Annotated in this window: 100 protein-coding genes and 4 pseudogenes (1 of these 104 running past the window's edge); 55 read left to right on the top strand and 49 right to left on the bottom strand. The window is 64.0% G+C overall.

Going from position 1 to position 115,343, the window contains the following annotated elements; translation table 11 throughout:
* Window positions 1-309: 309 nt before the first annotated feature.
* The 3 genes from G6N07_RS09815 to G6N07_RS09805 all read left to right on the top strand — a co-directional run bounded on the left by G6N07_RS09815 (window position 310) and on the right by G6N07_RS09805 (window position 3,269).
* Entirely contained in the window at window positions 310-1,077 is a 768-nt protein-coding gene (locus tag G6N07_RS09815) for a M15 family metallopeptidase (protein ID WP_085187257.1), read from the top strand.
* Window positions 1,078-1,234: 157 nt separating this feature from the next.
* Window positions 1,235-2,458 (top strand): acyltransferase family protein, encoded by a 1,224-nt coding sequence (locus G6N07_RS09810; RefSeq protein WP_085187260.1) that lies wholly within the window; start codon window positions 1,235-1,237, stop codon window positions 2,456-2,458.
* A 118-nt stretch (window positions 2,459-2,576) separates the two neighbouring features.
* The gene (locus G6N07_RS09805) at window positions 2,577-3,269 is read left to right on the top strand and encodes an Rv0518 family GDSL lipase (RefSeq protein ID WP_085187263.1); all 693 of its coding nucleotides are present in this window, start codon (window positions 2,577-2,579) and stop codon (window positions 3,267-3,269) included.
* Window positions 3,270-3,278: 9 nt separating this feature from the next.
* On the opposite strand, the gene G6N07_RS09800 is transcribed toward G6N07_RS09805, so the two are convergent.
* The 3 genes from G6N07_RS09800 to G6N07_RS09790 all read right to left on the bottom strand — a co-directional run bounded on the left by G6N07_RS09800 (window position 3,279) and on the right by G6N07_RS09790 (window position 7,014).
* Window positions 3,279-4,172 (bottom strand): aminoglycoside phosphotransferase family protein, encoded by an 894-nt coding sequence (locus G6N07_RS09800; protein ID WP_085187266.1) that lies wholly within the window; start codon window positions 4,170-4,172, stop codon window positions 3,279-3,281.
* Between the two features lie 83 nt (window positions 4,173-4,255).
* Window positions 4,256-6,505 (bottom strand): catalase/peroxidase HPI, encoded by a 2,250-nt coding sequence (gene katG, locus G6N07_RS09795; RefSeq protein WP_085187313.1) that lies wholly within the window; start codon window positions 6,503-6,505, stop codon window positions 4,256-4,258.
* A 59-nt stretch (window positions 6,506-6,564) separates the two neighbouring features.
* Window positions 6,565-7,014 (bottom strand): Fur family transcriptional regulator, encoded by a 450-nt coding sequence (locus G6N07_RS09790; RefSeq protein WP_085187269.1) that lies wholly within the window; start codon window positions 7,012-7,014, stop codon window positions 6,565-6,567.
* Between the two features lie 196 nt (window positions 7,015-7,210).
* Here G6N07_RS09790 and G6N07_RS09785 point away from each other — a divergent pair, with 196 nt between their 5' ends.
* Entirely contained in the window at window positions 7,211-7,642 is a 432-nt protein-coding gene (locus G6N07_RS09785) for a type II toxin-antitoxin system Rv0910 family toxin (RefSeq protein ID WP_165756734.1), read from the top strand.
* 224 nt (window positions 7,643-7,866) lie between these two features.
* Complete coding sequence (locus G6N07_RS09780) at window positions 7,867-9,255, top strand: aldehyde dehydrogenase family protein (RefSeq protein WP_235849495.1); 1,389 nt, start codon at window positions 7,867-7,869, stop codon at window positions 9,253-9,255.
* Between the two features lie 38 nt (window positions 9,256-9,293).
* Here G6N07_RS09780 and G6N07_RS09775 read toward each other — a convergent pair whose 3' ends face one another.
* Window positions 9,294-9,515 carry a hypothetical protein gene (locus G6N07_RS09775; RefSeq protein WP_085187319.1) on the bottom strand — a complete coding sequence of 74 codons (222 nt, stop codon included), beginning with the start codon at window positions 9,513-9,515 and terminating at the stop codon, window positions 9,294-9,296.
* A gap of 140 nt (window positions 9,516-9,655) precedes the next feature.
* Window positions 9,656-9,904: a DUF6480 family protein gene (locus G6N07_RS09770; protein ID WP_099050105.1), complete on the bottom strand. Its 249-nt coding sequence runs from the start codon at window positions 9,902-9,904 to the stop codon at window positions 9,656-9,658.
* Between the two features lie 237 nt (window positions 9,905-10,141).
* Here G6N07_RS09770 and ripD point away from each other — a divergent pair, with 237 nt between their 5' ends.
* Window positions 10,142-10,756, top strand: coding sequence for an NlpC/P60 family peptidoglycan-binding protein RipD (ripD, locus tag G6N07_RS09765; protein WP_085187276.1), 615 nt, complete (start codon window positions 10,142-10,144; stop codon window positions 10,754-10,756).
* Between the two features lie 146 nt (window positions 10,757-10,902).
* A complete protein-coding gene (locus G6N07_RS09760) occupies window positions 10,903-11,898 on the top strand; it encodes a DUF808 domain-containing protein (RefSeq protein ID WP_085187279.1) in 996 nt (331 codons plus the stop codon).
* Window positions 11,899-11,984: 86 nt separating this feature from the next.
* On the opposite strand, the gene G6N07_RS09755 is transcribed toward G6N07_RS09760, so the two are convergent.
* The 5 genes from G6N07_RS09755 to G6N07_RS20310 all read right to left on the bottom strand — a co-directional run bounded on the left by G6N07_RS09755 (window position 11,985) and on the right by G6N07_RS20310 (window position 16,684).
* Window positions 11,985-12,347, bottom strand: a complete 363-nt coding sequence (locus G6N07_RS09755) for an Hsp15 family ribosome-associated heat shock protein (protein ID WP_085187282.1) — start codon at window positions 12,345-12,347, stop codon at window positions 11,985-11,987.
* Between the two features lie 45 nt (window positions 12,348-12,392).
* Window positions 12,393-13,043, bottom strand: coding sequence for an FKBP-type peptidyl-prolyl cis-trans isomerase (locus tag G6N07_RS09750; RefSeq protein WP_372507562.1), 651 nt, complete (start codon window positions 13,041-13,043; stop codon window positions 12,393-12,395).
* Window positions 13,044-13,117: 74 nt separating this feature from the next.
* A complete protein-coding gene (locus tag G6N07_RS09745; protein WP_085187287.1) occupies window positions 13,118-14,722 on the bottom strand; it encodes an alkaline phosphatase D family protein in 1,605 nt (534 codons plus the stop codon).
* Between the two features lie 133 nt (window positions 14,723-14,855).
* The gene (locus G6N07_RS09740; protein ID WP_165756736.1) at window positions 14,856-16,199 is read right to left on the bottom strand and encodes a DUF2254 domain-containing protein; all 1,344 of its coding nucleotides are present in this window, start codon (window positions 16,197-16,199) and stop codon (window positions 14,856-14,858) included.
* Between the two features lie 251 nt (window positions 16,200-16,450).
* Window positions 16,451-16,684, bottom strand: a complete 234-nt coding sequence (locus tag G6N07_RS20310) for a hypothetical protein (RefSeq protein ID WP_235849500.1) — start codon at window positions 16,682-16,684, stop codon at window positions 16,451-16,453.
* Between G6N07_RS20310 and G6N07_RS09735 the strand changes: the two genes are divergently transcribed.
* A complete protein-coding gene (locus tag G6N07_RS09735) occupies window positions 16,613-16,933 on the top strand; it encodes a lipoprotein LpqH (RefSeq protein ID WP_235849496.1) in 321 nt (106 codons plus the stop codon). The genes G6N07_RS20310 and G6N07_RS09735 overlap by 72 nt on opposite strands.
* A 77-nt stretch (window positions 16,934-17,010) precedes the next feature.
* On the opposite strand, the gene G6N07_RS09730 is transcribed toward G6N07_RS09735, so the two are convergent.
* A complete protein-coding gene (locus tag G6N07_RS09730) occupies window positions 17,011-17,532 on the bottom strand; it encodes a hypothetical protein (protein WP_085187325.1) in 522 nt (173 codons plus the stop codon).
* 97 nt (window positions 17,533-17,629) lie between these two features.
* Here G6N07_RS09730 and G6N07_RS09725 point away from each other — a divergent pair, with 97 nt between their 5' ends.
* From G6N07_RS09725 to G6N07_RS09700, 6 genes are all read left to right on the top strand, one after another.
* Window positions 17,630-18,139, top strand: a complete 510-nt coding sequence (locus tag G6N07_RS09725) for a MarR family winged helix-turn-helix transcriptional regulator (protein WP_085187292.1) — start codon at window positions 17,630-17,632, stop codon at window positions 18,137-18,139.
* Between the two features lie 248 nt (window positions 18,140-18,387).
* On the top strand, window positions 18,388-19,215 hold the full coding sequence (locus G6N07_RS09720; protein WP_235849497.1) for a SigB/SigF/SigG family RNA polymerase sigma factor: 828 nt from the start codon (window positions 18,388-18,390) through the stop codon (window positions 19,213-19,215).
* A 57-nt stretch (window positions 19,216-19,272) separates the two neighbouring features.
* Complete coding sequence (locus G6N07_RS09715) at window positions 19,273-19,797, top strand: DUF421 domain-containing protein (protein WP_085187295.1); 525 nt, start codon at window positions 19,273-19,275, stop codon at window positions 19,795-19,797.
* 354 nt (window positions 19,798-20,151) lie between these two features.
* Window positions 20,152-20,937, top strand: coding sequence for an FkbM family methyltransferase (locus tag G6N07_RS09710; RefSeq protein ID WP_163784166.1), 786 nt, complete (start codon window positions 20,152-20,154; stop codon window positions 20,935-20,937).
* Window positions 20,938-20,978: 41 nt separating this feature from the next.
* Window positions 20,979-21,839, top strand: a complete 861-nt coding sequence (locus G6N07_RS09705; RefSeq protein ID WP_085187300.1) for a polysaccharide pyruvyl transferase family protein — start codon at window positions 20,979-20,981, stop codon at window positions 21,837-21,839.
* Between the two features lie 14 nt (window positions 21,840-21,853).
* Window positions 21,854-22,753 carry a glycosyltransferase family 2 protein gene (locus tag G6N07_RS09700; RefSeq protein WP_235849498.1) on the top strand — a complete coding sequence of 300 codons (900 nt, stop codon included), beginning with the start codon at window positions 21,854-21,856 and terminating at the stop codon, window positions 22,751-22,753.
* A gap of 44 nt (window positions 22,754-22,797) precedes the next feature.
* Here the strand turns inward: G6N07_RS09700 and G6N07_RS19895 are convergent, their stop codons facing one another.
* Window positions 22,798-23,160: a hypothetical protein gene (locus G6N07_RS19895; protein ID WP_197913024.1), complete on the bottom strand. Its 363-nt coding sequence runs from the start codon at window positions 23,158-23,160 to the stop codon at window positions 22,798-22,800.
* A gap of 40 nt (window positions 23,161-23,200) precedes the next feature.
* Window positions 23,201-23,464 carry a DUF2254 family protein gene (locus G6N07_RS20975; RefSeq protein ID WP_372507560.1) on the bottom strand — a complete coding sequence of 88 codons (264 nt, stop codon included), beginning with the start codon at window positions 23,462-23,464 and terminating at the stop codon, window positions 23,201-23,203.
* Window positions 23,465-23,906: 442 nt separating this feature from the next.
* On the opposite strand from G6N07_RS20975, the pseudogene G6N07_RS20305 reads away from it, so the two are divergent.
* From G6N07_RS20305 to G6N07_RS09660, 8 genes and pseudogenes are all read left to right on the top strand, one after another.
* Window positions 23,907-24,461: pseudogene (locus G6N07_RS20305) on the top strand (transposase); the annotation flags it as partial.
* Between the two features lie 551 nt (window positions 24,462-25,012).
* Window positions 25,013-25,306, top strand: coding sequence for a transposase (locus G6N07_RS20300; protein WP_318652448.1), 294 nt, complete (start codon window positions 25,013-25,015; stop codon window positions 25,304-25,306).
* A 480-nt stretch (window positions 25,307-25,786) separates the two neighbouring features.
* Complete coding sequence (locus G6N07_RS09685; protein WP_085192645.1) at window positions 25,787-26,020, top strand: hypothetical protein; 234 nt, start codon at window positions 25,787-25,789, stop codon at window positions 26,018-26,020.
* Window positions 26,010-26,321 (top strand): type II toxin-antitoxin system PemK/MazF family toxin, encoded by a 312-nt coding sequence (locus tag G6N07_RS09680; protein ID WP_085192646.1) that lies wholly within the window; start codon window positions 26,010-26,012, stop codon window positions 26,319-26,321. The genes G6N07_RS09685 and G6N07_RS09680 overlap by 11 nt, the downstream gene beginning before the upstream one ends.
* A gap of 176 nt (window positions 26,322-26,497) precedes the next feature.
* A complete protein-coding gene (locus G6N07_RS09675) occupies window positions 26,498-26,704 on the top strand; it encodes an antitoxin MazE family protein (protein ID WP_085192647.1) in 207 nt (68 codons plus the stop codon).
* Complete coding sequence (locus G6N07_RS09670; protein WP_085192648.1) at window positions 26,701-27,033, top strand: type II toxin-antitoxin system PemK/MazF family toxin; 333 nt, start codon at window positions 26,701-26,703, stop codon at window positions 27,031-27,033. The genes G6N07_RS09675 and G6N07_RS09670 overlap by 4 nt, the downstream gene beginning before the upstream one ends.
* A gap of 136 nt (window positions 27,034-27,169) precedes the next feature.
* Entirely contained in the window at window positions 27,170-27,406 is a 237-nt protein-coding gene (locus G6N07_RS09665; protein WP_085192649.1) for a type II toxin-antitoxin system Phd/YefM family antitoxin, read from the top strand.
* A gap of 20 nt (window positions 27,407-27,426) precedes the next feature.
* The gene (locus G6N07_RS09660) at window positions 27,427-27,825 is read left to right on the top strand and encodes a type II toxin-antitoxin system VapC family toxin (protein WP_085192650.1); all 399 of its coding nucleotides are present in this window, start codon (window positions 27,427-27,429) and stop codon (window positions 27,823-27,825) included.
* Window positions 27,826-27,989: 164 nt separating this feature from the next.
* Here the strand turns inward: G6N07_RS09660 and G6N07_RS09655 are convergent, their stop codons facing one another.
* The 11 genes from G6N07_RS09655 to G6N07_RS09605 form a co-directional block, all read right to left on the bottom strand.
* The gene (locus G6N07_RS09655; RefSeq protein WP_163784164.1) at window positions 27,990-30,830 is read right to left on the bottom strand and encodes a TrlF family AAA-like ATPase; all 2,841 of its coding nucleotides are present in this window, start codon (window positions 30,828-30,830) and stop codon (window positions 27,990-27,992) included.
* 100 nt (window positions 30,831-30,930) lie between these two features.
* The gene (locus tag G6N07_RS09650) at window positions 30,931-33,918 is read right to left on the bottom strand and encodes a restriction endonuclease (protein ID WP_085192652.1); all 2,988 of its coding nucleotides are present in this window, start codon (window positions 33,916-33,918) and stop codon (window positions 30,931-30,933) included.
* Window positions 33,918-35,954, bottom strand: coding sequence for a site-specific DNA-methyltransferase (locus G6N07_RS09645; protein WP_085192653.1), 2,037 nt, complete (start codon window positions 35,952-35,954; stop codon window positions 33,918-33,920). The genes G6N07_RS09650 and G6N07_RS09645 overlap by 1 nt, the downstream gene beginning before the upstream one ends.
* Window positions 35,955-36,015: 61 nt before the next feature.
* The gene (locus G6N07_RS09640; protein ID WP_085192654.1) at window positions 36,016-38,916 is read right to left on the bottom strand and encodes an SNF2-related protein; all 2,901 of its coding nucleotides are present in this window, start codon (window positions 38,914-38,916) and stop codon (window positions 36,016-36,018) included.
* Window positions 38,917-39,034: 118 nt separating this feature from the next.
* A complete protein-coding gene (locus G6N07_RS19830) occupies window positions 39,035-39,880 on the bottom strand; it encodes a hypothetical protein (protein WP_179959973.1) in 846 nt (281 codons plus the stop codon).
* Entirely contained in the window at window positions 39,877-40,914 is a 1,038-nt protein-coding gene (locus tag G6N07_RS09630) for an ATP-binding protein (RefSeq protein WP_085192656.1), read from the bottom strand. The genes G6N07_RS19830 and G6N07_RS09630 overlap by 4 nt, the downstream gene beginning before the upstream one ends.
* Window positions 40,915-40,916: 2 nt before the next feature.
* Window positions 40,917-42,968, bottom strand: coding sequence for a TnsB C-terminal domain-containing protein (locus tag G6N07_RS09625; RefSeq protein ID WP_085192661.1), 2,052 nt, complete (start codon window positions 42,966-42,968; stop codon window positions 40,917-40,919).
* Window positions 42,965-43,675 carry a TnsA-like heteromeric transposase endonuclease subunit gene (locus tag G6N07_RS09620; RefSeq protein WP_235849935.1) on the bottom strand — a complete coding sequence of 237 codons (711 nt, stop codon included), beginning with the start codon at window positions 43,673-43,675 and terminating at the stop codon, window positions 42,965-42,967. The genes G6N07_RS09625 and G6N07_RS09620 overlap by 4 nt, the downstream gene beginning before the upstream one ends.
* Window positions 43,676-44,597: 922 nt before the next feature.
* Window positions 44,598-47,147: a S8 family peptidase gene (locus G6N07_RS09615; RefSeq protein ID WP_064874032.1), complete on the bottom strand. Its 2,550-nt coding sequence runs from the start codon at window positions 47,145-47,147 to the stop codon at window positions 44,598-44,600.
* Window positions 47,140-48,108 (bottom strand): AAA family ATPase, encoded by a 969-nt coding sequence (locus G6N07_RS09610; RefSeq protein ID WP_064874034.1) that lies wholly within the window; start codon window positions 48,106-48,108, stop codon window positions 47,140-47,142. The genes G6N07_RS09615 and G6N07_RS09610 overlap by 8 nt, the downstream gene beginning before the upstream one ends.
* Before the next feature lie 161 nt (window positions 48,109-48,269).
* Window positions 48,270-48,914, bottom strand: a complete 645-nt coding sequence (locus G6N07_RS09605) for a hypothetical protein (RefSeq protein ID WP_064874036.1) — start codon at window positions 48,912-48,914, stop codon at window positions 48,270-48,272.
* Between the two features lie 201 nt (window positions 48,915-49,115).
* Here G6N07_RS09605 and G6N07_RS09600 point away from each other — a divergent pair, with 201 nt between their 5' ends.
* From G6N07_RS09600 to G6N07_RS09580, 5 genes are all read left to right on the top strand, one after another.
* Window positions 49,116-50,030, top strand: a complete 915-nt coding sequence (locus tag G6N07_RS09600; RefSeq protein ID WP_082947930.1) for a TnsA-like heteromeric transposase endonuclease subunit — start codon at window positions 49,116-49,118, stop codon at window positions 50,028-50,030.
* Window positions 50,027-52,090, top strand: coding sequence for a Mu transposase C-terminal domain-containing protein (locus tag G6N07_RS09595; RefSeq protein WP_225892162.1), 2,064 nt, complete (start codon window positions 50,027-50,029; stop codon window positions 52,088-52,090). Before G6N07_RS09600 ends, G6N07_RS09595 begins: the two co-directional genes overlap by 4 nt.
* 7 nt (window positions 52,091-52,097) lie before the next feature.
* Entirely contained in the window at window positions 52,098-53,129 is a 1,032-nt protein-coding gene (locus tag G6N07_RS09590; protein ID WP_064874038.1) for a TniB family NTP-binding protein, read from the top strand.
* A 422-nt stretch (window positions 53,130-53,551) separates the two neighbouring features.
* Window positions 53,552-54,049 (top strand): hypothetical protein, encoded by a 498-nt coding sequence (locus tag G6N07_RS09585; protein ID WP_131810932.1) that lies wholly within the window; start codon window positions 53,552-53,554, stop codon window positions 54,047-54,049.
* Window positions 54,046-54,360 carry a hypothetical protein gene (locus G6N07_RS09580; protein ID WP_064874043.1) on the top strand — a complete coding sequence of 105 codons (315 nt, stop codon included), beginning with the start codon at window positions 54,046-54,048 and terminating at the stop codon, window positions 54,358-54,360. Before G6N07_RS09585 ends, G6N07_RS09580 begins: the two co-directional genes overlap by 4 nt.
* A 10-nt stretch (window positions 54,361-54,370) precedes the next feature.
* Here the strand turns inward: G6N07_RS09580 and G6N07_RS09575 are convergent, their stop codons facing one another.
* The gene (locus G6N07_RS09575; RefSeq protein WP_082947931.1) at window positions 54,371-57,925 is read right to left on the bottom strand and encodes a DEAD/DEAH box helicase; all 3,555 of its coding nucleotides are present in this window, start codon (window positions 57,923-57,925) and stop codon (window positions 54,371-54,373) included.
* Between the two features lie 126 nt (window positions 57,926-58,051).
* On the opposite strand from G6N07_RS09575, the gene G6N07_RS09570 reads away from it, so the two are divergent.
* The 8 genes and pseudogenes from G6N07_RS09570 to G6N07_RS09540 all read left to right on the top strand — a co-directional run bounded on the left by G6N07_RS09570 (window position 58,052) and on the right by G6N07_RS09540 (window position 71,536).
* Complete coding sequence (locus tag G6N07_RS09570) at window positions 58,052-61,462, top strand: helicase-related protein (RefSeq protein ID WP_064874045.1); 3,411 nt, start codon at window positions 58,052-58,054, stop codon at window positions 61,460-61,462.
* A pseudogene (locus G6N07_RS09565) lies at window positions 61,462-64,288 on the top strand (DUF1156 domain-containing protein). The gene G6N07_RS09570 and the pseudogene G6N07_RS09565 overlap by 1 nt, the downstream one beginning before the upstream one ends.
* Before the next feature lies 1 nt (window position 64,289).
* Window positions 64,290-66,131: a DUF262 domain-containing protein gene (locus G6N07_RS09560; protein ID WP_085192659.1), complete on the top strand. Its 1,842-nt coding sequence runs from the start codon at window positions 64,290-64,292 to the stop codon at window positions 66,129-66,131.
* Window positions 66,131-69,499 (top strand): Swt1 family HEPN domain-containing protein, encoded by a 3,369-nt coding sequence (locus tag G6N07_RS09555; RefSeq protein ID WP_179959972.1) that lies wholly within the window; start codon window positions 66,131-66,133, stop codon window positions 69,497-69,499. The genes G6N07_RS09560 and G6N07_RS09555 overlap by 1 nt, the downstream gene beginning before the upstream one ends.
* Window positions 69,500-69,532: 33 nt before the next feature.
* Complete coding sequence (locus G6N07_RS09550) at window positions 69,533-70,048, top strand: T3SS (YopN, CesT) and YbjN peptide-binding chaperone 1 (protein ID WP_064874676.1); 516 nt, start codon at window positions 69,533-69,535, stop codon at window positions 70,046-70,048.
* Window positions 69,948-70,763 carry a S1C family serine protease gene (locus G6N07_RS09545; protein ID WP_244949059.1) on the top strand — a complete coding sequence of 272 codons (816 nt, stop codon included), beginning with the start codon at window positions 69,948-69,950 and terminating at the stop codon, window positions 70,761-70,763. The genes G6N07_RS09550 and G6N07_RS09545 overlap by 101 nt, the downstream gene beginning before the upstream one ends.
* The gene (locus G6N07_RS20295; RefSeq protein ID WP_244949058.1) at window positions 70,735-70,953 is read left to right on the top strand and encodes a PDZ domain-containing protein; all 219 of its coding nucleotides are present in this window, start codon (window positions 70,735-70,737) and stop codon (window positions 70,951-70,953) included. The genes G6N07_RS09545 and G6N07_RS20295 overlap by 29 nt, the downstream gene beginning before the upstream one ends.
* Before the next feature lie 112 nt (window positions 70,954-71,065).
* The gene (locus tag G6N07_RS09540) at window positions 71,066-71,536 is read left to right on the top strand and encodes a hypothetical protein (protein ID WP_085192470.1); all 471 of its coding nucleotides are present in this window, start codon (window positions 71,066-71,068) and stop codon (window positions 71,534-71,536) included.
* Window positions 71,537-72,343: 807 nt separating this feature from the next.
* On the opposite strand, the gene G6N07_RS09535 is transcribed toward G6N07_RS09540, so the two are convergent.
* Entirely contained in the window at window positions 72,344-73,129 is a 786-nt protein-coding gene (locus G6N07_RS09535) for a hypothetical protein (protein ID WP_244949057.1), read from the bottom strand.
* A 263-nt stretch (window positions 73,130-73,392) separates the two neighbouring features.
* Window positions 73,393-75,120 (bottom strand): O-acetyl-ADP-ribose deacetylase, encoded by a 1,728-nt coding sequence (locus G6N07_RS20780; RefSeq protein ID WP_082947967.1) that lies wholly within the window; start codon window positions 75,118-75,120, stop codon window positions 73,393-73,395.
* Window positions 75,121-75,753: 633 nt separating this feature from the next.
* Between G6N07_RS20780 and vapB the strand changes: the two genes are divergently transcribed.
* Window positions 75,754-75,981, top strand: coding sequence for a type II toxin-antitoxin system VapB family antitoxin (gene vapB, locus G6N07_RS09525; protein WP_064876252.1), 228 nt, complete (start codon window positions 75,754-75,756; stop codon window positions 75,979-75,981).
* Window positions 75,972-76,382 carry a PIN domain nuclease gene (locus G6N07_RS09520; protein ID WP_085192573.1) on the top strand — a complete coding sequence of 137 codons (411 nt, stop codon included), beginning with the start codon at window positions 75,972-75,974 and terminating at the stop codon, window positions 76,380-76,382. Before vapB ends, G6N07_RS09520 begins: the two co-directional genes overlap by 10 nt.
* Before the next feature lie 169 nt (window positions 76,383-76,551).
* On the opposite strand, the gene G6N07_RS20970 is transcribed toward G6N07_RS09520, so the two are convergent.
* The 4 genes and pseudogenes from G6N07_RS20970 to G6N07_RS09500 all read right to left on the bottom strand — a co-directional run bounded on the left by G6N07_RS20970 (window position 76,552) and on the right by G6N07_RS09500 (window position 78,216).
* A complete protein-coding gene (locus tag G6N07_RS20970) occupies window positions 76,552-76,752 on the bottom strand; it encodes a hypothetical protein (RefSeq protein ID WP_372507508.1) in 201 nt (66 codons plus the stop codon).
* Window positions 76,753-76,819: 67 nt separating this feature from the next.
* Window positions 76,820-77,422, bottom strand: coding sequence for a cadmium resistance transporter (locus G6N07_RS09510; protein ID WP_064875957.1), 603 nt, complete (start codon window positions 77,420-77,422; stop codon window positions 76,820-76,822).
* A pseudogene (locus G6N07_RS20965) lies at window positions 77,419-77,821 on the bottom strand (signal peptidase II). Before G6N07_RS20965 ends, G6N07_RS09510 begins: the two are co-directional and overlap by 4 nt.
* On the bottom strand, window positions 77,818-78,216 hold the full coding sequence (locus tag G6N07_RS09500) for an ArsR/SmtB family transcription factor (protein ID WP_179959971.1): 399 nt from the start codon (window positions 78,214-78,216) through the stop codon (window positions 77,818-77,820). Before G6N07_RS09500 ends, G6N07_RS20965 begins: the two are co-directional and overlap by 4 nt.
* Window positions 78,217-78,603: 387 nt before the next feature.
* Between G6N07_RS09500 and G6N07_RS09495 the strand changes: the two genes are divergently transcribed.
* The 5 genes from G6N07_RS09495 to G6N07_RS09475 all read left to right on the top strand — a co-directional run bounded on the left by G6N07_RS09495 (window position 78,604) and on the right by G6N07_RS09475 (window position 82,609).
* A complete protein-coding gene (locus G6N07_RS09495; RefSeq protein WP_085188858.1) occupies window positions 78,604-79,245 on the top strand; it encodes a TlpA family protein disulfide reductase in 642 nt (213 codons plus the stop codon).
* Window positions 79,246-79,310: 65 nt separating this feature from the next.
* Window positions 79,311-81,035: an apolipoprotein N-acyltransferase gene (gene lnt, locus G6N07_RS09490; RefSeq protein WP_064872278.1), complete on the top strand. Its 1,725-nt coding sequence runs from the start codon at window positions 79,311-79,313 to the stop codon at window positions 81,033-81,035.
* A gap of 290 nt (window positions 81,036-81,325) precedes the next feature.
* A complete protein-coding gene (locus tag G6N07_RS09485; RefSeq protein ID WP_064872266.1) occupies window positions 81,326-81,949 on the top strand; it encodes a class I SAM-dependent methyltransferase in 624 nt (207 codons plus the stop codon).
* A gap of 141 nt (window positions 81,950-82,090) precedes the next feature.
* The gene (locus tag G6N07_RS09480; protein WP_179959970.1) at window positions 82,091-82,255 is read left to right on the top strand and encodes a hypothetical protein; all 165 of its coding nucleotides are present in this window, start codon (window positions 82,091-82,093) and stop codon (window positions 82,253-82,255) included.
* A gap of 12 nt (window positions 82,256-82,267) precedes the next feature.
* On the top strand, window positions 82,268-82,609 hold the full coding sequence (locus tag G6N07_RS09475; protein ID WP_064872268.1) for a DUF3703 domain-containing protein: 342 nt from the start codon (window positions 82,268-82,270) through the stop codon (window positions 82,607-82,609).
* Window positions 82,610-83,386: 777 nt separating this feature from the next.
* Here G6N07_RS09475 and G6N07_RS09470 read toward each other — a convergent pair.
* Both G6N07_RS09470 and G6N07_RS09465 read right to left on the bottom strand, forming a co-directional pair.
* A complete protein-coding gene (locus tag G6N07_RS09470) occupies window positions 83,387-83,965 on the bottom strand; it encodes a hypothetical protein (RefSeq protein WP_244949056.1) in 579 nt (192 codons plus the stop codon).
* 184 nt (window positions 83,966-84,149) lie between these two features.
* Entirely contained in the window at window positions 84,150-85,106 is a 957-nt protein-coding gene (locus G6N07_RS09465; protein ID WP_082947858.1) for a HipA domain-containing protein, read from the bottom strand.
* 144 nt (window positions 85,107-85,250) lie between these two features.
* On the opposite strand from G6N07_RS09465, the gene G6N07_RS09460 reads away from it, so the two are divergent.
* From G6N07_RS09460 to G6N07_RS09445, 4 genes are read left to right on the top strand one after another with little or no spacing between them, the layout of a single operon-like run.
* Window positions 85,251-86,273: an iron ABC transporter substrate-binding protein gene (locus G6N07_RS09460; RefSeq protein ID WP_064872272.1), complete on the top strand. Its 1,023-nt coding sequence runs from the start codon at window positions 85,251-85,253 to the stop codon at window positions 86,271-86,273.
* Between the two features lie 49 nt (window positions 86,274-86,322).
* Window positions 86,323-87,888, top strand: a complete 1,566-nt coding sequence (locus tag G6N07_RS09455) for an ABC transporter permease (protein ID WP_064872280.1) — start codon at window positions 86,323-86,325, stop codon at window positions 87,886-87,888.
* Window positions 87,885-88,964, top strand: a complete 1,080-nt coding sequence (locus G6N07_RS09450; protein ID WP_064872274.1) for an ABC transporter ATP-binding protein — start codon at window positions 87,885-87,887, stop codon at window positions 88,962-88,964. The genes G6N07_RS09455 and G6N07_RS09450 overlap by 4 nt, the downstream gene beginning before the upstream one ends.
* Window positions 88,939-91,464: an AMP-binding protein gene (locus tag G6N07_RS09445; RefSeq protein WP_225892149.1), complete on the top strand. Its 2,526-nt coding sequence runs from the start codon at window positions 88,939-88,941 to the stop codon at window positions 91,462-91,464. Before G6N07_RS09450 ends, G6N07_RS09445 begins: the two co-directional genes overlap by 26 nt.
* 118 nt (window positions 91,465-91,582) lie before the next feature.
* Here the strand turns inward: G6N07_RS09445 and G6N07_RS20285 are convergent.
* The 3 genes and pseudogenes from G6N07_RS20285 to G6N07_RS09435 form a co-directional block, all read right to left on the bottom strand.
* Window positions 91,583-91,726, bottom strand: a pseudogene (locus tag G6N07_RS20285) (TlpA family protein disulfide reductase); the annotation flags it as partial.
* Between the two features lie 82 nt (window positions 91,727-91,808).
* Entirely contained in the window at window positions 91,809-92,369 is a 561-nt protein-coding gene (locus G6N07_RS09440; RefSeq protein ID WP_064872665.1) for a DUF1942 domain-containing protein, read from the bottom strand.
* A gap of 161 nt (window positions 92,370-92,530) precedes the next feature.
* Window positions 92,531-93,690, bottom strand: a protein-coding gene (locus G6N07_RS09435; protein ID WP_099050155.1) for an IS3 family transposase whose coding sequence is annotated in 2 segments (ribosomal slippage) — window positions 92,531-93,399 and window positions 93,399-93,690 — 1,161 coding nt in all. Because the reading frame shifts where the segments join, the coding sequence is not laid out codon by codon here.
* A 276-nt stretch (window positions 93,691-93,966) separates the two neighbouring features.
* Between G6N07_RS09435 and G6N07_RS09430 the strand changes: the two genes are divergently transcribed.
* Window positions 93,967-94,767 carry a hypothetical protein gene (locus G6N07_RS09430; RefSeq protein ID WP_234786801.1) on the top strand — a complete coding sequence of 267 codons (801 nt, stop codon included), beginning with the start codon at window positions 93,967-93,969 and terminating at the stop codon, window positions 94,765-94,767.
* 213 nt (window positions 94,768-94,980) lie between these two features.
* Here G6N07_RS09430 and G6N07_RS09425 read toward each other — a convergent pair whose 3' ends face one another.
* From G6N07_RS09425 to G6N07_RS09400, 6 genes are all read right to left on the bottom strand, one after another.
* Window positions 94,981-97,104, bottom strand: coding sequence for a heavy metal translocating P-type ATPase (locus G6N07_RS09425; RefSeq protein WP_064872661.1), 2,124 nt, complete (start codon window positions 97,102-97,104; stop codon window positions 94,981-94,983).
* Window positions 97,105-97,187: 83 nt separating this feature from the next.
* Window positions 97,188-97,517, bottom strand: coding sequence for a metal-sensitive transcriptional regulator (locus tag G6N07_RS09420; protein WP_064872658.1), 330 nt, complete (start codon window positions 97,515-97,517; stop codon window positions 97,188-97,190).
* 49 nt (window positions 97,518-97,566) lie between these two features.
* The gene (locus G6N07_RS09415; RefSeq protein ID WP_082947876.1) at window positions 97,567-97,842 is read right to left on the bottom strand and encodes a hypothetical protein; all 276 of its coding nucleotides are present in this window, start codon (window positions 97,840-97,842) and stop codon (window positions 97,567-97,569) included.
* A gap of 9 nt (window positions 97,843-97,851) precedes the next feature.
* Window positions 97,852-100,158, bottom strand: coding sequence for a heavy metal translocating P-type ATPase (locus G6N07_RS09410; protein ID WP_064872685.1), 2,307 nt, complete (start codon window positions 100,156-100,158; stop codon window positions 97,852-97,854).
* Between the two features lie 40 nt (window positions 100,159-100,198).
* A complete protein-coding gene (locus G6N07_RS09405) occupies window positions 100,199-101,158 on the bottom strand; it encodes a DUF8832 domain-containing protein (RefSeq protein WP_064872656.1) in 960 nt (319 codons plus the stop codon).
* Window positions 101,155-101,367, bottom strand: coding sequence for a heavy-metal-associated domain-containing protein (locus tag G6N07_RS09400; protein WP_064872654.1), 213 nt, complete (start codon window positions 101,365-101,367; stop codon window positions 101,155-101,157). The genes G6N07_RS09405 and G6N07_RS09400 overlap by 4 nt, the downstream gene beginning before the upstream one ends.
* A 201-nt stretch (window positions 101,368-101,568) precedes the next feature.
* Here G6N07_RS09400 and G6N07_RS09395 point away from each other — a divergent pair, with 201 nt between their 5' ends.
* The 3 genes from G6N07_RS09395 to ripB all read left to right on the top strand — a co-directional run bounded on the left by G6N07_RS09395 (window position 101,569) and on the right by ripB (window position 105,326).
* Window positions 101,569-102,429, top strand: a complete 861-nt coding sequence (locus tag G6N07_RS09395; RefSeq protein WP_235849606.1) for an alpha/beta fold hydrolase — start codon at window positions 101,569-101,571, stop codon at window positions 102,427-102,429.
* A gap of 382 nt (window positions 102,430-102,811) precedes the next feature.
* On the top strand, window positions 102,812-104,035 hold the full coding sequence (locus G6N07_RS09390; protein WP_064872649.1) for a L,D-transpeptidase: 1,224 nt from the start codon (window positions 102,812-102,814) through the stop codon (window positions 104,033-104,035).
* Between the two features lie 520 nt (window positions 104,036-104,555).
* A complete protein-coding gene (gene ripB / locus G6N07_RS09385; protein WP_064872646.1) occupies window positions 104,556-105,326 on the top strand; it encodes an NlpC/P60 family peptidoglycan endopeptidase RipB in 771 nt (256 codons plus the stop codon).
* Window positions 105,327-105,381: 55 nt separating this feature from the next.
* Here ripB and G6N07_RS09380 read toward each other — a convergent pair whose 3' ends face one another.
* From G6N07_RS09380 to G6N07_RS09370, 3 genes are all read right to left on the bottom strand, one after another.
* Window positions 105,382-106,056, bottom strand: a complete 675-nt coding sequence (locus tag G6N07_RS09380; protein WP_082947875.1) for a winged helix-turn-helix transcriptional regulator — start codon at window positions 106,054-106,056, stop codon at window positions 105,382-105,384.
* Between the two features lie 281 nt (window positions 106,057-106,337).
* Complete coding sequence (locus G6N07_RS09375) at window positions 106,338-107,258, bottom strand: M56 family metallopeptidase (protein ID WP_064872683.1); 921 nt, start codon at window positions 107,256-107,258, stop codon at window positions 106,338-106,340.
* Entirely contained in the window at window positions 107,258-107,614 is a 357-nt protein-coding gene (locus tag G6N07_RS09370) for a BlaI/MecI/CopY family transcriptional regulator (RefSeq protein ID WP_064872643.1), read from the bottom strand. Before G6N07_RS09370 ends, G6N07_RS09375 begins: the two co-directional genes overlap by 1 nt.
* A gap of 472 nt (window positions 107,615-108,086) precedes the next feature.
* Between G6N07_RS09370 and ripA the strand changes: the two genes are divergently transcribed.
* On the top strand, window positions 108,087-109,457 hold the full coding sequence (gene ripA / locus G6N07_RS09365) for an NlpC/P60 family peptidoglycan endopeptidase RipA (RefSeq protein ID WP_372507583.1): 1,371 nt from the start codon (window positions 108,087-108,089) through the stop codon (window positions 109,455-109,457).
* A 4-nt stretch (window positions 109,458-109,461) separates the two neighbouring features.
* Here the strand turns inward: ripA and G6N07_RS09360 are convergent, their stop codons facing one another.
* The gene (locus tag G6N07_RS09360) at window positions 109,462-109,698 is read right to left on the bottom strand and encodes a hypothetical protein (RefSeq protein WP_163647379.1); all 237 of its coding nucleotides are present in this window, start codon (window positions 109,696-109,698) and stop codon (window positions 109,462-109,464) included.
* Window positions 109,699-109,826: 128 nt separating this feature from the next.
* On the opposite strand from G6N07_RS09360, the gene G6N07_RS09355 reads away from it, so the two are divergent.
* Both G6N07_RS09355 and G6N07_RS09350 read left to right on the top strand, forming a co-directional pair.
* The gene (locus tag G6N07_RS09355) at window positions 109,827-110,582 is read left to right on the top strand and encodes a response regulator (RefSeq protein WP_064872639.1); all 756 of its coding nucleotides are present in this window, start codon (window positions 109,827-109,829) and stop codon (window positions 110,580-110,582) included.
* A complete protein-coding gene (locus tag G6N07_RS09350; RefSeq protein ID WP_064872636.1) occupies window positions 110,579-111,763 on the top strand; it encodes a HAMP domain-containing sensor histidine kinase in 1,185 nt (394 codons plus the stop codon). The genes G6N07_RS09355 and G6N07_RS09350 overlap by 4 nt, the downstream gene beginning before the upstream one ends.
* Window positions 111,764-111,782: 19 nt before the next feature.
* On the opposite strand, the gene G6N07_RS09345 is transcribed toward G6N07_RS09350, so the two are convergent.
* Together G6N07_RS09345 and G6N07_RS09340 are read right to left on the bottom strand one after the other, a co-directional pair.
* Window positions 111,783-112,466, bottom strand: coding sequence for a DUF305 domain-containing protein (locus G6N07_RS09345; protein ID WP_064872634.1), 684 nt, complete (start codon window positions 112,464-112,466; stop codon window positions 111,783-111,785).
* Window positions 112,467-112,756: 290 nt separating this feature from the next.
* Window positions 112,757-113,068: a hypothetical protein gene (locus tag G6N07_RS09340; protein ID WP_064872632.1), complete on the bottom strand. Its 312-nt coding sequence runs from the start codon at window positions 113,066-113,068 to the stop codon at window positions 112,757-112,759.
* Between the two features lie 277 nt (window positions 113,069-113,345).
* On the opposite strand from G6N07_RS09340, the gene G6N07_RS09335 reads away from it, so the two are divergent.
* Window positions 113,346-113,945: a methyltransferase family protein gene (locus tag G6N07_RS09335; protein ID WP_064872681.1), complete on the top strand. Its 600-nt coding sequence runs from the start codon at window positions 113,346-113,348 to the stop codon at window positions 113,943-113,945.
* Here G6N07_RS09335 and G6N07_RS09330 read toward each other — a convergent pair.
* Window positions 113,942-114,703, bottom strand: a complete 762-nt coding sequence (locus tag G6N07_RS09330; RefSeq protein WP_064872679.1) for a serine hydrolase — start codon at window positions 114,701-114,703, stop codon at window positions 113,942-113,944. The genes G6N07_RS09335 and G6N07_RS09330 overlap by 4 nt on opposite strands.
* A gap of 271 nt (window positions 114,704-114,974) precedes the next feature.
* Here G6N07_RS09330 and G6N07_RS09325 point away from each other — a divergent pair, with 271 nt between their 5' ends.
* Window positions 114,975-115,343: the 5' portion of an ArsR/SmtB family transcription factor gene (locus tag G6N07_RS09325; protein ID WP_064872630.1), read on the top strand. 18 nt of this gene lie beyond the right edge of the window; only the first 369 of its 387 coding nucleotides appear in the window; the start codon lies at window positions 114,975-114,977; the stop codon falls past the right edge of the window.

Raw genomic sequence — 115,343 nt, 5'->3', positions numbered from 1 at the left:
GGCTGAATCAGGCACAGCGCTATCGGGCACAGGGCTATCGGGCACAGGGCTATCAGGCACAGCGCTATCAGGCACAGCGCTATCGGGCACAGGGCTATCGGGCACAGGGCTATCAGGCACAGGGCTCAGTTCCGAGTCATGCGGCGCGAGCATCGACAAATCAGTCCTTCACGTTCATCACCGCGGCCGCGCTGACCTCTTCTTCAGTGATAGCTCCCTGACAATACCGAAGGTCTCTGGTGGCGGCGCCTTTCCGGGCTCTCAGAAGCCTTGGGCAGGCGCTGACATCGGGTAGCGTCGGCACCGGACATGGTGGTGTCATTCGCGCGGTTCCAGGGCAGGATCGGTCGGCGTCCGGCGACGGCGCTGACCGTGGCCGCCGCTGCCGTTGCGCTGGTTGGCTGCGGTGCCGACACGCCGGCGCAGGACGGGACCTTCGCGTCGTCCACGTCGCCCACGTCCTCCACGACGGCAGGCCAGACCACCACCACCAAGACGACGACCACGTCGCCGGTGCCGCCCCCGCCCAGCGTCGCCACCGTCACCGCCGCCGAACTGGGGACGACGTGGCGTCCGGACTGCCCCCTCGGCCCGGAACGGCTCCGGCGCGTCGACTTGAATCACCTCGGATTCGACGGTCGGACACACCGCGGCGCCGTGGTCGTCCATGAAGAGCTGGTGCCACAGGTCATCGAGATCTTCGAGCACCTCTATCGGATGGGCTATCCCATCGCGAAGATGCGCACCGTCGACGCGTACCCGGGTGCCGACGACGAGCTCTCGATGAGGGACAACAACACGTCGGCCTTCAACTGCCGGGGAATCCCGGGGTCGAAGAGCTGGTCCTATCACGCCTACGGCCGGGCGATCGATCTCAACCCGCTGGTCAATCCCTATATCGGCCGCAGCGGCGTGGTGGAACCCGCCAACGCCGGTCCGTACGCAGACCGCAACCGCATCGACCCCGGCATGCTGCACGCCGGGGATCCTGCCGTGCTCGCGTTCACCGACCGCGGTTGGGAATGGGGCGGGGGCTGGCGGACACCGAAGGACTACCAGCACTTCGAACAGCCGTGAGGGCCTGAATACGCCGAGTTGCCAGCACTGCCACAGTTTTCGGACGCACACGGGGCTCCGGCCCGCTGATACCCTGCCTAACGCGGCCCGCTGAGCGCAGGGCGGTGTACGAAACCAGCCGGCACGAAACAGCAGATTCCCTCACGAAAAGAGTGTTGTGCGCAGCGGAGAGATCAAGGCCCTGTCGGGGCTGCGCATCGTCGCCGCGGTGTGGGTTGTCCTGTTCCACTTCCGGCCGCTCTTGGCGCAGGCCGCACCGGATTTCACCGCCGCACTGGCACCGCTGCTGGACTGCGGCGCCCAGGGCGTCGACCTGTTCTTCATCCTCAGCGGTTTCGTGCTGACGTGGAACTACCTCGACCGGATGGGCCAGTCCTGGTCCACCCGAAGCACTTTGCGTTTCCTGTGGTTGCGGCTGGCCCGGGTGTGGCCGGTCTACCTGGTCACCATGCACCTGGCGGCGGCGTGGATCATCTTCACCCGCAACGTCGGCCACGTTCCGTCGCCGGCGGTGGACCAACTCACCGCGATCAGCTATCTGCGTCAGCTGCTGCTCGTGCAGTTGTGGTTCGAGCCGTACTTCGACGGCACCAGCTGGGACGGCCCGGCCTGGTCGATCAGCGCAGAGTGGTTGGCGTACCTGCTGTTCGGCGTGCTGATACTGGTGATCTTCCGGGTCGCGCGGGTGTCGCGGGCGCGAGTGCTGCTGTGGCTGGCTATCGGGGCATCGCTGCCGCCGACGCTGCTGTTGCTCGCCACCGGCGAGTTCTACACGGCATGGAGTTGGTTGCCTCGCATAGTCGGGCAGTTCACCGCAGGCGCACTCGCCTGCGCCGCGGTGCGCAAGCTGCGACCCGACGACCGCACCCGTCGCGCTTTCGGCTGGTTGTCTCTGCTCATCGGGGCCACCATCGTGGGCAGCCTGTACTACCTGGACGCCCATCCGCCGGCCTCCATCCGGGACGCCAGCGGTCTGGTGGACGTCCTGTTCATTCCGCTGGTGGTCGCGCTGGCCGTGGGGGCGGGCACGCTACCGCGGCTGCTGTCGACCCGCCTGATGGTGTACTGCGGCCACATCTCTTTCGGGCTGTACATGGTCCACGAGTTGGTGCACACCGCGTGGAACTGGGCGGTGCTCCAGTTCGAGATCACCCTGACGCCGGGGGCGTCCGGCAGTGCGGTCGTCGTCGGTCTACTCGGCATCGCGGTGGTCGGCGCGGTTGCGCTGTACCACGGCGTCGAGGAGCCGGCCCGCTTGTGGATGCGCCGGATGGTCGACGTCAGGGATTCGACGGGCAGCACCGTGGGCGGCCGGTCCGCCCCGCCACCGGACCCCGGGCGCACGGAGCACGCCGACCACGTGCCCGTACGAGTCGGATGACGCGATTTCGTGACACTCGCGCGAGCGCGTCGCGGAATGCCGGCAGCTTCGCCGACACTTACGCTTTCAGTCATCGTGAGGTGCGGCGTCTCGGTGCCGTCGGCTGTGGAGGTAAGCGGTGAGTCGCCTGATCACGTTGGTGCTGTCCGTTGCGCTGCTGGTCGGCCTGGTGGTCGCCCGTCCGCTGCCACAGCGCAACGACGAGATGGTGACGTTGCAGTTCGCCGGCAGCCGCGTCGCCGTCGTTGGTGACTCGTACACCACCGGCAGCACCGAGGGCGGTGAGGGGCCGAGGGGCTGGACCACGCGCGCGTGGCAGCTGCTGGCGAGTCAGGGGCTTCCGGTGCGCCCCGACGTGGCGGCCGAAGGGGGTGCCGGATACGGGGCACGCGGCAACCGGGGCAGCGTCTTCTGGGACCTCACCGCGCGCGCGGTCAAGGCCGACGACCACCTCGTGGTGTTCTACGGGTCGCGCAATGACCAGAACGTCGAGCGCACGCTCCTGTCGATCATGGTCTACGGCGTCTTCCAGCTCGCCCGCCGCACCGCGCCGGAAGCCCGGCTGCTGGTGATCGGGCCGCCGTGGCCGACCGCCGATCCGCCGCCGGCCATCCTGAGGATCCGCGACACCCTGCGCTACCAGTCGGAGCTGGCCAAGGCGACGTTCGTCGACCCGATCGCCGAACGATGGTTCGTCGACGACCCCACGCTGATCGGCGCCGACGGCGTCCACCCGACCGACGCCGGCCACGTGTACATGGCCGACAAGATCGCGCCGTTGATCGCCACCGCGTTGACCCGGCGGATGTGAACTCGGCGCTCAGTCCTGCACCGCCTTGGCCACCGCGACGCACACGGTGAGCCACGTCGGGTCGGGATGCGGAGCCTGCTGCAGTTCCCACACCGCGTTGTGCACCATCCGCACGATCACCCACGCCCGCGCCCGATCCTCGTCGAATCCGGCGACATCGACGATGGTGTGGAATCGGCGTCGCACTCCGTCGCGGACGTCGCCGGCCAGGTCGTCCCAGCGGTTCCACAACATCGGCGCCACCTCGAAGTGCGGGTCTCCGTCGAGCGGTTTCGGGTCGATGACAAGCCACCGCCCCGCATCGCCGGCCAGCACGTTCCCGTAGTGCAGGTCGGTGTGGACGAGGGTGCCGCGAGAGGCAGGATCGCTCACCAGGTCGCGTCCCAGGGTGAGCGCCTGCTCGACCAGCCGGCGCGGCACAGCGGTGTTGCGGGGCAGCGCCGCGAGCTCGGCGATCCGCAGCTCCAACCATGCTGTGAGCGTGCGGAATTGGGGAGACGCCGGCACGTGGATGTGCCGGTACAGCCCGCAGACGACGGCGCATGCCTCGACGTCGCGGACGGTGGTCACATCGCGTGAGTGCAACCGTTCGAGCAGTAGCGCCCGCCGGTGCGGCTGCGCGCTGAGCAGGCGCACCGCGCCGTTGCCCGCCCATCGGCGCAGCGCGAGGTGCTCGTGTTCGGACTCGTCGTCGGGAAAACCGAGCTTGAGCATCGCGGGCTGACCGCGTGGCGTACGTACCGGCAGGACAAGGGAAGTCGTGCCGTTCGTCGACGCACCGTCGACGCGCAACTCCCACTCGCGCAGTTGGTTCTGCGTCCAGCCGGGCAACGCCTCGACCCACCGCGCCCACTCCGGGCCGCGGACCGACATCGCCTGTACCGCGGCGGGTAGTTCGATCACGTCGCCGCCAGACGCCGAACACCCCGCGAACCGGTGTGCGGTTCGCGGGGTGTCCCTGCTGGTGCGATGGCGATGGCCGCGGGTCAGAACTTCTCCAGGTCGAACCTGTCGTTGTTCATGACCTTGACCCAGGCCGCGACGAAATCCTCGACGAACTTGTCCTTGCTGTCATCCTGTGCGTAGACCTCGGCAAGAGCCCGCAGCACCGAGTTCGAGCCGAACACCAGATCGTTGGCCGTCGCCGTCCACTTGATCTGACCGGTGGCGCGCTCACGGCCCTCGTAGACGTTCTCGGTGTTCTCCGACGGCTTCCACTCGGTGTTCATGTCGAGCAGGTTGACGAAGAAGTCGTTGGTCAACGCGCCCGGCGAGGTGGTGAACACGCCGTGCTTGCTGCCGCCGTGGTTGACGTTGAGCACACGCAGACCGCCGATGAGCGCGGTCATCTCCGGTGCGGTCAGGTCCAGCAGGTAGGCCCGCTCGACGAGCTGCTGCTCCAACGGGTTTTTGTCGCCGGGACGGAAGAAGTTGCGGAAACCGTCGACCCGCGGTTCGAGGACCGCGAACGACTCCACATCGGTCATTTCCTGGCTCGCGTCTGTGCGTCCGGGAGCGAAGTGCACGTTGATCTCGTATCCGGCGTCCCTGGCGGCCTTTTCGACCGCGGCGGAGCCGGCGAGCACGATCAGATCGGCCAGCGAGACCTTCTTGCCGCCGGAGGCCGAGGCATTGAACTCCTGCTGGAGCTGCTCGAGCACCGGCAGCACCTTGGCCAGCTCGGCAGGCTCGTTGGCCTCCCAGCTGCGCTGCGGCTCGAGGCGCAGCCGGGCGCCGTTGGCCCCACCGCGCTTGTCCGTGCCGCGGAAGCTCGACGCCGACGCCCACGCCGTCTTGATCAGCTGCTGAACCGACAGCCCGGAGGCGAGCACCTTGTTCTTGAGGGAGGCGATGTCGGCCTCGTCGACGAGTTCGTGGTCGACGGCCGGGACCGGGTCCTGCCAGAGCTGCGGCTCGGGCACCCAGGGGCCGAGGTAGCGGCTGACCGGACCCATATCGCGGTGCATCAGCTTGTACCAGGCTTTGGCGAAGGCCTCGTTCATCTCTTCGGGATGATCGAGCCAGCGGCGGGTGATCTTGCCGTAGATCGGATCCACGCGCATCGAGACGTCGGTCACCAGCATTGTCGGCTTACGCGGCGGACCGCCGAACGGATCCGGGATGGTGGCCTCGGCATCCTTGGCCTCGAACTGCCAGGCGCCTGCGGGGCTCTTGGTCAGCTCCCACTCGTTGCCGTACAGGTTCTCCAAGAACGCGTTGCTCCACCGGGAGTTCGTGCCGGTCCAGATGACCTCGAGACCGCTGGTCACGGTGTCGTTGGCATTGCCGGAACCGAACGGGCACTTCCAGCCCAACCCCTGCTGCTCGATCGGCGCAGCTTCGGGCTCGGGTCCGACGTTGACATCGGCGGCACCGTGGGTCTTGCCCAAGGTGTGGCCACCGACGATCAGCGCCGCCGTCTCCTCGTCGTTCATCGCCATCCGGCCGAACGTCTCGCGAATGTCGTGCGCGGCGGCCAGCGGGTCCGGCTTGCCCTCGGGGCCTTCGGGGTTCACGTAGATCAGGCCCATGGTGGTGGCGCCGAACGGCTCGGCAAGCTCACGCTTGTCGTCGTTGGTGCCGCGGTAGCGCTTGTCGGTGCCCAGCCAGGTGTCTTCCTGGCCGTACAGGATCTCCTCGGGCTCCCAGATGTCCTCGCGGCCGAAGGCGAAGCCGACGGTCTGGAACCCGGACTGCTCGAGCCCAGCGTTGCCGGCGTAGGCGATCAGGTCGGCCCAGGAGATCTTGTTGCCGTACTTCTGCTTGATCGGCCACAACAGCCGGCGCGCCTTGTCGAGGTTGGCGTTGTCCGGCCAGCTGTTGAGCGGGGCGAAGCGCTGTGCACCCTGGCCGGCGCCACCGCGGCCGTCGAAGATCCGGTAGGTGCCGGCGGCGTGCCAGCTCATCCGGATGAACAGACCGGCGTAGTTGCCGTAGTCGGCAGGCCACCAGTCCTGCGAGGTCTGAATGAGTTGAATGACGTCGGCCTTGAACGCCTCGACGTCGAGCTGGGCGAACGCATCGGCGTAGTTGAAGTCCTCGCCGAACGGGTGACCCTTCGGATTCTGCTTGTGCAGCACCGAGACGTCCACCTGGTCGGGCCACCAGTCCCGGTTGGTCAGCGGCGCATGCGACTTGGGCTTGGGTGACTCGATGATCGGGTTCTCGGACTCGCTGTTGCTAGCCGTGCCGGCGTCGGAGTGCGGGGGGCGGGCATCGGAAGTATCGGATGACACGGTGTTTCCCTTCATTTTCCATACATCAATGCGGTTATGGGGCTGCGATCACGGAGTGATCAGGAACTATCGGTGGAACCATCGGGCGCGCACGCGGGGCACAGGCCCCAGTAGACGACTTCGGCCTCGTCGAGAACGAAGCCGTCAAGAGCGTCGTGTTCGGACGGCATCAGGCACGGGGCCTCGCCGACCGCGCAATCTACGTCGGCGATGGTCCCGCAGGAACGACACACCACGTGGTGGTGATTGTCGCCGACGCGGGCCTCGTAGCGCGCGACCGAACCCGAGGGTTGAATCCGCCGGATCAGGCGTGCGCCGGTCAAAGCATGCAGGACGTCGTAGACGGCTTGGCGCGATACGTCCGGCAGCCCGGAGCGGACAGCGACGAAGATGGTCTCGGTGTCGGCGTGCGGGTGGGCACGAACCGCTTCCAGCACGGCGACCCGAGGACGGGTCACGCGCAGTTGGGCGGCCCGCAACTGGTCCACCTGCTCGGACGACGACGGCACAACACATATATCACCCGCTTTTTTGGATTAAGTCAAGAGTTGATCTGGGCGATGGCCATGGGCATGGGCATGGGCACAAGTATCCGCTCTCTGCGCCAAGCACTTCCAAGGTCAGGGAACGACCTCGCCGATTCGTCAGATCTTGCTTTACTCCATTCAGCGAATGCCGCCGGCCCGTCACCACTACGATCTCGGGGTGGCCAAACTCGAGCTGACCCGTGAATTGTCGATGAATCCGGACGACGCCTGGGCGCATGCTTCCGACCTCGCCGAAATGGGGGATTGGCTGGTCATGCACGAGGGCTGGCGCAGCGAACTGCCCGACGAACTCACCGTGGGGACCACGATTGTCGGTGTCGCCGGCGCCAAGGGCATGCGTAATCGCGTGACTTGGACCATCCGCGAACTCGATCCGCCCGAGCGGCTCCTCGTCGACGGCAAGGGGGTGGGCGGAACCAGGTACGGTCTGAAGATGGCGGTACGCCCGACCGCGTCGGGCTGCGCCTTCACCGTCACTCTCGAACTCGGCGGCGCACCGCTGTTCGGCCCGATCGGCGCCGCCGCCGCCCGTGCGGTCAAGGGCGACATCGAACGGTCGATCCGCCGTTTCGAGGAGCTCTACGTCTGAGGAGCTGTCCGCGGTTCCGCGGGACCGCCGACCTGTTGCGCCGCCGCGCGCTGACCGCAGATGCCGCGCGCCCGGACGCGGTGGCCCGAAGGCTGATCGGCTACTTTCCAGGGGGCCCGGCTGACGATGTCGCGCCGATCCTCCGGACACTGGCCGACCACGGTTCGGCGACACCTGGTGACCGATCATGATTGACCGCCGACGGGCCGGGTAACACCTGGGCCGTGCCACAGAACACGGAACTGATCGTCACCGATCCCCGCACCGGCGAACCCGTCAGCCGGGTACCCATCGCCGACGACTCGGCGTGCGCCGAGGCGGTCGCGCGTGCCCGGGCGGCGAGCGGGGCATGGGCCCGCACGCCGGCCGCCGAACGTGCGGCAGGGCTGACCGCGGCCGCGGCGGCGGTACGAAAGGCCGGCGACGAACTCGCCGAACTCAACGAACGGGAGACGGGAAAGCTGCGCGGCGACTCGCTAGGCGGTGTCGAGGCCGGCGCTGGCACGCTGGTGCAATACGCCGAACTGGGCCCGCTGCACCGGGGCCGCAGTCTGCACGGCCAGTGGACGGCGACCGATCTGATGGTCCCCGAGCCGCGTGGCGTCGTCGCGGTGCTCACCCCGTGGAACGATCCGGTGGCGGTCGCGGCCGGACTGCTGGGCGCCGCACTGGTGAGCGGGAACACCGTGGTGCACAAGCCCAGCGAGCGCTGCCCGCGCACCGGTCGTCGATTCGCCGAACTCCTCGCCGCGCAACTGCCTGACGGTGTCCTCGAGATCGTCGACGGCGACGGTTCGGTCGGCGCCTTCCTGGCGGCGGCCGAGGACGTCGACGTCGTCGCCCACGTCGGCAGCAGTGCCACCGGACGCGGCATTGCCCGAGCCTGCGCTGAGCGTGGCGCGAAGGCGATCCTCGAAAACGGCGGCAATGACGCGCTGATCGTGGACGCCGGCGTGTCCCCCCGGTGGGCAGCGCAGCAGGCCGCCACGGGCGCGTTCGCCAACGCCGGGCAGATCTGTGTGTCGGTGGAGCGGATCTACGTCGTCGACGCGGTCGCGGACGCATTCGTCGACGCCCTGGTGGAGGAGGCGCGTGACTGGGCCGACCGTATCGGCCCCCTCGTCGACGGGCGCCAGCGCGACACCGTGCACGAGCACGTCACCGATGCGGTCGGCGCCGGCGCGCACGTCCGCACGGGCGGCGAACCGACGCCGGGTCCCGGGTCGTTCTACCCGCCGACCGTGCTCACCGGCTGCACCCCAGGCATGCTGGTGATGCGCGAGGAGACGTTCGGTCCGGTTGCGCCGGTGCGGGTCGTCCCGGACTTCGCCACCGCACTCGAGGAGGCCGCGACGGATCGGTACGGGCTGGCGGCGACAGTGCTGACGAACGACATGGCGCATGCCCAGCACGCCTGGCGATCGCTGCCGGTCGGGACGGTGAAGATCAACGCCGCGTTCGGCGGGGCGCCCGGCGGCGCGTCGGAGCCTCGTCGCGCCAGCGGTAGCGGGTTCGGATTCGGACCCGAGCTCCTCGCCGAGATGACCGCCATGAAGGTGGTTCACTGGTCGCCTGCGCCGTCGGATCAAGGGTCCTCAGGTGCGGCTCGATAGCCATACCGGCTCGACCACCCGCCTTGACAAGGGATGGGTCACTCGTCGTCATGCCGGCCGAGTGCGGCGCGGATCATCGGGAGGAACCACCCGGACAACGGCCACACTGCGGCGAGTGCCACCGCGCACAGCACGCTGACAGTGTTGAAGACGAGGCGGTCACGCCGACCCCGGTCGTCATCGCCGAACTGCCGCCGCAGCAGCACCACGGTGGTCAACAACCATCCGCCCAAGTACAGGGCCATCAGCACGTACCTCATCACCGCCGTTGTACACCGATCGCCGCCGTTGTACACCGCGGCCGACTCCAGCCCAACGCGCTGCCGTCGGTCTCATGGTGATGTCCTCGGCGCCGTGGGGCAGTTCTGCCGCCGACCGGGTCGCCAATACCCTCGATCGATCAGTCGGCGACGCCTGTCATGTTGAGCACCATCACCACGGCGATGGCGAGAAAGATCAGCGCGAACACTCCGACCGCGATGATCGTGGTGACCGATCCGGCGCTGATCCGGTGCCGGGGGTTCTCTTCGACCTTTCCGATTCCCGACATCTGATCCGAGTCGGGCGGCGTCGCTCCGGGCGTCACCCCGCCACCGGGTTCGAGGTCCGGCGTCTGCGCCGGCTCTGGGTCTGGTGGTATAGCTGTCATCGGTGTGCCGGCCTCCGTCGTGTACCTCACCTACGCTCGTCGGCCCCCGCGTACCCCGTCCGCCTCGGCTCACACAGCCGCCCGGCTCCACGCACGGTCACCGTTGGGTCTCACTACGACATCTCTTCGCTCCGGCGGCCCGCCACAGATGGATAGATGCCTGTGACTAAAGGTACAAGTGATGCTGGTGGGAATTGCCCGCCGTCAATTGCCATCGGCCGAGAGGTGAGTGCTGAGATGAGGCGCAGCTACGCCGTCGTCATCTGTCTGGTGTTGTCGTGGGCGACAGCGGGCACCGCGAATGCGGATCTCTTCCCGCTGCCGACCCGCAACCAACAGGCCATCGACCTGGTGATTGCCCGGGCTCTGTCGCAGCGTGGGGTTCCGTTCGCGTACGGCGGCGGCAACACGGCGGGTCCGACCCTCGGCAACCCGGCGGGCAACAGCAGCCCCGCGCCGGCCGCCCCGCCGCCGGGGGTGATCCCGGTCGACGGCACCGCAGCCGCCATCCCGATCGCCGGCCTGCCCGCGGCCGCGCCGGCCCTCACGCTGCCCGAGCCGCCGCGGCCCCAGGTCGTCGGTTTCGACGCCTCGGGTCTGATGGTCTATGCCTTCGCCGGCGCCGGGCTCAAGATCCCACGGACCTCAGGCGACCAGTACCTCGTCGGCCGCAAGGTGCTGCCCTCGCAGGCGCTGCCCGGTGACCTGATCTTCTACGGCCCCAACGGCACCCAGAGCGTCGCTCTGTTCATCGGCGGCGGCCAGATGGTCGAGGCCACCGATCCAGGCGTGCAGATCTCTCCGGTTCGCACCGACAACATGGCGCCGTACCTGGTGCGCTACATCGACTGAGCAGCTGACGCCCGCGGAGTTCAGACGGAGACGGCCTCGGGCGGTGAGGGTTGCACCACCGCCGGCGTTTCGTCGCCGCCTGACCCGGAACAGCGCGCGAATCGACGGGCTCGCCGCGGGTACCCTCGCGCCATGGAGGAGACGCGATGAGCGCGGGTCTGTTCGGGCTTCTCGACGATGTGGCGGCGCTCGCACGGTTGGCAGCCGCGTCGGTGGACGACATCGGGGGCGCCGCCGGTCGTGCCACCGCCAAGGCCGCGGGTGTCGTCGTCGACGACACCGCCGTCACTCCGCAGTACGTGCAGGGGATCGCCGCCGAACGCGAGCTGCCGATCATCAAACGCATCGCGATCGGCTCGCTGCGCAACAAGCTGCTTTTCATCCTGCCCGCCGCCCTCCTACTCAGCCAGTTCGTGCCGTGGCTGCTGACCCCGATCCTCATGCTCGGCGCCACCTACCTGTGCTTCGAGGGAGCGGAGAAGGTGTGGGGCCGGATCCGCGGCCACGACAGCCACGAGGTGCCAGCCGCGTTGACGGGTGAGGACGCCGAGCGCGCGACGGTGGCGGGGGCGATCCGGACGGACTTGATCCTGTCGGCAGAGATCATGGTGATCGCCCTGAATGAGGTCGCCGACCAGCCGTTCCTGCCGAGGCTGATCATCCTGGTGGTCGTCGCGTTCCTCATCACGGCAGCCGTGTACGGCGTCGTCGCCGGAATCGTCAAGATGGACGACATCGGCCTGAGCCTCGCCCAGCGCTCCTCCCGGTTCGCCCAGCGGGTCGGCCGCACCCTGGTGGCCGCGATGCCCAAGCTGCTGGCCGCGCTCGCGCTCATAGGCACGGTCGCGATGCTGTGGGTGGGCGGCCACATCCTGTTGGTCGGCACCGACGAGCTGGGCTGGCACACCCTGTACGGACTGGTGCACCATGCCGAGGAGTCCGTGCACGATACGGCCGGCGTCGTCGGCGGTGTCCTCGCCTGGCTGGTCAACACCGCGTCGTCGGCGGTGATCGGCCTGATCGTGGGCGCCGTCGTGGTGGCCGTCGTGCATGTACTGCCGTTCGGGCGCAAGGGATCCGGCGCCGACTCCCATACTGACTCCCACACCGTCGAGGCGAAATCCGAACCGGCCGACGATTGACCACCCCGCACATCCGGTCGCCGGTAGCCGTTCCGGCACCGATTCAGATCCGCTCAACGCGGCCGTAGCGGGTGGTACACCACGGTTCACTGCCCCGAGAGCCACCTGTCGAGCCTGCGACGGTCACGTTTGGTCGGCCGTCCCGCGCCGCGGTCCCGCACCGCCAGGGGGATCTCGGCGGTTTTGGGCATCGGCGGCGTGCGGTCGAGATAGCAGGTCACCGCAGCGGCCGCACCCACTCTCTTCTGGATCACCCGCACGACCTCGACGATCCGCGTCCGGTCGCCGACCAGGGCGCGCACCTGGTCGCCGGGGGCCACCGTCGTCGACGGTTTCGCGGGTCGGTCGTTGACGCGCACGTGCCCGCCCCGACACGCCGCTGCGGCGTCCGGCCGGGTCTTGGTCAGCCTGACCGCCCAGAGCCAGCGGTCGATGCGGGTGGACTCCATGGCAGAACGTTAGACATCCGAGCTCTACGCGGAGTATCCGGCGGCTTATCCCGACGCGTCGAGGATCTTGATCGCGAAGACCAGCGAGTCGCCGGGCTCGATGCCCGCGGCGGGCTGACCTTCGGGGTAACCGTCGGCGGAGGTCATGGCGACCGCGACGGTCGACCCCACCTTCTGGCCGGCGATGGCTTTCTGAAAGCCCGCCACCACACCGTCGAGCGGGAAGTCCACCGGTTCACCGCGTTCGTAGCTGTTGTCGAAGACCGTGCCGTCACGTCCGTTGACACCCATGTAGCAGACGGTGACCACTGCGGTGTCCGCGACAACCGAGCCGTCCCCGGGCTTTAGCGTGTGCACCTGGGTGTCGGTCACGCTGAACGGAGGCTGCACCTCGACGGTGGGCGCCGCGGCATCGGTGGATCCGGTGACCGAGACGCTGCCAGTGGCGCCGGGGAGCGTCCACTCGGGGACACCGCCGCTCGACGGCGCCGCGGTCGGGCAGGTACTGGCCGCCGCCGAGTTCAGGGGCGCCGATGGCCGGGGCATATCGGCCGTAAACGAGGTGGTCGCCGCGGACGTGCTCGCCGCAGAATCGTCCGAATCGCTGCCACACCCGGAGAGGGTCGTGACGAGCGCCGCCGCACAGCCCACGAGCGCGAGGGAACAAGACCTACCAGAGAAGTTCACGGCCGCCACGCTACACAGCCCGTGTGAGCACCGCGCCCCGACTACCCGCGCCCGGGCCCCGGACGGTGCACCCGCACGGCCGTCTATGCGGGCAACAACTCCTTGGCGTACAACGACTTTCCCGAGGATTCACAAAGGTTCACCGTCAACGTCCGCGAGTCCTTGGCTATGGTGATCTCGCCGAAGTGCTGGAAGCCTTGGGCGGGGGAGGTGCCGCCGTCCTTCGGCGCGTGGACGAACTCGTAGCGGGCACCGAAGGTTCCGTCGAGCGGGCCCTCCGGACCCGCGCTGGCGTTCAGCGGTCCGGACACGAATTCCCAGAACGGCGTGAAGTCGGTGAAACCGGCTTGCTCGGGGTGGTAGTAGATCGCCGCGGTGTAATGCACGTCGGCGGTGATGTAGACGACGTTCGGCACCTCTTTGGTCTCGGACAGGATGCGGGAGAACGCGATTTCGCGCCCCAGCGGACGCCCGCTCTCACCCTGCGCAACCGCTTCCATCGACTTTGGGCCGTCGACGGGACTCGTGGACGCGTCCGGCACAACGATGCTGATCGGCAGATCGTTGGCCACCACTTTCCACACCGCCGTCGACTGCTTCAGCCCGTCGATCAGCCACTGCGTCTGTTCACGCCCCAGCACGCCGCCGTCGTCGGACTGTGCCCACGCCTGCGGGTTCGGGTTCTTGTAGGAGCGCATGTCGAGGACGAAAACATCGAGCAGCGGGCCGTAGGGAATCTTGCGATGAAGTCGGCCATCGGCGGCCTCGGACGGCTCGACGGGCTGCCACTCGCGCCACGCCTGGTACCCGTACGCAGCCAGCTTGTCCACGTCAATTTCACCGTAGCCCTTGCGGTTCTGCCCGGCGAGTGACTCGCCGGGGAACCAGTTGTTCACGACTTCGTGGTCGTCCCACTGAACCACTTGCGGGACTGTGGCATTGAACCGGCGGTAGTGCTCGTCGATGAGGTTGTAGGCGTAGTTGCCGCGGAAGTCGTCGAGCGTCTGAGCCACGTGGTCCTTGGCAGGTGCGGTGATGCTGGCGTACAGGTTGCCGTCGTTCTGCTTCTGCGTCTCGGGCACCGGTCCGTCGGCGTAGATGGCGTCGCCGGAGTGCACGAAGAAGTCGGGTCGGCGGTCAGCCATCGCGCCGAAGATCGCCATGCCGCCCTGGCGGTTGATTCCCCAGCCCTGGCCGACGACATCGCCGGACCAGACGAACCTGATGTCCTTGGGTTGTGTGGAAACGGTGTTGAAGACACCGGCCACGGGTTCTGACTTGGCGCCGTCCGGACCCTCGAGGGTCACCCGGTAGTGCACTGTCTGGCCCGATTCGAGGCCGGTGACACGCACCCGCCCGGTGCCGTCGGACGCCGGGGTCAGCTGTGGTCCTTCGATGCGGAGCGGGTTCGAAAACGATTCGGTGGCCGAGGTTTCGACAATCATGCGAGCAGGGGAGTCGGCGCGGGCCCATACCAGCGCGCCGTCGGCCCGCGGATCACCGCTGGCGACACCGTGGGTGAGGCGGGGACGGTTGCTGATCAGGCCGGTGGTCGTCGGGGAGTTTCCGCTGGCCGGGGTGCCGCAGGCCTGCAACGCTGCCGAGGTCGGAATGATCAAGCCGCCGGCCAGTGAGGCCCTCAGTAGGGTACGGCGCGGAATCGTTCGTCGGTCGTCGGAATGAGCCATGCGCGCCAGCTTCCTGTGTGGCGGCGACGCGAGGGCCAACACCGGTGGGGAGGGGGACCACCGGCGGGCATCGGGCACGTTAACGGGCGCGGATCGGAACCTCGGTTGCCGTCACCAACCACGATTTCGGCAGTCAGGATCCCGCCTCAGGGGGGCCGGGTGACCGTTCGAGTGCTGAGAGCACCTCTCGGTGCAGGGCGTCCATGCGTTCGGCGTCCATCGTTTCGTTCTCACCGTGGTGTTGGCGCAGCCGTTCGGCCTGCTGGGCCAGTGTTGCCCGCTGGTCAGGTGTCGTCGCCCGCCAGGCGAGGTCGCGCAGCGACGACATCAGGGCCTGCAACACCGCGGGGTCATCGGCACCATAGAGTCGCGGCTGGAAGCACACCAGTTCCAGGAGATCGCCGAATGTCGGTCGGGTGACCACGACGCGGGCTCGGTGTTGGTCGTCGGTGAGAACCTGGGGACCCAATTCGTAGTCGAGTAGGTGGGACAAGGCCACGGTGCAGGAGTGCAGCCCGTGCACTGCGGTGGTCGGGTCGTTGATTCCCGGGGAGAGCGCGCGCACGACTACGTCGACCAACTGGCGCAGCCCATACTCGGGATCTTGGGCGCTCGTCCGTTCGGCTCCGGTGCGCAGTGCGCGGGACACCTGTTCGCGCACCGCGCCGAGAGTTTGCTCGTCGAGCGGGTCTCCTGACCGGGAACGGCACCGGGCGGCGGGGACGCCGGCGATCAACGGGCTGCCGACACGCCGGTCCACCCATAGGACGATGTCGTGGTGAGTGGCCGTCGCGAGAAGTGCGTCCTCGTCGATCTCGACGAGGAACCCGGAGGACCGCGACTCGATCATGTCCGCGGATTCCGCGGTGGGCATCGCCGGGTGCGCCCCGACGTCCGCGCGACGCCGGAACACCCGTTCGGCGGTGGCGATCGTGTCACCACGGACCTGGTCCAGGAGGGTCTCGACGCGGATCTGCCGGACTAGATGCCCCAGGAACAGCACGAGCGCAGCGACGCTGAGGACGGTGAGCAGGTAAGCCAGCGTGACCGACAGCTGGGGGACGAAGTCGTCGGACTCGTCGTTGCTGCGAATCGTGCGCAACACCGTCAGCGCGTACACGAATGTCGCGAGGAACAGAGCCAACGTGTGCTGGACGACGCGGTCGGCGGCGAAGGTCCGCAGCAGTCGGGGAGAGTACTGGCTGCTGGCCAACTGCAGGGTGATCAACGTGAGGGAGAAGGTCAGCGAGGTGACGGTGATGAGCGATCCCGCGATCGCGCTGAGCACCTCCCGAGCGGCATCGGCGCCGCCGCCGAACAGCAGACTCGACACCGATTCCGGTAACCGGGTGCCGAGCGCCTCGTCCAGTTCGGGCATGGCGATCCCGCAGGCCAGGGCGACCGCCAAGGCGAGCATGGGTATGGGCCACAACCGCGAGCGCACGGCCTCGGAGACACCGGCGCGGCTAGGCACCATTCGCACGCCGCTCGTGCGGGGCGGTCACGGCGCCACTCGGACGGTCGCCACCGTCAGTTCGGGGTCGCGCATCTCGATCGCGAGCACACCTTCTTCGTCGACGGTGAAGCCCAAGCACCCGATCGTCCAGCACCAGCGGCACCGGCTTCGACGGCGCTGGCACAAGATCGGCGGGAGATAGGCTGGTTCGCACCGCAGGGGCTTACCCCCGGAACAGCCGCCTGATACATCCGGTTGGCCGGGTACAGGTATCAGCGCTCAGCTGCGGGGTACGCAGCAGTATGGGCGCGTACCACCGGGATCTTGCGAAGCGGTGTCGCGCGAGCAGGTTCGCCGCCGTCGTCGCCGCGGCCGCTCTGGCCGTGACGGGATGTTCGGGTGGGTACCGGGCGCTCGCCACCCACACCGCCCAGGTGTTCATCGACGGCGTCGACGTAGGAGAGCAATTGCGCGTTCGATGCGAGCAGGTCCAGTGGGTGTGGCATGTCCGAACGCTGCGTGACGAACCGGGTTTCAGGGCTCAAGTGCAGACCGGGGAGACGGTTGAACCACGCGCCCTTCAAATCGCGAATCTCGGCAACTTCACCGGCAGTTACTGGGCGGGCACTGTGGGCGCCGCTGCCGCGTCGATTGTCGAAGGCACCTTGATGTTGACGGGTACCGCCGAGGGCTACTTCCACGACTCCCCGAAGGAGGACACCACAGCCCGGTTCGCGATACGCACTGACTGCTGAGTCGAACGCGGTATGCGAGCGCACGGAAGGAGCGCGAGATGGTCGACAATTCGTCCAACGCCCGCCGTAGCCGCCGGTCACCTGTCCTGTGTCGGGCAGGCCTCCACCGGCACCGGCATCTCGATGTCGCCGGCGCGGTCGAATCGGAAGGTCACATCAGCCGACATTCCCGGTCGTAGAGTGGGCTCGAGTTCGCCGATCTCCAACGCCGGCACCGATCCACCGTCGTCGACTGCCGGCGCACTGGGCTGGCCGAAGCCCACGGTCGCCTCGGCGGGAATCTCGACGCCGGAGTCGACTTCGCCGTCGGCGGTGGCATTCGTCGTCACACCCAGCAGCCGTTCACTCTCAGTCGGGTGGCCGTTGGTCACGGTGAAGCGCATCTTGGCGCCGGTGTCCAACTGGATGGCGCATCGCCCGGGAAGAAACGTGGGCACGATGAACGCGTTCTCGACGGTGGTTCCCTCGGTGTCCGAACCCGAGCCACGTTTCGATGTGCCTAGCTCCGTGTCGTCGTCTCCGCACCCGACCGCGGCTATCGCCAGCGCGGCGGTGACCCCGAACAGGGCGGCGGGGCGGTGAAAAAGTGTCGGTCGCATGTGTTTCTCCTCAGGGATGTTGTGCTGGGACAGGTCTGCCTTCGACACGCAGGGGCGGTGAGTTGCATTGACGTCAAGCGGTGGTGAAGACGCCCGCATGAACGCGAGGCCGAAGGGAGGCTCCGTGAACGATCGGCCCACTACCGAACAGGTCGACGCGGTTCTGCGGGCGTCGCGTGCGCTGGTGGGTATCGCCGCGACATCGCTGGCCGCTGTCGCCGATGTCGTGACCGTGCCGCAGTGGCGGGTACTCATGCTGGTCTACACCCGTGGGCCGATGAACCTGGCGTCGGTGGCGGCCGACCTGGACGTCAACCCGTCGAACGCCAGCCGCGCGTGTGACCGGTTGACCAAGGCCGGTCTCCTCGATCGGCGTGAGTCCGAAGTTGACCGGCGCAACATCACGCTGACGTTGACCGCATCCGGGCAGGGGTTGGTGCAGCAGGTGACCCGTCAGCGCCGGGTGGCCATCGAGAGAGTCTTGGGCAACATGCCGGCCAGCGCACGTGGGAGACTGGCTGACGCGCTGGCGAGGTTCGCCATGGCGGCCGGGGAAGCAACGGGCGACGGTCCCGTCGTCGCGGCTTTGTGGCCGCCGACTCGGTGATCGGCGAGCTGTCCTCCCAGCGCCGGCCACCCCAGGGTCCGGATGAGGACGGTCGGTCGATAGGGCATCACACATCCTTGCTCCTTTCTCGGCCTGGGTTCCCATTGAGCGCGCGTTGATACATCGGTCAAGCCCACTGTCCGCACCCGGCAATTATTGCGTTTGTGCAACGATTCCATCGGGACGTGATCCTCTCGTCGGCACCGGGTAGGCGTCTGCAGGGCCGTCTGGTCCGCCGAGGAGGAGCCTTGACCGTCACGACCGAACACCGCCGGCCGAGCAACGGCCCGGACATCGAACGGCTTTTCGAGCGACTGGCCAACAGCGCCGACGACCTTGCACGGGCACGGTTGCGGCGGCGCATCATCACCGAGTGCTTACCGATCGCCGACCACATCGCCTGTCGCTTCGTGGGCCGCGGCGAACCATCCGATGACCTGATCCAGGTGGCCCGGGTGGGCTTGATCAAGACCGTGGACCGGTACGACCCGCGCAAAGGCGACTTTTTGCCGTTCGCTGCGCCGACGATTCGCGGGGAGATCCGACGCCACTTCCGCGACAACACGTGGACGGTGCGGGTGCCGAGGAAAGTGCAGGAGACACAACTGCGCGTGCGTGAAGCGGTGAACACGCTGTCGCAGCGGCTCAGTCGTCCCCCCACGTCGAACGAGTTGGCGGACGAACTCTGCGTCGGCAGCGAGGAGATCTCTGATTCCCAGGTTGCCGGCACCGCGTATCGGCCGGTGTCACTCGACGCGCCGGTGGGCACCGCGCAGGACGCCGAAGGCGACACCGTCGGCTCGATACACGGAGCCGACGATCCCGGTTACGACAGGGTCGAAGACCTCGTCCTCCTCCAGGAGGCCATCGGCGACCTCGATCCCCGCCGGCGCGCGATCGTGGGCATGATCTTCTTCGACTGCCTCAGTCAACGGGAGGTGGCCAGTCGGCTCCATGTCTCCCAGGTACAGATCTCCCGCCTGCTCAACGACGCGCTGGCGCGCCTCCGACTGCAAATCAATCTCGACGCGGCGGCCACCCCGCGCGTCGTCGGCCCGTTCATCGGCACCGTCTGATGCACCCGCCGGATTCGGTGGACCCGCTCGCCGTCGACGAGCAGGAAGGCGTCTTTCGTGTGGTTCGACGACTGGGGTGACCTGGGGCGCGTGGTCCTCGCCGGGGTGGTGGCTTACACGGCGTTGATCGTGGTGTTGCGCACTTCCGGCAAACGCACGCTCGCCAAACTAAACGCCTTCGACCTGGTGGTGACGGTCGCCGTCGGCTCGACATTGGCGACGATCTTTCTCAACGCCAGTGTGTCCATCGCCGAGGGGGTGACCGCACTGACGTTGCTGGCCGCCCTCCAATACTTCGCCGCCATCATCGCATCGCGGCTGAGTCGCGGCCGGGCGCTGCTGACCTCGAAACCGTCTCTCCTCCTGGCACACGGCCGCTTCCGCGAAGACACCATGCGCAGGCAACGCATCAGTCAGGCGGACGTTCGGCAAGCTATCCGTGCTTCTGGACAGGGCAGCCTCAGTGGCGTCGGTGCGGTGATCCTCGAGTCCGACGGTTCGCTCAGTGTCATCAGCACCGACAATCTCGGTGACCAGTCCACCTTGGCTGACGTCGACAGCCAGGTGCCCTCGACGCGGTGACGATCGGCTCGACTTCCGACCTCGACTGCACCTGACGACGGTTCCCGTCCGATATTTCGGGTAGTTCGCTTGCCTTGGGTTGTCGTGGTTCGGGAATGTTGGGGTCCGGAGGTTGACGTGCGATCAGATACCGAGTGGGGGTTGGCAATACGACACGGTCGGTGGGTGGACGGCCCCGTCGAGCGACGTCGCCACATCGCCGGCAGAGCGCTGCGTCTCACGGCGCCCAGGGCGTGGCGTCGACTGCCGGCGCACGTGCGACAACGGTCGCGTGGTATTGCCCGGCTGAACCGCCTCACGCTGCGACTGGGTGCTTCCCCCGTGGCCGTGGCGCGTATGCGCACAGGCCACCGGATGATCCTGGATCTTCGCTCCGGCACTGAATGGCTGCCCTACTACTCCGGCGAATTCGACGATCGGCGAATCCGCGTGGCGCGCGAGCTGATGCGTCGCCGTTCGGGTATCGCCGTGGACGCCGGCGCGAACATCGGGTTGTGGACTGTGCCGCTGGCGCTCGAGGCGGCCGAGTTGAATCGCCGCGTGATCGCCGTCGAACCGGTCCCCGTCAACACGCGACGCCTGGTACAGAATCTACGGCTCAATCGAGTCGACGAGTTCGTTGACGTCAGGCAGGTTGCGCTCTCCGACACCAGTGGGCGAACGACCATGACGTTGCGTGAGGATTTCCTCGGCGGTGCCCAGACAGGCAATGCCGCAGTGTTCGTCGACGACGGAGCCGATGACTCATGGTCCCGGACAGAGGTTGCCACACGAACACTGGACGAGGTGCTCGACGACCTCGGCAAACCACCGGTAAGCGTCCTCAAGATCGACGTGGAGGGCCACGAGGACCGCCTCCTCGCCGGCGCGCAGACAACCGTCTCGCAGAACCGGCCGATCGTCTTCGCCGAATGGAACGCGGTGTATTACTCCCGACGGGGGATCGACGTGACGAAGGCGACCGCTCCACTCCTTCGGGCCTGGGACTACCGGTGCCTCCGCCGCGTGCGACAGCACACCTGGATCGTCGACGATCTGTTCAGGAGCCGATTGCCGCTCGAGGACGTCGTTCTGGTTCCCGAGGAGGATGCGGCCGAGGTTGTCGACCTGATGCACCGGGTTGTCGGTGATGGCAGGTGACGGCACGGATAGAGGTAGCGGACGGGCGACGACGAGCCTTGGTGGCAGGGTGGTTCAGCTTTTTCCACGGCGAGGCCACCGCCGGTGACCTTTTGGCCGGTGACACGGTCCGCACTTGGCTGACCCAGGCGGGGATACCGCACGACACCGTCCTGTCACCCGTACTCGGCGGACCGTCGCTCGAGGACGTCGACCCGTCGCTGTACAGCCACCTGGTGTTCGTCTGTGGTCCGGCCGCCGGCTGGCAGGTCGAAGACCTCCTCATCCGCTTCCGACACTGCACCAAGCTGGCGGTGGGGGTTTCTGTCGTCGCCACCACACCGCCGGGGTTCGACGTCCTGCTCGCGCGGGACGGACCCACCGGCGACCGGCCGGATCTGTCTCTGGCAGCCCGTGTTCCGACACTTCCGCCTCGTGTGGCAATCGTGCGAGCACACCGCCAGAATGAGTATCCCGATGCCCGGCACGACGACGTCCATAGACTGATCGACGAGGTGATCCCCGCCCTCGATGTCGCCGTCCTCGAGGTGGACACCCGCGTCGACCCCAGAAACCTCGTAGGACGACGGAGCGTCGACGTCGAGGCCGCGCTGGCCGGCGTCGACGCTGTCGTCACCACGCGGATGCACGGCCTGGTCCTGGCGCTGCGCCACGGCGTGCCCGCGGTCGCGATCGATGCGGTCCCAGGGGGCGCGAAAGTCAGTCGACAGGCCGCGGTGCTGGGGTGGCCGGCGGTGCAGACGGTCGATCACGTCACCACAGATTGGCTCGCGACGCAGGTCGCCTGGTCGCTGAAGCCAGAGGCCGCCCGCGCCGCGCGTGACTGCGCGCTGCACGGCCGACGAGTGCTCGCGGAGGTCCATTGCCAATTTCTCAACGAGTTCACTGGTGTTGACCGATGACCGAAGGAGAACACGTGTCGCCCGACGAGCGCGTGAGCGTGGTGGTGATAACACACAACCGGTGCAAGGAGCTCGACCGGACGTTGTGCCGGCTGGCCGAGATGCCCGAGAAGCCCAGGGTCGTCGTCGTCGACAATGCGTCATCCGACGGCACCGCGGACATGGTGCGCTCATGTCACCCCGGCGTCACGCTGCTGACCCCGGGCACCAATCTTGGTGCGGTGGGCCGCAATCTGGGTGTGCACCTTTCTCACACGCCGTACGTCGCGTTCTGCGACGACGACACCTGGTATGACCCCGGAGCGCTCCGGCATGCCGCCGATCTCCTCGACGCCCATCCCACGCTGGCCGTGGTGACGGGCAGCATCCTGGTCGAGCCGGAAGGTCGGCTCGACGACATTTGTCGGGAGATGGCCCAGTCGCCGCTGGACCGCACGCCCGGCATCCCGGGACATCCACTGCTCAGCTTCCTCGCCGGCGTTTCGATCGTTCGCCGGGAGGCGTTCCTCGCCGCAGGCGGTTTCTCGCCAAAACTGTGGCTCGGCGGGGAGGAGGAGCTACTCGCCTCCGACATCGCGCGGGCTGGATGGCACATGAGTTACGTCCCCGATGTGGTGGCCCACCACCACGCCTCCCGCCTTCGTGACGCGCACCTCCGCCGACGCCACGGGATACGCAACACCCTGTGGTTCACGTGGCTGCGTCGACCGTTGCCGAGTGCCGCGATCCGCACCGTGCGCCTGCTGCGCCGCCTGCCTCGCGATCGGGTGACGGCAGGCGGCATCGGGGATGCGGTCCGTGGGCTGCCGTGGGTCTTACGGCAACGCGACCCGGTTCCCCCGTACATCGAACGGGGATACCGCCAGCTGGAGGACATGCAGCTCAACGGCGGGGCGCGCAAGTATGTTTCATGAGCCGCGCTCTGTGAGTGATCGGCCCAGGGTCGACGGGCGCGGTGTCAGATCGACCTGGTTTCGCCGCTGCGATCGGTGTACACCTCGAATATGCGGCCTCTCAGCGCATCCTGCACCCGCTCGGCCATCGTGGTGACCGTTCTCGCGTCATGGCTCTCGGACTCCGGCAGTTCCGCCACTATCAAATCGGCTTGCGCAGCAACCTGCGCGCGCTGATCGTCTTCTCGGCAGGCGCATCTGACGATCGCGGAGCATGCGCCACAGACCCACCAGGACGGTGGGTTCGGAACGCCTGAAACGCCCGATCGGACCGCACACCAGTTCCAGACCGCACACAGTTCCAGGTAGTACTCCAGATCGCGATCCGGTACCACGGCGCGGCCCAGTCCTTCGGCGTCGTCGTGCAACGTTGCACCGAGTCGGCGGCCGGCCAACTTCACCAACAGGTCAGGCCATGTGCTCGACCCAATGTACCGCGGTGACCGGATCGTTGATCCCTGGTGAAATCGCCTTGACCGCAATATCAGTCAGTTGCCGGAAGCCCAATGCAGCGTCGTGCTCGATGCTGACAGGTACCCGCCGACATCGAATCCAAACGAAGCCTCGAGATGGTGTCGGCGCGGGGAATGCATCGCCGGGAAAAGGCGCCGGCGAGGGGTGAGATCTGGCAGATCGCACCGTTGATGTGCACGGCCTGGCGCCTCGCCCCATGTGCCGACCGGCGATGAGTCCCGGTGGCGCGCCAGTCGGTGCCGGTCGAGTCAGCGGACCTCGCCCGGACGAGCGGCAGAAGAGACCCGGCTCACGGTTGAGCGCAGCGCCTCACCGATCCCTCGTGGCGGTCAGCTCCGAGGTGTAGGGGCCGGCAAGCGAACGCCCATATACATGCAATCCCGCAGACTTCGCAGGAATCCCGCGGTTAGAACTCCGATCGGTCACCCACCCGTACCACCACCGGACAAGATGCAATGTCCATTCTAGGCCCTGCGGCAACGGAAAACGGCGGACGAGCGGTGGTCGGCAAGGGGGGACTGGCCTCAATAGTTCACGTAATTCGGTGCTGAGGTGTGGCGTGAACGTGAAAGGTGCACTGCCTCAACGATAATCGACGTTTGCTGGCGTTGATCATCGATTCGAGGAGTGCACCTATCAGATGCAGGCTACTACGGATTGGTCGAAAACTGTTCGAGTCGAGGTCCGCGGCGACGACGTGGTCGGGCACGCGGGCAACGTGATCCCCCGGATGCTGGCCGACAACCTGGGCCTGACCAGCGGGTTGTCCGCGGCGTTGTCGCGGCCGGAGGTGACCCACGACCGGGGCGCGGTGTTGCGGGACGTGGCGGTGTCGATCGCGGGCGGCGCGCAGAACCTGGCCGGTACCGCGGTGCTGCGGAATCAGCAACGGCTGTTCGGGGCTGTGGCGTCGGTCCCGACGATGTGGCGGTCGCTGAACGAGATCGACCGCCAGGGCATGGCCGGGGTTGCGCTGGTGCGCAACACCGTCCGGGAGCGGGTGTGGGAGTTGATCGAGGCTCGCCATGGCGCGATCCCGCCGTCGCGGACCTGTTATGGGGACCTGGGTGGCGTGGTCGTGATCCGCATTGATGCCTCGCTGGTTGAATCGCATTCCGACAAGCAGCACGCCGCGGGAAATTTCAAGGGTGGCTACGGGTTTCACCCACTGTTGGCGTGGTGCGACAACACCGGCGAACTGCTGGCGGCGATCGCCCGCCCCGGCAACGCCGGGTCGAACACCGCCGCGGATCACATCGCGATCATCGACGCGGCGATCGCCGCGATCCCGGCCAAGGGGGCGGCGCAACCTGTTGATCACCATCGACGGGGCGGGCTCCAGCCACGCCGTGGTCAAGCACCTGCGCAAACGCAACGCGCGGGCGGGCTGGTCGGTGGCCTACTCGGTGGGGTTCGACCTCGACGAGCGGGCCCGGGTCGCGATCGGGCAGATGCCCGCCGCCGGGTGGGAGCCGGCGCTGGATGCGGCCGGGCGGGCCCGCGACGACGCGGCCGTGGCCGAGCTGACCGGGCTGCTGCGCGAGGGCGCCGACGGCGACCGGCTGGCCGGCTGGCCGCCCGACATGCGCATCCTGGTGCGGCGCGAGAAGATCGAAGAAGGCCGCCAGTTGTCGCTGTTCGAGCAGATCAACGGCTACCGCTACCAGCTCATCGCGACCAACACCCGCGGCGGGCAACTCCAGCGGTTGGAGGCCCGCCACCGGGTGCACGCCCGGTGGAGGGTTCATCCGCTGCGGCAAGGACACCGGCCTGGCCCGCTGGCCATCGCACTCATTCGCGATCAACACCGCCTGGGTCACCGCGGTCGCCCTGGCCATCGACCTGCTGTGCTGGACCCGGCTGCTGCTCTTGGACGGCCCGCTCGCCAAGGCCGAACCGGCGACCCTGCGCTACCGGCTGCTGCACGCTGCGGCCCGCCTGGTCAAACGATCCCGCAACCTGATCCTTCGGATCCCCGAAACCTGGCCCTGGGCGCAGGAATTCGCCGCCGCCGTCAACCGCGTCCGCGCCATCCCCTGACCCGCAGACCCCGTGTCCGTTCGACCCCAAGAAAGGAGCAGCCACCCCGGGACCGAGGAACCCGGCGTCAGCGCACGACACGCGGCGGTGCCGCCTACCGACAACCCGGAAATCAAGATCAACCCGTGATCTCAGCCGCCACCAGGGGAGAACTCGGGCGACCGTGAAACTTTGAGGCTGGACGATGATTCATCAGATGCAATATGCAGTGGTTTACTCGTAACCGCCATGTTCCGTTGCGTCGTACTCCTCCTGGATCAAGCGGCGACGCAAGTGCGCCACGGAAGACTGGAGCCGCCGATCCTCGTCGTGGCAACGTGGCCACTGTGAGGGATTTGTGACGGTCCGAATGCCCAACCTTTCTGTTTGCTGTAGCCATACCAAGGTGTCGGTGGCCCCCGCGGGAGTTGTCGCCGCCGTGCCGAGAAAGCGCCGACGGGGACCGAGTGACTGTCTTACAAAACGTCGTACACTGTCGCTATGGCTGACACGATTACCTTCCGGCCGGACGAAGACACATCGAAGGCGCTGGAGGTCTTGACCAAAGATGGCACGGCTGTGTCCGCAGCCGTTCGATCTGCCCTGATCGATGCCGCACGCCGGAAGGCCGGCGCGGCGATTCGCGCCGAGGCGGATATCCTTGCCGAAGACGAGTCCGACCGCGCGGAGGCCATGCAGGTGCTACGTGATATGGAGACCCTGCGTGCGTGGTGAGGTCTTTCCGTTGCATGCCCCGCGGGGCAACCGCGGTCACGAACAGGGCGGTTTCCGCTACGCCGTCGTCGTTCAGTCGGATCAACTGCCACTGTCAACCTGGCTGGTTGCACCGACGTCGACGTCGGCTCGTGCCGCCAGCTTCCGACCCGAAGTTAAAATCGGCGGCCTCAACACCCGGGTGCTTGCTGAGCAGACTGCAGCGATAGATCCAGGCCGGCTCGGCAAGAGTGTCGGGTTCCTGAGCTTCGACGAAATGCGCCGCGTCGATGCAGCTCTACGCGTCGTCCTCGATCTCTGAGCGCTGCGCGGTCACCACATTGGACGGAAGCGCGTTTTTTCTTCGGGGGGGGGTGCAGGGAGATGCAATACGCAGTGGGTTACTGGTAACCCGCCATATTCGATTTCGCCGTATTCCACCTGGCAGCATCTGACTATCCGACTACCTGGATTCAGCGTTACATGTAACATGTTGCCATGGGGGTGAGAGAAAGGGTCGGCGAGTACCGACGGCGCATGCGGGAGCGGGGCCTGCGCCCGCTGCAGGTCTGGGTACCTGACGTGCGCACCGAGAGTTTTGCCGCCGAAGCTCATCGCCAATCCTCGCTGGTGGCACGGGCGGACGAAAGCAGCGATGACCAGGAATTCATCGAAGCTGTCTCGACGCCATGGGACAAGGAGTGAACCGAGGAGAGATCTGGACCGTAGCGGGGAGTGTCTACGCGACAAAACCGCGTCCCGCGGTGATTGTCCAGGATGATCTGTTCGATGCCACCACGTCGGTGACGGTTGCGCCGATCAGCAGCGCATTACTGGACGCTCCGCTAATGCGCATTCGGATAGCCGGCGGAGACGGTCGGTTATCCGGACTCGACCACGACAGTGACGTGATGATCGACAAGCTCACAACTGTCAGGAGATCTAACGTCCACGCGCGAGTCGGTCGACTGACTGCAGAACAAGTCGTCGAAGTGGAGCGAGCGATGATGGCATTTCTCGGCCTTGCACGGTAAACGAGAACTGGTGGGCAGCAGGGCAATACGCAGTGGTTTACTGGTAACCCGCCATATTCGATTCCTGCATATTCGCGCGCGGGTTGGGCAACTACGCAACTCGCACCACCGTCTCACCGGTGATACACTTGCTCCCATGGACACGGTGACGGTGCGCGACCTTCGGAACAACGGGGGAGAAGTCCTGCGCCGCGTTGAGCACGGCGAACGCATCGTCGTCACTCGCGACGGTGCGCCGGTGGCTGAGCTCCGCCCGCTGCCCCGATCCAGCGCCGGCCCAGCCGAACTCATTCGTCGCCGCAAGAATCTTCCGCAGGTGAGCCCAGATGCACTCCGGCGCGACATCGACAATCTGATCGACCCGTCGCTGTGACAGAAGCTTCGAGCCAGGGGATGCTGGACACCTCGACGGTGATCCTCCTCGGCCAGATATCCGACCCATCCGAGCTTCCCGATGAATCGGTTATTAGCGCGATAACGCTCGCCGAGCTTTCCGTAGGTCCGCACGTAGCGCGCGACGATACCGAGCGCAGTGCCCGTCAGCAGCACCTGCAGCAGGCCGAGGCGGACTTTGATGTTCTTCCGTTCGATGGTGATTGTGCGCGGGCATTTGGCGCCGTCGCGGCGGCACTGCGCGCATCGGGGCGTAAGCCCGCGGCGCGCGCGTATGACGCACTCATCGCGGCGAGCGCGATCGCGCATGCGTTGCCGCTCTACACATGTAATCCAGCCGACTTCGCGGGAATTCCGCGACTTGAGCTCCGGTCGGTCACCCATCCCCATCACCAGTAGGGAGGACGCTCCTCGGCTGCCCGGTTGTTCGGTCTCAATCTAGTTGGCGGGCGTTAACTGGTGCCCGCCAATTCAATTGAGACGATCCGCCGGGGATCAGTCGCAATCTAGTTGGCGGTTCCATGCCGGAGCGGCAGAGAGGTTGTCGAGGCCGTGCAATTCTTTCAGAAGCCGTACTTCTCCTTGCGAAGACGGAAGGCGCGCTCGCCGCCTTCCATGACCGAAGTTATTTCATCCCGCACGGCAGCTACGTCGATGGCACCTTGTTCCTTGATATGGCCCGCAGATTGATCGACCGTGGTCAGATACGCGCATACCAGGACTAAATCGGCATCGCCATTCACAACCAAGTTCGCGTTGTGGCTGGAGAAAACCAACTGACGCCGACTCTTGGACAGCCATATTTTAGAGACGATCTGCTGCACGGTGTCACTGTCGAGGTCGTCCTCCGGCTGATCAATGATCAGCGGGGTGCCACCTTGGGAGAGCAGTGTCCCCAGTAGTGCTGAGGCCTGCTGGCCAGCCGATGCGGACTCGAACGGGATGTACTCGCCTTCCTTCGCGCGGTACTCGAAGTCTGGAAGATCAGACAACTCAGCCAGAGAGAGGTCGAGCCAGCCGTCGGGAGTGAGCTTCGAAGTGAACCGCTTCTGGTCAGCGACCGTGAATCCAAGCCTGGTCAGCGTGGGAGTCTGTTCCGAGCTGATCTCAGCATCTGGTTCGAGCAAGGTCAGTGACTCAAGTTCTTCGAGTACGGTTTCCCACGTTGATGCGGGATCTGACTCCTTCGCGAGCTCCTCGAAAAAGGCATCGACCTTGTTTGCGCGCACGTTTGAGCCCGCGATCAGCGCCTTGAACTTGGTCTGAACGGCATCAAACCCGCGGCTTGCAGACAACGTCGCGCGGATCAAGCCATCCGATGATGTTGTGAGCGCGTCACATTCCGCTTTGAGAGCGCTCGTCCGTTCCTTCCGCGCTGAAGCCAGTTCAGCACGGAACTCGTTGTGCTTCTCGTCTGGTTTACCGAGCGCGTCCCGGTCGGCGCGCTGGCGTTGAACGAGCTCGCGAGACGTACGCTGTTGCTCCTCTAGCTTGGCGAGTTCCGCCAACTTCGCCTCGTGCGCGGAGGATCTCTCCTTCACTCCGCGATATGCCTCGTCGTACTCGGTCAGCTTGGCTGCCAATGCCTCGGAGGGTACTGCGACCGCGCCGCCATCCTCCATCAGCGCAGTGAAGCCAGTCTCGAGTTCATTCACTGTTGTCCGCAACCGAGACAGGGCGTCGCGCGTAGCGTTGAGGAGCGCGTTCGTTTCGACAGAGAGACTCGCAGGCGCTGATGCTGGCAACACAAGATCTTCCAGAGAAGAGTCCAGGGATCTAACGAGCTCGGTGAGGCTTTTGTGGGCAACGTCGACATGTTGAAGCCAGCCAGTTTGAGCCGATCGTAGGTCGTCGTGCCCGGCCTTGCTGTCAAGAATCTGACGATCTGCTTCGGATATGCCTGCGAGGCCATCGCGCAGCGATTGCGCCTGTTCAGCCAGAGACCGAATACGCAGGTCGCCACGTTCGATTTCGGCAGACAGATCTCGGTGGCGCTGGAGGGTGCCGTAGTTCTCGCGAAGTCGACCGACTACCTCCTGTCGCTTGCGACCGATCTCTTCGAGCTCGCGCTGGATAGGCGAGGTGACGAATCGCAGAAGTTCTTCGACGCGGATCGAGACGCTGCTCAACTGCTTCTGGCTGTACGCCTGAATTGGCAGAAGACTCTGTATCGCTGCCTCTGTGGCCTTCTCGAACTGACCTTCTCCGACCTTGAGCTGGATCAGCCCATCACTCGCGTGACGACGAACGACGTGTGTAATCCCGTTGATCACGCAGTGCACCTCGACGTGGGCGTCGTAGGGCTTGAGAGTCGCCTCGACGAGCTTGCGCTGCCGCACCCGTGGATCTGCAACCTCGTCGTCCTCGGTTGCGCGGGCAGGCTGGTCGCATAGCGCCCAGCGGAGGTAATCGAGCAACGTCGATTTGCCTGTACCACGTCCGCCGATAAGCGCCGTGTACTGCGGGTTGAATGCGACGTCCACTCGACCCATGAACTTGCTGTTCGACACCACGACACGTGAAACCCATACATTCGGCACTGCCGGGGGAAGATGCGAGATTCGCGACTCCTGGGCCAAACATGCCTGCCGGATAGCTTCAGCTGTAGGGGTGGCCCACTTCACCCAGGTCGCGTGCTTGCCAAGAGTGGAGAAGTCAGCCTTTCGGGCATCGGAAGTCTGAAATAGCGCGAGGCGCTTGAAGCCCCAGTTGGCATCTCCGCCCTCAAGAATCCGCTTCTCGCCGGCATACTTCTGCCGATCCAGCTCGGTGATCGGCTTATCGAGGTATCCGCCGACAGCAACCATGTCGCTGTACTTTGCCTGAAATGACTGCCTCAAGAGAGTCTTGTGGCCGTCTGGGGTGACGTTCGGCAGGATGATGTACCGCCCGCGAAGCCAATCGTTCTTGTCGAGCTTTGCGTGGATGTCGTTGAGGTCGCCCGAGTCGGGCAGGACGACCGTCTGGGGCAGGGCATCGAGATCCGGATCGATCGGATCGAAATGAAGTGCTTTCAAAACGTCGTCGAGACGATCCGCCGCAAAATCTGCGTCGAGGATAAGAATCGCCTGGCATGGCACGCTCAGCGTCAGTTCGAGGGCGGGAAACACGGTCAATTGTTCGCGGAGCGGCACCGGAGCACCCTCTGAAGTCCGCTCTGCCGAAGCAGCCTTTTTGACGAACGGGAACAGCGCGAAGTCGTGATGATCCGAGATGGCGACCGCGTTGAGACCCTTCGAGCGGGCTGCCGAAACGAATGACGCTGCCCAAGCGTCACGCTCAGATACAGGGGGTCGATGTCCGTCCCATTGCGTGTCACGCGGGGTATGGACCTGGAAATCTGCACGGTAGAAATGGCCGCCGTTGTCGGCCAACTCAAGGGCTCTATTGGAGTCGTTAGCCATGTCTACAGACTTGCCCCTCGCGCTTCGGACTCTTCGTGTCGACAGCCCCAAACGCCTCCAACCGATTCGCGCGGTGTAACCAACTGGGCAACAAGAAGTCTCACAGTTTCCACGCTCCCGGGACTGCACGCGCATAGTCCTCGACCCCAATAGCCTCGAAGTGGCGCTTGGCGGACCTAATCTTGGCGAGTTCGCTTGGGCGTAGCTTCCAATCATCGAGGGTGCTCTTGGTTTCGCGGATCATGTAGATCCGATCCTGGCCTTCTTCGTGCTTAACGATCGCCCAATCGGGGTTGTACGGGCCAACCGGGGTATCGATCTTGAACTTTGACGGGAGCTTCATGAACAGCTTGATGTCTTCTCGTGAATCAAGCAGCTCGGCGAACTGGCGCTCAACTTCGGAGTCGAAGACGACATAGTCGAAATCGGTCTTCTGGGTATGCTGCACCTTGTACATCTGATCGAGGAAGCGCTCCTTCTCCTCCAACCCATCTTTCTGTAGCTCACGAAGCTCGTAGATCGAGCCAGCGATCTTCTCGTACTGGATGCCATCGACGACAATCTTGGCCAGCTCACCTTGCAGCGAACGCTTAGCCATCGCGATGAAATCGTTTGGGTTACCGATGAACTCGCCCAGCCGACCGCTGCCGATCAGGATGTCGACGAGGGTCTTACGGGTGAGGGATGTCGCCTCCTGAAGTTCAGTGATGATGTCGGGCAGGTCGTAGCTGCCTTTGAGGTCTGCTGAACGCGTGCCGAGTTCCTCGCCCCTGGCGCCGCCTCGAAGTACCTTTACACCGGCCCGGGTGACCTCGATGCGCAATGCCTCGATTTCAGGCGCACCCTTGATCGCATTGATCGCGTTCTCGACGATTTGGTCGTGGTCGATGCGTACCCGGTAGGTCGTCTTCTGGCTGATTGTCTCCCAGAAGTCTTCGAATTCCGGTGTCGCATAAAGATATTTGTTGAGTACGCGAGGTTTACGCTTGCTGGCCGGCTTGACATACTTGCCGATGTGCGCGCGGCCGACCAGCTCGATGATGGCCCCCTCAGCCCAGGCGATATCTGGCGGTAGGTCGATACTGAAGCCGAGCTGGCTCGGCTGGAACTTCGAGGTGACGGCGCCTTCCTTGTCGATGAAACCCTTGTCCTTCAGGTGTTCCCATACGAGGAGGGAACGCTGGTAGCCAAACTGATCCTCGGTGAGAGCGCCGCTCTCGTCCTGCCACGGGATTTTCGAGAACTCAGCTTTGCGTACCCGACCGATCTCGACTCCGGCGCGCTTGTAGTCCTTCTGGAGCTCGTCCGCGAACTTCGTGTAGGACTCATTCGCCACAACGGTCAACGTCGCAATCCCACGCTCAGCGACACGCGAATAGCCGTCCTGAGTCTTTGCAACAGGGAGGCGCAGGCCACGCCCAAGCGTTTGACGGCGTTCCATCTCGGCGCCCATCTCACGTAAAGTGCAGATCTGGAAGACATTTGGGTTGTCCCAGCCCTCGCGCAGGGCAGAGTGACTGAAGATGAAGCGCACCGGTTCCTTTTCGTCAAGCAGCCGCTCCTTGTCTTGCATGATCAACTCATAGGCATCGTCGTCCGCTTTCGTCGAGCCAGAAGTGTCGTGGAACTTGTCGGCGGCACCCTTCGCGCCTTTGAGAACGGAGAAGTACCCCCGACGTAGCTCCGACGGTTCCTGGGGGAGCAACTCCTGCCACTTCGGTGATCGTGCTCGTTCCTCGCTCAGCAGTTCATCGAACCACTGCACGAATTGTCCGTCCGCATCGACGTTGTTCAGGCCATCGCCTAGGAAACTCTCGACCTTGTCGATGAAGAAGAGGCTGAGAACCTTGATCCCCTTGGCGCGGAGCATCGAGTCCTTGCGCAGGTGCTCGCGGATGGTCTCGCGGATCATCTCCTTGTAGATAGCGCCACTGGATGCGCCGATGCTTTCGCCCTCGTTGAGGAAGCCATGTTTGGTGAGGTCGACATAGGCCGGCTCGATGCTCATTTCGTTGATTCGCCAGCCCTCATAGATCGGGTTGTCGGTGACGTTCGTGCCTGAAAGTTCCTTGTGCTGCTTGACACTCACGACGCGCCGCTCCAGCGAGCCATCCGACTTGCGGCAGGATAGCTCTAGCCGGGCCGACCAGGATGGCTCGCGCCTCACCTCGACGAGCCTGATATACGGCGCCGCGTCCGTGCCCTGCTGTTGTACCTCGGCAACGACTATTTGCTTCACCAGCCCGAGATCGTGGGCGTCGACCGGGTCGAGTCGATAGACAACATTGCGCTGTTTCTTGTGGGTCGCGCTGTAGCGCAGCGTGAACGCAGGGGCGAGTTCGCCAACGGCCGATTGCGAGAGCTGCGACTCCATATTCTGCGGCTCGTCCATGATGACGACCGGATGAGTGGCCTTCAGATAGTCGATGGGCCGCAGGCCGTTCAGTTTGTCTCTGGTCTGATGGATGACGCGGGTGTTTGCATTACCGCGGATCGAGTCGATTGTCATGATCAGGATCTGCACGTTCGTCGACGTCGCGAACGGCTGGACTTCCTCGGCACTCTTGCCGCTGTAGATCGACGCATCGAAGGTGATCCCCTGAGGTTTGTAGAGGTTTTCGAAATGCTCCCGCATAAGCCGGATGCTCGTGCTGACACCCTCCCGGATCGCAACGCTGGGTACGAGGATCACGAACTTGGTGAAGTTGTACCTGACGGCCAGATCGAAGATCGTGCGCAGATATACGTATGTCTTGCCGGTGCCTGTCTCCATCTCGATGTCGAAGTCGAGCGCGTCGTCGTAAAGCTTCGGTGCTACCTCAAGACCGTTTCGATCTTGCACGCGTTGGAGATTCGCGAGGATCAGGTCTGGGTCGAGCACTAGGCTGTTACCGACGGCGCCGACCTCCTGAGTGAGATCGATGTCGAACTCTGCCTGATCCGAACCTGGCTGCACAGCTGCACCGCGCAGCGTTGCGACGAGCTTCTCTGCATCCTTAGGTTGACCATCAAACAGGTCGACGACCGAGCCGATCGCAGCCAGCTGATACGGCTGACTAGCGTCGAATTGAAACCCTGACCCGCTCATCACGCCGTCCAGAGCTCAATGCCCTTGCTCTTTGCGAGCTGGAACAAATTGGTCTTGAGTTCGTCGTCGCCCTGGAACGCATCCTCGAGAACAATGATCCGGGTCGGGGACTCGTCGACGAGGGCGTGGAGCTGCTTGAGGGTCGGCTTTGTGTGTTCGTCCAGGTAGGCGAGCAAAGCGACGTCGCCATCGCGGTCACGAACAAGCCGGACGTCAAGTCCTCCGACCTCGCCCGTCGAGACAGCCTCAGTCAGCGAGTAGCCCTGCTTGAGCAGGATCTCGATCAGCAGCTCGTCGGCCGTCGCGTCGTCAGTGGCGCTGTCACGGAGGCTCAGCAGCTGCTGTTGGAGGGCGTCCAACTCAACATCGCTCGACAGTCGCCACTTGGAAAAGTTTGTGTCGGCGAGCTTGTACGCCCGGAAGCCGATATCAACGGTGTCGCCAGTGTCGAACTGGCCATCGGTGACGCCGGCGAGTTCTTGCCCAACGAGATCGATACGTTTCCTAGAGAGCTCGGGAATTGTCTTGAACCCAGCCTTGTGAGCTTCTGACCTCTCTTCGGTTGGCTGCGGAAGCTGCACCATGATGAAACGGCGACCGCCATTGTCCTGGGCATTGAGAAGCAACGCAGCGTGCGCCGTCGACGCGCTACCCGCGAAAAAGTCAAGAATTATTTCCCCAGGCCCCGACCCAACTTCAATCAGATAAGCGAGGAGGTCTATTGGCTTGGGGTAGCTGAACATCAAGCCCATTTGTGCGAGATCAGAACTCATTTTCTCAGTTGTCCCCAAGTTTCTGAGGACGGACAATATATTCCGAGCTTTGTCTCCGCGCTCACGTCGGTAATAAATTACTCCAGTCCCGGATAGGTAGAAATCAATTTCACCAGCATCGCCGTCAGCGAATTTGACGCACCCTCCATCGATAAACTGTTTGAGTTTATTAGCGTTCGCCCAGCCCGAGTAGAAACGGCACTCGCGCGTAAGCTTTCCGTCCTTTGCGTGCAGTTCATCGAATCTTAGTGGGAACTGGATGGAGCCGAAGCGCCTTTTCAGCTGATTGCTTGAGAGCTTATCGGTGCGCATCGCATCAATAAGCCCGGGGGGGAGGTCAGATGGTGGAAGCACGATTTCTGATTCTGACGCAACGGGGAATCCTGCCGGGAGTTTTATCTCACTTGGAGGGTTTGCAGAACCGTTCTTAGTGATGGAGTTTTCTGCAATACCCGCCCAGAGGTTGCTAGCAGTTCTCGTATTTGGGTCAATTGCGTAGCCAAATTGCGCCGCTTGGGAGTTTCGGGCGTAGGTCAAAATGTACTCGTGATTTATCTTGATCGGAAACTGGTTATCAGTATGCCCTTCCGTATTCCAAACAAACTGTGCAACAAAATTCTTCTCACCAAACACCTCGTCGCACAACCTCTTGAGGTTCGACGCCTCATTATCATCGATAGAAATAAAGATGAGGCCATCGTTCGTCAGCAGGTTACGCGCCAGTTTGAGGCGCGGGTACATCATGTTGAGCCAGTTGGAGTGGTAGCGGCCCTCAGTTTCAGCGTTGGTCGAGAGCTTCTTGCCTTCCTCGTTGACCTGGCGTGTCCATTCAAGGTAGGTCTCGAGTCCCTCCTTGTAATTGTCCGGGTAGACGAAGTCCTTTCCGGTGTTGTACGGGGGATCGATGTAGATCATCTTGATCTTCGCGTGGTAATGCTTCTGCAGGATCTTGAGTACCTCAAGGTTGTCACCCTCGACGAACACGTTCTTGGTGGTGTCCCAGTCTTTCGAGTTCTCGAAGTCCGGTTTCAGCGTCGCGGTCGTCGGCTCCTGCGCGGCACGGAGCGCACGCTTTTTGCCCGGCCAGAACAGCCCAAAGCGCTCGCTGCTGTCGGCTGCGTCTCCGTCAAGCAGTTCCTTGAGCTTCTCGACATCCACCTTGCCGTCGGCGATAGCCTCGGGAACTAGATCGGCAAGCTGCGCTGCCAACTCAGTCTGGAAATTCGCAGTGCTGGATGGTGTTTCGTAGATCTCGTCAGTCATTCAGGCGAATCTCTTTCATGATTTTGATAGTTTGCGTCGGGTTTGAGAATGACCCGTGGTCTTATGTGGCGATCCGCCAGCGAATCGTGAACAGGTGCTCGGTCTCGTGGGTTCCTTGGAGTGATTGCTCGATCAGTTCGAGGAACTTGTCCGCCTCGGCTCGGAGCTTCTTGCGCATCTCCCGAAAGTCCTCGTCGGCCTCCTCAGCGCGCTGCTCCCACTTGCGGGCTTCCTTCTTGAGCCGCAGCTGTTCCATCGGATCGTCGGCCTGCCGGGCGAGTTTTCGAGCTTCCTTCTCCTTGGCGCGGTAGTCGCGGATGGCACCCTCGTGCTCAGCCTTGCGATCCTGCTGGTTGCGGTAGAGCAGTTCCTCCTGCTGGTCGTAGTAGCGGGAGTTACGGCCCTGGACTTCCTTCTCCAGCTGAGCCCGCCGCGTATCAAGGTGTGACGTGAAGCGGCTCTCATCGATCTCTACCGGCTGTCCACCGACCTCGATACAGGCGAGGTCGAGGACGTCTGCGACGTATTCCTCATCAAGCCAGCGTCCGTCGTCGGTCAGCGCGCCGGCCAGCATGTACGACTCGGCGACATCTTCGTCGCGTGCCCTCATGCGAAAGGTCGCGAGGTTGACGGTCAGTTCGCCGCTGGTGCCTTCCAGCGCCCGGATGGCGCTGGAGACGCGCTCCGACTGCCCGAGTGAGAACGTCAGCTCGCGTGATGGGGTCTCGTGGGTCTTTGAGGTCTCGACGACGTGCTGGGCGAGGGGGCTCGCGTAGCGGTACTGGTGGGCGTTGTCGAGCGGCTGTGACTTGAAAAAGTAGCGCCCGGTCGGGGCGTCCTTCACAGGCGACTGATTCAGCGCGAAGGTGCGCCCCTCGCCCTCGAAGGTGGCGTGCTCGTCCAGTTCGTGCCGTGTCACCGCGAGCAGGAGGCGTTCGAACTTATTCAGCACTTCGCCGGACTGCGTGTCGTATGCCTTGAGTCGATCCTGGACGTGGGGGTCGAGGTTGTCGAAGACCTTCGCCTTAGCGCTGGCCATCTCGCGGGAGATCTCGCCCTCGTACTGCGCCTCTAGCTCCTTGAAGGCCGAGTCGAGTTCGTCAGCGCTTCTGCAACGGGTGAGGATCGCGCTGATCGTCTTCTCGAAGTCCAGACCGTCCTCGATCGCGCCGAGCACCTCATCGCTGGCTCCGAACACGCTTGAGAACAGCTGGAACTTGTTGGTAAGCAGCTCCAGGATGCGCTGCTCAGCGATGTTGCCCTTGTTCGAGAAGTTCACGACGACGACGTTGTGCTTCTGTCCGAAGCGGTGCACACGTCCAATACGCTGCTCGACACGCTGCGGGTTCCAGGGCAGGTCGTAGTTGACGAGCATCGAGCAGAACTGCAGGTTGATGCCCTCAGCTGCCGCCTCAGTCGCGATCATGATCGTGCCGTCTTTACGGAAGAAGTCCACGAGCGCCTTGCGCCGATCCGCGGCGGCTATGCCAGTGATAAGGTCGCCGTCCTTGTTCTTCTCCAGCCACTCCTGGTAGATCGCGTTCTGCTCCGGTCCATTGTTCGAGCCGTTGAACAAGACGAGCCCGTCACTCCGGCCGGCCTCGCGCAGCGATCGGGCGATGTACTCCTGTGTCTTGGTTGAGTCGGTGAAGATGATGGCCTTTTCGGGAGCGCCCAGCTCGCGCAGCCTCTCGAAGCCAAGGTCGAGGGCCTCACTGAGCTTGACGGCCTTCTGATTCTCGGTGATCGAACGGGCGAGCGCTGCATACTCGCGCAACTCCGCCACCTCGGCGCGCATCGCCTCTAGCAGCGACTCGTCCCGTGGTATCGACGATGCGCGGGCACTGGTACCCGTTCCGTCGATTTCCTCGGCCTCTTCCAGTTCCTCGCTGGTGATCTCGTCATCGACGGCGAAGTCCGCAGCCACCAGACCGCCACGCGCGTCGCGGCGTTGCCCGGCGGCAACCTCATCCGCGAGACGGTTGGCAATGTTCTCCAACGTGCTCGCGACGGCGTAGGTCGACGAACCGAGGCGCTTGCGGATGATCAGAGCAGAGAGGTGGCGCTGGCTCCCTGCGAAAGCAAACAGCTCGTCGCGCTGTAAGTAGTCGTTAACCAGGTCGTACAGGCGCATTTCGTCAGCCGAAGGCGTGAACTCGACCGTCAGCGGCAGCCGCTTGGTGAAGTGGATGTACTTGTCCGCGTCACGCCGCAGCGTGCGCTTCGAGACCGTCGCGACGCGCTCGACGAGGTCGTCATCGCCACCGATTTCGCGATTCTTGACATACCGTTCTCGAAACGCATCGAGCGAGTAGAAGTAGCTAGGGTCGAAAATCGACACCAGCCCATACAGTTCTTCGAGCTTGTTCTGCAGCGGTGTCGCAGTGAGCAGCACAGTCTTGTGGGCGCTTTGCACGATATGCGCCATTGCTTCCGCCACCTTGGTCTTGCCCGTCCAGTGGTTCCTAAGACGGTGCGCCTCATCTGCAACCACGAGATCCCAGGTCTTTAGCAGGGAGGTCCCGTGCCGGAGCGCGAACTCATAGGAGCAGATCAGCACTTGCGACGCGCGGCCACCCAATTGGTCGAGAAGTGCATCTTTGGATTTAGGGTCGAGGATCGCAGACGGGATCAAGAACTTCTCGTACAACTCCTGCTGCCACTGCTGCCGCAAGCTCGACGGTGCGACTATCAGGACGCTGCGACGCCGCTCTGCCCAGTACTGCGAGATGACGATGCCCGCCTCGATCGTCTTGCCGAGGCCGACCTCGTCAGCGAGAATCACACCTGGCAGGAACGGTGTCTGCAATGCGAACAGGGCGGCGTCGATCTGGTGCGGCTTCGGCTCCACCTGGGCGTCGAACAGCAGGCCGGCGAGCTTGCCGACATGATCGTTCGCATAGCTGCGCTGCAGCTCGTGAGCGTAATACTTGGCTTGATGGTCGGTGAGCTGAGAGGTCATCGATGCGCCTCCGTGCCAGCTATCACCGGCAGACCCTCAAACAGGGGACTGGGCCCTGCGATTAAGCAGACACTGTCCCGCGCGATCGATTCATCGGGGCGGTCGAACTGAAGGAGCCTCATATTCGGTCCTCGATGGGCTCCGCGATAAAACGCAAGATGTTGTAGTAGGTGTCGCGCATCGGCACTCCGTAGATGCGTGCATCTCGGCGGCGGGCGGTGAGATGAGTCATTGCCGTCCACACTCGGTTAGTTGCTCGCCAAGTATCTGAATCCACGCGGTCGGGGATGATTCTTTCGACCGCCGTTGCGACCAGGACGCTACGCCTACCTGAATCAACCTCCGGATCGGTTGCCACACTTAGAAATCCAGGGGAACACAGCAGTCGCGCGATCTTGACCTGCTCGGGGTACGTCAGGGGGGCGCAGTCCTGAATACCGTATTCGTTTCTGCGGCGGTCGATCTCGCTGGCGCCGATGATCGCTGCGCTGGCGCACTCCCGACCGATCAGCATGGGAAGCGAATCGTGCAGCACGTCGCGTACAGCAAGATGGCGACGGAAATGCCTCTCTGCCGCAAGCGCCGGACAGTAGTCGTGGATGTCTATCTGCGGAGAGCCGATCCAACGGCGGTGCCGCACGCACACAAGGCCGATGGCAGAGAGCGTTCCTCGTGCGTACTCGCCGTTGCTGCAACGTTCACAGAGGGTCCGTTCAGTGACCTCTTGGTCCAGAACATGTGCGGGCGTGCTGAAGGCATCCGATGGCAGATCACCCAGATCACGCCAGGCCTGCAGGCGATCGGGACTGAGCCGGCTCTTTGATTTGAGAGCGCCGCGTTCAAAAAGGGCGCGGTCGACATCCGAAGGTAAGCAGAAGTTCCGTGCAGCGTGTCGTCGCGCGTAGGAATCGAGGTTTTCGCCGTGGTACAGCCGTGTGCGAACCGGCAGAGGTGCGAGTCTCATTCTGCCCTCCTGAGCGGCATCGGGACCGCCGTGTCTCCCGCGACGGTCCGCGCTGCCGCCTCTTCCGCCGCGAAATCGGTGGAGGTCATGTCAAGCAACTTCCTGCTGACCAGCTCGTCGCCGTTCAGAATCGCCGCAATGGCTGCGTCGTTGAGGAGGGCTCGGAGCGAACCAATGGAGCCACCAGTGCGGTCATAGAGATAAGTCGCTTCCGGCTCAAGGGAGCCTGCCGCGTGCCGACCGAGAGGCAAGAGTGCTTCGATGCCCAGGACGAGCTCAGCCCACTTGTCGCGTTGCGCTTTTGTTCCGTACGCGTACTTCCGCATCTGATGAACAGCCATCCGCCCCTTGAGCTGGCGGCCCATGTGACCGGCGAACAGGTCGGCCTGTAGCAGGTCGATGCCTGCATAGATGAACGTGGCATCGAGTCGTTCCGAGAACACTTTCAGCGCCGATGCTGCCTCACTGCCTGCCTGGTGATTGGTCTTAAGATTGTGCACCTCGTCGACCAGGACGAGGGAGACCGAGAGGCTGCGCATGACACCAACGATCTGTTCGGTCAGATCTTGGGCGGTTGACTTGTTGGGTACGAGCAGTCCGAGGAAGTTGGCAAACGCCAACATCATCATCTTCGGGGTGGTTCCCGGTGGTACGACGGAGTACACGACTGGGGCAAAGCCGTCGTCGTAGCGGTCGAATTTGGCGCGCATCGTCCGCTCATGGCGGCGACCGATCAATAGGGCAGCAGTGGACTTGCCGCGGCCAGCAGAGCCTGAGATCGCAAGGCCACGGCGCGCGGTCGCCGAGGCAGCAGAGTTCCGCGCCATCAGTACACGAGTCTGGTGCGTAAGCGCCTCGGTGTCAGGCGTTTCCAGCACCACATCTGCGCCCAGCCAGGCGAAACGCTGCTGGTCGTAATCATCCTTCGCTGTAGGGGAGAGGGCCTTGATCTCCTTAAAGGTGAGGTGGTCAGGCTCCAAGTTCCGGCGATTGACGAAATCCCGCCATGCCTCCAGTGAGTCCGGTACGGCCACGGCTACTCCTCGTCCTCGTCGTCGATGCGTCGGGCGGCCCGGCGTGGTTTGGCCGAACTGCCCTCGCTGACCGCAGCGGCACTCGCGGTGGGGCACTCGTCGATGGCCTCGACAGTGCCTGGGTCGGGCACGACCGACAGCGGCACCACCGGCTTGTTGACGCTGTCGCGTTTGGCAGCACGCTGCTCTTTGACCGTGCGGGCTCCGCCGGCTTGGATGCGGTTGATCTCAGATAGCAGATCGAACCCTGTGGCATTGTCGTTGCGGCTCCGCATGGCTTGGCGGGCGGCGCGGAGCACGTCGAGAGAGAACGGAGCCAGGGTCTGTTTGGCCAGCGTCCATTCGGCTTCGATCCACACGCCGCGGAAGTGATCGCGCACGAAAATCGACTGCAATCGGTAGGGGTCATATCGGACTTCCCATCCATCGTTGGCAGGCAGCGGGAGACCGCTCTTGACGCCGCGATATGGATGAAGTGCGGGACTGTCGTAGTGCAGGCTTTCGAAATTGACGCCATAACCCTGAATCGTCCGGTATGCCACCGGCAACAAGCCGATGTAATCATCGCGGTCAAGCGCGACGTTGACTGTTGGCGCTACAGAGACCAGCGCCGCATACGCTTCATTTGGCGTGAGGTCCTTCTTCGGCATCGCGGGGTGGCGCAGACCTGGGTGCGGCTTGTTCTGCCAGACGCCGACAATCCAGAGATCGAGCAGATTCTGTACTTCCGCCAGCGTCCACACCGCTTCGTCCTCTGGCGATTCTCCGCGTTTGATGACGTTGGGGCCGACGTAGCCCGAAAGATATTGTGTGAAGCCACTATTGATCGCGGCGAATACCCGCTCAACGTGCGGTTTGTCGGTGGGCGTACGAGGGGATGCCTTGGTCACGCTGATTTGGAGGCGCTCACATGCGTTGAGAAAAGTCGAACCGACGTAGACCTTGCCGCGATCCACAGTGATCGACTCTGGGACGATCACCGGCTTGGCGGCGATGCTGGCCCGTATCGCTTCGTCGCCCTGAATCATGCCGGCGGGAAGGATCGACCGCGAGAAGGCGACCGATGAACTCCAGCCAGGCTGCATTGGCAGGGGAGTCAGCGCCCTCGCGAGAACGACCGCTGCATCGACGCTCTTGGTGGCAATGGGTCTTAGGATCGCCGCACACGGGGTCCGTGTCGCCACATCGAGTGCCACCGTCAGGTCAACACGACCGGTAGATCCGTCCGGGTACACCACCATGAGATCGAGCGGCGTGCTATCGATTTCGACGAGTTCGCCAGGCCGCGAGGGAGCCTGTCGGCTCCAGGTTCTATCGGGGCGATTGGCCTGTGTGCGCCGCGTTGTTGCGTTCCCGAACGGGTGGGCGGCCTTTTGCAGGTTGTCGAGCGCCCGATACATGGTGGCGCGGGAGGGGACAGGGACACCAAGCTGCGCCGCTTCACGGCTTACCTGATTGATGACCCGCGATCGGGTTCCGGTCGAGATCTTTGTCTGAGCCTTCACCGCACTTTCCATCAGTGACACGAGGGCGGGGTCGACCCGGCCAGTCGGAGATGTCTGTCGCTGCATGCGTCCATCGACCAGGCCGGCAAGACCATCCGTCCGGTAGGCCTTGATGTAGCGCTCCAGGCTTCGGTAACCGACGGGAGTTCCGGCAGTGACCAGCTCGACCACCTTGGCGTTGACCCGTTCCTTAAGTGGAAGGCCCGGGTCGTACTGCGGACGTGGCGGCGCCGCGGTGCCTTCATCGGGACTGTCCAGGTCGACCGGGATTGTTCCGGTCAGGACTTCGACTACGTGCCGCCGAAGGAACAGCACGCGTTCCTTTGCCGCCGAATCGAGCGTTTCGAGGATTGCGGCAGAATCAAGTCGCGGCAACCGGTCGGGCGTATCCGGAAGGTAACTATCGTCGCCAAGCAGGTCGGCGACGCCGACTTTGCGAATCCTGCCTGACATAAGGTCTTTCAGTGCAAGCTCCGGTCCGTCTTGAGCTACAACCTGCCACGACTGTCCGTCGTATTGCAGATAGTCGAACAACCGAACGGACTTCATGCCCACACGTCACTGGCATTCGTCAGCGGTCCGTGGAGGTCGATACTCAGTCGGCGACGCCAGATCAGGTGCAGCAGATTCGCGGCGGCAATCTCTGCACTGAGGCCAGACTGTGATCGCACGCGTGAAAGAGCTTGACTAAAGGGAATCGGGGCATCGAAACAGCCGAGAATCACCTCGACCATGTCAGGCTGCGGAGCGCTGCGATCGTGGCGGTATCCAGCTAGCCAGCGGAGATTGGCCGATACCAGCGGAGCAAGCCCAGTGAACACCTCATACTGCCAGCCGACCTGTTCGCAAACTCCGCGCGTCAGCGCGAACTGTTCAGCGTTCTTCTCGACATGTTCAGAAGACCGTACATCCACCAACCGGCCGTCGCCGCTGGAGAGGCGGACGAAGAAATCGGGGACGTGGTTTCGATGCCCGGATATCGATCGTGGCCACAGCAGGGCCAACGGCTGGGCTGCGATTGCGACGATGTCGTCGGCGGCGTCCGCGGCCAGCAGGTACTCGCGCTCAAGCAGCGACTCGAAGTCCACATGGCTGCGGTTTGTACTCGACCAGTACAGGCCTTCGTAGTTTCGTTTCCCAGGCCATGAGCAGAACTCACGGACTGGGGTGGTGCGTTCAAGTTGAAGCGATTCGGCGTTTGGGGATAGCGGGACATTCTGGACGGCCCCATCGACGCAGGCCAGGATCCGCGTCACGTCGGTCACGTTCCGCGGCAGTGAGCGCAGGCGTGGAGCTGCCATTTCGACCCCCTTCAACCACTCGCCGCGGACGGTACCCCTGGGGTCTGACAGTAACCGCCAGTTCAAATGAGAAGCAGGCAACACTCCGCAGTCCGCCAGATATTTTGCGAATACCGCCAGAAATACCGAGACGGGACACCGGTGCCGAAAAACGTTGGGTAACAATATAATACGCAGTGATTTACCTGACATAATGTGGCTTATCGGCGGTAAACGTGCGCTCGGTGCTCAATGCGGCCCACGAAGAGGGCCTTGTCGTCGGAGAGGTGTCGTTTTGCAGTTGATCGCCGACTTTTTCACCAGTCCGCCAACCATCTCATAGAGCTTTCCAGTCTTTCGCCTACCAAGTTGTGCGTCTCGTGACGCTTCCGCGCTCGTGGCGTAACCGGCTTTCGTGCCGATTCCGACAGCACGCTCACTTTCGGCGCACTTGCCCAACCCTCCCCGGCTGCCGACACATTTCGTCACTGTGACGTATTGGCGATTGCCTGACCCTGCTTGGCCCTCAATAGTTCGCGCGCGTTCGAGTCGAGTCAGTCTGTTGAATCAGCCTCCCAGAAAGCGACTTCCGCATCTGGGAGCGGTTCATCGAACTCGTCTGAGACAGAGATACCTGGGAGCTGTCCAAATGTTCGCTCCGGTGGCTTTGAGGCTGTAGCCGGTTCATCGCCGGCCTGCCCCGCTGCCGCTCCCTGCTGTTCGGAAGGATCCGAGAAATCGTGGTTCGTTGCCGGGGGTTGGTTACACATCCTGAGAAACTCGAAATTCTTCCGTTTGGGTGGACAGTGCCCAGCGCAATCCTTTTGTCACTGTGACGCTTTCGGCTCTATGACTTCCTCTTGTGGTTCGTGCTGCTGTGTCACACGCGTGCGCCATTTCACTCGGTGGTGATCTCGGTCTCGATAGGAATCCGCAGTTGGGTCGCGATCGGCGTGTATAGGTCCACGCCCTGCTCGGGGGTTCTGAGCGACAAGATCAGCGAGTAGCGCACCGGCACATCAATCCGATCCTGTCGCCTGTTGTTCTTCCACCACCCTCCCGCGGGGTAGATAGCCACGGAATTACATTGCGCGAGTTCGCTTCCGGTGCCGTGCCACTCGTCTTGGTGCAGCGATCCGAGGTGGCGCTGACGTTCCCCGAGGAGCCATCTCGCGGAGGTTGTTGCCGCACCCGACCTGCCGTCCTCCTGAAGTTGAGCATTTCGGTTGATTCGAGCGACGAACTGCTGACGCGTCTCCAGCTCACCTTGCATGTCGAACCGGAGCATGTGAGACGCGTAGGCATACCGCTGCCGCCACCCGCGTCGCGACGCAGACGGCTCGATGAAGTACGACAACGTGATTCGTAGCCGAACCGGCGCAGACCCAAGTTCTTCAAGTGCTTCTGTAGGCCACGGAAGCGTGTGCAGTCGGAAGCGCCGCATCGAGTAGTTGCTGCCATCGAACGGCACGAACTGATCCTGAGTGACCAGGGTGACTGCGCGCCGCGATGAATTAAGAACGGAGTCCTCTGCCGGGACGCCCCACCCGTAGCGCCGGAGCTGTTCGAGCCGAATGGCTTTCGTCTGGTCAGCTTGGACTTTATGGGCCATCGCCGGAGTCCATTCCGCCTCATGGGTCAGCAGGCCACGGATCGACTCAGGCCAGTAATCGGGGTATCGCTCCATGGCCAATGCCGCCAGACGTGCCGCTTGAGCCGTCGCGGCACTCGTGGCGTTGGCGGAGGCCAGTGCGACGTTGTTGCTGTTCCCAGTCGACCGCAGAGACAGGCTGGGGAGCTTGGGTTCGAACATTTGGGCGCCGTCGGTGAGGACGTTGCCGCCCTCCATACAGATGTCAGGCTTGATGGGCGCGCTACGGTGTCGAAACAACATCGAAGTTCGGCTGTGGGGCGAGAGATCACCAGGCTTTGCGAGTGGTGTCCAGCCTGTGTACTGAGGATGCTGCGGCGCTTCAGCCAAGTTGGTGAACGCGCCAACCGTCAACGCGTTCCATGATTGAGCGGGATCCTCGATCGCGGCAAGGTCGGAGTTGTCGGCGTGCTCCAACATGTAGGAGTCGACGTTGCCCGCAGCGACGACGATGAGGCGTGCGACATCGGGATCCGGCTCCGAGATCAGTCGGAAGTGGTCACCGTCGCGATTGGTTTCCGTGCCGACAGCAAGGGCATCGACGGCAGCGGACCACAGCGTGGGGTCCCCGGGGTTGTCAGGCTTGGTGCTCAACGTGAGGGCAAATACGCGCCGACGTGCAGCAGTGATTTCCGGGAGTGCCACCGCCTGGATCGTGGCGCTTCCGTAGTCCAACGGATCGATCTGCGCCTCGTCGGGACCCGGCTTCATGCGCACGGACTCCAGGCGATGCCGGAGCTGAACGGGGTCATTGCTCTGCAGGTCCGCGTCTAACCGATCACCGAATAGCGCGAGGCCGGCCATCGAGGTACCGTGCCCGCGCGGATCCATGTCCGCTCCCGAAGCGCCGACGATGGTGTGTAGGTCCTCTGGCGCGAGGGATGCCTCGATCAGGACGTGGCTACGCAGCACGCCTGTGTCCAAGTGGCACACTGCTGGTGCACTACCGTCGGCGAAAATCAAGCGTTCGGCCAAGTCTTTAACATATTCGTCCTGCCCAGCGGGAGGAAGGTCCTCGATCGTCTCGATGAACTCTGGCCTGCGGATCTCCGCCAGCGGCACGAGTGTGAACGGCAGCGGTTCGAGTTGGCTCCAGGTAGCCTCGACCCACACCACGAAGCGGTCACGGAACTGGATCGACCGAGGCAGCATCCGAAGCTGGTAGGTGTTCACAAACCCGTTGATGGCTTCGATATCGCCACTCGAGGTGTCCAGCCAGAGTTCCCACCAGTGCTGTCCCCGCTGCGGTGGGTCACCGTCAGACGTCCAGAGATCAGCGAGAACGGCTTTGCGGATCCGGGAGATGTTGGCGACGAGGTCTTGGTTCGGCGGGTGCCCTGTCTTGGTGAGGCCACTGAGGTAATCCTCGAACAGCTTCATGAACGCGGCGCGGTGCGCGTCTGCCACCCACACCGTCGCCCGTTCTGGGGCGGTCTCCGTAGCTGGCCGGACCGACAGCAGGAGCCAGCGGGGCTGCTTCGGCTGTTTCCGGTGGGTGGTCATTCGGTTCAGCGACTCGAGTTTCAGGGGATACGACGCGCCCTCGCCTTCGAGGACAATGATTGTTCCCTGCGCTGAGAGCTCATCGTTGGCGAGTTGGAAGTCCCCACGTTCGCCATCAAGTTCACCGAACGTATCGGATAGCTCCTGGTTGCGCGCAGCTCCGTGAGTACCGCGGTTGACTGTTCGGCGTTTGAATCCGCCACCGCCGCTGTCTCCGGAGTAGCGGTCGAAACTCTCGGCAGTGGCGTACCCCTGGACGTAGAGGTGGTCGAGTGCCTGGTCATGGTCAGGCAATAGTGGCCGATCGCCGCGCGTTCAACGCTGCAATGAGATCGTCGCGCTCCACCATCACATCACCTCGCATCAGGACCGCCTTGGCTGCCGATTCCGCAGCCTTCACCAGGTCCGCATGACTTAGTCCGTCCGTGTACTCGCCAAGCTTGGCCAGGCTTGATCTCTCAATCAGCGAGCCCAGCCGGGCACGCATCACGGCAGTGGCTTGCCGAGCGTCAGGGAGGGTGTAATCCAGCACCGCGTCGAAGCGCCGGAACAGCGCCTTGTCAAGGATGGATCGGTGGTTCGTCGCTGCTATTACGATCGATTCGGGGCTGGAGTTCTCGAGGAACACAAGAAACGAGTTCAGTATTCGTCGGGCCTCGCCGACGTCGTTCCCTGAGCGGTCCGCGCCGAGCGCATCGAACTCATCGAAGAGATAGACGCCACGTTCCGCAGCCACGGCATCGAATACGATGCGCAGTTTCGCCGCAGTTTCACCCATGAACTTGCTGAGCAGGGCATCCAAACGGACGGTGTACATCGGCAGGGACAGCTCGGTGGCGAGGACCGATGCGGTCATCGTCTTTCCGGTTCCCGGCGGCCCGACCAAGAGTAGGCGGTGCGATGGCGCGAACCCGTGCTCAAGCAGATTCTTCCGCTGACGCTGCTCGGCGAGCAACTGCTTGATCTGAGCAGTCCGTTCCGACGGCGCCACCAGTTCACGCAGGTGAACTTGTGGATGCGATGCTTCCACCAGTTCGGCCAACTCGCCGCGAACTCGTGGAAGTGCGGTGACGTTTGCAAGGGGCGCGCGTTCACGCGACGCGTCGACTGCTTTCTTTATGTTGGAGGCCAGGACGTGGTGCCCTTGCCGGGCCTCGCGTGCCGCGATCTGCAGTGCGACGGAATAAAAGGCGGCGTCGTCGCCGGCAGCGTGATTGCGAACCATCGCCGTGATGTGCTCGCCGAGGCCAGCCATGACGCCTCCCTTCTGGCGGAATGTGCTGCGTAGCGTAGATCGTACGGTCTGACGCTATGTGCGAAGCCGATACCTGGCCGATTAAGTCCGCGCGGAATCAAGTCGAAGGAAGGATTTCATGGCCGCTCGCGACGCGCCCCCATTGGCAGGCGCGTCTGGCGTCATGAGATCAGGGGAAGCGCTGCCTCGATGATCACCTTCCCGACTTCGGTGCCGGCCGCGGTCGCGACCGAAGTCATCGCAGCGGTAGCCAACGTCTTGAGCCGACCCGGGGACGGGGAATCAGAGTTCGATTCACGGCGGATGTCCGACACTAGCTCTTCGCCGGCGGCGCGGAGCTGCTCATCTGCGAGCGCAGGAAGGACCTGTTCGATCGCATCGGCGAGGGCTCGCGCTTGATCCACTTTCTGACGGACGTTGACAGTCTGCGTGGCGCCGGGGCTGCTGAACGCGACGGCCACACCGCTGCTGCCCTCGATGTGCAGGTACGGGCTCTGCACCTCGGCGACGCCGGGAAGGTCCCGCACCGACTTGCCCGACGCCGCGTACTTCTCTCCATAGGGGGTCAGCTTTGGCCTGAGGACGATCCTCTGCATGGTGCCGGTGCCGTCGACGTAGCCCTCCTCCATTAGCCACTCCAGCGCGGCGTTCACCTCCTCGCGAGTGACTTCAGAGCCAGACCAAGAAGTTGCCTCCATGAAGGCAGCCGGTTTCGCCTCTGCAATGGTGGCTCCTTCGAGCCGCAGCTCGTATAGCCACGCCAGCACGCCGTCCCGTAAATTCCACAGCCGCTCGGCCTTGTTCATGGCGGTTCCTCCACTGCTTGCCGGTGACGGATCAGCGTAACTGTGCGGTCCGACAACATCGGGCACTCAGGACGAGGGCGCGTTCGCCCGCGAGTGCCCGCCGGAACGCCGCCACGAAGCCTTTTGCTGCCCGATCGACGGGAACGGAATGCACGCCGACACTGACGCGGCACGTCCATCGCTACCAACATGGGATAGGCCGTGCTGGTCAAGACGATGCGCTCACGCCTCAGCTCGGCGATTCGTGTCCGCATCAGCGCGTATCCACGTCTCCAGGTTCCTCGCTACGCCACCGTCATTGCACTTGACCACACCGGGCGTGTCCGGCAGGGTCATCCCGGTTGGCGGCCATACGATCAGGACGTGCCCACCCATGGGCGCGCGGCGGCGCAGATTCGAAACAGCGAGCTGATTGACTACCGGCCCGCTGAGGGCGAACCTGTCGCTCAAATTCCGGTCGACGAGCTGTGGTCAGCGCCGTTCGAGAAATGCGCGCCGGTCCGCAAAGCCTCGACGTACAAGGGTCAGAAAAACTTCACCGGCGAGTGGTGGTGCTCGACCACAGAGTCGCACATCTCATTCGAATCGTGGGTTGAACGTGATTTTCTGATCGCGGCCGACTTCGATCCAGACATCATTGGAATATCAGTACAGCCCTTCACTTTTCGCTTCGTTTCGGCCGCAGGAAAACAGCGGCAGCACACACCTGATGTGTTCCTCCGAACCAGATCCGGCGACGGCGTCGTCGTGGATGTTCGACCAGACCGACTCGTGGACGGTGACGCTCGCGAGGCATTCGGATCGACCATTGCGCTGTGCGGGCGTACTGGGTGGACCTACCGCCGTGTTGGAGATCAGCCTCCGATCCGAGCCGCGAACTTGCGTTGGCTCGCCGGCTACCGGAATCCGCGAAATCGACGGCAGGACGTCGTTACCAACCTGACCTCGCTACTGGCCCACAACCCGAAGACAATCGGCGCAGCCGCCCTCGCGGCGGGCGAACCGATATTAGTACTACCCACTCTCTATCACCTGCTCTGGACACACGAGATCGACGTCGATGTCGACTCGGCGCCGATCGGTGAACATACGCTGATCCGGTTGGCCACACGATGACTGCTGAGCCCGCCAAAATCGCCATCGGCGACTTTTGTCGCTACGACGGCAAGTTCTGCGAGCTGGTGGCGATAGACGGAATGATAGCGAAGCTACGTCGCGAGGACGGTCAGCTCGCAGCAGTCAAGATTGCGGACTTGTTCGCGGACAGTTCATTCGACGTCCTATCTCCCAGCGTTCGTCGCCGCCCAATCCCACCCGACTACTTCTCCGCGCTGCCGAGGCGGGTCCAGGAGCGCGTCCTCTGGCTCGAGCACCACATCTCCGAAGTGGTCGACGGGATACCAGTCGGCTCATCGCCGCAGACCACTCCGCGCAACGGATACGACATTCGATCGACATCACTCGGACAGCGAGAACGCAACAAATGCTCCGAACTTGATGCCGCTGGAACCCCATTGGGCCTGAAGTACCTTCAAGAACTCCGTCGCCGTTACGAACGATCCGGCGTTGCCGGGCTGGTTGACGGCCGTCTTCACCGCCGGCGCTCGCCAAACCGGCGGGTCGATAGTCGCTACGTGGGCGTGCTGTTGGAGGTGCTGAACGAAAACGAACTGCAGTCGACGCGCACAGAGATCGCCATGAAATGGCACGTGGACCGGCGAGTGGTCGACAAGTTCGGCGACGGCGTGAAACTGCCTTCTCACACCACGTTTCATCGGCTGATGAAACGGCTCCCCCCGGCGCGTCACGCCACTGGATCCGCTCGAACCCGGCAGACGAAGGGCCATCAGCCGGAGGGCGTGTTCGGTAAGGTCGTCGCGAGCCGTCCCGGTGAGTGGATGCAGATCGACACCACACCGTTCGATGTCGGCATCCGGCTCGATGAGTCGGTGAGGGGCCGGGTGGAGCTGACGGGCCTCGTCGACGCTGCGACGCGCACAATCGTCGCGGCGGTTCTGCGACCTACAACGAAGGCAGTAGACGCATCCCTTCTTGTCGCAAAATCGATGACGCCGGAACCGATGCGGCCAGGGTGGATCGATGCCGTCCGAATGTCGAACTCGGTCCTGCCCTACCACGCAATGCGGTCTGTCGATGACAGACTTGAGCACGCTGCTGCCCGCCCCGTCATCGTTCCCGAGAACATCGTGTACGACAACGGCGCCGTCTATCTGTCGAGCACTTTCCGCTCTGCATGCCGATCGCTCGGGATCAGCATGCAGCCTGCACACAAGGACGAGCCCACCGATAAGCCGATCGTCGAACGCACCCTGGGATCGGTCAAAACCCTTTTCGCACAATACGTCACCGGCTACCTCGGATCATCGGTCGAGAACCGAGGCAAGAACGCCGAGCAGAATGCAGTTTTCTCGCTGCAAGAGCTTCAGGATCTGCTGGACGAATGGATCGTCGTCGCCTGGCAGAACAGACCCCACGATGGACTGCGGGACCCCTTGAACCCGCAACGAAAGCTGACCCCGAACGAGAAGTACGCGTCCATGCTCGCCGTCAGCGGGTACATCCCCGCGCCGTTGACCTCCGACCAATACATCGCACTCCTACCCAGCCTGTACCGGACGGTGACAGCCGCAGGCATCACCATCGACTACCGGACCTACGACAGCGACGACTTGGACGCTGCGCGGGGTGAGATTTCCGGGGTACCCGGCAAGGGCACGCAGTGGCAGGTCCACTACGACCCCTACGACGTCAGTCGCATTTGGGTTCGCAACCACCACGGCGAGGGCTACCTGATGGCCTGCTGGACGCAGCTCCATACCGCACCGCAGCCGTTCGGGTCGTCACTGTGGGAGCATGCACGTCAACTCGAGACAAGTCGAGGAGAGCGACGAACCTCGCAAGAGGCGATCACGGCCGCAGTCGAGGACCTCTTGGGACGTGCGTCCGTGGCACCCGAGCCGCCGGCTCGGCGTCGCCGCACCGCAAAGGACCGCCGAGCAATCGCCCGGACGCGGGCGGCGGCGGAACTACCACCCACAGTGCCGCCAGCAGCGAACCAGCCTACGGCTCAGTTGTCCCCGGAGGAAGACGACGATATCGACGACGTCATCCCACTACCCGTATTCGACGCCGAGAAGGAGTCCGACACATGGTGATTCGAAGATGACCGTCGATGAGCAGGCGGCCGAGCCCGACCTCGACCCCCGTCAGCTGCCGTCAGTAACGCTTGATGGTTGGCGCAGATTCGTCGACGCCAAACCCGCAATATTTGACCTACCCGATCACGATTACTACAGCACGCTCACCGGGGTGGAGAAGCTCGCCTTCGATGACCGACGCATGGCCTACCACTCGGAGTTGGTCATCATCGAGACTTCAACGGTCCGCCACATCACCCGCCAGGGCCGGCTGCTGACTCTGCTCAATCAACGTGAATGCGGCGCCCGCCGATCCATGATCGTGTCAGGGCCGTGGGCGAGCGGGAAGACCACCACCATCAAGTTGCTCGGAAAGATCCACGAGCAGAACGTACGCCGCCGGTATCCCGGCCAGGACCGGATACCTGTCGTCTACATCACGACACCGCCGAAAGGCTCGCCCCGCAAGCTCGCTTCAGAGTTCGCCAACTTCCTCGGACTTCCTACGCGGCAACGTCACAACACCACAGACATCGCCGATGCCGTGTGCCACGTGCTCACCGAGGCCCGGACCGAGCTCGTCATTGTCGACGAGATCCACAACCTCAACCTTGCCAGTGCCGCCGGCGAGGACATGTCCGATCATCTGAAGTACTTCAGCGAGCACATGCCCGCCACATTCGTCTACGCGGGCATCAACGTGGAGCGCTCCGGGCTGTTCACCGGAGTCCGCGGCCGGCAAATCTCGGGACGGTCCGTTCTGATCAAGACGGGCAACTTTCCATTCAACGACGAATGGAAATCGCTTGTCGCATCAATGGAATCAGCATTGCGCCTCTACAGGCACCGAGAGGGCACTTTGACTCGCAACTCGAAATACCTACACCAACGAACGGGCGGGTCGATCAGCAGTCTGAGTCATCTCATCCGGGTAGCCGCGATCACGGCAATCCTCAGCGGAGAAGATGCGGTCAGCCGGGAGTCGCTCGACGCAGCCATCATCGACCATGCGGCAGAGTCCGCGACCAGTCACCCAAGCGCGCCGAAAGCCGGCTAGGCCGAATCATGCAGACGTTTACGACGGGCAGTCGCAATCAGACACTTCCGCGCCCCGTGAAGCCGCTCCCCAACGAGGTACTTGCCGAATATCTCGCTCGCCTAGCGAAAGCGAACGGCATCAGTAGGTCTCGCCTCGAAGCGCTGCTGACCCGCCGCGGACCAACGATGCGGGCTGCTTTGTGCAAGAGCGTGTCGATGAGTGACCGCGCTGTAGCCTTCGCACTGCCTGAATTGCGGGTCCCTGCCGATTGGACAATCTACCCGCAGCTGCACCGGCGCGAAGTTGAGTCCATCGGCCCAGGCTGTCCACACTGCGCGTCGAGGCACGGAGAACGAATCACATTCCCACAAGTCTGGTCCACACACGACCACGTGTTCTGCGGCGTACATAGTCTGTGGCTCAACGGAACTGCGTTCCGTGTGGACGCTACGCGGCCGGTCACGAAAGTCATAGGTGCTTCACGTGCGGACATACTGCTTGCACACCGACGTCACCAAAGGTTTATTCACAGCCATGGCCGGGCGTCGATTCGTCAGGCGATCTCCGATGCCTACGAGGTAGTGGAGCACTGGAACTACTGGCAGCCGTTGGAAGCCGTCAGCTTCCGCTTGGCCGAGCTTGAACCCGACGAGACCCAGCGGGGTTCCGGCACCGCTTGTCGCAACGCAGCCATGTACCCGGAGATCGTGCGCCTAGCAACTGCGCTGTCCGACCCTTCCTGGAAGTCTCGACTGCTTGCGGCGAGCAGAGTTGAGCGTGGCAAATCCCTGCTCGACCTGTTCGAGCTCGTTATCGACGGCCATGTGCCGTACCGCGCCGCGGATCCCCTCTACGAGTGGAGGCTTCGTCAGCTGGCCGCGCTGGATACCGATAGCCGAAGGGATGCAACTACCAAAGGAGAGGGAGGACCACGATGACGACCAACGATTGTGTGCCGGCGCTGCCGTGGGGCGCAGCGGGCTGCACTGAATGGGAGTTGGATGGTGATGAGCTGTACAGGATTGTTTACACCGACGAGCAGCGCGTGGACGGCTGCGAACATGGGGTGCATCTGTCTGCTCTCCAGCATCCGGATGGGACGCTCAGCCGAGATAATCCGACAGAAATCTACGTGTATATCGCTGGTGACGGCCCCTTGTCCGGTGCACAATCCCGTGCGCTGGCTCAGATACTGCTCGACGCCGCCGAGCAAGCTGACGGATGGGGGGCGCTGGAATCGAGTGAGTAAGTGCAAGCGGTCATGCGCACTCACCTGCATGGACTGTAAAGCACGAGGGACAGAGGCTTTCTGATCTCTGGGAACCTTGACCGTTTGATCCTAAAGCCGACGCACGCGCGGGGCTCGTGACACGTTGTTCGCTGGCCTTCGCATCCCGGCGCAGCGCTGCGATAACGGCGTTCCGCAGCTCAGTTGGTACTTGCCTGGTACGGAGCAGCTTGCCCACCCGGTCAACTAATTCGTTTTCAGACAGCGTTTTACCGGCTGACGCATTCCGGCAGTACTGCAGCACCTCGCTTGGGGGCACGATGTCAATGGTCCGGGGACCGAGTTCGCGTGCGACTGCTGAGGACTGGCTCGGTAGCCTGAAAGTCCTTGGCTTATTGCCGGTTTGGTTGAACGGATTCTCCGAAACGATCCTCTGCCGGCGCTCAGCCGCTGAGATAGCCCTGTTGATTAGTCGAGAAAACTCGTCGTGAGACTCACCGCTCCCCGCGCTCTTTCTGTACACCTGGTGTATCCGCCAGCCGGTCACGGGACCTTCGACTCCGACAATGCGAACAATGTTGTCGATGATGCGGTCGGCCGGTGTCTGCGAGATCGGTGACAACGCTTCGGAAAAAACAGGATAGGTCTTCAGTGCCGGAAGCCCAGGGCTGGTCGCCTGCGGCATAGCGCTCAAAGACGCGGGTGACTCTTTTTGTTGCGGAGCGACGCGGCGCGGCCGGTCAGCAAACGTACCCTCCCTAGTGCGGGCGGACTCCTGGTTCGAAGGCCCAGGCTCGGCCGCCAGGCTACGGGGCGTTGGCGGCGGATGAATGACAGGTACCGGTGTCGACGGCCTCTGCGAAGCTGGCGGACGCTCGCGACGGGGTTGCTCGGAAACGGCCGTGCTGTCGCCTATCTTCGTCTCGGCTGGGGTTCGGGCGGGCGCGGCCTGTGCCGGTTGGCCAAAGAGCCTTTCGCGCTCGGAGGCAATGATGTCGCGGGCGAGTTCCGCTTCCGTAATGTCGTAGGCTTCCGGAGCGCTTGCGGCCATATCACTCTCGCGCGCGAAGCTTTCGAACAGCGCCTTCTTCGTCGCGAGGATTTCTCGGAGCCTTTGATCCACACCTTCTTCGGACAGCAGCCGATGAACCTGCACAGATTCCAGCTGTCCCATGCGGTGTGCACGGGCGATGGCTTGCCACTCGGTGGTGGGTTTGAGTTGTGGTTCGCAGATCACGACGACAGATGCCGCTTGGATGTTCAGACCCACGCCGCCGGCGACGATCTGGGCGACCAGCACTGCACCCTTCTTGGCAGCGGAGAAGTCGTCCACCAGTACCTGTCGCTGGCTGGCTGCGACTGACCCGGTTAATGGGCCGAAGACCCTTCCGGGCATGTGCCGTGCGATGTCGCGCAGGACGTCGAGGAAGTGCGAGAAGACGACAACACGGCGCCCATTTGCTTCCGCCTCCAGAACGATCTCGACCAGGCGCTGCATTTTGGTCGACTTGAGTCCCTGCTTCATCGTGGCTTGCCGCATCGCCATGAAGTTTCGCTGCTCTACGGCAGCGCGGTAGGCGGCGACGTCCTCGCCCGACATCGGCATCCACTCGTCGACCTCGACGAGTTCCGGCAGCTCGGTGAGGACGTCTTCTTGGTTGCGTCGCAGGTACGCCGGTGCGACCTGGCGACGAAACTTCTTCGGAGCGAACTCGTTTGCATCCAACACAAGGTCTGGGCGCAGGTACCCGACGAGATTGCGAAACTCGTCCAACCGATTCTCCAGCGGTGTGCCGGTCAGGAGAATCGCTCGTTCACAGGAGCCAATGAGTTGCGACGTCCGCTGCGTACGAAGCGCGTCGGGGTTCTTGATGTAGTGCGCTTCATCGACGACCACGCAGCTGAGTGCCGGTGTGGAGACCTCGTCGTTGAGCCAACGCAGGGTCTCGAAGGTAGTGACGCCGACGCCGCCGTTACGCTCCCAGTTCTTGGCCGCCCATTGCCGGTCGGGCCCATGTAGGCGGTGCGCGGGCAGTTTCGATTTGGCGGTGACTTCGCGGACCCAGTTAGTCACTACTGCTGCGGGGCATACGACGAGGAAGTTGTGCTCGCCTTTCGCGCGAAGGTGCGCCAATGCTGCGATGGCTTCGACGGTCTTACCCAGGCCCATCTCGTCGCCGATAATGACTTTCCGCTGGACCAGAGCGAAGCGTGCAGCGAAGCTTTGATATCCGCGTAGCGACGCGGTGAGGTAGTCGCCTTTCAGCTCGAAATCACGGACCGCTTCAATGATTTCGGTGGGCAGGTCGCCGTGGGTCTTCTCGTCGTCCTCAGTGATGAAGCCCAGCTCGGCGAGGAGCGCAAAGTAGTCGGCAGGCCGGGTGAGGAAGTCCTCCCACGGGTCCCCGCTTGTTGCCGCGTCTTGCGCATCGGCGATCGCGCGCGCGGACCGGGCCACAATTTTAATGGCGTCGCGGAAGTCCTCGACGGTCGACAAGGCGGTCGGGATGACGATGGCGTGAGTGACCGTATTATCGATGGCTGCCGCAACGGGTGCCAGTTCCTCGACGATCGCCATGTCCGCCGACGACGTGGAAGCACGACGTGCCGCATCCCAGGCGCGGAGGCGGCGCAGGAATTCAGTGTGTTCTGGGGTTCGGTTCTTAATGTCGATGCGCATCGGCATCTCATCGAAGGTGTTCTGTCTCAGTGTCCGAGCGGCAGCTCGGATGCGGGTCGCGGAGGTTTCCCCGATGCCGTCGAAGTACTCGAGTATGCCCTCGTTGTTCAGGACGGCGAGCACGTTGGTGATGCCGTTGTCCGTCAGAGCCCCGACGCGGATCTTGTCGCGGGTGGCTTCCCGGAGCCGTTCGACGGACATGTCGGCCAGCATCCGGTCGGTCTCTTTGCTTCGGACCTTGTTGCCGGCGTCGTCTGCAGATTTGCGCAGCTTGGACTCTTCGGCGGCTGCGCGCCGGATGACAGCTGTGGCGTTCGGGAGAATCGCGAAGGTCGTCGAGTCGTCAAGCGCGGCGGTTTGGCCGTGGTCGGGTAGCTGCTGTTTGAACCCCACCCAGTCGGCCAGCGCGTCGCGCACGGTCAGCGCGCGGATCCGTTGATCGTCCACCGGCCTGGCCTGGTCGATAGCCTGGCCGATACCGCTGGTGAGAAACCACCGCCGGTAGTCGGTGAGGAACTGTGCTGCCTGGTTGGCTTTGTCCCGTGTGCCCCCGAACATCAGCAGGCGGCCGAACCCCGTGACTTTTCTCAAGTCCTCCGTCGCCGCTGCGACCTCGGTGGTGAGCCGGTCGAGTTCTCGTTGAACGTCGGGGTGTATCGGCGGGAGGCAGGCCGAACGCGCCGCGGCTTGAAAGACGGCTTGGTCGGTGGAGCGCAACGGGATGACGTGCCAGAGGTAGCGGTTGTTTCGTCGGGCCTTCACAGTGCGCGCTCGCAGTGCTGCGGACTGTGCGACGGCCGCTTTAGCAATCTCGTGGCGGGCCGCGGTCACTGCTGTGGCGGCGTCGACCCAGCCTCGTATTTCGTCACCAATTGCCGATGTTGACGGCTGTTCGTCGCTGCCCATGGTCCCCGTTGATCGACTCGCTCCCTTGCGGGAGATTAGCGGACCTAGCGACGATTCGCGGACTACCCCCGATACTGTCGGAGGGGTCGACTAGCGTGGGCCGGCTATCGACGGGGAGGACAAACAGTGCTGCTGGAAGAGCTGAAGCCTGGCTTGCGCATCGACGGGCTGATCCCGTCCCAGGTAATCACGGTGATCTTTGCCCAATGGCACGGCACCGACGCGCTGGAGCTGACTTACAAGACCAACGACGGCGCACTCGGTCAGCAGGTCGTGTTTCGCAAGGACCAGGACATCCTCACCGTCGCCCAGACCGGCAGCCGCGCGTTCGATGCCAACGCCACCGACTTCAAGATGGTTGCGGAGGCGCAGCGGATCACGCTGGCGGGCCTGTTTGACCCCATGCTGGCCGTGGCGACCAGCGATGTCCGGCCGCTCCCCCATCAGATCCGTGCGGTCTACGGCGAGCTTCTCCCCCGCACTCCGCTGCGCTTCCTGCTCGCCGATGACCCCGGCGCCGGCAAGACCATCATGGCCGGCCTCTACATCAAAGAGCTGCTGCTGCGCGACGACGTGCGTCAATGCCTCATCGTCGCCCCGGGCGGCTTGGTCGAGCAGTGGCAGGACGAGCTGTTCTTCAAGTTCGGGCTGCGGTTCGACCTGCTGACCAACCAGCTCATCGACGCCAACGTCAACCTAAACGTCTTCGAGACGAACCCGCTATTGATAGCGCGAATGGATCAGCTTTCGCGCAACGAGGAGCTACAGGCCCAACTCAAAGAAACCGAGTGGGATCTGATCATCGTCGACGAGGCCCACCGCATGGGCGCCCACTACTTCGGCGGCAAGCTGGAGAAGACGAAACGGTTCCTGCTCGGTGAAATGCTCGGGCGCATCACCCGGCACCTGCTGCTGATGACCGCGACGCCGCACTCCGGCAAAGAAGAAGACTTCCAGCTCTTCCTCACGTTGCTCGACCGCGACCGCTTCGAGGGTAAGAACACCAAGACCGCCAACACCGACGGCATCATGCGTCGGATGGTCAAGGAAGACCTTCTGACGTTCGAGGGCAAAAAGCTGTTTCCCGAACGCCGCGCCGAAACCGTGCCCTACGAGCTCACCGCGCTGGAGTACTCGCTGTATGCAGAGGTCACCGACTACGTGCGCGAAGGCATGAACCGGGCCGACCGGGTGGGCGGCAAACGAAAGAACACCGTCGGGTTCGCATTGACCGTGCTGCAGCGTCGCCTGGCATCTAGCCCCGAAGCCATCTTTAGGAGCCTCGTTCGGCGCACCGAGCGCCTGGAGCGCAAAAAGCTGGAAATCCTCAACGGCACCTACACCGATAGAGAACCCACCATCGACTTCGAGGGCCTGGACGCCGACGACTACAACTCCGAACAGATCGAGGAACTCGAAGAGGAACTGCTCGACGCTGCCACCGCTGCTCAAACCGTCGAGGAACTCGACGCCGAAATCCTCGAACTCGCAGACCTGACGACGGTTGCCAAGCAAGTCCGCGACTCCGGCACCGACCGCAAGTGGACCGAGCTCAGCAGAATCCTGCAAGACGAAGCGCTGACCGTCGACGCCAACGGGTGGCCGCGCAAACTCATCATCTTCACCGAACACCGCGACACTCTCGACTACCTCGCCGGCCGCATCCGGACGTTGATCGGCAAGCCCAACGCCGTCCAAGCCATCCACGGCGGGGTGCGCCGCAAGGAACGGCGCATGATCACCGAAGAGTTCACCAAGAACCGCGACTGCCAGATCCTGCTAGCCACCGACGCCGCCGGCGAAGGCCTCAACCTTCAAGCCGCCCACCTGATGGTCAACTACGACCTACCGTGGAACCCCAATCGCATCGAACAGCGCTTCGGCCGAATCCACCGCATCGGCCAAGAAGAAGTCTGCCGGCTATGGAATCTCGTCGCCAGCAACACCCGCGAAGGCGCAGTCTTCGAACGCCTGCTGGAAAAGATCGAAGAACAGCGGAAGGCGTACGGCGGCAAGGTCTTCGATGTTCTCGGCGAGGCTTTTGCCGATACACCTTTACGTGACCTGCTACTAGATGCGATCCGCTACGGTGAGCGCGACGACGTGAGGGCCAAGATGCACGAGGTCATCGACCACAAGGTGTCCGATGGGCTGAAAGAGTTGCTCGACGAACGCGCGCTGGCGTCGGATCACCTCGCCGACGCGGATCTCGCCAAGCTTCGCGCCGCCATGGACGAAGCACGTGCCCGCCGTCTACAACCGCACTACATCGAACTCGCATTCAAGGCCGCGTTCACCCGGCTCGGTGGCCGCATCGCCAAACGCGAACGTGGCCGCTACGAGATCGCCAACGTCCCAGCGCAAATCAGAGCCAGCAAGTACCAGCCGATCGCGACCAAGTACGACCGAGTCGCCTTCGATCTGGAACACGTGCACTCCGAGGAACTGGCGCGCGCCGACCTGCTCGCGCCAGGACACCCGCTACATGACGCGGTGATGGACGAAGCTATCCGGCATTTCGGCGGCACTCTCAACAGCGGCACGGTGCTCGTGTCGGCGACGCTGGAGGAGCCCCATCTGCTGGTCGGTGTCGTCGAAGAGGTCGCCGACGCCACCGGTGCCGCAGTGTCCCGACGATTCGGCTACGCCTATGTCGACAGCCTCGGCACCGTGACGCCCGCCGGCCCGGCACCATACCTGGATTGCGTCGCCGCACCCGATACCCCAGCCGTTGCCGCGGCACGACGGTCTCCTTGGCTTACCGAAGCTGAAGATCGCGCAACCAGCTGGATCATCACCACCCAACTGCCCGAGTACCTCGCCGAGGTGCAACCCCGCCGAGCAGCCGAACTCGCCAAGGCGCGCGAACTCGTCGTGAAACGGCTTGAAGGAGAACGTGACCGGCTCCTTCTGGACGCTGCCGTCGCAGCCGAGAAGGAACGCGCGGGCGAGAAGCCGAAAGAGTCAGCCGAAAGCCTCAACCGGAAAGCAGTCGAGCTTGACGCTCGTCTACGCAAACGCCTTGAGCTGCTCGACAAGCAGGCGCTGATGTCGACCAAGCCACCGCGCATCATGACCGCCGCACTTGTACTCCCGGTTTCCATGGTGGACGGCGAGTTGCCTGCGTCGGCACCTATGCACGCCAAAGAGACCAAAGAGGTCGAGCGCCGAGGTGTCGACCTAGTGATGGCGACGGAACGAACGCTTGGCCGTACGCCAGTCGAACAGTCCTTCAATAACAAAGGATTCGACATTCTGTCCTCGGATCCTGGCGGTGATACCTACCGCATCGAGGTCAAGGCCCGATTGGATGGTGCCACCGACTTCTTTGTTACGCACAACGAAGTGATGGTCGGCAAGAACGCGGCACCTCGCTACCGGCTGGCGTTGGTGAAGGTTCATCCGCGAGGCCCACGTCATGACGAAGTCCGTTATCTAGACAATCCGTTCGCCTCGACCGACCTCGGCGACTTCGACGCCACCGGCGTCCGCGGCGATTGGAACAGAATGTGGAACAAGGGAACTGAGCCTTTCTGATGACTTCCAAAACTCAAGTACCAAAGCGCAAACTGATCGAGGTCGCGCTGCCACTGGAAGTGATCAACCGAGAATCGGCCCGAGAAAAGTCGATCCGGCACGGCCACCCCTCGACCCTCCATCTGTGGTGGGCGCGCCGCCCGCTCGCCGCGGCCCGCGCGGTCTTGTTCGCCCAGCTCGTCGACGATCCGTCCTCGAATCCTAGGGAGTTCCCCACCGAGGAGTTGCAGCGCAAAGAGCGGGAGCGGCTACACAAACTGATCCGGCGCCTGGTCGTCTGGGAGAACATTCGCGACGAGAGTTTGCTCGCCGAAGCGTACGCGGAGATTCTCAAGTCCACTGACGGTAATCCCCCACCCATCCTCGACCCGTTCGCCGGCGGCGGCACCATTCCACTCGAAGCGCAACGACTCGGACTGGAAGCGCACGCATCGGACCTCAATCCCGTTGCAGTACTGATCAATAGAGCACTGATCGAGATTCCACCAAAGTTCCGTGATCAGGCGCCAGTGTTCCCGGGGCTCGCCGAGTCGGAGATTCGCTCTTGGAAGGGCGCCGCAGGTCTGGCCGCGGACGTGCGGGCGTACGGCAGCTGGATGCGGAACGAGTGTGAGAAGCGTATCGGCCACCTGTACCCCAAGGCCACGCTTGAAGACGGATCGACAGCCGGGGTTATCGCCTGGATCTGGGCGCGAACTGTAACCTGCCCCAACCCAGCATGCGGAATTGACATGCCGCTCGTTCGGTCGTGGTGGCTCAGCAAGAAGAAGGGAAAAGAGGCGTACGTCGTTCCAGCGATCGTGACGGACAGTGAGGCGCCGGGCGGGCGTCGTGTGCGGTTCGAGATCGGCAACAACCCGTCTCTGGGCCCTGCGGCAAACAACGACGGTACGGTCGCGAGGACAGCGGCTACCTGCGTAGCGTGCGGGTCATCTGTCCCGCTATCGTACGTTCGCGCCGAAGGTCGGGGCGGGCGCCTACGCAACGTCCTGATGGCAGTCGTTGCAGAGGGGCAACGCCAACGGGTGTACCTAGCGCCGACTGATCTGCACTCACATGCGGCGAGTATCGAGCGCCCTGACTCCGCGCCGGTGGGCTCGTTGCCACCGCACGGCCTGAGCCCCGCCAACCCGCAGACACCTCGAATCTACGGATTCTTTGAGTGGGCCGATCTCTTCACCCCGCGGCAGCTCAACGCGCTCACCACCTTTAGCGATCTGGTCGGCGACGCTCGTGAGCGTGTGCGGGCCGATGCCCTCGCCGCTGGCATGCCCGAAGGCGACTGCCTCGAAGCCGGTGGCACCGACGCTGACGCCTACGCGGACGCGGTTGCGACGTATCTGGGGTTCGTACAGAGCAAGATGACGAATCTTTCGTCATCGATGACTACCTGGATGAGCGATCGCGGTGCACTTCGGGAAACCTTTGCACGCCAGGCATTACCTATGACCTGGGATTTCGCCGAAGCGAACGTGCTCTCAGATTCGGGGGGGCGGGTGGTCTACGTTCCTTGACAAGGAGTGCAAAGCCATCGAGTACGTACCTACGGGCTGCGGCGAAGCCCGCCAGGCAGACGCAGCGACACGCAACATGGCTAACTATGTAATCAGTACCGACCCGCCCTACTACGACAACATCGGTTACTCCGATCTGTCGGACTATTTCTATGTGTGGCTACGCCGCTCATTACGGCCGATCCACTCAAACCTGTTTAGCACCGTGCTGGTGCCGAAAAACGAAGAACTCGTTGCCAATCCGCACAGGCACGGAGGCAAGGCCGGCGCGCATCAGTTTTTCGAGGACGGATTCCGCGAGGTGTTCCGTCACACACGAGGGACCGCGATGTCCGACTACCCGATAACCGTTTATTACGCCTTCAAGCAATCGGAAAGCACAGATGTCGGAGAGGTTTCGACCGGCTGGGAGACACTGCTCGAAGGCATGATCGGCTCAGGCTGGGCGGTGACCGCAACATGGCCACTCCGGACCGAGGGTAGCGGAAGACTCCTCGCCAAGAATACCAACGCCCTTGCCTCTTCCATCGTTCTCGCCCTCCGGCCCCGCCCAGAAGATGCCGGGAGCACCGACCGCCGCCATCTCGTCGCCGCTCTCCAACATGAGTTGCCATCAGCACTCAAGGAACTTCAACAAGGCGCGATAGCCCCAGTCGACCTCCCACAAGCCGCGATCGGCCCAGGTATGGCGGTTTTCTCTCGCTATTCAGCGGTGCTTGAGCCCGATGGTTCGAAAATGTCAGTTCGCTCTGCATTGGCACGGATCAACGAAATCCTGGACCAGGTACTCAATGAGCAGGAAGGTGACTTCGACAATTCCAGCAGGTTCGGAATCGCGTGGTATCGCCAACATGGCTACGGGACTGGCACTTTCGGGGATGCAAACAACCTCGCCAACGCCCGAAACACCACCGTCAATGCAATGGACCGCGGCGGAATTCTGACCAGTCGGGCCGGCAAAGTCCAACTCATCAAGCCGTCAGATCTGAGCACGGACTACGACATTCTCGGGGATCTCCACACCAGCAATTGGGAGGCACTGCACCATCTGATCAAGACCCTCGAAGGCGGAGGTATCAGCGCAGCCGGTGATTTCTTACGCACCGCACTGAGTCGTCCTGTCGACGCTGACCTCATCAAAGAGTTAGCGCACCTCTTGTTCCGCATCGCGGAGAGCAACGGCTGGACGAAAGACGCACTGAGCTTCAATACTCTGGTCACCAGTTGGCCCGAGATCTCCGATGCCGCACGAACAGACACATCTGCAGCCAGTTCGCAGAGTGCATTCGACTTCGATGAAGAGGACGACTGACATGGGATTCCTGACACCGATGCACGAGTTGGGTGAATATTTGAAGTGGACTCGTTCCGGGGAGATCCAGTTACCGGACTTCCAACGCGGTTACAAATGGGAAGATGAACGCATCCGTCAGCTCTTGGTGACGGTGCTGCGCGGACACCCCATGGGTGCGGTCATGCTGCTTAAGACCGGCAACTCACAGGTGCGATTCAAGCCCCGCGCCATCGAGGGTGTCCACCTCACCCCAGGCACCGACGCGAAGTACCTGCTGTTGGACGGGCAACAGCGTCTGACATCTCTGACGCAAGCCCTCAGCGGGAATGGCGTGGTCGCAACGAAAGACAGCCGCGGACGATTGCTCGACCGACGCTACTTCGTCCACATGGAAACCGGTCTCAGCGACCCGAACCGTGTTGACGAGGCAGTGATTTCGGTACCCGCCGACGGCGTCGTTCGGTCGAACTTCGGCAAAGACGTGGAGCTCGACCTCAGCGACCAGGACAAGCAACACGAGCATGGCTACTTCCCGCTGAACCTGCTCTATGGCGACTACATGAGCTGGATTCTGGAACTGCAGAACCCGGCGCTAGGCAAGCACTTTCATGACAAGTTCATCAAGCAGTCAGCCACCTACGACATTCCCGCGATCGTCTTGGACGAGGACACCGACAAGGCGGCCGTGGCCACCGTCTTCGAGAAGGTGAACATTGGTGGCCTGCCTCTCAACGTGTTCGAACTGCTCACCGCAGTCTTCGCCGGCGACGCCGACTACTACGCCAAGACCGGCGAAGACTTCCGGCTCAACGACGACTGGCGGGAGACCCAACTCAAGTGGTCGTCCTACCCGGTGCTGGCGGCCGTCGAGAACACCGATTTCCTCCAAGCGGTCACCATGCTCACCACCCGCCAACGCCACCTCGCCGACACCTCCGACCGGCCGCCGGCCATCTCGGCCAAGCGCGAGGACGTGCTGAAGCTGACCCTGAGCGACTATCTGCAGTGGCGCGAACCTCTGCGCGAGGCGTTCATCTGGGCGTCAACATTCCTGGCCGACCGCCACATTTTCGCACGACGAGACGTGCCCTACCCCAAACAGCTGGTTCCGCTGGCCGCCATCAAGGTGGTGCTGGGCAAGCAGGCGGATCTGATCAGTGTGAGTGAACGTCTCGTCCGCTGGTACTGGTGTGGCGTGCTCGGCGAGCTCTACGGCTCGGCAATCGAATCACGGTTCGCCCGTGACATCGAGATGGTTCCGCCCTGGGCCACCGACGGCTCCGCGCCGGTGCCGAGGACCGTACAGGACGCCAGCTTCACCGAATCCCGTCTGCACTCGCTGCGAACACGAAACGCCGCCGCCTACAAGGGTATCGCCGCGCTCATCCTCGCCGGAGGTGCGCGGGACTGGATGGAAGACAAAGCGCTCGACAAGGTTCAGTACGTCGACCTCGCCGTCGACATCCATCACATCTTCCCCCAGAAGTGGTGCGACACCAATGGCATCGATGCCGAGCACCGGGAGAGCATCGTCAACAAGACGACGATCAGCGCGCGAACCAACCGCACAATCGGCGGTGTCGCCCCGTCGTCGTACCTTCCGGTGATCGAAACCCGAGCGCAGATCGACTCGCCGCACCTCGACGGCCTCGTGGCCACTCACCTTATTCCGGCCGAGTTCCTCCGCCAGGACCACTTCGAAAACTTTTTCCGTACGCGGCGCGAATCGCTATGCGAGCTGGTCGAAAATGCGATCGGTAAGGCAGTGCAACGAGACATCGACTTGGGATTCGCCGAGGAAGATTCCGCACAGTTCGAGCCCGATGAGTTTCCCAACGAAGCAGGCATGGAGAACGACTGATGGCGCTGAGCAACCGTGACCGCATCGACCGCATGTTCCAGACGATGGCACCCCCGCTCGATGACTTCATCGCTTCGGTCGTCGGCCAGGGCGATCCAGCGCTCGGAGCCGCCTGGACGAAATTGGTTCAACTCAAGGACGGGAAAAAGGGCGCGCCGTCGGACAAGACCTACAACCCGCTCGACCCACAAGTCCAGTTCCGCATCCTCACCGAATCGAACATCACCAACGGCTTCAAGCCGGGTTGGTACCCGTTCAGCAAGACACTTGGGAAAGCGGGGGAATCCTTCGCCATCGAACTCCGCGAAGTCCGCAACACGTGGGCCCACAACGGCACCTTCAGTGACGACGACGCCTACCGCGCGTTGGACACCGGTGAGCGACTGCTCAAACTCATTGGTGCGGCCAAGGAAGCCGACGAGGTTCACGCCATCCGCCTCAACCTGCGCCGCGTGGCCGCCGACAAAGACGACAAGAAAACTCTCAAGGCCGCCGTCGACAACCCCGAAGCCGCCGGGCTCAAGCCTTGGCGCGAAGTGTTGCCGCCCCACCACGACGTTGCCACCGGCAATTTCGCCGCCTCTGAATTCGCCGCAGACCTATACAAGGTGGCCTTCGGCGGTGAACAAGATTCCGGCTACGCCGACGCGGTCGAGTTCTTTCGCCGCACCTACCTCACCGAAGGTCTGACCGATCTCGTCGGCCGGGCGGTCCGCCGGCTGTCCGGCGACGACAACGCGCCCCCTGTCATCAACCTGCAAACGAATTTCGGTGGCGGCAAGACGCATTCGATGCTCGCCCTGTGGCACGTCGCCGCGGGTCTGCCAGTCGGTCAGTTCCCTCAGGATACTCAGGAACTACTGACCAAGAACGGCTACACCGGCACCAAGGTCAACCGGGTCGCCATCGTCGGCAATCACTTCAGTCCGTCCGGTACGACCAAGGACGACGGCACCCACGTCAACACCATCTGGGGCGAGCTCGCCTGGCAACTCGGGGGTGCCGAGGCCTACGCCCTGGTCGCCAAGGCCGACGCAGACCGCACCACACCCGGCGAGGCCCTGCATGACCTGCTTGCGAAGTACTCCCCCGCCGTCATCCTGATCGACGAATGGGTCGCCTATGCCCGCTCGCTCGTCGGCCGCGACGACCTGGCCGGCGGTACCTTCGACGACCAGTTCACCTTCGCACAATCCCTCACCGAAGCGTCCAAGGGCACCTCCGGTGTGCTGCTGGTCATTTCCATCCCCGCGTCGGAAACCGGGGACGATTCCGACAAGATCGTCGCCGGCAACGCCGAAGAAGTCGGCGGCGCGCACGGCCTCGAAGCACTCAAACGACTGCAGAACGTCGTGCGTCGCGTCGCCGAACAATGGCGCCCCGCCTCCTCAGCCGAGGCGTACCAAATCGTCAGGCAACGCCTCTTCGTCCAAGCTGACGGCGCTGCACTGGCGTCGATCGGGGCCACCGCGCGTGCCTACGTCGATATGTACCGCAAGTACACCGACGATTTCCCCCGCGAATCCCGTGACACCGCATACGAAGACCGCATCAAACGGACCTACCCCATCCATCCGGAGTTGTTCGACCGGCTCTACGAAGAGTGGTCTTCGCTAGAGCGCTTCCAGCGCACCCGAGGCGTGCTGCGGTTAATGAGCACCGTCATTCACGCGCTGTGGACCGGTGAGGACGCCTCGCCCTTGATCATGCCCGGGTCCATCCCGCTGTCCACAGCCAACGTGAACGCCGAACTCACCCAGTACCTGCAGGATTCGTGGAAAGCCATCATCGACGCCGATGTCGACGGGCCAACCTCCGAACCTGCGCGCATCGACAAGGAGAAGCCCGTCTTCGGTCAGCGGTCGCTGACCAAGCGGCTGGCCCGCACGGTGTTCTTTGGTGCCGCCCCCACCATCGGGTCGGCCCACAAGGGCCTCGAAACCCAGCGGGTCTTCCTGGGTACAGCGGTCCCGGGTGATGTTCCTGGGAACTTCCATTCTGCGCTCACCCAACTTGGCGACCGAGCCACCTACTTCTACTCCGGGTCTGGCAAGTACTGGTATGACCTGCAGGCCAACATCACCCGCACCGCCAAGGACCAGGCGGAGCGACTGCACAAGGAAGATGTCTGGGCCGAGATCGCCCGTCGCCTGCAGGGGCAGGCCAAGACTCGTGGCGACTTCGCGGGTGTGCACGTGTGCCCCGAATCGAACGCGGATATCCCCGACACCGACGAAGCCCGACTGGTGATACTGCATCCGAAGGTGGCGCACAAACGCGGATCGGACTCACCTGCCAAGGCGTTCGCCCAGAAGGCAACTGAGCAGCGTGGGACCGCCAATCGGACCAACCGCAACATGCTGGTTTTCTTGGCCGCCGACGAAGCGCGACTCGAGGAACTCGATGCCGCCGCGCGGGACTACCTCGGCTGGTCACACGTGCTGGCCAACGAGGCCGACCTGGATCTCACCCAGAACCAAAAGAATCAAGCGTCCACCCGGCAAGCGCAGGCCGACCAAACGGTGAAGTCTCGTCTGCTACAGACGTTCACGTGGGCACTCGTCCCGTCACAGCCTGATGCGAGCGCTCCGTTCGTTGTGCGGGAAACAAAGGTCGAAGGCCAGGCGGAGTCGCTGGCTGAGCGTGTCTCCCGCCGGCTCGGAAACGACGGAGATCTGTCCGTCCGCCAAGCCGCGGTGACGATTCGCCTCGCGATCAATAGGGTGCCACAAATCTGGAAGGACGGTCACGTCGCCCTCGGCGCGCTGTGGGGGCTGTACTGCCAGTACCCGTACATGCCGCGCCTACGGGATCGGCGTGTTCTGGAGGAGGGCGTCCTCGACCTTCCGATGATCTGGGAAACCGACGCGTTTGCCCTGGCAACCGGCATCGACGCTGCCACAGGACGGTTTGTCGGACTCTGGATCCCCGGAGACACGAATTCAGCACCTAGTCCGGCGGACTCGCTGCTCTTGGTGCGTCCCGACGTCGCGATCCATCAGCGAGAGCACGAGAAACCAACTGAAACAGGTTCCGACACCGACACTGAAACCGGAGAGGGCACCGGGACTGGAACTGGGACTGGGACAATCGCCGGAACTGGAACCGGCCCCGGCCCCGGCCCTATCGATATCGCGTTCACGCGGTTCTACGGAGTCAAGACGCTCAGCTCGGACAAGATCGCGATGGACTTCAAGAACATCGCCGATGAGGTGATCGCCAACCTTCGGGAGCAGGGCATCAACCTGATCGTGAAGATCGAGATCGAAGCGGTCGACGCAACAGGCTTTGATGAGAACAAGATTCGCACGGTGTCGGAGAACGCGAAGACCTTGAAGTTTGACCAGTCGGGGTTCGAGAAAGAATGACCACCGGCAAGCCTGCAGAGTGGAGATGATGAGTTGTCCCGATTCGCACCACGGATACAGTCGACGCCGCTTCTTGGCCGAATATTCGGGTCCGGCGGCGAACGCCGCACCGACGAACTCGACAAGTGGCTCGAGGAGACACTCAAGCGCGAGTTCAAGCTTGACGCCATCGAGCGTGACGAGGACGGCGACATCCCCATCTCCCGCGGAAGCGCGGTTGTGTACGTACACACTGCGGATGACGATCCACCGCGCATCGAGATCTTTTCCCCGCTGCTGGAGGAGTTCACCATGCGTCCCGAGGTGTTCGCGGCAGTCAACTCCATCAATCGAAATACACCGCTCGCCAAGGCATACGTCGACCCAGACAACGCACAAATCGTGCTGACCGCAGAGTTGTACATCTTCGACGAACTCTCCCCCGACCAGTTATTGGCGACTATCGACCTTGTGGCCGACCGAGCGGACCACTACGACAGCCTTCTTCAGAAGCGGTTCGGCGGCAGAACCATGCTCGACGACGATGAACGCGACGAGTTCGATGTCTAACACACCGGGGCGGTTGCTCCGGCAGTTCAGTGACGAGATCATCGATCTGGCCGAGCGGGTGGTGCTCTCGACTGCCATCGTCAAGGGTCAGACTCACGATTTCGAGGAAGGCGGCGGGTCGGCCTTCCTCTACGACGTCGAACACCTCGTCACGAACAATCACGTAGTGCAAGACCTGGTCGACCCCATGTACGTTCAGCTTCCCGGCGCGCAGCAGACCGAGGCGCGGGTCGTCGGGCGCGACCCACTGACCGATCTGGCGGTCCTTCGCGTAGACCCGCAATCTGCTCAGCCACTGACGATTTCGCCTGAGGGAGCTCGACTTGGCGAACTCTGCTTCGCATTCGGCAGCCCACTCGGCGAGTTCCCAGAGAGCATCAGCATTGGCATTGTGAGCGGCCTGAAGCGGAGCCTTCCCACCGGCGACAAGCAAGCGATCTTTGACGTCATCCAGACGGATGCGGCGATCAACCCGGGGAACTCCGGCGGACCGTTGGTGAACGTTGACGGTCAAGTTATCGGCGTGAACACGGCAATAGTCCCCGAGGCTGACGGCATCGGCTTCGCCGTTCCCGCCGACACCGTCGCCGAGGTCGTCCACGAACTCATCACCTACGGAGCGGTCGAACGCGCGTCGCTCGGAGTGAGCGTCGCACGTCGGGTCGTCGACCGCGCACCCGGTGGCCATGCTCGTGGTGACCGCTGTTCGCGATAATTCAGCAGGCACCTTCGAACCCGGTGATGCCATAGTCGCTGTCGGCGATCGCGACATCCACTCCCAGAACGATTTACTGCGCGCATTGCGGCGAGACGTCGCCAACAGAAAAGTCACGGTCGTGGTCCTGCGTGGTGACCACGAAGTCTCGATCGAGTGTCGGCCACGCAGCGTGCGAACTTTCGGCTGATCGAAGACAAAGATCATCGACCTCTTCGAAGTGCCACCCCGATCCGGCAATGCATGCACCATCGAACGTTCCATCCCACTTCAAGCATGTCGGAGGTATGTAACAGTTGCTCATGGTCCCCACTGGCGAATGCCCTCATGATTCAATTCGCGCAGAGATCCAACAGATCCTGATCGACCACCCCCGCACCCGCTATGCCAAGGTGCTGCTCGGCATGCTGCGCGGGCTTACCGACGCCGAAATGGCGAAAGAGGCCGCCGAAGCAGGGGAACCGATCAGTGCCGACAGCATTGCCAATGTTCGCAGGTTGGTTCGCTTGTCCATGGACGACAAACTTGTGCCGGCTCCGTCTGATGCCGAGGGGCAAGCTGGACTTTATCGCGAGCTGCTGAACTACCGGCGTTCACCTGAACTGACACAACACATCAAAACCAAGCTGGCGAAGCTGCGGGAGCTAGACCCCAAGATTCTGCTGACGCCTCTCGGTCATGTCCATCTCGGCGCGAACGATCCCTCGAAGCCAGAGAAGCCGGAAAAGGTTTGTCCTTACTGCTTTTTGGTGCATGCAGGAGAGTGCCCATAAGCACCAGACTCGGTGTTACCCCAGCTCACCTCCCGTGTCTCCAACGGGGCGCGGGCTATCCGGCATCAGACGTCGGAGCCACTCGATAAGTGAGTTACTCGGAAAGCACGCCACGCCTCTGCAATCTCAAGAACCCGGCGCACAAGGTCGAAACATGCCGGCGCTGCCAGCGATTGCTCCGCAGTCCGGAAGCTCGCAAAACCTTCGCGAAAGAGAAAGGCGGATCGACGCACTGAAAAGGAGTATGACGCGAAGCGCAATCCGATTCGGGTCGTGCAAGGCGGGCTAGGGTCCGGCAACAAGTAAAAGGGCGCGGCGCGAGGTCATGCTGCCGGATACATGCCATCTGATCCGGAGCAGGCAGTCGATGGGATTTCACGGCACGCAGTGCCTGCCATCCCAATTGAGCAGTTCCGCAGTCTAGGTGCCCTTTGGCGCAGGAGCGCATGCAGTCCATCGTGGCGTAGGCGCAAATACTCTTGCCGTCCGCTCTGGGGCCTACAAGCTCGACTTTGATCAGGTCCCGGCCCAGTTCGCGGAACCCTTAAGCACCGGGAATTCGAACGCCCTGGTACTGCCGGAGGATCGAGTTTCGGCTGACCAGACCGAACGAGCTACCACTCCCCGTCAGCGACTACGTCGGGGCTCACCCCACCGATGGTGACCACTGTCTTCGGATCGATGGGAACAAACGGATCCTCCTTGGTGCCGAGCTTTTGCCGACGCTCTTGACGTTCGACAAGATCTTGGACGGTGCGAGGTCCTGCGCGTCGGCGTCGTAGTAGTCGAACCAAGGCAACCCGGCTTCTACGTAGGCGTCCCGGTCGACCGAGGTCGACGGCGGCACCTCTCCGGTGATCGCGGTCCACTGCGCGGCCGAGCACAGGTGGACGAAGACCCGCCGGGCGCCATCCTCGTCGTAGTCGGCCAGCGGGCGATCGTCGGCGTACACCTCTTGACGCATCCGGCCGCCAGCCCCAATCCCATACTGCTCCCCGAGGGCGCCGGCAGCGGTCCGCCATCCGCAAGGTCCTCGCAGCACATCACTTGCAGCGCCTGTGTGGCGTACCACGCCGCCAGCGCCTGCTCGGTCAGAGCGACAGCACGGAGTTGCACGCCACCGTGGGTCTCCTCCCCCGTCACCTGTCCTTCGACTGTGGCGCCCGAACCGAGCGGCACGGCAACGAACTGGCGGATGAACCCATCCCCCGAGTTGATGCCGTCCAGCCAGGGCTGCTGGGGCAACGCCACGTAGTTCTGCGGGTCACCGACGAGGTGATCGATCCACGGCAAGCCGCTAACCGCGCACACCTTGCCCACGCCAATCTGCAGCGCTGCGGGCTCGGAAGCGCTGAACGACAGCCACATCGCCTCGCGCTGGTAGACCGGCAGCATCAACCCGCCACGAACTAGCCATTCGGCTGGTGCGGTATTGGGGTAGTCCGCGACCCGCCGCAACGGAAACCGGCCCAGACCCGGCGGCAGCGGATGCAACCCCGTCTCGGGGATACGCAGCGTCCTCTGAAAACTCACCGTCACTGGACCCAGCACCAGCTTGTCGCTGACGATCTTTACCGGCGCGCTCTGCGTCATGACTACCTCCATCTAGGCGTACTGCACTATGGATAGCACCAGGCACTGACACCTTGGGGTCGCGCCACAGGCCTGGACCCCCGATACCTCCACCTTGCACCACCTCGACATTCACCCAGGTATCGGACGGTGCGCAAGGCCACCGGTGTCGAATCTTTTCAGATTCGGTCGGATTGCACACTCGCGGTGCGAGTTCGGAGACGCAATTCGGCTGCGCTGCATGGAAAGCGTGTCCTGCACCACCCGCCGTTAACGGGCGTGGCTCAACTCATGGAACCTAACTGCGTCTGCCCGAGCGCGATCAGTATCTGATTAGTCGCGTCCCGCACCTGCGCAACAAACTCGTTCTGACCCTCGATCGCGAAAGCTTCTCCATACGACCAGGTTCTGAGGATCTGGATGCCTGGGCGCACGTGGACCTGAATGCCGGCTTTCTTACTGTCCAGCCACTGGTGAAGGCTTTCCTCTTCGATGGCGGGGGCGTACCGGCGCTCCACCAGCCACTGGAAGAAGCGTGGACCGGCTATCTCATCGCGGGTTCGACCGCCAGCGCGCCCGTCGTGGAAATCGTCGACCCACTGCTGCAAGTAGTCCTCTGCGGACAGCAGTCTGGTCGGAAACCAGCGTTGAAGAGGTTGGGCAAAGCGATGCGCAAGTTGAAAGTTGGGCTCGACAGTGAAACCGTCGTTCTTGTTCAGTTCGAGGAGGGCGTCGGCTCTGGCCGGATCGGAATAGATATATGTGTATTGCGGCTGGAGTTCCGCCGGCCAGACACCCAAATGAACGTACTTGTCGTCAAAGAAAAGAGCTGCGCGGTCGGCACCGCGGACGTGATCGGCGGCGAATTTGATTGTGACGCCGGGCAACAGCGGGTCTCCCCGCGGGATAAGCGTTCCTTCCACCGCGCTGGCTTTCGGGGAAAGCCCCGTCGCCTTCTGGAGAATCGTCTCGAGTCGATGCAGGGCGTTTGCCGGGTCGGCCGGTATTGAGGTCGATGGCAGTGATGGCATTGGAGCGGATCTCCTTGGGGCAATGGTCGCTGGCTCGGGTGGGCGGGCATGCCTGATGCCGCTGTCCCAGCCGATCTCCCATCCCGCGCTGGCGTCGAAGTAGTCGGCGTACGCGATGGGTGGCAACTGGAATTGCTCGACAAGACGCATGAGTTCGGCGAACCAGGAAACGTAGGCGGGATCGTCCTCGGTCGGAACGGTCCTAGGAAATGCGTTCAGGATCAGGTCGGCGACCGATTCGGGTCTGGTTGTCACGGTCACCTCACTCCCGGCGAATTCGGTAAGTCCGCCCGTCGAATACTGCAGTGCGGTGTCGAGGTCGATGACGTGCGGGAAGCTCACATGGTCCATCAGATTGTCAGCGGCGGTGATAGCGACGCGCCAGTACATCCCCGAGGAACTCATTCCCGGCATAATGCGCAGCCGGTGGTAGCCCCGCTGATGCAGGACTCGAACCCCTTGCAAGATGCGGATCGGGGTCTTCGAAGCCAACTGCATCAGTACTTGCTCGTGCACCTCGGGGTCGAATGCCACCAGTCGCACATCCTCGACACGAGTATTGACGGTGGCAATGGTTTCAACCGCTGCCGCGATGGCGTCCCGCCGCGGCCAGCCGAAGGCGCCTGTACTGATGAGCGGAAAGGCGATAGTTCGAACACCGAGTTCGTCTGCGACCTCCAAGGCCCGGCGGTAGCAGGACTCCAGCAGCGAACGGTCTGTTTGCCCAGTGTTGTAGTTCGGGCCGACCGTGTGAATAACCCACCGGGCAGGCAGGTCGCCTGCTGTCGTCCAGCCGGCGTCACCTGTAGCCAGTCCGTTCGGGAACCGCTCGACGCAGTCGCGCAGGATGGCGGGGCCTCCCGCGCGATGAATCGCGCCATCCGCGCCGCCACCGCCGCGCATAGCAGAGTTCGCGGGATTAACCACGGCATCGACCTCCTGCGCGGTGATGTCGCCACAAACCGCGGTGATTGTCGGCACGCAGAACAGTATGCATCTGGGCACCGACGTCAATGTGGTGGACGGCTACGGCGGCGACTGACTGGCCCCGTACCCGTCCGTGACCAGCCCGGCATCCCTTCGGGATCTTCGGTCACCCCTGGTCGCGGTTAGCTGCAAAATTGGCGCTGAGCGGTTTGCGCTTTATCTCTGCTGTGCACTTCAGCAGATGCCGTCGGCGAGGGGTCAACTGCAAAATGACAATACATGCGGGCCGCGCGTGCCCGAGACCTTTCTGAGCTAGCCGAACATCGAGTCGCTCCTGGTGGCCGCACGTTCCCAGTGGGGCGCCCGCGATTCCGGGATAACTCGACAGTGCCGGACCCTCGTCCGGAAAGACCTGAGAGCGCCGGACCCCCGTCCAGAAAAACCTGACAGTGCACGTTGACGGCGACGCTCTGCTCTGCTCAGGCACTTAGACGGATTTAGTCTAGACGCTCCCGGTAACTCAATAGCATTACGTCACGGTGACGTAATGCTATTGACTGTTCTTCTAAACGGCCATCGCATCCCTGCGTTCATTGGCACCGTCGATAGCGGCGCGCTGAGCGTTTCGTCACCGACCTAGCTTGAGATCCGTTAGACTGATAACAGTGATATCAGGAGGTGGGACGAGTGAGCGACGTGCTGATCCGAGGATTGTCCGAGGGGGCGGTGGCGCGCATCGACGCCGACGCGGCCGCGCGCGGCCTGTCCCGCCAAGAGTATCTGCGTCAGCGGTTCGAGCGCGAAGGGACAGTGGGCGCGACCCAGCGCTCGCTGACGCTGGCCGACCTGCGCCGCGCTGAGGCCGCCGCCGCCGACCTCGACGATCCCGGCGTGATGGACACAGCGTGGCGGTGACTAATTGGATCATCGACAAATCCGCCTACACACGGCTATCGGCGTCGCGCGACGCCGCGGCCTGGATCGAACGCATCGAACGCGGCCTCGTCCGCATCAGCACCGTCACCCGACTAGAAATCGGATACTCGTTCCGCACCGGCCAACAGGCGCGCGAGGAGACAGCATCCCCTCCCCTGAGCCTGATGCCGGTCGAGTACTTGACACCGGCCGCTGAGGACCGCGCCGTCGCGGTGCAAATGCTGCTGGCCGATCGCGGCCAGCACCGCGCCCCCGCCATTCCTGATCTTCTCGTCGCCGCGACCGCAGAACTCGGTGGGCTGACCGTGCTGGCGCTGGACAAGGACTTCGATCTCATCGCCCAGGTCACCGGTCAGCCCGTTGAGAGCCTGCGGATGTGACCGGTTGAGCGTCCGTCTGCCAACCTCGCCGTAGACGGCGTACTGCGCCCCCACCGGGGTCAACTCTTGCGAAGTGCTCAAGTTCATCACTCCACGACGACGTTGACGGGCACGGCAATCAACCCAATCCCCCACTGCCGCAACGGCTTTACTTCATGGATAATAGTCATTATCCATGAATTATTGGTGGCGGATCGTGACCTAGATCGAGCGGCCCTACCACCGACGCCGCCGGCAACGTGCCGGGGGAGACGAAGTCGAACGTACCGCCTTGCGCGACGGCATCCTCGCCCGTGGTGCAGCCGGTGACTTGGGCTGCCGCGATGACAAGGGCTGCCACGACGGCGAGAGATTGCTTCGCGCTACGCATGAAACCTCCTTCACTACAAGTAGTTCGGCGTTCAGCTGGTGTGCGGGCGGGGGTCGCTGGCCAGCTGCTAGAAGGCGAGGCCGCTGACCAGGATGAAGATGCCGAGGGCGATCAGGACGATCGGGAACAGCACGTGTTCCCAGCGTTCGAGGACCTCGGCGATCGGCCGGCGGGTGGCGACGAATTTGGCGGCGACGACGAGGACCGCGACGAGCACGAGGAAGACGACGCAGTAGGCCACCACGGCCGCGGGCCCCACGCTGAGGAAGACGGGGACGTAGACGCCGATGTTGTCCCCGCCGTTGGCAAAGGTGACTGCCGCGACGGTCCAGACGCCGACGTTCTTACCTGCGACTCGTGCGTCGTCGTCGTCATCATCGTCGTCGTTGTTTCCACGCCAGGCTTCCCATGCCGCCCACAGTCCCAGGGCCAGGGGTATGAGCCCGAAGTACGGAATGATCTGCGGGGGAAGAAATGCTCCCGCGCCCAACGTCACGAGCACGGCCGCGCCCAGGATCCCCGCAAACCCCAGGTATTGGCCTGCGGTGATCCGGGCCGTCGTCCCGCGTTGCCCTGCACCGCGGGCGAAGAACAGCGACAGCACGATGATGTCGTCGATGTTGGTGACGATGAACAGGCCGATCGCGGGCAGAATCGACGACTGGATCATGCGTCGGCCCCGGTGTCTGCGGTGTCGCTGGCGCGCCAACTAGCCAGAACGAGGACGGCGGCGCCTGTGACGACGAAGACGTCAGCGAGGTTGAAGGTGGGAAACCAGCCCGTGTGCAGGTAGTCGGTGACCAGCCCATCACCGGCGCGGTCACTCAAGTTGGCCACCGCGCCACCCAGCATCGCGGCCAGTGCCAGCACGACCGGCGGCGCGGCGGTGCGAGCGACGCGGACCGCGAACACCGCGAGTGCGACCACAATTACGCCGGCAACGCCGAGCAGGACCGCCTGAAATGGCGGCGAACTGCAATTCCTTGATCTGCCAGAGCCGCTCGGGCTCTCGCTCCTCCTCGTCGGCGCCGCGGGGTTCGTCATTGCCGCAGCCGCAGGCGTCGCTCATCGGCCGGTCTCCTCCGCATCGATCGTTGCGCCCGTGCGGGAGCGGGTTCCGTAGTTGGGGCACAGCGCGACGGCATTGCCGGTGGCGGCCAGAAGTGTCTCGGCTGTGGCCAACAAATCGAGCAGTTCGGGGCGGGTCAGGGAGTAGAACATCTGCCGGCCCTCGGGCCGCCCGACTACGAGCCCGCAGTCACGAAGGCACGCCAGATGCGCAGACACTGTGGACTGCGCCATAGAGAGCAGTCCCGTCAAATCCACCACTCGGGCTTCACCGTCAGCCAACCGCTGCAGGATCGCCAGTCGAGTCGGATCCGCCAAACCGTGAAACAGCGCCGCCGCCGGAGACAGATTGGGGGACGGCCGCGCAGAGCCGCAATCGTTGGTTGTCATCGCCATACGGCGATGATACCGCCTCTTTTCGCCCTCATCGCCAAAGGACGGTGAAAGCACGAAGTTCGTTGATTGGTCCGGGTCGGCGCAACCTCCAACGCATCCGCAGACGGCGACCGGCAGGTGCTGCGGCCGGCGCCTCCTGGGATGGGCATGGGAGAGGAGGCCTGACCTGCTGCGTGCCCCTGAGGCCACGCGATCCTCTTGGGCGGTTCAGTGCCGGATCCATGTATGCCAACACCATTCGGCGGTCATCGGCCCCCCTCCCGGAACGTTGGCGGCTCATCAACGGTGGCAGGCTCGAACAATCTACTATGGCCCCTAGTAGGAAGGGTGCCGTCGGTAGCGCCCAGGACCCAGCCGGTGCCAACTCGGCAACAGGGGAGGTGCCAATTGCGGGCTCGGCTGCGGTGGACGGTGTGCGCGCTGGTGGTAATAGCCGCGATGGCGGTGGCGATCTGGCCGCGTACGCCCCAGGTCGACGGCACTAATGCCTCCAGCCCCGGGCTTACCCTGCCCGCTGCCGCCGTTGGCGACGCCGATACCGGCGAACTGGCGCGACTCACCGCGCGTGCGGCCTTGGCGCCATGCCCGACACCACGTGAGGGGGCGCCGCCCAAGGGTGATTTGGCTGGTGCGCTGGCGTCGTGCCTGGGGGCGCGGACCATGTTCAACGTCGGCGCGGCGCTCGCCGGTGAGCAGACCCTGATCAACCTGTGGGCGTCATGGTGCGCCCCGTGTCGGGAAGAGATTCCGGTGCTGGACGCCTACGCCGGGCAGCCGGGCGCGGTGCGGGTGGTCGGGATGAACGTGCAGGACACCGACACCGTGGCGCTGAGCCTTTTGGCGGATCTGGGTGTGCACTACCCGTCCTTCGGCAACGCCGACGCCGTCGGGCAGGTCCTAGGCGCTCCCCCGGTCCCGCCGCTGAGCTACCTCGTTGGCACCGACGGCACCGTCCGCCGGGTCACCACGCCCACGGTGTTCCGTGACGTCGAGCAGGTTCGTGCGGCCGTCGCGGCAATGAACCCGTGACCGGCCCCTTGGCCAGGCTGACCGGGAGGCGCGGTGCGGGGCAACCCGACGAGGACACCGACGCGATGGCGGCGCTCACCGACGGGTCCGCCAATTCCGATGGGGCCCCCGCCCCGCCGTTGAGCAGACCTCGGGGTGCAGGTCTAGGTGCTGCGGTGCTGCGCCGACTGCCCCGGATGGCCGGCGCGATCGCTGCGGGCCTGCTGTTGTGCGTCAGCTTTCCGCCGTTCGGGTGGTGGTACACCGCGATCGTCGCGTTCGCACTGCTGGCCTGGGTACTGACCCACGAGTCGACGACGCAAATCGGCGGGCTCGGATATGGACTTCTGTTCGGCATCGCGTTCTACGTTTCGCTGCTGCCCTGGACGAGCAGCTTCGTCGGCGTCGGCCCATGGCTGGCGCTGGCGGGCATGGAGTCGGTATTTCCCGCGCTGTTCGGCGCGGGGGCAGTGCTGGTGCGCCGACTGCCGGGCTGGCCGATCTGGGTCGCGGCCGTGTGGGCTGTGCAGGAATGGGCCAAATCCAATGTTCCGTTCGGCGGATTCCCTTGGGGCGCAGTCGGGTTCGGCCAGACCGACGGCCCGTTTCTGCCGATCGCCCAAATCGGCGGGGTGCCGCTGGTGTCATTTGCGGTCGTGCTCCTGGGCGTCAGCATGGCCGCCCTGGCGAGCGAGGTCACGCGCTGGTGGCGCCTTGACGCCGCCGGTGCCGGCCACGCGGGCCCTCCCGCGATAGTGCTGCCCGGTGCGTACATCGGTGTGGTGCTGTTGGCTACCGCCGTGATCTGGCCGCAGGTCCGGCAGCCGTCAATCAATGCGAACTACGACCCGCTCGTCACCGTGGCCGCGGTGCAGGGCAATGTGCCGCGACTCGGCCTGGACTTCAATGCCCAACGTCGCGCCGTGTTGGACAACCACGTTCGGGAAACCCTGCGGCTCGCAGACGAGGTGCGCGCCGGGCGTGCTGCGCAACCGCAGATCGTCGTGTGGCCGGAAAACTCTTCCGACGTCGACCCGTTGGCCAATCCCGACGCCGCCGAACGGATCACGATCGCCGCGCGGGCGATCGAGGCGCCGATCCTCGTCGGCGGCGTGCTCGCCGGGCCGGGTTACAGCAGCACCAACCCGGTGACCCTCAACTCGGTGATCGTCTGGGATCCGGTCGGCGGCCCTAGTGACCGTCACGACAAGCAGATCGTGCAACCATTCGGCGAGTACCTGCCGTGGCGCGGCTTCTTCCGGCTCTTCTCGTCCTCCGCCGACCGGGCTGGCTACTTCGTGCCCGGCGACGGGTCGGGGGTAGTGCGCGCAGCCGGGGTGCCGATCGGAGTGGTGACCTGCTGGGAAGTGATCTTTGACCGGGCGGCCCGCGAGTCGGTCCTCAACGGCGCCCAGCTGCTCACCGTCCCGTCCAACAACGCCACCTTCGGTGAGGCGATGAGCGAGCAGCAGCTCGCATTCGCCAAGTTACGCGCCGTCGAGCACAACCGCTACGTCGTGGTCGCCGCGACGACGGGCATCAGTTCCGTGGTCGGGCCGGACGGTCGCGAACTGGCCCGCACCGGATTCTTCGAACCTGCCTACCTAGACACCCCGGTCAGGCTGATGACCGGACTCACGCCAGCCACTCGGTGGGGCCCGGTCGTGCAGTGGCTGCTGATCAGCATTGGCATCGTCGCGTGCATCGCGTCGATCATTCTGCGCAGATCACCTACGCACCGGGTCAGTCTGCGCCGTCGCACCCCGCGTACCCACACGTCGCCGCCTGCAATGGCACCGCGGCGGCGATAGTTGTCATCGTCCGAAGGCGATGATAGCGTCAGGATCGCGGTCATCGCCAAACGGCGGTGATGGTAGGAGTCTGTTCATTGGTGCGGGTCGGCGTAAACCGTCAACCGCCGCCCTGCACGGATGGTCCCGGCGCTGTCGGCCACCGGGACCATGCCTCGCTCAGTGCCCCGTGCTCACCGCGGCACGCACCGCCGGCCCGGGGCCTGGCACAGCTGAATCGAGCTGAACTGCAACCAGTCTCACGGGCTGTCCGCTGATACGACCACCTCTGGAGAGGGCCAATCGTGTTGATGAACATGGCGGAGACCGCGCTGATCAATTCTGCGCCGCGGCGATGGCTCCAACGCGTCTACGAGGTTCCGGTGCTGCTGCGGTTCGGCGGCCGGTTGGTCCCGGACACCCAGGCTCTAGAAATCGGCTGCGGATCTGGATACGGAACGCAGCTGATTCTGGAGCGGTTTGGCGCTGCCACCGTGGACGCCGTCGACCTGGACCCGGCGATGATCCGGCGGGCCGGGGAGCGCTTGGCCCGCTACGGCAACCGAGTTCGGCTGGTCCAAGGCAGCGCCACCAATCTGTCCACCGCGCTAGATGCCGGCGACGGCAGTTACGGGGCGGTGTTCGACTTCGGGATCGTCCACCACATTCCCGACTGGCGTAACGCCGTCGCCGAAGTCGCGCGAGTCCTCGCGCCGGGCGGGCGGTTCTACTTCGATGAAGTCACCGCCCACGCCCTCGCCCGCCCCAGCTACAAGCGGCTGTTCGACCACCCGACCGAAGACCGGTTCAGCGCCGAGCAATTCTCTGACGAGCTCGCCCATCATGGCCTCGTCGTACTGGGTTCACGGACCCGCATCCAAGGCGACTACCTGCTCGGCGTGGCCGCCAAACCGTTGCCCACCGGCTGTGAGTGATGGTGACCATCGCGGTCTTGGTCCTGTCTTCACTTCGATGATCCTGGTGAAGGGCGCGGGCCGCCGGCAGATCAAAAGGAAAATGAGGTCAGCGCCCGCCGCAAAGACAACCTCATCCTGGTCGACACCGCCGAGACCACGTTGTGTGCTGCTCAGCATCTCACGCTGGTCGGCGTCGGGCTGGTCGAGCTTACCGGCGCGGCCTGGCCCGACCCCGTCGCTGGCTTCGTCATCTCCGCGTTCGCCATCCACGAAGGCAAAGAAGCCTGGGAGGTCGAACTGGTAGAGGACAATGACGACGACTGAACGGAGCGCGACATGAGCCGCATCACCGACAACGGGAGGGACGTCTACCGACGCGAGATGACGGCCGCGAAAGCAGCTGGCACCGCCGCGGCGCGCTGGCACCACCTCGAACGGGCGCACATTGTCTCGCAGCCTGACCCATGGCTACACACCTGTAACCACGCTGCCATGTTTGTGCTGGCCGTCCGACAGCGCGACCGGCGTGAGGCCTTCGGTCAGGTCGTCCGGATCGTCGTCGCCGCACCCGGTTCATTCGCGGGGCGCTACCCCGAGGGCAACACGGGCCGGACGGCGGCGGGCCTGACGACGCCGATGCCAATACCCGAAGACCTGCGGGCAGCCCTGGCACCTTAGGCGCCGCGCCGTCGGCATACCCGCCTGCGACTGTCCCGGAAATAGTGCACGAATAGAGCGCAGTATGCCAATAGCGTGGAGGGGTACCAATTCTAGTGCTCTTCAGTCCAGGTGGCTCATCCCGGTTTGCGACTGCAGTGAAGACGTCCGCGCGGACAGCGGATCGATCCCCCGTTGCCCTACAGTTGCACCTCGTGATTCGATCAGCCGAACTGGCATCTGCACGCACAGAGACGTTTGTCGATGTGCACCGACATAGACGAAGAGCCGATTCGTCGGGCCGAGGTCAACCTAATCGTCGAGTCATATGGTGGCCCAGGGCTTTATGGATCGTCCGCCGGCGGCTATGAAACGGTTTTCTCATTGTCGAGGCAACCCGTTGCTATCATCTCGGGGCTGATCTGGCCTGCATATTGTGTGCCCACGCCTGCTGCGAGCGAGAGCTTGCCGGCACGTTGAAGTGGCAACACCCTCCAACACCGAACACTGAGCGCTGGGGCCTGGGCCGCCTTATCCGCATTGGGAGAGAAAGACATTGGTTCGACGCCGACCTAGCTTCGCGCCTTGATCGCTCAATGAGAACCGGCGGACGCTATACCACCTCCAGGACTTCGAAGCTCCTACTGGCCTTTGGAGGCGTGCGATAAGCAGGGCTGATAATCCAGTCACCAAACATGATGTCGCAGAGGCAATTCCGGGCACCCTCCGGCAAGATGCCCTTGAAGCGCTTAACTGTGCATTTGCCGTTCGAACTATCAAGGTGGAACGGGAGTGGAGTTAGACCGCATTCCAGTCCGGGCTGTCGAACACAAAAGAACTGCAATGTCCGCCCAAGCGCAGCAGTAGCCGCAGGTGCGGATGAGTTACAGCAGGGTTGGCGCGCATGACTGTCAGATCGTAAGTGCCGCTGGCCATTACCGAATGGACGTAGTCAAGAAGGGGATCGGGCACAAACCCCAAGTGCATCCCACGATCAACAACCCGGATCGCCGCTGAGTTAACAGGGTTCTCGAGGTCGCGCTCCAGTCCGAGGCGATGGCCCGCCCGAAGGGCGGTTATTCGGTGGCTGGCCTCTACGCTGCGATGCCTGACACCGTGAGCAAGGAAGTGCGCCGACGTTTCGCCTGTGGTCCGATCGAATCGGGGTATTGAGACGAGTTCGATCGGGTCGCCTTCGCGATGCCCGCCGGACGCGGTCAGGATCTCCCAGGCATCAGCGTCGGCATCGAGATCCAAAGCCTCAAGGTATTGAGGACGGTCCGGCCGCTTAGCGCTCATCACCCGGTCGGCGAACGATGGAAATAGCCTCTCGGAACGGTAAAGACGGCTGACGTCACGGAACCCAACGACCGGCACGAAAGCAGGATCAGCCGCCACGCGAGCCAAGTACGTGAATTGATACGTCGGGCGCTCGGCCCCTCCGGTCAACCTATCGAGGTAGCCAATCGCCCGATACACCCCATCGTCAGCACCGCGACGCGTGACAATCAACCTCGACCGACGAAGACCTGGGTCAGCATCTGTCGACTCGACTAAGAGATCAACGGAGTGCATCACGGATTCGCTTTCGATTAGTGGCGAGTGCTGTCCTCACGAAACTACGGGTCGGGTCCGACAGATTTGGTGTCGCTGCAACGATATCGAAGCATAGATCCAGGTCAACGTCGGTTATTTGAGCTGTCCAGTGTTGTCGTGCCGCGCCTCCGCAGACTGACAGGGCCTCCGCGGCGACATTTACCAGGCCGATCGCCTCGCCGGCGTTAAAGCGGGTTGTTCGCCCGTGCTCGCACCACTGCACGACGGTCTTCTGCTCAATTCGCTGGGCACGGACCCTATCCTCGTCACCGCTGGCGAGGGCCGACCCGTGATCAAAGCTTGGACCGAGGCAAACGTTACCTGTCCTGGAGTTTTGCAGCACCCCCCAATTGTGCGCATGCCGGTCAGTGTTCGCGATCCAGGCGTCCAGGAGCAGATAGCCCGCGAAGACATCGAATGCGGGCCAGTCGGCGTAACTGGTGCCCTCCGGACCTTGCAGCCCCTCTAATGCTTCGCGAATGGCGCTAATCGTATGGCCGCGGCAGGATTTGGCATCGAACTCGTCGTCGCGCTCAGCAAGCAATGCTGCTCCCGGGGTCCATGCCCACGCGCGAGGCCGCATGTCTCGGCTCATCGAGCCATAGACGCGTTCGTGGGTGCGCAACTGGACAACTGTCGCCAACTCCGTTTCCGCTGCAGGCACAGACAGCAGCTGGGCGACCTCGTAGGAGATCTTCTCCGCCCAGTCCTCTCCGCGAACGAGCACGTCGGGTTTGTCGCCGCGATGCCGACGTTCTTTGGACAGTTCGAGGGTTTTGATGCGGCGTGGCTTGAACAACCAGTGCCCGGCATGCGGCGAAGTCTCTGGTGCTATGAACCATCGTTTCGCTTCGTCACCTCCTGGTTCGCTCTCACCGCGAGTCCAGTCGGCGAGGTCGACGACTTCGTAGCTGTCCACCACGGTGCGAACTCTAAGTGGGGGCTCCGTGAGACGGGGCGAGGCAGAGCGGCGCGCCCGTCCGCAGCAAGGGCCTGCGACTTAAAACGGCGCCATGCCGAAGGGTATGTTCGTTAGCCAAGGCTCACCTCGGAGAAAGTGTCGTGGATGTCAACCCGTCGCACTCGCTGGAATCGCATCGTCACCCTCATTGTCGCTGGGGGGCTGGCAGCAGGTCTTACTGCCTGCTCGTCCTCCGAGGAGGACGGCCTGCTGGTCTACAACGCGCAGCACGAGTCGCTGACCAAGGAGTGGATCGACGCCTTCACCAAGGAGACCGGCATCAAGGTCACCTATCGCCAGGGCGGCGACACCGAATTGGGCAACCAGTTAATCGCCGAGGGCGACGCGTCGCCGGCCGACGTGTTCCTTACCGAGAACTCGCCCGCCATGGCCGCGGTCGAGAGGGACGGCCTGTTCACCGACGTCGACGAGGCCACGATCGCTCAGGTGCCACCACAGTTCCGCCCCGCCACGAGTAAGTGGACCGGCGTCGCCGCCCGTACCACCGTGTTCGCCTACGACAAGACCAAGCTCACCGAGGCTCAGCTGCCGACTTCGATCATGGATCTGGAAAAGCCAGAATGGAAGGGCCGTTGGGGTGCCCCGCCGGTCAAGCCCGACTTCCAGGCCATCGTCGCGGCAATGCTGGAACTCACCGGTGAACGGGCCACCGGCCAGTGGCTGGCCGGCATGAAGGCAGGCGCGGAGATCTACTCCGACAACATCGCCACGCTGCGCGCCGTCAACGACGGCCAGGTCGAGGGCGGGATCATCTACCACTATTACTGGTTCCGCGATCAGTCGCAGACCAAGGAAATCTCGGGCAACACCGCTCTGCACTACTTCCGGAACCAAGACCCGGGCGCCTTCGTCTCGATCTCCGGCGGCGGCATCTTGAACTCCAGCAAGAAGAAAGAAGACGCCCAGAAGTTTTTGACCTTCATCACCAGCAACGCCGGCCAAGAAGTGCTCGAGAAGGGCACGTCGTTCGAGTACCCCGTGGCCAGCGGCGTTCCGGCCAACCCCGCGCTGGTGCCTCTTGTCGACCTGCAGGCACCCGCCGTGAACCCGTCGAACCTCGACGCGCAGAAGGTCACCGACCTGATGACGAAGGCGGGCCTGCTCTAGATGGGTGGCTGACGTGGTCACTCCCACCGCGACGGCCGTCGACGCGGCGCTGATCGACGCCGTTACGCCGTCGGAGGTGCCCGGCCGGGCAGCTGCCACGCGGCCGGGGCCGGTCCTCACCGCCGGCGTGGTGCTGCTGGTCGTCGCGACGTTCGTGCCGATCGGGTACGTCGCCTGGTCGGTGGTGTCGCTGGGGCCGACGCGGGTGTGGGAACTCGTCGCACGGCCACGCGTGCTCGAATTGTTCGTCAACACTGTCGGTCTCGTCGTCGTCACGGTCCCGATCTGCATCGTGCTCGGCATCGGAGCGGCATGGCTGGTGGAACGCTCCGACATCCCCGGCCGGGCGATCTGGCGACCGCTGTTCGTCGCTCCCCTGGCGGTGCCCGCCTTCATCAACAGCTACGCATGGGTCAGCGTCGTCCCGGCCCTGCACGGTTTCTGGGCAGGCATTCTCGTCTCCTCGCTGTCGTACTTCCCGTTCGTCTACGTGCCCGCCGCCGCCACGCTCCGTCGCCTCGACCCGGCGATCGAGGAATCCGCACGCACGCTCGGTTCCAGCCCGGCGGCCGTATTCCGGCGCGTGGTGCTGCCACAGCTTCGCCTGGCGGTCCTCGGCGGCGGACTGCTCATCGGCGTGCACCTGCTGGCCGAGTACGGCGCGTTCGCCATGCTGCGCTTCTCGACGTTCACCACCGCGATCTTCGAACAGTTCCAGGCCACGTTCGACGGCGCGGCGGGCAGCACGCTCGCAGGCGTTCTGATGCTGCTGTGCCTGGTTTTGCTCGTCGGCGAGGCCGGGGTGCGCGGCAACGCCCGCTACGCCCGACTCGGTTCCGGCGCCCAGCGCACCTCGCTGCCCCATCGACTGGGCGCCATGACCTTTTTAGCACTGGCCGCCCTCGCCGCACTGGCCGTGCTGGCCCTCGGCGTTCCGGTGTGGACGATCCTGCGGTGGCTGTGGATCGGCGGCAGCGACGTGTGGGCGCTCTACGAGATCGTGCCGTCGACCGTGCAGACTGTGGCGCTGGCCGCCGCGGCCGCAGCGCTGACGACGGTGCTGGCCTTCCCCTTCGCCTGGATCGCGGTGCGGCACCGCGGCTTCTTCGCCCGCTTCGTCGAGGGCTCGAACTTCGTGACCAGCTCGATGCCAGGCATCGTGACCGCGCTCGCGCTCGTCACCGTGGCGATCCGCTTCGCACCGCCCCTATACCAGACCGCCACGCTGGTGCTCGCGGCCTACGTGCTGATGTTCATGCCCCGCGCGATGGTCAACCTGCGGTCGGGGTTGGCCCAAGTGCCGCCGACGCTGGAGGAGGCGTCGCGCTCGCTCGGCGTATCCCCCACCCGCACCTTGCTGCGAGTCACGTTGCGGCTCACCGCACCTGCCGCCGCCGCAGGCGCCTCGCTGGTATTCGTCGCCGTAGCCACCGAGCTGACCGCCACCCTGCTGCTGGCACCGACTGGCACCAACACCCTGGCGATGCGATTCTGGTCGCTGTCGAGCGAACTGTCCTACGCCAGCGCCGCACCGTATGCGCTGCTGCTCGTCGTGCTCGCGGTTCCGGTGACAGTCGTGCTGTTCCAGCAGTCCAGCAGGGCGGCCGCGCTATGACGATCCGCGGGGTCACCGGCAACGCGCTCGACGTCACCGGGCTAACCAAGGCCTTCGGCAGCCACACCGTGCTGCACGGCATCGACCTCGGCGTCACCGCGGGCACGATCACCGCCGTGGTCGGCGCCTCCGGCTGCGGCAAGACCACGCTGCTGCGTCTGGTCGCCGGCTTCGAGAACCCCGACGCGGGAACGGTTTCCATCGCCGGACGCCAGGTGGCAGCAGCCGGCAGCAGTACCCCCGCGCATCGCCGCGACGTGGGCTACGTCGCGCAGGACGGCGCGCTGTTCCCGCACCTGACCGTGGGCCAGAACATCGCCTACGGGCTGTCGGGCCGCCGCAACGTCCAGCCGCGCGTCGCCGAACTGCTCGCTACCGTCTCCCTCGACGAGTCCTACGCCGCGCGCCGGCCGCACGAACTCTCCGGGGGACAGCAGCAGCGCGTGGCCCTCGCCCGCGCCCTCGCCCGCCAGCCCGCGCTCATGCTGCTCGACGAACCGTTCAGCGCCCTGGACACCGGACTGCGGGCGTCGACCCGCAAGGCCGTGGCGACACTGCTCTCCGACGCCGGCGTTACCACCCTGATCGTCACTCACGATCAGGAGGAGGCGCTGTCGATCGCCGACCAGGTCGCGGTGATGCGCGACGGCCGGTTCACCAAAGTCGGTACGCCGCAGGCGGTCTACCGAGAACCCAACGATCGTTTCACCGCCGAATTCCTCGGTGACTGCGTGCTGCTGCCGTGCACCGTGACCGGCGGGGTCGCTACCTCGGCGCTGGGCCGCCTTCCCGTCCGCGGCTCCGTACCCGACGGCGGTGGCACGCTGATGCTCCGCCCGGAGCAATTGGAGGCGGCGGCAGTTTCCGACGACGACCGCAGCGACGGGATGGCGACGGTCCTGGCGTCGGAGTTCCGCGGCCACGACGTCCTGCTCACCGTGGACCTCGGCGGCGACGCCGCGCCGATCACCGTCCGCCAGCACAGCGTCGCGCCGCCCGCGGTCGACGCCAAGGTCCGCATCCACGTCACCGGTGCCGCCGTAGTGTTTGATGACCGCCCGCGCGACGGGCGATGACCGCGCCGTGATGTTCGAGCGGCTCGTTGACCACCTTGCCTGCCACGGCGACGCCGTCGCGGTGATCACCGCCGAGAAGGCCGTTACCTACGCCGAACTCGCGACGCAGGTCGCGACCCGCGCCGAGGAACTGGGTACTTGCCGCAAGCTCGTCCTGCTCGAGACCCGCAACGACCTGCCCACGCTGGTGACCTACCTCGGTGCGCTCGCCGGCCACCACGTGGTGCTGCCCGTGCCCGCGGGCGGTGACAACCGGTCGGTCGTCGACACCTACCGCCCCGACGTCATCGTCACCGACGGCGTCGTCACCGACGGCCCACGCTACCGGACCACCCCCGAACTCCACCCGGACCTGGCCCTGCTCCTTTCGACGTCCGGCAGTACCGGCTCCCCTAAGCTGGTGCGATTGTCCCGGTTCAACCTCGCCGCCAACGCCGATTCTATCGCCACCTATCTCGACATCACCCGAACCGACAGGGCCGCAACGACTCTGCCGATGTCGTACTGCTATGGCCTGTCGGTGATCCACAGTCACCTGCTGCGCGGAGCCGCAGTCGTGCTCACCGACCTCTCCGTGGTCGACGACGACTTCTGGAACGTGTTCCGGAAGTGCGGCGCAACGTCGTTCGCGGGTGTTCCGCATACCTTCGAGCTGCTCGACCGGATCGGCTTCGAGGCGATGTCGCTGCCGGACCTGCGCTACGTCACCCAGGCCGGCGGACGGCTCGACCCGGATCGCGTGCGCCGGCTGGCAGACCTCGGCGGGCGGGCGGGTTGGCGATTCTTCGTCATGTACGGCGCCACCGAGGCCACCGCGCGCATGGCGTATCTGCCGCCGGAACTCGCTCACGACCATCCCGAGTCGATCGGCATTCCGATCCCCGGTGGGTCGTTCCGCATCGAGCCGGTCGACGGAATGCCCGACGGCACCGGCGAACTCTTCTACCGCGGACCCAACGTCATGATGGGGTACGCCCACACCGCCGCCGATCTCGCCAGTGATGCCGGGATCGAGGAACTGCGCACCGGCGACATCTCCCGGCAGCGCCGCGACGGCCTCTACGAGGTGGTCGGGCGCAGCGACCGGTTCGTCAAGCTGTACGGACTGCGCATCGACCTGCAACGCGTCGAGTCGGCCCTGCACGCCGACGGCGTCACCGCGATCTGCACCGACGGCGACGGCCTGCTGCTCGTGGGCGCCGTCGATTGTCCCGAGGACACCGACGTCGCTGCCGCGGCGGCCGACGCGTCGGGGCTGCCCCGGGCCGCGATCCGGGTGGTGGACGTCGACGAGATCCCCCGCCTGCCCACCGGCAAGCCGGACTATCGCAGCCTGCGCGAGCGGGCCGCCGAGCCGACGACCGCCGATGCCCGCCTGGACCTGCGCGGTCTGTTCGCCGACGTGCTGCAGATCGACACGGCCGACGTCGATCCCCGCAGTAGCTTCGTCGACCTCGGCGGCAACTCGCTGTCTTACGTCGCCATGTCGGTGCGGCTCGAACGCGCGCTCGGGCACCTGCCAGCGGATTGGCCGCGGCTGCCGCTGAGCGAGCTGGAGTCCGCCCGCAAGACCCGCCGGTGGTGGGGAACAACGCTGGAGACCAGCGTGGCGCTGCGTGCGGCGGCGATCGTTTTGGTCGCCGGCTCGCACGCGGAGCTGTGGGTGTTGTGGGGCGGCGCGCACGTTCTGTTGGGCGTCGCCGGATACAACTTCGGCCGCTTCTGCCTCACCCCCCTGCCGCGCGCCACCCGGGTGCGTCACCTGGTCAGCACCATCAGGTGGATCGCCGTGCCCGCCATACTGTGGGTGGCATTCGCGCTGCTGGTCACCGACGACTATGCGGCCTCGAATGTGTTGCTGGCCAACAAGTTCCTGGGCCCAGAGGACAGCATGACCGCTGGGCGGTTGTGGTTCGTCGAGTTCCTGGTGTGGGTTCTGGTCGGGCTGGCGCTGCTGTGCGCGACGCGGTGGGGTGACCGCGCCGAACGCCGGTGGCCGTTCGGCGTTGCGGCGGCATTCCTGGCCCTGGGCATGGCCCTGCGGTGGGACGTCTTCGGCATCGGGTTCGGCAAGTCCGCCTGGTTCACCATGCTGGCGTTCTGGTTCTTCGCCATCGGCTGGGCTGCCTCGAAGTCGTCGACGGTGTGGCAGCGGCTCGCCGTGACCGCGGTCCTCGCGATCGGAATCGTCGGGTACTTCGGCCAACCCAACCGCGAGGCCTTGGTGTTCATCGGGCTGGCGCTGCTGATCTGGCTGCCCGCCATTCGCTGCCCATCCGCTTTCACGGTCACTGCCGGTGTGATCGCCGAGGCGTCACTGTTCATCTATCTGACGCACTACCAGGTGTATCCGCTGTTCGGCGAACAGAAGCTCGTCGGCGTGCTGGCCGCGATCGTCGTCGGCATCCTGCTGACCCAGCTGGTCACGCTAACTCGCAAAAAGGCTCACCGATACACGCCGACCGCCATCACTCGCGGTCAGGCTGCCGCTCGGCGGTGAGACCCCGCTGCGGCACCGGGGCCCGCGGTCATCTTGATGAACCTGGGATCCTTGCGCGCACCGACGCATCGAACGATCCGTGACGTTAGGCGCCGCAGGGCAGCTCTCCAGCGAGGTGTCAGCGCTCGGTGGTCAGCCGATCTAGCAGAGGCCGTATGTCTTCGGCTAGTAGCGCCACGCGGAAGACCGTCGCGACCTTGTGCTGGCGGTCGAGGACCATCGTGGTGGGCACCACGCTGGTCGGATAGTTACGTCCCAGGGTGTTAGGCGGATCGGTTGGAGATAGCTTTGACACTTAGCGGCGATCGGTGAAGGCTAATGGGTCCCTGTCAGGTCCTCGGGGGCTACATCCCGCCGGGACAATGGGGGCAGGCGCGCTGCATGTCGGCGCACATCGGACACTTCTCCATTGGCATCATCATGGAGCCCGTGCAACACCAAAACAGCTGCGTAGGAGTGCCGTTGTCGTAAACCACCGCCATGGGCTGTGGGCCAACTGCATCAAAGTAGATCGCCCCGCTGGAGGCTTGGCCCTGGCCGAGGGTGGTAGCCGGAAGGCCTTGTGGGCTGGCGATCTGCCACAGGACGGGATAACGCTGGCCGTCTGCGGTGACCGTGTACAGATTCGGGATTATCGGAGTCACCGTGCCGGTGACGGCTCGAACGGTGGCCGAAGCTTCCCAGACTTGACCGCGGGCCGTGTATCCGGGCAAGGCGACCGAGGACTCTCGCAGATCCGAGATGACCCACTCCTGGACGACTGCGCCCCCCGCATCGGTGAGCTGTTGAGGCGAGCCGAACTGATGTCCGCACGGCATCGCCGCTACTGCGGGCGGCGCGAGAGTAGCTGCGGCACCGAGAAGAGTCACGCAGGCGAGTACCGCCATGATGACGCGAAGACGCATATTGGGTGGTCCTTCCGTGCGATGTGAGTAGGCGGTCGCGGGCGCGTATGCAGCATAGCGAACATCTACGTAGCTAGATCGTAGTCGGTCGCCCCTGCGCGGTAAGCAACTGCACGCGGAAGGGACTGCCCCGGGTTCAGTTGACTCGCGGGGTGTGAATTTCAGGCCGCGGTTGCGACTGATGTGCGGAGCAGTTCGAACTCTATCGGGGTGAGTCTGCCGAGGGCGCGTTGCCGCCGGCGCCGGTGGTAGGTCCGCTCGATCCAGGTCACTATCGCCAGGCGTAGTTCGGCTCGGGTGGACCAACGTTTTCGGTCGAGCACGTTGCGTTGCAGGAGAGCGAAGAACGACTCCATGGCGGCGTTGTCCCCGCACGCGCCGACGCGGCCCATCGATCCCTGTAAACCATTGCGAGACAGTGCCCGGACGAATTTTCGCGAGCGAAATTGACTGCCTCTGTCGGAATGAACAATTGTCGCGACCGGTGAGCGCAATGCCACGGCATGATCCAGGGCAGCCACCGCCAGCGAGGACTTCATCCGCGAATCCATGGAGTAGCCCACGATCCGGTTGGAGTAGACGTCTTTGATCGCGCAAAGGTAGAGCTTGCCTTCATCGGTGCGGTGCTCGGTGATGTCGGTCAGCCACACCTGGTTGGCGGCCTGGGCGCTGAACTGCCGTTCGACGAGGTCGTCGTGGACCGGCGGCCCGGATCGACGGTTCAGCCCTCGCTTCTTGGCGAAGATCGACCAGATCCGCTCCTGGGAGCACAGTCGTGCGACGCGGTTCTCGCCGGCGGTGATCCCACGACCGGGCAACTCGTCGGCGATGAACCGATATCCGAAAGCGGGATCATCGGCATGGATGTCGCGGGCGGCGTTGATCAGGTGCGCATCATCCCAATCACGCTGGGTTAGTGGCGCTTTGCGCCATTTGTAGAAAGCCTGGGTGGAGAACCCCAGGACCCGGCAGGTCACCGTGACGGGAATTCCGTCGGCGGCAAGGTCAAGGACCAGCGGGTACATCATTTTGGGTTGGCGTCCCGGGACAGGTAGCCGACTGCGCGGCGCATTACCTCGGCTTCTTGCTCAAGGAGCTTGATTCGCTTGTGCGCCTCGCGCAGCTGCGCCGACAGGTCGCCATCGGCTGCCGCAGACCCGCTCCGGTCGACACCATCGTCGCGGTCGGCGATCTTGAGCCAACGATGCAGGCAGGCCTCAGAGATCCCGAAGTCTTTCGCGATCTGGCGCAACGGCGCCTCGCCCTTGCGGGCCACGGCGATGACATCGGCACGGAACTCGGCAGGAAACGGTTTCGGCACGGGTTGATCCTTCCAGCAAGGACGAATCCTCACAGGTCAGGAATCAACCAAACCGGGGGCAGTCCCGAAGCATCGATCAGGGAGCTCGGAACAGGTGTCGTACGGGTCAGTACGGATAACTGAGGGCCGATCAGCAGTGGTCGAGACTTAAGCGAGCGGGTTCTCAGGAAGTGGCATGCGCGCACGACGACACCTATCGGTGACAGATGAATCTCGTTCGGGTTGAGATGTGGTGTCAGGCAGCCGCTTCGGGGAAAGCGCTGTCATCCTGATTCCGTGGCGCCTAGGACAGCGAGGAAGACCGACAGCAGACTGGCTGCTCGGCTTGCCGCGCTGGCCTCGTTGGGCGCTTCTCTTATCCATTTCGCCGTTGTGCCTGCTCACTGGCAGGAGTGGATGCCGGCGGGCTTGTTCTTCGTTGCGGTCGCGCTCTTCCAATTGATATGGGCGCGGGCTGTGCTGGCCCGAACGACGATGCCCGTGCTTGCCGCCGGCATCATGCTCAATCTCGGAGCCATTGCTCTTTGGGGCCTGTCCAGGACCGCCGGGGCACCATTCGGCCCTAATGCAGGGGAAGCCGAATTGGTGCAGGCCGCGGACCTTTGTGCGCTGCTGCTTCAGATCTATGTCGTGATGGGCGCCGGCTGGGTGTGGTACCGCGGCCTGCAAGGAGAGCCGGTACCGGTGTTCGGCAGCGCGATGGTCCTCATGGGCGCAGTCAGTGTCGTGGCGCTGGCGTCCACAGTGGGAGTTGCTTCAGGTCTGCGGCACGGTGATCACGGTCCAGCAGGCGCAGCCGGTGGTCACCATGGGACGGCCGCCGAGGCTGCGGATGGTGACCACCACAGCACTAGCGCCGAGCCGGAGGAGGGTAGTGATCGTGGGACGAGTGCCGAGCATGCAGATGGCCACGATGGCGGTCGTCCAGAGTCGGTCATCTCGCCGCCGGTGAGCGTGCCTGGCGGCGAGGCGCCGGTGAGCGTGCCTGGCGGCGAGGCGCCGGCGCCGGAAGGAGCCCCGGCCCCATCCGCTGCGCCATTGGACGACGCCCATGGCGATCACGATCACGGCGACTGAAAATCTGATCTCTCGCTGGAGTGGGTTCCTAGACGATTGGCAGGTGCCCAGTCGGTACGTATCGTGATCGACCGGCACCCCAGAGGTCAGCTCGGCGGATGGGCCGCAACCCGTCACCATCAGCGCATGCCGGTCATCCCATTCGTGAGCCCATAGTGCCTGCGACCTACTCCGCAGCGCGCCTTGGCGGATCGAGCCCGCCGCTAACCAGTCCTAACGGTTGAGAACTGCGCGTGTGCTGGCCTCAGGGCTCAGGTCGAGGCGGCGCAACAGTTGCGCGTTGAGCGCCACGACGATCGTCGACAGTGACATGAGGATGGCGCCGACTGACATCGGTAAGACGAATCCGAGCGGTGCGAGCACACCGGCAGCCAGCGGCACTGCGATGAGGTTGTATCCGGCACCCCACCAGAGGTTCTGCTTCATCTTTCGGTAGCTGGCACGCGACAGTTCGATGACCGAGAGCACCGAGCGCGGGTCGGAGCTGGCCAGGATCACACCGGCAGAGGCGATGGCAACATCGGTGCCGGCGCCGATCGCGATGCCGACGTCGGCCTGTGCCAACGCGGGCGCGTCGTTGACGCCATCGCCGACCATCGCGACCTTCTTGCCCTCCTGTTGCAGCGCAGCAACTTTCGACGCCTTGTCTTCCGGGCGTACTCCGGCGAACACCCGGTCGATGCCGAGTTCGTGACCTACCGCCTGCGCGACGGCTTCGGCGTCACCGGTGATCATGACCACCTCGACGCCGAGCTTGTGCAAGGCATCGACGGCGTCGCGGGACTCGGGGCGGATCTCGTCGGCCAGGCGCAGCCCGCCGGCCACAGCACCGTCGCGGATGACGTGCAGGATGATTGCGCCCTCGTCGCGCCACGAGGTCGCCGCGTGAACCTCTTGTGCGCCGATCTCGTCGAGCAGGCGGGGGCCGCCCACGCGGATCTCGTGTCCGTCGACCGTGGCAGTCACCCCGACGGCGGGAGACGACGAGAAGCCTTTCGCGCGTGGCACAGTCAGTCCCCGCTCGTCGGCGGCTTTCACGATCGCTCGTGCCAGGGGGTGTTCACTGGCGGCCTCGGCGGCGGCCGCGACGGCGAGCACGGAGTCGTCGTCGAGGTCGCCGCGGACCTCGATCGCGGTCACGGTTGGTTCGCCCTTGGTGAGGGTGCCGGTTTTGTCGAAGAGAACGGCGTCGACGGTGCGCATACCTTCTAGGGCCAGGCGATCCTTGATCAGCACGCCTCCCCGCGCGGCGCGTTCGGTGGCGATCGAGACGACAAGTGGTATCGCTAATCCCAACGCATGGGGGCAGGCGATGACGAGCACGGTAATGGCTCTTATGACGGAGGCGTCGGGGTCTCCGACGATCGACCATGCCGCGGCAGTGATGGCGGCGGTCCCTAGGGCAAACCAAAACAGCCATCCCGCCGCGCGGTCGGCGAGGCGTTGGGCTCGCGAGGACGAGTTCTGGGCGTCAGTGACCAGGCGCTGAATTCCCGCTAGGGCGGTGTCCTCGCCGGTGGCGGTGATTTCGAGCCGCAGCCCGGAATCTGTGGCGACAGTTCCGGCTGTCACCGCATCTCCGACGCTGCGGTTCACCGGCCGCGATTCACCGGTCACCATCGACTCGTCCATGTCCGCTCGTCCGTCGACGATTCTGCCGTCGGCGGGGATGCTGCCGCCGGGTCGCACGACCACCAGATCCCCCACCTGCAGGTCGGCGGGTGAGACGGTGATGATTCGTTCGCCGTCGACCTTCTCGGCCTCGTCGGGAAGCAGGGCGGCCAGGGAGTCCAGTGCGGAGGTGGTCTGAGCCAAGGAGCGCATTTCGACCCAGTGTCCGAGCAGCATGATGACGATCAGCAGCGCCAGTTCCCACCAGAACTCCAGTTCGTGGTGGAGCAGGCCCAGGCTCGCACCCCAGGAGGCGAAGAATGCGACGGTGATGGCCAGCCCGATGAGCAGCATCATTCCCGGTTTGCGGGAACGGATTTCGCTGACGGCGCCGGTAAGGAAGGGACGCCCGCCGACGACATACATGACCGTGCCCAACAGTGGCGCGATCCAGCGGCCGCCGGGGACGTCGGGTACTTCGTAGCCGAGCAGCATTGCGAACATGTTCGAGAACGCGATGACCGGGACGGCGATGATCAGGTTGATCAAGAAGAGCTTCCGGAACACAGCGACGTGATCGGACCCGTGCCCGGCATGACCCCCATGGCCGGCATGGTTGTCGTGGTGGGGGTCGGAATCGTGAACGGTGTGCTCGCCGTGGCCGTCGTGGTTGGCGTGGACGCCGGTGTGCGATGTCGCTATGGCGTGCTCGTCGTGGTTAGCCATGTTGTCTCTCCTTGAGGAGTCTCACGTGTTCGTTCGCGCGGGTGTGTCGCGAGGCGGCGGCGTCAGTGCACCGCCGTTGGGGGTCATGACCGTACGAGTCGGGCGATGGCTTCGGTTGCTTCGGTGAGTTTGGCGTCGGCGGCTGGTCCCCCGGCGGCTGCAGCGTCTCGAACGCAGTGTCGGAGATGGTCGTCGAGCAGTGCCAGCGAGACGCTTTGCAGGGCTTTGGTCAGTGCGTCGGCTTGGGTGAGGATGTCGATGCAGTAGCGTTCGTCCTCGATCATCCGGCTGATGCCGCGGGCTTGGCCTTCAATGCGTTTCAAGCGTTTGAGATATTTGTCCTTATCGGTGATATAGCCGTGGTGGACCGACCCCGATGCTGGGCAGTGGTCAGCGTCGTCGACGTGAGTCATGGCAACTCCTTCGGTCTGTGGGTTGGGGCGCCGGGGTCCGGCAGGTCAGTCACGCCGCGCTGGCGTACTTGTTGGGGTCTCGGTCGAATCGCGGTCCACATCCTTTGCAGCACAACCAGTACCGTCGGCCTCGGTAGTCGCGGAACAGCCCCGCGGCTTCGGCGGCCGCCGTGTTCACCGGCGTGCCGGGCATCACCGGGCATGTCGCCTGGTCCGTTGCGGGGTCGAGGAGGTTCGTGGCCGCAGGATTGATGATCGTCGTGTCGAGGTCTTGTGTTGAGCCGCTGCAGCAGCAGCTCGACGTCAGGTTCTTGTTGTCGGACATGGGTTCTCCTTAGTGCAGTAAGGGTTGGCGCAGTGGGGGTTTTAGTGGGTAGGGGCTGAGGATGGACGTGGATTTGAAGCCGCGCAGTCGGAGGCTGTTGCCTACGACGAAGATGCTGGAGAACGCCATGGCCGCGCCGGCCAGCATCGGGTTGAGCATGCCCAGTGCAGCAACCGGTACGGCGGCGACGTTGTAGGCGAAAGCCCAGAACAGGTTCGTCTTGATTGTCGATAGTGTTTTGCGGGACAGCCGAATTGCGTCGACGGCGCTGCGCAGGTCGCCGCGTACTAAGGTGATGTCGGAGGCTTCGATCGCCACATCGGTTCCGGTACCCATAGCCAGGCCGAGGTCGGCTTGGGCGAGGGCGGGCGCGTCATTGACGCCATCGCCGACCATCGCCACCGATTTGCCCTCGGATTGCAGCCGGACAATGACGTCGACCTTGTCCTTGGGCATCACCTCGGCGATCACGGTGTCGATGCCGACCTCAGCAGCGATCTGCCGGGCGACGGCCTCGTTGTCCCCGGTGAGCAGCACAGGCGTCAAACCAAGCTCACGCATCTGTGAAATCGCCTGCGCACTAGTCGGTTTCACGGTATCCGCGACGACGAGCACGCCGCGAGCCTCACCGTCCCAGCCGACGGCGACCACAGTCTTCCCCTGAGCTTCCGCACCGGCTTTCGCCCGCGCCAACTCTGGACTAAGGTGCTGGGACCAGTCGGCGAGCAGTGACTCGCGCCCCACGACGACAGCGTGGCCGTCCACGATGCCCTGCACACCCTTGCCTTCGACATTGGCGAAATCCTCAGGGGTGGGCAGCGTCCCGAGTTCTTCGGTCGCAGCGACGGCGATGGCCTGGGCGATCGGGTGCTCCGAAGCGTTCTCCAACGCCCCTGCCAGCCGGAGCAGGTTCCCGCGTTCGGTTCCCGGCGCGGTAACGACGTCGACCAGGGTCATCTTCCCGGTGGTCACGGTGCCGGTCTTGTCCAGCACCACGGTGTCGACCTTGCGGGTGGACTCCAGCACCTCCGGGCCCTTGATCAGAACGCCCATTTGCGCGCCGCGACCGGTGCCCACCAGCAGTGCCGTCGGCGTGGCCAAACCGAGCGCGCAGGGGCAGGCGATTACCAGCACAGCAACCGCGGCGGTGAAGGCGGCCGCGACCGGGAAACCCGCGCCCAACCATGCGCCGAGTGTGATCACCGCGATCGCGAGCACGGTCGGCACGAAGACACCGGAGATGCGATCGGCCAGACGCTGGACCTGGGCCTTGCCCGTTTGAGCGTTCTCCACCAGTTGGGCCATCTGCGCCAACTGGGTGTCGGAACCGACGCGGGCGGCGCGCACCACCAGCCGCCCGCCGGCGTTGACGGTCGCACCGACCACGGTGTCACCTGGACCGACCTCCACGGGGACCGATTCCCCGGTCAGCATCGAGGCATCGACAGCCGATGTCCCCGACACCACCACCCCGTCGGTGGCGATCTTCTGCCCCGGGCGCACGACGAACTCGTCGCCCACCATCAGGTCCTCGACGGCGATCTTCGATTCCGCGCCGTCGCGGAGCACGGACACCTCCTTGGCGCCCATCTCCAGGAGGGCGCGCAGCGCCGCACCGGCCTGCCGTTTGGACCGTTTCTCGAAGTAGCGCCCCGCAAGGATGAATGTCGTTACTCCAGCGGCGACTTCGAGGTAGATGTTGGCGGCGCCGTGAGACGGTGCGAGTGTCAGTTCGAACGGATGCTTCATTCCTGGGATGCCGGCGGTCCCGAAGAACAGCGCGTACAGCGACCACAGGAAGGCCGACAAGGTGCCCAGGGAGATGAGCGTGTCCATCGTCGCCGTAGCGTGCCGCAGGTTGGCCCAGGCAGCACGGTGAAACGGCCACGCCGCCCAGACGATCACCGGCGCAGCCAGCACCAGCGACGCCCACTGCCAGTAGGTGAACTGCAGCGTGGGAATCATCGCCATCGCGATGACCGGCACCGACAGCAGCACCGAACCGGTCAGCCGGTGGCGCAGGGACACCATGTCGGGGTCGTCGGTCTCGCCTGCATCCTCCCCAGGCGGGGCGGGCTTCTCCGGTGTGGGTAGCGCGGCGCTGTAGCCGGCGGTTTCGACCTCGGCGATCAGCTGCGCGGGATCGTATCCGTCGGGCACCGTGACGGTGGCCTTCTCGGTCGCGTAATTGACTGTTGCCGCGACGCCATCGATCTTGTTGAGCTTGCGCTCGATGCGGTTGGCGCAGGAGGCGCAGGTCATTCCTCCGATGCGTAGCTCGATGCTCGGGCCGGACACGGGGGTCGTTGTCGTCATGTGTGCCACTGCCTTTCGGTTCTTGGGTGGACGGAGGTTGTCAGTGCCCGCCGGCATGGCCGGCGTCGCGCGAAGGCTCTGTCACTGGTTGATCGATGTCGCCGCGTGCGGCGTCCACAACGAAAGTGGCGGTGTGCACGGTGTCGTCGACCTGGAAGTCGAGGTAGAGCAGGTAGCGACCGGCGGTGGGTGCGGTCGCCGCGAACGACACCGCAGGCCCACCGCGGTTCCCCACCGGCTCAGCGCCCTCAGGGTGCACGTGCAGATACGCCAGGTCACCTTCCCGCAGCGCGACGAGGTGCCCGTAAGCCCCCAGGTAGGGCTGCAGTGTCGTCACCGGCTCGCCGTCACGGGTGACCTTCGCTGTGAGCTGCTTCGCGACGCCCGCGGTGAGCGCACCGTCGAGTTCCACGGTGTACCCGGCGATCTCATCCGAGGTGCGTGTGGTCAGTGGGGGCGACGGGGCCAACTCGCCGGCCACGTCGACCGTGCGGGTGAGCGTGAGTTTGGCGCTGCCGGGCTGGGCGGGCTGGAAATCCGCGAACACCCGGTAGGTCCCGGCGGCCTTCCACATCCAGGGCGTCGACCATATGCCGGTTGCCTGGTCCAGGGCCGGGTGGACGTGCGCGAAGTGCTGACCGTCGGAGCGGACGATGATGAGATGCAGCTGCTTGTCGTGCACCGTCGCGTAGTCCAGCAGCGGCGTGCCGCTGGGACCAGCAATGGTGAAGCTCAACGTGGCCCGATCGTTGGGGGCTCCGGGTGCCCGTACCGCGTTGAGCGTGTATCCGTCTTGGGCGAGTGACAACCCCGGCGGATCAGCGGACAGAGGTGATATCGGCGCGGTCGGCGCGCTGTGATCAGCCGCGGGCTTAGCGCCAACGTGCTGAGTAGCCGTCACCGCGGTGTCAGGGACGACCGCCGCGGCAGTGACGTACGCAGCCGTGAACGCCACTGCCAGTCCGGCACCGAAAGCGGCCAACCGTCCCGCGGCGTTCATGCGACCCGCACCGCCGAATAGCCGGCCTCGTCGACCGCACGCAGGATCTGGGCGTCATCGACGGGACCGCTGGAGGTCACGATCAGAGTGCCCGTCGTGGCGCTGACCTCGATGTCTTGAACACCGGCGACCTCGCTGACTTCTTCTCGCACTGACAGCTCGCAGTGCCCGCAGGTCATTCCCGTGACGGCGTACTTGGTCGTGCTCATGACCGAACTCCCATCTTCGACTCAGGTGATACCCCTACCGGGTATGCGTACCTCACAGTATACCCCCAGAGGGTATGTTGCAAGGGCGGCTTCTTCGGGCTCGTGCTGATGCCGCGTCGACGCTGGTTGAAGCATTCCCGACGAAGGGAGAGACAAATGGTGATGCAAACGTTGCACGTCGGGGATGACGGGTGGCCGGTCATGGGCGAGGTCATCGGCCGCGGCGAGCTGATCATCATGCTGCACGGCGGTGGGCCCGATCACTACAGCATGCGGCCACTTGCCGACCGACTTGCTCGCCGGTATCGCGTTGCGCTGCCCGATATTCGAGGATACGGAGCATCACAATGCCCCGACCCGACGTTGCACCGCTGGGATCAGTACGTCACCGACACCGTCGCGATCATGCACGCGCTCGACGCCACGTCCACCCACCTTGTCGGCGCCGGCCTCGGCTGCACGATCGCCTTGCGGACATGCCTCCAACACCCCCATGTCGCCCGGTCCGCGGTCATCATCAGTGCTGAAGCCATCGAGGACGACGACGACAAGGCCGCAGACGCAAAGCTGATGGACCGCTTCGCCGACCGCGCCCGCTCCCGCGGTCTACAGGCCGCCTGGAGCTGTTTGTTCCTCACCTGCAGCCGCTCATTGCCCACCTCGTCACCGAGGCCATTCCGCGCGCTAACGCCCAAAGCGCCGCTGCCGCAGCGGCAATCGGGCATGACCGCGCCTTCGCCACCGTCGAGGAACTCCGGCGCATCGACACTCCGGCGCTCATCATCGCCGGCGATGACCCACGTCACCCCACGCAACTCGCGCGCACCCTCGCCGACACCCTTCCGCACGGAGTACTCGCCGAGGCCACAATGTCCGACCTGCTCGACAACGCCGACGACCTGGCGCGCGCTCGCGCCCCGGAAATCGAACAGTTCCTCGCCACCACCTCGGACCCGGATACTTAAGGCCATCGAGGGAGTGGCGCAGCTCCAGCCGTCAGCTGCAGCAGGATTTCCCCTTATCGGCCTTGATGGGGCGGCGCTCGCCGGTGATTTGGCTTAACGTGCACAGAGCGATGCACGTGGCGATCGACCGCGTGGTTGAACTCTCGATGAGCCGCCGGAATTTCTCTTGTGCCGTCACGAGCGATAGAAATCCCAGTCGACGAGGTACCCGCCGCGGGTACAACCGCAAAGTACCCCTCGGGGGTATCCTCGCACAATGTGCGCCCTATCAGATGTTGCTCGCGAAGCCGTGGAGCCAGCTCGTAGTGCCGCCTTTATCGAATCTTCATCGAAGGACTAAGAAAGCCAAACGACTGACGAGCACACTCGAAGACATACCCGTGAACGGTGCACCGTCGCCCGCGACCGGCCCTCGCGACGCACCAGGCGGTGCGCCGCCCGTTAGCCGTTACGACAACCCGATACGGAGAGCCCCACTCATGCCGCAGACAGGCTGCCCCCCAGCGTTTCGAGCGACGACGCACTGGCTGCGCACGACCGTCCTCGCGGTGGCGGTGCTGCTGATCGCGACCGCCTGCACCTCATCACCGACGGCGGCGCCCACTCCCGACGTCATCACCGACAAGGGCACGCCCTACGCAGACTTGCTCGTACCGAAACTGGAAGCGTCCGTCACTGATGGTGCCATCGGCGTCGCTGTCGATGCCCCCGTGACCGTTACCGCCGGCGACGGTGTTCTCGGCCAAGTGTCGCTGACCAACGAGGCGGGCGAACCTGTCAACGGGCAGCTGGGCCCCGACGGCGTTACCTGGTCATCGGCGGAACCGCTGGGCTACAACAAGCAGTACACCCTGCAGGCGCACGCACAAGGGCTTGGCGGAACGACAAGCACCAGCGCAACATTCGAAACCCATTCCCCCGAAAACCTGACGATGCCCTACGTCTTGCCCAATGACGGCGAAACAGTGGGCGTGGGTCAACCCATTGCAATTCGCTTTGACGAGAACATCGCTAACCGGGTTGCGGCGCAGCAAGCGATCACGGTGACCACTAACCCCCCGGTTGAAGGCGCCTTCTACTGGCTCAGCAGCCGTGAAGTCCGCTGGCGCCCCGCCGAGTACTGGGAGCCCGGAACCACCGTTGAGGTGTCGGTCAAGGCTTACGGGGTCGACTTCGGCGACGGGCTCTTCGGCCAGGATGACGTCACCACGCGCTTCACAATCGGCGACCAAATCATCGCCACCGCCGATGACGCCACCAAGACGATGACCGTACGGCGCAACGGCGAAGTCGTCAAAACCATGCCCATCTCCATGGGCAAAGCCAAAACGCCCACCGACAACGGCGCCTACATCATCGGCGACCGCTACTCATTCCTGGTGATGGATTCGTCCACCTACGGAGTCCCCGTCAACTCACCCGACGGGTACCGCACCGAAGTCGAATGGGCCACGCAAATGTCCTACAGCGGCATCTACGTGCACTCAGCGCCATGGTCGGTGGGTAGCCAAGGCATCGCCAACGTCAGCCACGGATGCCTCAACGTCAACCCGGCCAACGCCCGCTGGTTCTACGACAACACCCGACGCGGCGACATCGTGGAAGTCATCAACACAACCGGCCCCACACTGTCAGGAACCGACGGCCTCGGCGACTGGAACATCCCCTGGGAGCAATGGAAGGCCGGAAACGCCAACCTCTGAGCATCGGAAGTTCTTGACACCGAGCCGACATGGCTTCAATGCCCGGCGAATCTGAAAACAATTACTCCGCAGTGCATTTGAGGTCATTTCTGAGACGTCGTTGCCGTACGGGCGGTTGTCGGCGTGGCTGGAGCCCATCGGCTCCCCGATGACCGATGGCGGCGCGTACCGCCGACGAGGCTTCACATGACCGCTCGGGGCAGAATGGTTGCTGACGCCCGAAGACGGCCCATAGAGCTCCTTGCCGAGAAGCTCGCACATTTGAGTTAGTCCGCGCACCATTCACGCGCGTCTTCCCGACCGTGAAACGGGTTTAAGTCCAGTACTTGCCGCATCGAAGCGAACGGCCGCAGCGAATTTCACCACTGTAATTATGTGGCTGGTGTTACTGGTGGGGCTTTTGTGGGTTACGCTTTTCTACGTAGGAGCTACGTATTTTTGGTGCTGCGCCCTACGTATGCGATCAGCCCCGCTATTGGTGCGTGAAGTAACTCACCGCCGGGCGCACCGAGGAGAAGACATGGGATTACACGTCCGGAGCAAGGGTGCGGCAACTGCCCGCGCTGACCGTTGCGACCCGGCAATCCTTGTTGCGGGACGTGTTCGACGGCTCCCCGGTGTGATCGCTATCGTCGTCTTGCTTTTCCTCGCGTGCGCACCGGTCGCGTCGGCCCAACCTGCCGCCGGGCCGTGGGACCCATTGCTTCCGAAGATACCGAGCGCGGGCGCTCCCGGCGATCCGGTTGCCATCGCGAACGCATCCCTGCAGGCAACGGCCATGGCGACGCAGACGGCCATGAATATGGGTCGCAGCTTCCTCAGCAGCCTGGGAATTGTCAGCCCCGCCGCGGATCCGTCGACGAGCGTGCGCGGAAATCGGGTCAATGGTGCGCAAGCGATCGAGTACGTGATTCGCAGGGCGGGAACGCAAATCGGTGTTCCCTACTCGTGGGGTGGCGGAAGCCTCACCGGTCCAAGCCGCGGCGTCGACCAGGGAGCAGGCACCGTGGGCTTTGACTGTTCAGGCCTGACACGGTTCGCGTTCGCCGGCGTCGGTGTTCTGCTCCCGCGATGGTCCGGTGACCAGTACGACGCCGGCCGAAAGGTGCCGCCCTCCCAAGCGAAGCGGGGCGACCTGCTGTTCTGGGGGCCGGGCGGGAGTCAGCACGAAGCTATCTACCTGGGCGGCGGTCAAATGATTGAGGCGCAGCAGACCGGCGTCCCGATCAAGGTCTCCCCAGTGCGAACAGGGGGCATGACGCCCTACGTCGTCCGGATTATCGAGAGCTGAGCGCGAGGCTCAATTAGCACGCCCGCAGAGCCGTTCACCTCAGCGGGTGACCGAATCAACCGACGAGACAGTAGCCGATGCCGCGGACAGTGCGGACGTAGCGCGGACAGGTCGGGTCGTCCCCGAGCTTGCGACGGAGATTGCCCACATGCACCCCCAGAGCAGCCCGACCGCCGGGGTGCGAGGCTCCCCAGAGACTCTCCTGGAGTCGCCGGCACGTCACGGGTTCGCCCGGATTGTCCGATAGTGCCCGCAGGATCGCGAACTCTGTCCGAGTGAGCGGTACAACGTTTCCTCGCTGATACACCCGCCGAGCCGCGACATCGACCACGAGGTCGTCGATTTGCCGTCGCTGCGTATCGCCGGCCGCACCGCACACGCCGATGTGCCTGAGCGCGCGTCTAATTCGTGTACTCAGCATCTCCGAGTCGCCGATCGCCACCACTGCGACACGTGACACCAGCGGCGCCATCTCTGCATCAGTAAGCGCGACTACGCCACCTTGTGCCACCTGACGAACACGGTCAAGGACAGCAGCTCCCTGGTCCGTTGGCCCTACGCAGACCACCACCACGTCGGGGTCAACGACACGCAATGCGGTGAGTGCTGCGGTTTCCGAGCATGCGACCGTAACGGCGAAATCTCCGGCGTGCATACGGTGGGCCAGCATGTCGGCGTAGATGCGTCGCGGCTCAACGAGCAGAACGCGGATGCGGCCGGCGGCCGCCACCGGAGATGCGGCACTACCCGGTCCGAGGTGTGACTCGATGGTCGTGGCAGCCTCCTGTCGACGACGCGCATCGCGGTTACTGGATTGCCTACGCGGGTTCTGACAACCAGCATATCGTGATCTACGTTGTTACTACGTAGATCACAGCCCGGGCGTCCCGCATGTCGTCGACTATCCGCTTTCAGCCCGTGTTCTCGCGACATCCGATGTCGGCTTTTTGGGTTTCGGTCGACCGCGTCGATGTCTTCGCCGCCGCAATCGTGTCGGCTGTCGTCAGGTCCTCAGTGGTGGCAGAGCAGCTGGATGAGAGCTGGTGTCGCAAGCATGGCGATGATCGCGGCAGCTAAGCAGATACGGTGGCGCCATCGCACGTGGCGGCACGTGGGGGTGACCAATCGTTCCGCTCGAGCGACGACCGCCGTTCCCGCTGCGGCTAGGCCTTCGTGCACAGGAGGTTGATGTCCGGCCAGAGCAATCAGCCCGGCAAGCAGAGGGCGAGTGCCGACGCGCCGCGCGGCGGTATCGTCGGCGCACATCTCCAGCAGTTCTGCTACAGAATGGCGTGCCGTAGCGAAAAGCGGCAGGCGGGGCAAAGTGACGGCGAGGGCACGCAGCCCCATGAGGATGTGGTGGTGGCGCCCCGAGATGTGGGCATCTTCGTGTGCCAGAACCGCTTTCAGTTGCGACCGGTTCAACGTCTTGATGGCCGCGGAGGTGACGATAATGGTGTTCAGGCGGCCGCCCACACAGTAGGCGGCGGGCCGGTCGGCGTCCACGACAACCACGTTGGGGTGACCGGTGGGCCGGCCAATGATCCGCGCGGCATGTGCGTGCTCGTGACTCCGCGCGCGTAGGCGGGACAGGCTACGGCTCATCCGCAGTCCTCCGAACCCTAACGTCAGGGTCCCCACACCGATGAGGGCAACAGATCCGATCCTGCCCGCCATCGGTGTGTGTTCGGAAAATCCGAACAGTTCAAGACACAGCGTCACCACCGCGCCAGTGCGAATACTGTCCGCCGTTGCACCGATGACCATCGAGACCGCGACCAGCCAAGCCGCCAGGGTTGCGGCGACCGTGATTAGCCATGCGGCGACTCCCATATGAGGGCTGATTCCCTGGCCGGTCATTCGCCGCAGAACCGGAGGAGCCAACCACGCAAGCGCACCCCCGTAAAGCAGCAGCCACAGCGCCGTAGTCATCATCGCCGCCCCCTACACGTAGCCGACTTCAGTTGCGCCGACTGCTCCGCACTCATCTGATCGACTACGACCAACACCGCACTGGTATCACCGCCGCAGTCGATAGCAGCCCGCACCAATTGCGCTGAACACCCCTCGTGGCCCATCGATGCCGGGTATACATAGCCTTTCCCACGGCGCTGAGTCCTCAGCCGACCCTCGCGGTACAGGTTGTCTATCGTCGGCATCACACTGGTGTAGGACTGGCGCTTCCCGGAGATCTCGTCGAAGCCGTCGCCCACTGTGATGGGCCCCGCGCAATCCCACACGCAATCCATGACTACTGCATAGAGGTCGCCGAACCCTCGCTGTTCCATTCCGCGCCGCTCCTGCTGTCCACGACGAGCTGGAGTACTTTGCCCATCGACCCCTACCAGACCCCCAATGTAGCGCCCGACCTCGAAAGTTCCGATGCGCCGCACCCGGCGTTCATGGCCTCGTCAGTGCATTCCACGCCGCCGTGCGGGCGGAGCCGATCACGCACGGGAGCTGTCAACTGGGCATCAGCTTCGCCGCAGCGCTGACAGACGATGATTGAGGGGCCGCCTGCGGGTTGTCCACGGAGCCTCGCAGAGTCGTTACCGACTTGAGACTGTGACAGGCGTTTCCCCTGGTGCGCAAGTGATGTACGTTTTCAACTGCCTACTATCGTGCTCCGTACTTTGCTGGGCAGTAGGTCCGATCCGAGAATGCCGTGCGCTGGCCCTCGCTCGGTAGCCCGACGACGCTCAACCCAGGTGAGGAGATCCGATGCGTTGCCTCACTTCACTTCTCACTCTCTGCGCACTGATGTCGACGCTGATGCTCAGCCCTTCAGGTATCGCGGCTGCCGAACATGACGGCGCACCAGACGGCGACAACAAGGACATTCCGTCCCTGGTTGCGGCTGTCGCCGAGGCGAATCAGCGGGTAGCCGATGTCGGTGCCGATATCCAGATCAAGCAAGAGGGCGTCAACAAGGCCCTCGTCGAGATTGCTGCTGCTCGCGACATTCTCGCGGACGCGCAGCGTGAGGTTGCCGCCAGTGAGCAGGGCCTCGCCGACAGTCAGGTGGCGATCGACGCCGCGCAACAACGCTTCGATCAGTTCGCCGCATCGATGTATATGAACGGGCCGTCGGGTGCGCTGCCACTGGCAGACGGGCCGGAGGAAATCCTTGCTGGAGCCTCGACGCAACAGAGCCTGATCATCAGCTTCCAGAAGGTCAGGGATGACCTCGTGCGCAGGCAGACCGATCACGCCAACAAGCTCTCAACCGCGACGGCTGCCCGGGCGCGCGCTGAGGGCGCCGCCGCCGAGGCGCAGCGCCGCCAGGACGACGCGGTCGCCGCCCTTCAGGAGGCGCAGCAGACCTTCGCGGCACGGCAGGACGAAATTAATAGGCTTGCCGCCGAACGTGACTCGGCGCAAGCCCGACTCGGTGCCGCCCGGCCGGTAGCAGGGACCGCGACTGCGCCCACGGTTCCTCAACCCGGCGCCGCGCAGGCACCCGGCGACCAATGGGACCGAAGCGACTCTTTGCCGGCCGACAATTCTGGCGCCGGCCTCTGGGACACCACGCTGCCGATGGTGCCCAGCGCCAATGTGGCCGGCGACCCGGTAGCCATCATCAACGCGATCCTCAAGATCATGGCGACCTCGGTGCAGCTGACTGCCGACATGGGCCGAAAGTTCCTTACCAAACTGGGCATTCTCTCCCCGGCGGCCGCCGCCGCAGATCCCGGCATCACCAATGGACGCATCCCCAGCCTGAACGGCCGGCAGGCCTCTGAGTTCGTGATCCGACGCGCCATGTCACAACTGGGAGTTCCCTACTCGTGGGGCGGCGGCAACGCCAACGGTCCCTCTCGGGGCATCGATCAGGGAGCCAACACCGTCGGCTTCGACTGTTCCGGGCTCATGCTGTACGCCTTCGCCGGCGTGGGCATCAAGCTCGACCACTATTCCGGATCGCAGTACAACGCCGGCCGCAAAGTTCCGTCATCGCAGATGCGACGTGGTGATCTAATCTTCTACGGCCCCAACGCCAGCCAGCACGAGTCCATGTATCTCGGTGACGGCATGATGCTCGAAGCTCCCTACACCGGGTCCGTCGTCAAGATTTCCCCCGTGCGCACCTCCGGCATGACACCCTACGTCACGCGCTTGATCGAGTACTGACACCTCACAGCGAGCGCTGTGGCGGTTGCACCGTTAACGCATCATCCGCCCCAGCGTGACCGCTGTGAACGGGCTCCTCCAATGCCTCACGCCGCTCGCTGCGGCGCTGCGGCGCTGCGGCGCGGAACAGAGCCGTCGCGCCGGCGATGGCGGCGGCCCACAGCACGACGACAACGGCGCACAGGATCAGCCACGTTTGCCACCCGAGGCTGTTCGGGCAGACGTCCATCAGCCAGCGCATGCAAGGCCCTCCTCCACAGTGAGCGTCACCCAGCCGCAGGATGGAATCGGTATGAGTCTCGTAAAGATCTGCTGAAGATTGCGCCGTTCCGGAAGTCGTGCGCCGCCGCGGCCGCTTCGGCGGGCACCATGGGGAGCATGGAGCGCCACCCGGGTAGATCGCCTGAGCAGGCGAAGGGATACCGCGCGCTCGTCGTCGACGACGAACTGCCACTGGCCGAAGTGGTGGCCAGCTATCTGGAACGCGATCAGTTCGAGGCCGTGGTGGCCGGCAACGGCGTCGACGCTATCGCTGTCGCACGCGACTTCGATCCCGATGTCGTCATTCTCGACCTCGGCCTGCCCGGCATTGATGGACTGGAAGTCTGCAGACAGCTGCGCACGTTTTCCGACGCCTACGTCGTCATGCTCACCGCTCGTGATACCGAACTCGATACAGTCCTCGGCCTCACTGTCGGCGCCGACGACTACATCACCAAACCCTTCAGCCCGCGCGAGCTTGTGGCGCGCGTGCGGGCCATGCTGCGGCGGCCCCGCGTCCTGCAATCGGCCACCGCAACGGCCGAACGTGAGGTGGCACCACCGCGTCGGTTCGGTGCGCTGAGTGTCGACGTCGCCGCCCGTGAGGCTCGCATCGACGACGAACTAATCTTGTTGACCCGCACAGAGTTCGACATCCTCGAAGCGCTCTCCGGCCGGCCCGGAGTCGTGCTGAGCCGGCGGCAACTTCTCGAGATCGTTCGCGACGGACCCTGGGTCGGCAACGAGCACCTCGTCGACGTCCACATCGGGCACCTGCGGCGCAAACTCGGCGATGATGCCGCACGCCCGCGCTACATCGCCACGGTGCGAGGTGTGGGATACCGGATGGGGACCGGACAGTGACTCCCCCGCCTGCGTCCACAGCTCGCCGACGTCGACGGCGGGGCCGTCCTGGTATCGGCCTTCGGCTGCTGGCGGCCCAAGCCATCGTGCTGGCAGCCGGGGCCGTGACGACCGCGGTGGTCGCCGCCGTTGTCGGCCCTCCCCTGTTTCGCGAGCATCTTCACCGCGCGGGGGTGCCGATGAACTCGCCAGAGGAAGTCCACGCCGAGGAGGCCTACGGCTACGCGACGGTGATGTCCATCGGGGGTGCGCTGGCGGTGTCGGCACTGGCCGCGCTGGCCGTCAGCTTCTATCTCAGTCGACGGCTCCAACGGTCCATCACCGAAGTTGCCTCCGCTGCCACCGATGTCGCTCAAGGGAATTACGACGTCCGCGTGTCATCGCCGCGCCTGGGCGACGATTTCGACGCGCTCTCCACTGCCTTCAACCAGATGGCTTCCCGGCTCCAAACCGTTGATTCGACAAGACAGCAGCTCTTTGGAGACTTGGCGCACGAGATCCGCACACCGGTCGCGGTGCTAGAGGCATATATCGAAGCACTCGAAGACGGGGTGCGCACTCTGACGCCGCAGACGGCGGCCATGCTGCGCGACCAAACCCGCCGGCTGGTGCGATTCTCCAATGACGTCGCCGCCCTGGCCAAGGCCGAGGAAGGTTCAGTTTCCATGTCGTACACCAACATTGACGTCGACCGCTTAACACACCGGTGCGTCGCCGCGGCGCAGGAACGCTACGACAACAAAGGAGTCGCACTACGCGTATGCCTCCAGAAGGCGCTACCGCCGTTGTGGGCCGACGAGCAACGACTCTCCCAAGTCCTGGGCAATCTGCTGGAAAATGCGCTGCGGCACACGCCTTCCGGCGGGTCGGTCGAAGTCAACTGTGTCCGCGACGGCGACCGGTTGAGGATCGCCGTCGCCGACACCGGTGAAGGGATTGCCGCCGAGCACGTCAACCGGGTGTTCGAGCGGTTCTATCGGGCAGACTCCGCCCGCGACCGCGAGCACGGCGGCGCCGGTTTAGGGCTCGCCATCGCCAAAGCGCTGGTCGAGGCCCACGGCGGAGCCATCTCCGTAGCGAGCGCGGGCCCCGGCGGCGGCGCAACATTCACCGTCGACTTACCCATCGGTGAGGTGCGCGCCGAAGAGCTGCCTGTTACGGCTGCCTCAACGCGGACCTAACCGTCGTGCTTCTGACCTGTTACTTGTCCAGCATGCCCTGCATAGTGTCGATCTCCGCTTGCTGAGAAGTCACGATGTTGCGCGCCATCTCCACCGCCGCGGGGAACTGGCCGTTGTCGATCTCCTGCTGCGCCATCATGATTGCGCCCTTGTGATGGGCGATCATCTGCGTCAAGAAAAGTCGGCTCGCCTCCGCGCCCTGCGCGTTCTGCAGCGCAGCCATGTCGGCTTCCGACATCATGCCGTGACCGCTGCCGCCCATATCAGGCATCTTGCCCATGTCGCCGCTGGGCATCTGGTGAGCAGGCATGTCGTGGCCAGGCATAGCGGTGCTGGTCGCAGGTGCAGGCGAGGACGACGCCCCCCACTCCTGGAGCCAACCCTGCATCTGCTCGATCTCGGGGCCTTGAGCATTCTTGATCTCGTCAGCGAGTGAGATGACCTCGGGATCGATGCCCTGCTTGCGGAGAAGCATGTCGCTCATCTCGATCGCCTGCTGGTGATGAGGAATCATGCCTTGGGCGAACGTCACATCAGCGTCGTTATGGGTAGCGTCGCTGCTGGCAGCGCTGGGCGAGGCCGATGGTGCCGCCGGGCTGCTGGTCGATGACTGAGAGTCTGTTGTCGCATTCGAACAGGCGCTGACGAACAGGGCCGCCGCCGCTAACGCCGCAAACCCAAATCCATATCGCTTGTGCTGCATCGCACATCCTTTCTCATACATCTTCCTGACACCATGCGTCCACACACACGGCAAGCGCTCTCGCCGCCTCGGTCCAGCCTCAGGACTCCGCGTATGGGTCGGTTCGAGTTCCGATGAAGATTCGATGAAGACGCCTCACCAACCCGTCGGTACGCGCCGCGCGCTCGGGCGATTCAGCGTCACGCCGCAGCCGGTTCAGTCATTGCCCGCGACCGGAAGGAGTCCGTGTGCAGCTCGGTAGATTCATGCCGCAATTCTGACCGAAGCCTTGGCCTGCCCGCACGCCGCGATCAGTCGATCGGCAGCCGCCGCCGCAATGCCTCCGCGAGCTGGGTAACCGTCGGCAAACCCATCAAACCGGCATCGGTCTGATATAGCCGGCACGCCAACTCCATCGCCGGGACCGCATCGTCAAAAGCGTCTATGCCATCGACGAGAATCGTTGGAGAGCCCGCGAACGACAAGGCCGCCGCCTCATCATCCGTAGCGACCCGCCGATACGTGATCTCGACGTCGACCAGTCCAGCTGCTGCCGCGCCCAAATGGGCACCGGCTTCCCGCCAATTCGGACACCCTTCGACATAGACGATCTCCACTCTCATGTGCCAATGGTGCGCGTACCGAGCCGGTGATGTCATCGGCAGGGGGCATCACCGCCAACTACGGACATGTCCGCACCAGCAGAACCGGTGTCCCGGGGAAGTCTCACCGATTAGACGCGGGGATATGGCGGCTTACGCGACTCGCGCCATCAGAGTTAGCGCCGGGCCTGCGGATCGCTCTCATCCTTCGGATAGTTGCACATATTGCAATGTTTGCATACGTTTGACTTTGGAGGTGGTTGTGGTGGCTGCGATAAGTGCTCTAGTTCTGTATTTGATGTTTGTCGCACTCGGGTTCGGCTGGCGGAGTTGGCGCCACTATCGGCTTACTGGTTCCACCGGCTTCCACGGAATCAGCGGCCGGCCGGGCTCACCAGAATGGGCCGCCGGCGTCGGTTTCGTCGTGGCCATGGTGCTCGGCCTCCTCGCGCCGGCTTTGCAGGTGTTTGGCGTGCTAGCCCCACTCGCTGCTTTCGAGGTCTGGGGGCTTCAGGTATTAGGGTCCGTGTTGGCACTCGGGGGTCTCGCCGGAACGCTGTACGCGCAGAACGACATGGGTAATTCGTGGCGGATAGGCGTCGATGTGCAGGAGTCCACGACTCTGGTGCGCCGCGGCGCGTTCGCGGTCGTGCGCAACCCGATCTTCACGGCGATGCTGTCGTTCGCGACCGGCGTGGCGTTGATGGTCCCGAATGTGTTGGCGCTGGCTGCATTGATTCTTCTGGTCGTGGCGATCGAATTGCAGGTCCGCGTGGTGGAGGAGCCATACCTCGTTCACACGCACGGGGACGCCTACCGGTCCTATGGTCAAGCCGTCGGCAGGTTCCTCCCTGTTCTGGGACGTTTTCCAAGGTCCGTTGGTGGTGAATCCCGCTAAGCGGGCGCCAGCAGAATCTGCGCCAGCCGCGTGGTCGTTTCCACGCCGTCGTCGTAGGCGCCTTCGCCGTTGAGCGAGTTCATGATCGCCAACGTGTACCGTTGTCGAGGGCCGGCGAAACCGACGCTGTTGACGACCCAGCCGCCCTGTTCTTGGGACCACCCGTTCTTGTTGCCGGGAGTCATGGCCGCGCCCGCTCCCCACACTCCCCACTGCTGGTTGGCGTCGAGGTGTTGCATCTCCGACACGATGGCCGCGGTTTGGGCCGCAGGCAAGCTGGTGAGGGTGTAGTTCATCAGCCGGTCGAGGTCTTCGCTCGTGGCCTTTTGGAAACCCCAGTACGGGTAGGTGCCGCTGAACCCCTGCTGCGGTTGCAGGCTGGTAAGTCCGTACGTGGCGAAATTGCGGTTGAACGTCATGTTGTCGGGTCCGCTGTAGCGTTCCCAAAGCGTATCGGCAGCGTCGCTGTCCGATGAGTGCATCATGTTGGCCATGAGTTGGCGGTCGGCCGGGGTCAAGGCGATCTGGCCGGCGCGAGCCCGAGTCAACAAATCAACCACCATCGCTAGCTTGATAGTGGATGCGGTCCACATCATCGTGGTAGCCGCGTCGTTGCGGTGAGCCTGTCCGGTCGTCCGGTCGCGAAGCACGTAGCCCACCGTGCCGGGACGAGTGGCGAGGTAGGCGTCTGCCTGTGCGATGCGCTGTCCGATCTCAGCGGCGGCGACGGGTGTCGGCGCGCAGAGCAACACGGTCATAGCGACAAGTCCGGTGACGACGGCTCGCACGCGCATAGCTTGTCAGCCCCACGGGCATCAGGGCCGACGGCACGCCGGGTAAGCACCGGTTCCTACTATCCATCTCCGTACATTCAGGCCGGCGGATTGTAGGTGTGCCTGGCACGCAGTAGGTAGCCCGACGTCGGCGCGTGTCGCGTTCGACGCGGGCGGCGTGCAGCTCCGCCGACACGCCGGCCCCCGTGAAGTCCCACCCCTATCAGGCGATATCAACGTTCGTTAGTATGTTCGGATGAGCGAGCCGCAGCTTGATCACTGCGATCTGTTGTGCTTGGACCTGCCCCATGCCGAGCGAATTCGTTCCCGGCTACCGTTACTCGTCGACGCCGAATCACTGGCAACCGCAGCGCGGGCTCTGAGCGACCCGACGCGACTGACCATCGCCTCAGCGCTGCTTGCCGGCGAGGAACTGTGTGTATGTGACATGGCCTGGGTGGTCGGGCAGTCGCAGAACCTCGTATCCCACCACCTGCGGCAGCTCAAGATCGCCGGTCTGGTGACTTCTCGGCGGCAAGCCCGGATGGTGATGTACCGACTCACCGACCGCGGCCGATCCTTGACCGAGGCCGTGCTGGCGCACGGATACCGCCAACCGGCCTCC

Source organism: Mycolicibacterium doricum, assembly GCF_010728155.1.
Taxonomy (GTDB): domain Bacteria; phylum Actinomycetota; class Actinomycetes; order Mycobacteriales; family Mycobacteriaceae; genus Mycobacterium; species Mycobacterium doricum.
Note: the sequence above shows the minus strand (reverse complement) of the source record. Positions and strands in the feature narration are given on the sequence as shown.

What these genes read in the sequence shown, in the direction of transcription:
- G6N07_RS09815 (WP_085187257.1), top strand. Translation starts at nt 310, where the DNA reads ATGGTGGTGTCATTCGCGCGGTTCCAGGGCAGGATCGGTCGGCGTCCG.
- G6N07_RS09775 (WP_085187319.1), bottom strand. Translation starts at nt 9,515, where the DNA reads ATGAGGTACGTGCTGATGGCCCTGTACTTGGGCGGATGGTTGTTGACC.
- G6N07_RS09770 (WP_099050105.1), bottom strand. Translation starts at nt 9,904, where the DNA reads ATGACAGCTATACCACCAGACCCAGAGCCGGCGCAGACGCCGGACCTC.
- ripD (WP_085187276.1), top strand. Translation starts at nt 10,142, where the DNA reads ATGAGGCGCAGCTACGCCGTCGTCATCTGTCTGGTGTTGTCGTGGGCG.
- G6N07_RS09760 (WP_085187279.1), top strand. Translation starts at nt 10,903, where the DNA reads ATGAGCGCGGGTCTGTTCGGGCTTCTCGACGATGTGGCGGCGCTCGCA.
- G6N07_RS09755 (WP_085187282.1), bottom strand. Translation starts at nt 12,347, where the DNA reads ATGGAGTCCACCCGCATCGACCGCTGGCTCTGGGCGGTCAGGCTGACC.
- G6N07_RS09745 (WP_085187287.1), bottom strand. Translation starts at nt 14,722, where the DNA reads ATGGCTCATTCCGACGACCGACGAACGATTCCGCGCCGTACCCTACTG.
- G6N07_RS09740 (WP_165756736.1), bottom strand. Translation starts at nt 16,199, where the DNA reads ATGGTGCCTAGCCGCGCCGGTGTCTCCGAGGCCGTGCGCTCGCGGTTG.
- G6N07_RS20310 (WP_235849500.1), bottom strand. Translation starts at nt 16,684, where the DNA reads ATGCCACACCCACTGGACCTGCTCGCATCGAACGCGCAATTGCTCTCC.
- G6N07_RS09730 (WP_085187325.1), bottom strand. Translation starts at nt 17,532, where the DNA reads ATGCGACCGACACTTTTTCACCGCCCCGCCGCCCTGTTCGGGGTCACC.
- G6N07_RS09725 (WP_085187292.1), top strand. Translation starts at nt 17,630, where the DNA reads ATGAACGCGAGGCCGAAGGGAGGCTCCGTGAACGATCGGCCCACTACC.
- G6N07_RS09710 (WP_163784166.1), top strand. Translation starts at nt 20,152, where the DNA reads ATGATCCTGGATCTTCGCTCCGGCACTGAATGGCTGCCCTACTACTCC.
- G6N07_RS20975 (WP_372507560.1), bottom strand. Translation starts at nt 23,464, where the DNA reads ATGGGGCGAGGCGCCAGGCCGTGCACATCAACGGTGCGATCTGCCAGA.
- G6N07_RS09685 (WP_085192645.1), top strand. Translation starts at nt 25,787, where the DNA reads ATGGCTGACACGATTACCTTCCGGCCGGACGAAGACACATCGAAGGCG.
- G6N07_RS09675 (WP_085192647.1), top strand. Translation starts at nt 26,498, where the DNA reads ATGGGGGTGAGAGAAAGGGTCGGCGAGTACCGACGGCGCATGCGGGAG.
- G6N07_RS09665 (WP_085192649.1), top strand. Translation starts at nt 27,170, where the DNA reads ATGGACACGGTGACGGTGCGCGACCTTCGGAACAACGGGGGAGAAGTC.
- G6N07_RS09660 (WP_085192650.1), top strand. Translation starts at nt 27,427, where the DNA reads ATGCTGGACACCTCGACGGTGATCCTCCTCGGCCAGATATCCGACCCA.
- G6N07_RS09655 (WP_163784164.1), bottom strand. Translation starts at nt 30,830, where the DNA reads ATGGCTAACGACTCCAATAGAGCCCTTGAGTTGGCCGACAACGGCGGC.
- G6N07_RS09650 (WP_085192652.1), bottom strand. Translation starts at nt 33,918, where the DNA reads ATGAGCGGGTCAGGGTTTCAATTCGACGCTAGTCAGCCGTATCAGCTG.
- G6N07_RS09645 (WP_085192653.1), bottom strand. Translation starts at nt 35,954, where the DNA reads ATGACTGACGAGATCTACGAAACACCATCCAGCACTGCGAATTTCCAG.
- G6N07_RS09640 (WP_085192654.1), bottom strand. Translation starts at nt 38,916, where the DNA reads ATGACCTCTCAGCTCACCGACCATCAAGCCAAGTATTACGCTCACGAG.
- G6N07_RS19830 (WP_179959973.1), bottom strand. Translation starts at nt 39,880, where the DNA reads ATGAGACTCGCACCTCTGCCGGTTCGCACACGGCTGTACCACGGCGAA.
- G6N07_RS09625 (WP_085192661.1), bottom strand. Translation starts at nt 42,968, where the DNA reads ATGAAGTCCGTTCGGTTGTTCGACTATCTGCAATACGACGGACAGTCG.
- G6N07_RS09610 (WP_064874034.1), bottom strand. Translation starts at nt 48,108, where the DNA reads ATGGCTGGCCTCGGCGAGCACATCACGGCGATGGTTCGCAATCACGCT.
- G6N07_RS09605 (WP_064874036.1), bottom strand. Translation starts at nt 48,914, where the DNA reads ATGAACAAGGCCGAGCGGCTGTGGAATTTACGGGACGGCGTGCTGGCG.
- G6N07_RS09595 (WP_225892162.1), top strand. Translation starts at nt 50,027, where the DNA reads ATGACTGCTGAGCCCGCCAAAATCGCCATCGGCGACTTTTGTCGCTAC.
- G6N07_RS09590 (WP_064874038.1), top strand. Translation starts at nt 52,098, where the DNA reads ATGACCGTCGATGAGCAGGCGGCCGAGCCCGACCTCGACCCCCGTCAG.
- G6N07_RS09580 (WP_064874043.1), top strand. Translation starts at nt 54,046, where the DNA reads ATGACGACCAACGATTGTGTGCCGGCGCTGCCGTGGGGCGCAGCGGGC.
- G6N07_RS09575 (WP_082947931.1), bottom strand. Translation starts at nt 57,925, where the DNA reads ATGGGCAGCGACGAACAGCCGTCAACATCGGCAATTGGTGACGAAATA.
- G6N07_RS09560 (WP_085192659.1), top strand. Translation starts at nt 64,290, where the DNA reads ATGGGATTCCTGACACCGATGCACGAGTTGGGTGAATATTTGAAGTGG.
- G6N07_RS09555 (WP_179959972.1), top strand. Translation starts at nt 66,131, where the DNA reads ATGGCGCTGAGCAACCGTGACCGCATCGACCGCATGTTCCAGACGATG.
- G6N07_RS20295 (WP_244949058.1), top strand. Translation starts at nt 70,735, where the DNA reads ATGCTCGTGGTGACCGCTGTTCGCGATAATTCAGCAGGCACCTTCGAA.
- G6N07_RS09540 (WP_085192470.1), top strand. Translation starts at nt 71,066, where the DNA reads ATGGTCCCCACTGGCGAATGCCCTCATGATTCAATTCGCGCAGAGATC.
- G6N07_RS09535 (WP_244949057.1), bottom strand. Translation starts at nt 73,129, where the DNA reads ATGACGCAGAGCGCGCCGGTAAAGATCGTCAGCGACAAGCTGGTGCTG.
- G6N07_RS20970 (WP_372507508.1), bottom strand. Translation starts at nt 76,752, where the DNA reads ATGCGTAGCGCGAAGCAATCTCTCGCCGTCGTGGCAGCCCTTGTCATC.
- G6N07_RS09510 (WP_064875957.1), bottom strand. Translation starts at nt 77,422, where the DNA reads ATGATCCAGTCGTCGATTCTGCCCGCGATCGGCCTGTTCATCGTCACC.
- G6N07_RS09500 (WP_179959971.1), bottom strand. Translation starts at nt 78,216, where the DNA reads ATGGCGATGACAACCAACGATTGCGGCTCTGCGCGGCCGTCCCCCAAT.
- lnt (WP_064872278.1), top strand. Translation starts at nt 79,311, where the DNA reads ATGGCGGCGCTCACCGACGGGTCCGCCAATTCCGATGGGGCCCCCGCC.
- G6N07_RS09485 (WP_064872266.1), top strand. Translation starts at nt 81,326, where the DNA reads ATGAACATGGCGGAGACCGCGCTGATCAATTCTGCGCCGCGGCGATGG.
- G6N07_RS09475 (WP_064872268.1), top strand. Translation starts at nt 82,268, where the DNA reads ATGAGCCGCATCACCGACAACGGGAGGGACGTCTACCGACGCGAGATG.
- G6N07_RS09460 (WP_064872272.1), top strand. Translation starts at nt 85,251, where the DNA reads ATGTCAACCCGTCGCACTCGCTGGAATCGCATCGTCACCCTCATTGTC.
- G6N07_RS09450 (WP_064872274.1), top strand. Translation starts at nt 87,885, where the DNA reads ATGACGATCCGCGGGGTCACCGGCAACGCGCTCGACGTCACCGGGCTA.
- G6N07_RS09445 (WP_225892149.1), top strand. Translation starts at nt 88,939, where the DNA reads ATGACCGCCCGCGCGACGGGCGATGACCGCGCCGTGATGTTCGAGCGG.
- G6N07_RS09440 (WP_064872665.1), bottom strand. Translation starts at nt 92,369, where the DNA reads ATGCGTCTTCGCGTCATCATGGCGGTACTCGCCTGCGTGACTCTTCTC.
- G6N07_RS09425 (WP_064872661.1), bottom strand. Translation starts at nt 97,104, where the DNA reads ATGGCTAACCACGACGAGCACGCCATAGCGACATCGCACACCGGCGTC.
- G6N07_RS09420 (WP_064872658.1), bottom strand. Translation starts at nt 97,517, where the DNA reads ATGACTCACGTCGACGACGCTGACCACTGCCCAGCATCGGGGTCGGTC.
- G6N07_RS09415 (WP_082947876.1), bottom strand. Translation starts at nt 97,842, where the DNA reads ATGTCCGACAACAAGAACCTGACGTCGAGCTGCTGCTGCAGCGGCTCA.
- G6N07_RS09410 (WP_064872685.1), bottom strand. Translation starts at nt 100,158, where the DNA reads ATGACGACAACGACCCCCGTGTCCGGCCCGAGCATCGAGCTACGCATC.
- G6N07_RS09405 (WP_064872656.1), bottom strand. Translation starts at nt 101,158, where the DNA reads ATGAACGCCGCGGGACGGTTGGCCGCTTTCGGTGCCGGACTGGCAGTG.
- G6N07_RS09400 (WP_064872654.1), bottom strand. Translation starts at nt 101,367, where the DNA reads ATGAGCACGACCAAGTACGCCGTCACGGGAATGACCTGCGGGCACTGC.
- G6N07_RS09395 (WP_235849606.1), top strand. Translation starts at nt 101,569, where the DNA reads ATGGGCGAGGTCATCGGCCGCGGCGAGCTGATCATCATGCTGCACGGC.
- G6N07_RS09390 (WP_064872649.1), top strand. Translation starts at nt 102,812, where the DNA reads ATGCCGCAGACAGGCTGCCCCCCAGCGTTTCGAGCGACGACGCACTGG.
- ripB (WP_064872646.1), top strand. Translation starts at nt 104,556, where the DNA reads ATGGGATTACACGTCCGGAGCAAGGGTGCGGCAACTGCCCGCGCTGAC.
- G6N07_RS09375 (WP_064872683.1), bottom strand. Translation starts at nt 107,258, where the DNA reads ATGACTACGGCGCTGTGGCTGCTGCTTTACGGGGGTGCGCTTGCGTGG.
- G6N07_RS09370 (WP_064872643.1), bottom strand. Translation starts at nt 107,614, where the DNA reads ATGGAACAGCGAGGGTTCGGCGACCTCTATGCAGTAGTCATGGATTGC.
- ripA (WP_372507583.1), top strand. Translation starts at nt 108,087, where the DNA reads ATGTCGACGCTGATGCTCAGCCCTTCAGGTATCGCGGCTGCCGAACAT.
- G6N07_RS09360 (WP_163647379.1), bottom strand. Translation starts at nt 109,698, where the DNA reads ATGCGCTGGCTGATGGACGTCTGCCCGAACAGCCTCGGGTGGCAAACG.
- G6N07_RS09355 (WP_064872639.1), top strand. Translation starts at nt 109,827, where the DNA reads ATGGGGAGCATGGAGCGCCACCCGGGTAGATCGCCTGAGCAGGCGAAG.
- G6N07_RS09345 (WP_064872634.1), bottom strand. Translation starts at nt 112,466, where the DNA reads ATGCAGCACAAGCGATATGGATTTGGGTTTGCGGCGTTAGCGGCGGCG.
- G6N07_RS09340 (WP_064872632.1), bottom strand. Translation starts at nt 113,068, where the DNA reads ATGAGAGTGGAGATCGTCTATGTCGAAGGGTGTCCGAATTGGCGGGAA.
- G6N07_RS09335 (WP_064872681.1), top strand. Translation starts at nt 113,346, where the DNA reads ATGTTTGTCGCACTCGGGTTCGGCTGGCGGAGTTGGCGCCACTATCGG.
- G6N07_RS09330 (WP_064872679.1), bottom strand. Translation starts at nt 114,703, where the DNA reads ATGACCGTGTTGCTCTGCGCGCCGACACCCGTCGCCGCCGCTGAGATC.